The sequence below is a fragment of the Pseudomonas sp. RL_5y_Pfl2_73 genome, assembly GCF_963970515.1.
In the GTDB taxonomy this organism is placed as follows: domain Bacteria; phylum Pseudomonadota; class Gammaproteobacteria; order Pseudomonadales; family Pseudomonadaceae; genus Aquipseudomonas.
Genome location: NZ_CAXAPD010000005.1, coordinates 1 through 113,079, shown reverse-complemented (window position 1 = coordinate 113,079; position 113,079 = coordinate 1). Strand labels below are relative to the sequence as shown.

The following is a 113,079-nucleotide window of genomic DNA, read 5'->3' as shown; positions in this document are numbered from 1 at the left end:
TCGATGTCGAAGGCACCGCCGGCCTGGTCACGCTTGTCCAGCAGATACGGCAGCGGTTGCGGATCGCCTTGCGGGCGCGCCGGTTGCGGGCGACGGAACGGCTCCAGGGCTTCAGCCGTCACCACCCACGGCGAAACACTGGTCAGGAAACTCTTCGACAGAAATGGCCCCAAGGGCTGGTATTCCCACGCCTGGATATCCCGGGCAGACCAGTCGTTGAGCAGGCAGAACCCGCCAATGTGCTCGGCGGCATCGCCGATGGGGATCGGTTCACCCAGGGCATTGCCCTTGCCGATCCAGATGCCCAGCTCCAGCTCATAGTCCAGTCGCGCACACGGGCCAAAGGTCGGCTCGGTCTGACCGGCTGGCAAAGTCTGGCCCTTGGGACGGCGTACGTCGGTGCCGGACGGGCGAATGGTCGAGGCGCGGCCGTGGTAACCGATGGGGACGTATTTGTAGTTGGGCAGCAACGGATTGTCCGGACGGAACAGCTTGCCGACATTCTGCGCGTGCTCGATACCGACGTAGAAGTCGGTGTAGTCGTTGATCCTGGCCGGCAGGTGCATTTGGCAGTCGGCAGCGAGGAGCAACAGTTTCGCGCCCTGGGCTTCGACCTTGCAGCGCAGGGGGCTGTCCTCGCGCAGCAGTTCCAGCAGTCGTTCACGCAGGGCAACCCGGGCGCCGCGGCCCAGGTCGAAAAAGCCATTCAACTGACCGTCGGCCATGGCCTCGACAGCTTGGCGTGCCGCGCCGTCAAACAAGCCCGCGTGCAGCGCCGCCTGCAGATCGAAAATCCGCTCGCCAATCGCCACGCCACTGCGCAGGGCACCGCCATCGACACTGAAGATGCCCAATGGCAGGTTCTGCAACGGGAAGTCCGCATGGCCATTGGCACTGGCGACCCAGCTACGGGCAGGGGAAAGTTGAGTCATGGGTTATCTCCGGGTCGGGTCGAACGTGACAGGCAGCGAGGCCCAACATGCATCGTAGTCGGTTTGCAGTTGCGGGCAATCCAGGGCGAAACGGCTTGGACGCAGCACCTGGCTGGTCTCGAACATGAACGCCATGGTGTTGTCGATTTTCGCCGGCTGAAGATTGGCGTTGATCGCCTTGGTACAGGTTTCGCCGTCCGGGCCATGGGCACTCATGCAGTTGTGCAAGGACACGCCGCCCGGCAGGAAACCTTCGGCCTTGGCATCGTAGGCGCCTTGGATCAGGCCCATGAATTCGTTCATCAGGTTGCGGTGGAACCACGGTGGACGGAAGGTATTCTGCGCCACCATCCAGCGAGGCGGGAAAATCACGAAATCGAGGTTGGCCAGGCCGTGGACGCTGGTGGGCGAGGTCAACACGGTGAAAATCGACGGGTCCGGGTGATCGAAGCTGACCGTGCCAATGGTGTTGAAACGGCGCAGATCATATTTATACGGCACGTTGTTGCCGTGCCAGGCCACCACGTCGAGGGGCGAATGATCCAGCTCGCATCCCCACAACTCACCGAGGAATTTTTGCACCAGCGTGGTCGGTTGCGCGAGGTTCTCGTAATGGGCGACCGGCGTCAGGAAGTCCCGCGGGTTCGCCAGGCCATTGCTGCCGATTGGCCCGAGGTCCGGCAGGCGCAACGGCGCGCCATGGTTTTCGGCGAGGTAACCACGGGCCTGCGGGTCGAGCAGTTCAATGCGAAACTTCAGGCCCCGGGGCAGCACGACGATTTCCAGCGGTGCCAGTTCCAGCACGCCCAGCTCGGTGGCGATCCGCAGCCGTCCCAGTTGCGGCACGATCAGCCACTCACCGTCGGCATTGAAAAACACCCGCTCCATGGAGCGGTTGGCCCGGTACTGATAAAGGCTGATGCCGGCCGGTTTGTCCGCACCAGCATTGGCCGCCATGCACACCAGTCCGTCGATGAAATCAGTGGGGGCGGCGGGGATCTCCAGCGGGTTCCAACGCAGGCGATTGGGCGTGACTTGGCCCAATGGGCCGCCCGCCAATTGCCGTTCGAGCTTGGTGAAGGCCGGGTGATTGGCCGACGGCCGGATTCGATACATCCAGGTACGCCGCGCTTCGCTGCGAGCCATGGTGAACGCCGTGCCGGAGAACAACTCGGCATAAAGACCGTACGGGGCTTTCTGCGGCGAGTTCTGGCCGACGGGCAAGGCGCCGGGCAATGCCTCGCTGGCAAATTCGTTGCCAAAGCCTGATTGGTAAGCCAGGCCCGACGCTGTGGAATCGAGGTTCATGAAGCCTCCTGGAATGCGGCCCGCCACTCACCTGAGTGGTTGAGGCGCACCGGGTTATTTTTATCGTAATTTGATTACGCATAACGTAATTTGCTCGACGGCGACCGTCAAGCTATAAAGACGCCCATTCGCCTCTGGACCCAGCGCCTCCATGGAAACCCCGCTCAGCAACGGTAAACAGAAAGTCCGCTCGGCCGAAGTCGGCACCGACATCCTCAAGGCCCTGGCCGAGTTGTCGCCCTCCACGTCGCTGTCGCGGCTGGCCGAACACGTGCAAATGCCGGCGAGCAAGGTTCATCGGTATCTGCAGGCGTTGATCGCCAGCGGGTTCGCCGAGCAGAACGCCGCCACCAACCACTACGGCCTGGGCCGCGAGGCCCTACGCGTAGGCCTGGCAGCGCTCAACGGCATGGACGTGCTGCAAGTGGCCGCCCTGCCCCTGGCCGAATTGCGCGACGACTTGAACGAAACCTGCTTCCTGGCGGTGTGGGGCAACCATGGCGCGACCGTGGTACGCATCGAACCCGCCGTGCGGGCCGTGACCGTGGTGACGCAACTGGGCTCGGTATTGCCACTGCTCAGTTCGTCCACGGGGCTGGTGTTCAGCGCTTATCTGCCAGAGCGCGAGACCATCGGCTTGCGCGAGCAGGAAGTGCAAGGCACCGAGCACCACGCCCTCGCCGACGATCGCGCTTATGCCGCGTTGTGCGAACAGATTCGCCGTCGCGGCCTGCACCATGTGCATGGCTTGCTGATGCCGGGCGTGGATGCCTTGTCCGCCCCGGTATTCAATGCCGTCGGCGAGGTGAAAGCGGTGATGACCATCGTCGGTCCGACCTCGCTGTTCCACGCCGACGAAAACGGCCCGGCGGCGCAACGCCTATTGGCAGCGACCCGGGCCGTGAGTTGGCGGATGGGGTATGCAGCGGGTCCAGGATCAGCCCAGGAAGTCCGGGACAATTTTGATCAGTAAATCATTGAGGTGAGCGGGGGCGAGCAGCGGATGGAGATGACGATCTTCGCCGCTGAAGGCAACCCTATAAATACCCTGGTGATCGCCTTGGCAGTGATAGGGAATTTCATTATTGCTGAGATGGCCCAGTAAATAGTCGACCAGCGACTCAGAAGAAGACACCACTCGCTCGCCGGTGTCATAGGTTACAAAACCCGTGACGTAGACTGTATCCAGATTGACCTCGAGCAAATGCACTTTCAATGCGCCATGAACGTCCTCAGCGGACAATGGCATGATGGAACGCCAGGATAAATCCATTGAAGGTTTTTCGGTCAGGCTGGTGACAATGTTCCCTACGATTTTTTCAAACGTTATTAAACTTAGCGCCTTGATACGGTCTTGCGTGGCAAAGGAATAACGCTTGCTGAAAATGTTACTGACGCCTTGCGTATAGTGGGGCATCTGTTGTTTTTCAACCCAGGCCAGCGCCTCATCGAACAGGGTTTCGGACGACCCCACTTCAGGATTCGGAAAAGCGGCCAATGTATTCAGGTAAGTGCTGGACGGGCTGACGCCCAGTGCTTCCAGATAACGTCCCAACAGCACCTGCACGGCAAAATCCACGCGAGTATTCTTCAATGCGAGCAGTTTTTCAGAGTAAGAAGAAAATAACTGAGTATTCATAAACATCCTTGTCATGTCATGGTCGAACTTCCTGTTCGAACCGTCGACTCAGTTATACATCAGCCAACCCCATCATAGTAAAAAGACAAATGTAAGAACGCGTAAAGATGACCACCTGTTATTTTCAACCTAGCTCATCATCCCCATGACTTTTGCCTTCGCGACCGCTTGAGTACGCCGTTGCACCCCCAACTTGCTATGTATACGACGCGCATGGGTTTTTACGGTGTGCAACGATATGAACAACTGTTCGGCAATTTGTTGGTTTGAATGACCTTGTGCAATCAACTCCAGCACTTCAAGTTCCCGGTGACTGAGCAAGGTCTCTTCGGCGCCAGCCGCCGACGGTTCGATGGGCTCGACCGATTGCGTCCCCCGCAACAGCTCAGGTTGGCGCAAACGCAACTCACGCAATGCCTGCTGCGCCCGATAACAGGCAACTCGCTTGAGCCCCTCTTGCAGGAGCGTGTGAACCTGGCAACGATCGCGGGACAACCAGATCACTTCAACCCGCGCCAGCTGCAATTCGGTTTCCAGCCCATGCATTTCCAACTGCTGCGCCTGAGCGATCATTGCCTCCAGGCGAGCCCGCGGGTCCCGCTCCAGATGCAGGTAGACCTCGGCCAGCACCAGCAAATATTCCAGGCGCGGAATCAACTCCAGTGTCGCAGGCGGCGCGTGCTTGGCCTGCGGCCCGCGAAAATGCCGCAACACGCGGCTCAGGGCTTCATGGGCCAGCTCCGGGCGCCCTTGCTGCAACCAGAACTGACAGCTGGTTTGCAGCAACACACCGCGGTACACCGTGTCAGGGATGTGCCGCTGCTGCATGATCCGCTCGGCATCGCGCAGTTGCATGAACGCCTCACCGTAGTCGCCTTGATTGGCGGCCAGGGTCGCTTTACCGAGAAAGCCATAGAGCACTTGCTTGTCCTGGCTAAGCAGGCCGCTTTCCAGGCCGGTTTGAAACTGCTCAGTGGCCAACTCGTCAAACCCCATGCGCAATGCCAGGCGCCCACGCCGCAGGGCAATACGTCCCGACAACGCCGAAAAATCCTGGCCTGGCTGATCGAGCAATGCCTGGACTGCGCTCAACAGATGATCGGCCCGATGGGGAGCCCCACGCTGCTCCAGTACTTGGGCGTGATCCAACTCCAGCAGCCCTTCAAACACCAGCGAGCCATGGGCCCGCGCCAGGCATAACGCCTGCCGGTTGATCCAGTGGGCGCAAGCCAGTTCCCCCTTGAGCAACGCTTGCTGCGTCAGCCCTGACAGGCACAGCAGTCGTAAGGCCCAGGCTTCTGGTTCCAGGCTGGCCTGGGCCTGGAGGAAATGCTCGCGTGCCGGCTCGCCATCGCCCGAGAGGTGCAACAGCCACCCCCGCAAGACCAGCCAGCGCGCCAACACCTGGCGCTGCCGGCAAGCCTGAGGTTGCGGCACAAACCTGGCCAATTGTTCGATGCACGCCGAAGCCTGATCGAAGCGCCCGGCGAACAGCAGGGCCGCAGTCACCAACCCGACCGATTGCGGCGTGCCGAACATCAACGCTTCACCTTGTTGGTCATGCAGCTTCAGCAACAGCACCACGTTGTTGCGCTGCAATACGTGCTCGAAGTTCAGGTGCTGCAAAAAGCTGACGGCGTTCTCAAACTCTTCAGCCAACATGGCTTGCTCGAATGCCATCTGCCAGTCCTGCTCGGCGGCGAACCACTGGCAGGCTCGCCGATGCCAGGAGCGCCCCTGCGGCCAGGGTTCTTCACGTACCAGCCGGGCCAGGGCCGGGAAGATTTGCAACCAGTCCGACGTCTGCTCCCATGGTTCGATGAAACATCCCAGTTCCACCAACAAGGGCAAACACTGCGCGCCCACGGTGTCGCCGAACAGGTGCTCGCACAACCGGGCATTGAAGCGCGGCAGATGCGCCAGCACACGCCAGGCCTGCGCCAGGTCCGGGGTCAGCGTACTGAACAGTTCGTACTCCAGGTAGTCGACCAGGGTCCCCGGCCGTCCCGGCGTTACATGACTGCGCGCCCATTCGCAACGCTCAAGCAGCGTGATGCGCACCCCGGCACACCAGCCGCCACTGCGCTGAATCACCTCGCGGGCAGTACGGGCGGCCTGCGGGGCGGGCAGATGACGCAGCAATGGCAGGACATCGTCGCAGGTGAAGAACAACGCCTGCGCATCGAACTCGTGCAGCTCGTCATCGAGCAACAGCCGCGGCCAGTTGCAATGGGGACGGCGACGGCCGTTGAGCCACAGGTGCAACGCCGGACTGCTGGTGTTCAACAGACGGTCTAGCAACTGGTCCAGTTCGGGATTTGGCACCCGGCAGTAATCATCCAGGAACAACCAAGTGGGTGTCTGCAAACGCGCTAGGTGGGCCAGCAGTCCCGCTTCATCCAACATCGGCAGCCCGAGGGTCTGGGCCAGGCGCTCACACATTTGCACCGCGCTCAGCGCCGCGCCCCCCAGTGGCACCCAATGCAGCTGACACCCGTCGGGCGCCTGCAGGAAGCACTCGGCGAACAACGCACTCTTGCCGCCGCCCGCTGGCGCACAGAGCAGTTTTACCCGCGCGTCGCAAGTCAGCAGCGGCTCGCTCAGGGACCGTCGCGGCACGTGCGTCGAGGACAGGCGAGGCAGCAACCCTGGGCGGTCCGGACACGGCGTCATGGCGGTCATGAGTGAAGTTCCTGTTTATTGTTATCTCACCACCCTAGTCCTGTGTCGCCAAGCTTTGGAGAAGTATTCAGCGCGCTGATTGGCGCCCATAAAAAACGACCGGCAGGAGCGCTGCCGGTCGTCAACAAATCTCAAGCCAGAGCTTGCTTCCGCTGGCCGTAGGAGCTGCCGGAGGCTGCGATCTTTTGAACTTTCGCTTTAGATGCAAGTGTCTTTGGAAAGATCGCAGCCTCGTTGCACTCGACAGCTCCTACACAGCTCCTACACAGTTCCTACATCCCAGCAGGGCCAAGCGCCCTCGCTGGGGGGCCTCACTATCGAACCCCAGTCGAACGCAGCGCTGCCGGTGTGTAGTCGGCGGCCCTGGCTTCGAAGCCGTACTCGTAGCTGTGTTTCTCTTCGTTCTTCATGCCCAGCGCGATGTAGCGGCCGGCAATGATGTCGTAGAGCGCCTCAAGGGTGTAGCCCGGGTTCTGATGGTCGTAGTAGAACTGGGCATGACCTTCGGCCACCCGCCACAGTTGGCCGCGACCGTCGTAATGATCCACCAGCGCCGCCTGCCAGCTGTCCTCGTCGAAGTACATGTGGCGCTTGGCATAGATGTGCCGCTCGCTCGGCTTGACCGTGCCGACCACTTCCCAGACCCGGTGCAATTCATAGCGAGTCAGGTCCTGATTGATGTGGCCGGCCTTGATCACATCGTCGTACTTGAGGCTTGGCGAATCGAGCTTGTAGCTGTTGTACGGGATGTACATTTCCTTCTTGCCGATCAACTTCCAGTCGTAGCGGTCCGGCGCACCGGAAAACAGGTCGAAGTTGTCGGAGGTGCGCAACCCGTCGGCGGCGGTGCCCGGGCCGTCGTACGCCACTTGCGGGGCGCGGCGCACGCGGCGCTGGCCGGCGTTGTAGATCCAGGCCAGGCGCGGCTCCTTCACCTGATCGAGGGTTTCATGCACCAACAGCACGTTGCCGGCCAGGCGCGCCGGGGCGGTGACCGACTGCTTGAAATACGTCAGCACGTTGCTGGCCTTTTCCGGGTTGACATCCTTGATCAGGAACGGCACGGCGATTTCTTCTTCGAAACGGATCGGCGTGAAGCTGCCATTGGTCTGCGGGGTGGCCTGGATGATGATACGTCGCAGATTGCCACCATGATAGCGGGTGACGTGATTCCACAGCACTTCCACGCCGCTCTTGGGAATCGGGAACGCGTAGTAGCGGTTACCGGTGAAATTGGCCAGGCCATTGCCGTCGTTGATCGCGTTCACGTTGAGGGCGCTACGCTTGGCCGACTCGTAGATTTCCGGCGGCAGGCCCACGCTGCGGTGGGTCGGATAGACCGGGATCTTGTAGGTTTGCGGGTAGCGCTTGAACATCGCGACCTGACCTTCGGACAGCTTGTCCTTGTACTTGTCCACGGTGGCGGCGGTGATGGTGAACAGCGGTTTTTCGTTGGCGAACGGGTCGGCCAAAAAGCCCTTGCTGTCCACGGCGCCGGCGTTTTTCGGGATGCCGCCGGTCCAGGCCGGAATCGAACCATCGGCATTGCCGGCTTTTTCCGCGCCCAATGGCGTAAGGCTGGTGCCCAGTTTGTTCGCTTCCTCCGGCGAAACCGCCGCCATCACGTTCACGGCCAGCAGGCTCAAGGCCAGGGCACCGCATTGCAGGATCATCTTGCGCATTGGGTTTTCCTTGTCAGCCAGATCAGAAGTTCACGCCGAAGCTCAACGCGAGGAAGTCGCGGTCTTCGAGAACGTTGTAATCGCCGCCAAAAAAGTCGGTGTAGCTCAGGCTGGCGGTGTAGGTGTTGCGGTAGTCGGCATCGACACCGACGCTGATAGCCTTGGCGCCTTCGTTGAACAAGCCGTTGGGACCGTAGCCGGCCACATCATGAGACCAGGAAACGTTGGGCTTGAAGTTCACGCCACCGATCACGTTCGCGTAGTCGAGAATCGCCCGGGCGCGATACCCCCAGGAAGTCGAGGTAACGAAGCCATCGGTGGCGCCATTGAACCCGTATTGGCCATAGACCGAATCGCGGCCGTAACGCAGTTTGTCCTTGGACTCCAGCCCGCCGACGTGCACCACCGCCGCCTCACCCACCAGCGTCAAGCGTTCGGCGCCCAGTACCTGATCGACAAAATGCGTCAGGGTGCTCTGGACCTGGGTGATTTCCTTGCGCCGGTAGCCGGTGTTGTCCGCCCCGGCCGAGGTCGCGATGGGTGAAGCCGCGCCACCGGCAATCGGGTTGAGCAGCGCCAGGGTCAAGTCGTTGGTGTTGAGCTGTACCGGCGCATTGGGGCGATAACTGATTTCCCCGGTCCATGCGGTGCCGGTGGGCAGCGTGGTGGCGAAACTGGCACCGTACAGGCGAATGTCTTCGGGGTATTCAAGGTAATACTGGCCGCGTCCCAGCATGACGCTTTGCGCCAGGCCCGCACCGCTGCCGGGGGCCAGGCCCTCGGCAATCGCGACCATTCCCGGCAACGCCGACAACGTCGAGAACCCCGCCGTGGTGGTCCCGACGGTAGGCGTGCGGCTGTGGTAATTCATGAAGTACAGGCCGTACTCAGTGTCATCGCCGAGCCAGCGCAACGCCGTGCCCCACTGGCCCGAGTCGCGGGCATCGCGGTCACCGCCGCGGGGGATGATCACCCCTTCGCTGGACACCTGGATGCCCTGGCCGAATGCCTCGGTCAAGGGCACGAACGGCGCAATCGCCGGGCTGCCCACGGTGTAGCCACTGGTGCAACCATCGGCCACCACATCGTTGCCGAAGAACGTGCCACAGTTATCCACAACCGTCTGGTCCCACTCCAACTGGTAGAAACCTTCGATGGTGAGCTTGTCGGTCAGACCCTGGGACGCGAACAGCATGTTCACCGGGATCAGGCCTTCCTTGATCTCCGCACCGGGGCGACGGAACGCAGACACGTCCACCGGGTTGATGCTGTTGATGGAGTTGCCGATGAAGGTACTTTCCCCCCAACTGACCACCTGCTTGCCGGCGCGCACCGTGCCCGGCAAATCGGCGATGGAATAGTTGTGATAGACGAAGGCATCAAGAATCTGCGCCCCTGAGGACTTGGCGCCTTCCTTGCGATTGCTGTCGCTGATGTCCTTGAACGGACGGCTTTCGTCCTTGAGTTCGAAGTCATACCAGTACTTGCCGCGCACAAACACGCCGGTATCACCGTACTTGAGTTCGAGGTCGTGCAGGCCTTTGAAGATTTTGGAAAAGGTCTCGCCTTTCTTGAAATTCAGCCGTCCATCATCACCCGTGGAGGATTGGCCCCGACCGCCGTTGACCGTGCCGATGAAATCCTTGTCTGCATCGCGCATGCCCCAGCTCGCGCCCACGGACAGCGAAGAGTCGAACTGACCCTCGATCTCGCCAATGTTGAATGAAACGGCCTGCGCCTGGGCACAGCAACCCATGGCCACCGCAACGGCCAGCGCCTGCGGATTGAAGATGGCGCGCATTGTTATTGTTGTCATGCGTCTTCCCCGGTGAGTGACAGAGGCTTCACCCTACTGCCGCACGCCATGGGCGATAAGCGCACCAAGGAGGTATTCGCGTTGTACCTAAAAAGGATTACTGCCCATGCGGGGCGGGCCTCTGCGTCGAGCATCGACGGACTGGATGATGGGTTATCAGCCGCGCGCATATTCATCACAGCCCTCGCGACTGTTGCGGCCCCCGTAACGGTGCATGTCCGAATCCAGGCTGTTTCCCGAAGCACTCGATCCTTATGCTGGCGGGGCTTTCAGGGCAACGGGCCTGCAAGCCCAAGCCGCCACGGCATCCCTCACGCCTGGCGCACCGTCCTTCGGATGGATTGGCGCATCGATCCATCATCCCGTGTTGACCGACGTTGATTTGTAGCTCCTTTGCAACGTCATGTTTAGGCCGCTGCTTTTTGCAGCGGCCTTTTTTATGTGGGGTTATTTCTCAGGTGAAATTTCTCGATTCCTACAACACCCTAGGAATCTCTCACCTGTCCGGCTTATGTGATCGAATTTATAGTCTTCTTCGTTGCCTGGATGGCGACTGACATAAGTAGTCATGAATGATGGCAAATACTGAATACATGACGATATCACCACGTCAATCGAAAGGGATTCGATATGCAGCAAGAGAAAAATATTCTCGTAAATAGAGGCATACCCCGTACACCTTCGTCATCTTCTGGATTCGGATTTAGCGCCAGGGGAGTGTCAGGTCCCGACCACGCCGATCGCGCCTATGACGCAGTTTATTATGCTTTTGAGTGGCTGAATGACAGCAATGAATCTGTTGAAGAATGCTTTAAAAAAAACATTAAAAACATCACTTATATAATCGAAGCCGAGCTCGTAAAAGCAAGATTAGCGGTTCGGGGCACGACACCACTTAAAATCGACGCTCTCGACATTGAGTTACGCGCACTTAAGCTGCAACTATCCAAAGCAAGGACAGATCATCAACAACAAATAAAAATTGCCAATCTTTATTATGGCTACGATCCACTTACCCACAAAGCCCGACACCCTTCCTATGGAGGTTTCGAACTCCACGGTCGTCGCGGCGGGTAAAGGGGTTATTACAAAGCAATAGCTGAATAGAATGTCTCTTACGCAGCAGCTTACCAGGCAAAGTTCTTGGCTGAGCAGATAAAGCTGTTGGATATTCGCTTAGCCACACAGAACAAAGCCATTGACAACGCCAAGGCAAAAGCGGCGGCCGCGGCAAAAGCCACTGCCCAAGCAAAGGCCCAGGCCGAAGCCAAACGTGCGGCCGCCGAGAGAGCACGCAAGGCAGCCGAAGCCGAGACTAAACGCGCAGCTGAAGAACGAGCGCGGCTGGCGGCAGAGGCGCGACGTCTGGCCGAAGAACAAACACGGCTGGCGGCAGAGGCTAAACGCCTGGCCGAAGAACAAACACGGCTGGCAGCAGAGGCACAGCGCCTGGCAGCGGCTGCGAAAGCCGCAGCTCAGGCAAAAGCCCAAGCTGAAGCCAAACGCCTGGCTGCGGAGGAGACACGCAAGGCAACCGAAGCCGAAATCCGACGCACGGCCGAGGTACAAGCCCTGCGCCAAGCCCTGTCTGGTCGCTCATTCCCCATGCTGGGCGCGGCAGCCGGCGCCGGTCCGGTATTCGCCATCGCTGGCAGCACCTTAGCCACAAGCCCGGCAACGACCCTAGCCATCCAGGCTGCGCTACGAACCGCGATCACCATGGTTGTCGAGTCGGCCTCCGTAGTAGCCGCGCCAGCTTTGGCAGGGTTTGCGGCACTGTTTTATTCGTCCGAACTGGGCAACGGTGACCTCTACGCCTTGAGCGTCCCGCTTTCGGAGCTCATACCGGACAAATCCGACAATTTGCACGCCATCGCAGCAGCCCAGGGTGAGATCAACCTGCCTCTCGCCATTGGTTCCAGAACAATGGGCAACAAAACAGAGTATGTCGTAACGACCACTCACAGTGCGCCGACGTTATCCAAAGCATACGTACAGTTCGCCACGCTTGATTCACTGGGTAATTTTTACCGTTCCATAAGTCCGGACGCCGCGTCTAGCAATATTATCTGGACGCCCATAGTGAAGCCGAATGGCGCGTCTACATCGCTGCCCGCCAGCGTGCCGAACACGGTCCCTTACACCGGCGCAACCCCGGAGGCGGTCGCTGGACGAATCGATACGCACCCGGAGTTTGATCTCTACAGTTTTGGCGGCTTCGTTACGGTGTTCCCGCCCGAGTCGGGCATTCCACCGATCTATACCGTCATTAACAGCCCTTATGAGGGCGCCACTGCCAAAGGTGAGCACAGTGGACGTGATTTCAATCCAGAGCAGGCCGGTGGGCCTATTCTGGAATTGGATTGGGGGACCGCGACCGTCACTCAACAAGGTTTGGAAGCGGTAAAACTACATATCTCACGGCTTAATCAATCCGATGCGAATGACGTGATGGTCAAACGGCTTGAAAACATTCTGAGTGGCAATATCGATATCACCGATACAGATCGACGGTACTACACTCATGAAATGAGAGAACTCGAAAGATTTCGATCCCTTGGGTTGGCTGATGACCTTTCGCCCGAGCCAGGCTCGCCAGTTTGGAACAATGCCCATACCGCAACGCTCGAAGACTTTAAAGTCCGCGATCACGAATCACTACTTTATACTCCGGAGGCCTTAGCAAAAGCAGACCTACAGGACGAAAGAGATTATCAGAAGTTTTTGAAGGAGATGTCGCAATGAGCACTGTCGAGCAAATAGTTAAGAACGAGCCTTTGGAAGAGATCGTCACTGTCTTTGCGTTACTGAAGCCCCATCGTCAGTTGGACATGCTGATCAGGCGCCACAATCGTGAGCTCATACAACACGGCGAACTTGAAAAAACCTATAAAAACCTGTTCGAGGCGGGAATATTGACTGGTGGTGAAAAAGGTTTGTGCGCCAAAGGGCCAAACTGGAAAGCACCGAAATTCGTACTGGAAAAGAGGTACACTGAATCTAGTTGATCCAACTAGACATCACGCAGCGGCTCATCAAAAAAATCTTTACCCCTAAACCTTCTAAAATTCCGCATAGCCGCTGCACAGTTTGCAGCGGCTATTGGACATCGCCTTACGCATCTTAACGCTCATCCAATAGACTTAATCCCATTCATCAAAACGCCCGTTCCTACAACAAAGCCAGAATCCAACTACGCGCACATAAAAAATCCACTGTTACGCTGAAATCAATCGCAGTATTTCGCTTCGATTTATTGACCAGTGAGTTACAGAGAATGCAAATAAACAATACAAGCTATCGCTCAAAAAAAGGCTATAACAGCCGCGTTCGCTTTTTAGTCTTTCATTACACCGCCGGCAACTTCGCGTCGTCCATCAATGTACTGACAGGCCCATCGGTCAGCGCCCATTACCTGATTCCCGACTTTAGCGACCCCACCTATTTGAAAACAGGTTTCAGGGAACCGCAGATTTTCAACCTGGTGGACGAAACCCAGCGGGCCTGGCATGCAGGAGTGAGCAGTTGGGGTAATCGCAGCAACCTGAACGACACCTCGATTGGCGTTGAAATCGTCAATCTCGCCACGGATAACCAGGGGCAGTTCACCTTCCCGCCTTATACGCCCGAGCAAATCGAGGCGATCGAATACCTGGCGTTGAACATACTCAAGCGCTATCCGGACATCAGCCCGATCAATGTGGTGGGGCATTCGGACATTGCGGCCGGGCGAAAGAGTGATCCTGGTCCGATGTTCCCTTGGCACGCGTTGTATCTCAAGGGGATCGGCGCCTGGTTCGATGACACTACTCAAAAGACTTTTTTGCAGGCTTACCAAGCCAACGGAATCCCGCTTCGCGAACAATTGCTCGCACTGTTCAAAAAATATGGCTATGACACCTCGGCGGCCACGACAAGTGCTGGCTTCCAGCGCCTGGTGCGGGCTTTCCAGTTGCACTTTCGTCCGGCCAGATATGACGGAGTGATGGACATCGAGACCGCCGCGAACCTGGCGGCCCTAGTGAAAAAATACTTTCCATGAGCACGGTTACCGCGACTGACGGCAACCGGCCCGGGCAATGAAACCTAAATGGCGTGGCGTTGCAGGTTCGCCATCATTTCTTTCAAGGCTTCCAGGTTGTCATTCGGGTGTACCGCATCCTGGAAATCGCAGATCTGCTGCCAATGGGCGGCGACGTCTTCGGGCGAAAAGCCTTTGCGTGGATCGAAACCCGCGCCCAGGCTGCGTTCCCAGCGCACCTTGCCCATCCAGCCGCCGCCCACTTCGAACAGGCCGGAGGTTTCCTGGCAATTCTCACTGGCCAGGTACACCACCAACGGGCTGACGAGTTCGGGCTTGAGTTGTTCGAATACCTGCGGTGGGATCAGGCCTTCGGTCATGCGGGTGCCGCCGGTGGGGGCGATGGCATTGACCAGGATGTTGTTCTTACGGCCTTCGATGGCCAGGGTCCGCGTCAGGCCATAAAGGCCAAGCTTGGCCATGCCGTAGTTGGCTTGGCCGAAGTTGCCGTAGATGCCGGAGGTGGAAGCGGTGAAGATCACCCGCCCATAGTTTTGCTCGCGCAGGTGCGGCCAGGCGGCGCGGGTCACCTTGTAGGCGCCCTCGACGTGGACGCGGTAGACCAGGTCCCAATCGGCGTCGTCCATTTTGTGGAACGTCTTGTCCCGCAGGATCCCGGCGTTGTTGACCACCACATCGACGCGACCGAACGCGTCGAGGGCATTTTGTACCAGCTTGTCGCCATCGGTCACCGAGTCGTGGTTGGCCTCGGCGATGCCGCCCGCCTCGCGGATTTCGGCGACCACCCGGTCTGCTGCCGAGGCGTTGGCCCCTTCCCCTTGGGCCGAGCCGCCAAGGTCGTTGACCAGCACTTTCGCGCCTTGCCTGGCGAACAGCAGCGCATGGGCGCGTCCCAGGCCACCGCCGGCTCCCGTGACGATCACGACTTTATCTTCGAAGCGCACAGACTCACTCATGGCAGAACTCCAGCAGGCGGACAGGACAATGGGCACGAGTGTCCGGCACAAGTCGGCCGGTCACAATCAACACGGTTGCAAGTGAATGGTGAACGATAAGGTGAGGGGATGATGCAGGCCCAAGCCGCAGCGGCCCATTCGATTTGCCTGTTGGCAGAAGCACCGCTTTCGCGAGCAGGCTCGCTGCCACATGGTTTGGGGTTGTCGTCAATCCTGTGGGAGCGGGCTTGCTCCCACAGGGTGTCGTCATGAACAGGCCATTTGTCTGCGCGGTGCGACGATGGCTTCGCGAAACGCCAGGTAATGCTTGAGCACCTGCACCGGTGCCTCGGTGTGAGGGTAATGACCGATGTCGGGCAGCAACACCGTGTCTGGGTTTGGAATCAGAGCCTCGTAGCGCGCCACCATGTGTTCACCGGAAATCGGGTCGACTGCGCCATCGATCACCCGCAACGGCACGTCGCCACGTTGCATCGCCTGTACCCAACGATCACGCTGCACATGACGTTCGGGAATATAGGCAATGAGCTTGTGCATGATCCGCGGACCACGATGGGCTTCTACCAGGCTCCAGAAATCATCCAGTTCGCTTTCAGTCGGGCCGGTCCCAGGGCCGAAAATCTGCCGAAAGCTACTGACCAGGCTTTCCCGGGAGAACGCTCGCCCCAGCAGCCACCCCAGGGGGCTGAGCAAGAGTTTCTGGGCCCAGACCGGACGGTGGGTTTCCGGGAACAGGCCGCCATTGAGAAAAACGCAACTGGCAAGCTGGATGCGCGCTTCGTAATGCCGCGCCAGCAGCTCCTGGGCCACGCTGTCGCCGTAATCGTGGGCCAACACATGCAACGCGCCCCGCACATTCAGGTGCGCCAGCAAGGCCTGCTGCAAATCGGCCTGCTCCAGCAGGCTGTAGACGTGATCCGTCGGTTTGGCGGAGTCGCCGAAACCGAGCATGTCACAGGCGATCACCCGGTAGCGTTGCGCCAACGGTTGCCACAGGTAATGCCAATCCCAACTGGCGGTGGGGAAACCGTGGATCAGCAGCAGCGGCTCGCCCTGCCCCGCCACCCAGTAACGGATGGCATGACCACGGAACATGAAGACCTGGCTGCGCTGGCGCCAGATACGCAGGGGAATCTGGGCCAGGGGCATCAACTGCTATACCCGGTGTCTTGTTGATCGAGCTTGCGCAACAACGCCGGCCAGGCCAACGCGCCGCCCATGCCCTGCGCGCTTTTGGTCACCCCGGCGATCATCGCCCGGGCGCCAGCCAGGATCTGTGGCTTGATGGCAATCAGTTCGGCCCCGCCGTTCTGCGCAAGGACCTGGATGTCGCAGGCCCGTTGAAAGGTGAACATCATCAGGAAGGTATCGGCGATGGTCCCGCCGCAGGTCAGTAAGCCATGGTTGTGCAGCATCAGGAAGTTGCTCTCGCCCAGGTCCGCCTGCAAGCGAGCCTTTTCTTCGTGATTCAAGGCCACCCCTTCGTAGGCGTGATAGGCCAGGCTCGACAGCACGAACAGCGATTGCTGGCTGATCGGTAGCACTCCCTGCTTCTGGGCCGATACCGCCACGCCAGCGGCGGTGTGGGTGTGCAACACACAGGCCACATCATCGCGCACCTCATGCACCGCGCTGTGGATGGTGTAGCCGGCCGGATTGATCTCGTAGGGGCTGTCCATCAACTTGTTGCCGGCCTGATCGACCTTGACCAGGCTCGAGGCGGTGATTTCATGAAACATCATCCCGAACGGGTTGATCAGGAAATCCTCGGTACCGGGAACCTTCGCGGAAATATGGGTGAAGATCAGGTCATCCCAACCATGCAGCGCAACAAGCCGATAACAGGCGGCAAGGTCCACCCGGGTTTGCCACTCGGGCGCACTGATCTGATCCTTGATGCTGAGCATCGTGTGAAGGGGCGCTACGCTCACGGCTCTGACCTCTGGTTTCTTGTTATATGTCTCGTTCGAAAACGTCGTACGCAAGAAAATCAGTCTAGTCAGCTCTTTCAGGGGCGTTAGTTGCGTTGGCAGCCAGCTTACTGGCCGAACGAGTCAGCCCATCCGCTTCAAGGGCGCAACATGTCGATCAACTCAGCAAGCCATGGCTCGGCGTCGGTTTCCGGCGTGACGCTTTCGCTGGCATCCAGACGCAGCATCGGCAGCACCTCACGTACGCCCAATTCGACGAACAGCTCGCACATCTGCTCGCCACCGGCGCAGAAGGTGTCCCCATAGCTGGCATCGCCCAGACCGATCACAGCGCCAGGCAAACCGCGCAAGAACCCGGGCAACTGGTCGCGGATGACCGAATACAACGGCATCAAATTGTCCGGCAACTCACCCATACCGGTCGTAGAAGTCACTGCCAGCACGGCCTCTGGCGCGAATGCCTGCACATCCGCCAGGGTCGCACGAGGGTCGTGCCAAGTTTCGAAGCCTGCCTCGCGAAGCAGTTTGGCGGCGTGCCGGGCGACTTCTTCGGCGGTGCCATACACCGAGCCGGAAAGGATGGCGACTTTCATCAATCTGATCCTGAACCTGAAAAAAAGAGTCGGGATAGTAACAGTTGCACCTGTCAGGCTGCGAATGGCTCTCATCAGCCCTAATAGCCAGTGGACAGCCTATCGATTTCTTTTAGAATGCAGATTCAACAAGGACGTTTCAAAGGGCTATCTCCATGATCAAGGCTCAACTGATGCAACTGGTCATCAATGCTTCGAACGACGGGATTGTCATCGCCGAAAAAGAAGGTGATGACAACATCCTGATCTACGTGAACCCGGCCTTCGAACAATTGACCGGCTATCACCGCGACGAAATCCTTTATCAGGATTGCCGGTTCCTGCAATCAGGGGATCGGGACCAAGCCTCTCTGGGACCCATTCGCCAAGCCCTGCAAGAGGGCGGTGGCTGTCGTGAGGTGTTGCGCAACTACCGTAAGGACGGCACGCCGTTCTGGAATGAGCTGTCCTTGTCCACAGTCAAAAACCAGGCTGACGGACATACCTATTTCGTGGGTGTGCAAAAAGACGTCACGACTCAGGTCAAGGCTCAACACCGCGTCGCACAGCTGGAAAAGGAGCTGGCCGACGCGCGGGAGACAATTGCCCGACTCGAAGCGACGAACGGTTCAAACAAACCCACGAATTAATGGTCAGTCACTACAATCACCAGTGAACACGTAAATTATCATTTCGAGCAGATCATGCAGCGCGATGCCCTCCTGACGCAGGATGAACTGGATTTCATCCGGACCATGCAACACAACCCGCAGTTGAACGAGCGGGATGTCACGTCGAGCTTGCTGGTAAACGGCGGGTCGCAGATCCGTGACTTGCTGACACGCCTAGCGGCAAATGAGCAGGTTACGCTGCAAGCCAACTTCGAAAACCAGCAAATGACCTTTCCGCTGCATCTGGTGGAAGACGAATTCCATGCGATGCATCTGCGCTTGGGTGTGCCGAGCATCTATGAGGATGGACCGAAGATACGCCCATGGCGCCTGACGCTCGAAGAATCGGTGGCGTTGGAAAATATCAAGGGTCAGCCGGGACCGCTGTGGGTCCACGAAGTCTCCTGCAAAGGCGTATTGCTGGAGAACCGCAGTCGGGCCAAACCACCGAAGCAGTTTGCCTTGTGGTTCAGCCCATCAGGCTACGAGAGAATTTCGTTGCGAGGCACCTTTGAACGGGAAACCGATCGTGGTTTGTTCGCCTACCACCTGAGCCAGAATGATCAGGACGAGACGGAGCGCCTGCGCCAGTACATCCTGCAGCAACATCGCCTGACCCATCCTTCCATGCATCTCTAGGTGTCGAGGTTGCCTGCCAGAAATTGACGCAGGCGCTGGCGCATCACTGTCCCCTCATTCCCCAGGCAACCGATCGACGATCCAACCAGGCTCTCCTGTGCCAGATCGGATGCATCACCGGCCAGCATCAACGGGCAATCCAGGCTCATTGCCAATTTGCCCAGGCGCTTGGGCAAATCCGGGACCGGCGCATGATTGGAAACCAGCACCAATGCCAGCGGCTGGATCTTCTGGCACACCAGGGTCAGCTCGTTGAATGGCAGGCCGATCGACAGCGCCCTGACGCCCACATCCGCCTTGGAGAGGAACAGCGCCGCGACCAGCAACTCCAGCTCACGGCATTGGCCGGCAATGGCGCAGACCAGGACACGCGGCGCCCCAGCTTCGCGCTTGAGCAAAAGCCGCTGGATGATGCGCGAACGCAGGAACCCATCGAAAAACACCCATTCGCTGATTTGCCCGAACTCTGGCTGGCGATACAGCATTTGTCGCCAGAGCGGCATCAGGATGTCCTGGAATACGACCGACACGGTGTAGGTGGAAAAGACCTGCCCATAGACGCGATCCAGTTCGACATCGTCGAAGTTGCCAATCGCGTCCGCCACCTGTTGCTGCCACCGCGCGTGATCGGCCCTGACCAGATCGGACGAGATCAGCGTGGAGACCGGTTGCACCGACTCGGTTTTCGCCAGGATCTTTCCCACTTTGCTGACGGCCACTCCACGCTCTATCCAAGCCAGGATACTGCGCACCCTTTCAACATCGCTCAACGAGTACAGGCGATGCCCGCTTTCGGTGCGGGTAGGCTGGATTAAACCGTAGCGCCGCTCCCAAGCGCGCAGGGTCACGGGATTCACACCGGTCAGGCGCGCGACTTCGCGAATGGGAAACAGATCTTCCCGCACCAAGGCACCTGACGCCTGGAAAATGAAGTCATCTTCTGTGATTACACTCATTTTGGCAGACAATTCCGACTGGCAAATTGGATCCTAGTTTACCCCGCCCAGGACATGTCATAACAAGGATAAACGTATTCGATGGGCGATTTTGTTGTTTACGCCCAATCAGGAATAATCCTTGCCTGCTTTTTGGCGACCAGACGCTACCCACCACCCCCGGGGGCGTCCCCCCGCGAACCTCCTACCCGGAGTGCCGCGCCTGTCTTACGGAGATACATAATGTCTACCTCACCCGTCACCCTGATGGTTGCCCGCCGCGTCGCCAATGGACGCTATCAGGATCTGATCGCCTGGTTGCGCGAAGGCGAACAACTGGCAACCGACTTTCCCGGCTACCTGGGTTCCGGCGTACTCGCGCCACCGCCCCAGGACGATGAATTCCAGATCATCTTCCGCTTTGCCGACGAGCAGACGCTGCACGCCTGGGAGCACTCAGCCTCCCGCACGGCCTGGCTGGGACGGGGCAGCGATCTGTTTGCCCATCCCACCGAACACCGGGTGCGCGGCATCGATGGCTGGTTCGGCGCGGTCGGTCAGCGTCCGCCACGCTGGAAACAGGCCGTGGCCATCTGGCTGGCGTTCTTTCCCGTCTCGTTGTTGTTCAATTTCCTGTTGGGACCGCTGCTGGGCGAACTGGACCTGTTGAGCCGCGTGTTCGTCAGCACGCTGCTCCTGACGCCACTGATGGTCTACCTGTTTATCCCGATGTCGACCCATCTGCTGGCGAACTGGCTCAACGACACGTCGCAGCGAACGTTGCCGGTCAAGCCGTTCACACAGAATCGGTGATGCTGCCAGCCTTGGCAGCGGTCTCTGTGGGAGCGAGCCTGCTCGCGATAGCGGTGTGTCAGGCGATATTGGTGTTGGCTGACCCAGCACATCGCGAGCAGGCTCGCACACAGTGGAATACGGCGATATATCCGCTGGATTAGCCATCAATAGGTACACACTACCCGTCGCTGTTATAGTTTTGCTCTTGCCGTGAACCGAGTCGTCCTATGTCCAGCGCCAACGCTCCGATCCTGATCACTGGCGCAGCCCAGCGCGTCGGCCTGCATTGCGCGCGGCGATTGCTGGAAGACGGGCAACCGGTGATCGCGACCTATCGCACCGAACGCCCAGGCGTGCAGACGTTGCGAGACCTGGGCGCGGTCGTGCTGTTTGCCGACTTCTCCAGCGAAGCTGGGGTCCTGGCCTTTATCGAACAACTCAAGCAGCACACCGACCGCCTGCGGGCTATCGTGCACAACGCCTCGGCCTGGCTGGCCGAGGGCCCGGGCAGCGAAGCGGCGGCCTTCAACGCCATGTTCGGCGTGCACATGCTTGCGCCTTACCTGATCAACCTGCACTGCGCCGAACTGCTGCAGCGTTCAACCCCGGCGGACATCGTGCACATCAGCGATGACGTGACCCGCAAGGGCAGCGCCCGGCATATCGCCTATTGCGCCACCAAGGCCGGCCTGGAAAGCCTGACCCTGTCGTTCGCGGCGAAGTTCGCCCCGGCGATCAAGGTCAACGGCATCGCCCCTGCCCTGCTACTGTTCAACCCCGAAGATGACGCGGCTTACCGCGCCAAGGCCTTGGCCAAGTCCGCGCTGGGTATAGAACCTGGCAGCGAAGTGATCTACCAGAGCCTGCGTTATCTGCTGGACAACCCTTATGTCACCGGCACGACCCTGACCGTCAACGGCGGGCGGCACGTCAAATAGCCTTGTTTCGAGGATGCACCATGACGCTATCCCTGCCCCAGAACTACCGCGAGATCCTTATAGGCCTGGGGGAAAACCCCGAGCGCGAGGGTCTGCTCGATACCCCGGTCCGTGCCGCCAAGGCCATGCAGTACCTCTGCCATGGTTATGAACAAAGCGTCGAGCAGATCGTCAACGGCGCGTTGTTCGCCTCTGACAGCGATGAAATGGTGATCGTCGCCGACATCGAACTCTATTCACTCTGCGAACATCACCTGTTGCCCTTCATCGGCAAGGCCCATGTGGCTTATATTCCTACGGGCAAGGTCCTGGGGCTGTCGAAAATCGCCCGGTTGGTGGACATGTTCGCCCGCCGCCTGCAAATTCAGGAGAACCTGACCCGGCAAATCGCCGACGCGGTGCAGCAGGTCACCCAGGCCGCCGGCGTGGCGGTGGTGATCGAGGCCCAGCACATGTGCATGATGATGCGCGGTGTCGAAAAACAGAACTCGACCATGAACACCTCGGTGATGCTCGGCGCCTTTCGCGACTCCAGCACCACGCGCCAGGAGTTCCTGCAATTGATTCGACGGAGCAATTAAATGCCACAACTTCAGCCAGCCATGGCACGCATCAAGGTCAAGGACCTGCGCCTGCGCACCTTCATCGGCATCAACGAGGATGAAATCCTCAACAAGCAGGATGTGTTGATCAACCTGACCATCCTCTACGCCGCCCAGGAAGCGGTGCGCGACAACGACATCGACCACGCGCTGAACTACCGCACCATCACCAAGGCGATCATCGCCCACGTGGAAGGCAACCGCTTCGCCCTGCTCGAACGCCTGACCCAGGAATTGCTCGACCTGGTCATGGCCAACGAATCGGTGCTGTACGCCGAGGTCGAAGTCGACAAGCCCCACGCCTTGCGATTTGCCGAGTCGGTGTCGATTACCCTTGCGGCAAGCCGGGCGGCTTCGTAGCCGCTACTGGCTTCAAGCGGTAAACTTCAAGCCTGATCAACGCCATCCAATTTGCAGCTTGAAGCTCGCCGCTTGCAGCTGCCCGTCAGGAAACACCATGAACGACCAACAACGCCTCGAACTCGAAGCCGCCGCTTTCCGTCGGTTGGTTGCCCACCTGGACAGCCGCAAGGATGTGCAGAACATCGACCTGATGAACCTCGCCGGCTTCTGCCGCAACTGCCTGTCCAAGTGGTACAAGGCCGCCGCCGATGAACGCCAGGTCGAGGTCAGCCTCGATGACGCCCGCGAAGTGGTCTACGGCATGCCGTACGCCGAGTGGAAAGCCCAATACCAGAAAGAAGCCAGCGCCGAACAACAAGCGGCGTTCGCCAAAGGAAAACCCGATGCTTGACCTTGCTACCCTGCGTACCCGCCTCAAGAGCGGCGAACATGCCTTCGCCGACACCCTGGCCTTTATCGCCGCCGGCTACGACTACCAGCCCCAGGCCTTCAACAACGGTGGTGTGCAAAACGCCGCCGGGCAGAACGAAGGCTCGTGCAAGACCCTGGGCCTGGCACTGCTCGAAGGCTTGAGCGATGAAGAGGCGCTCCTGGCGTTCGGCGAACATTACCGTTCGGTGCTGGCCACGCCTGAAGGCAGCGATCACGGCAATATCCGCGCGCTGATGGCCCATGGGCTGGCCGGTGTGACGTTCGAGGCACAGCCGCTGCAACGGCGCTGATCGACCTGCTTTTTGTGGCGAGGGCTCCCGCAGGACTCTGTAGGAGCTGGCAAAGCCTGCGATCTCTTGATCTTTCACTTGAGACTCAAGTGTACGGGCAAAGATCGCAGCCTCGCTTCGCTCGACAGCTCCTACAAGCCCAGCGGGAGCAAGCTCCCTCGCCACGGGCTGCACACCCCAAATAAGCGGCACCTCACCACATCCCAACTTTTAAGATTGACCCGGCCACTTTATTTCGTTTGCCGGGCCCCTCTGCTCGCGGCTTAGATAACGCAAATTTCTCCATCGTCCGGGCCGTCATCCATGAGCAGCGAAACCATCAGCCAATCGATCTCCATCGTGCATCCCGTCAGCCTCAGCCACGGCAAGAATGCCGAGGTCTGGGACACCGACGGTAAACGCTACATCGATTTCGTCGGCGGCATCGGTGTGTTGAACCTCGGCCATTGCCATCCGCGCATTGTCGAGGCAATCCGTGAACAGGCCACCCGGCTGACGCACTACGCATTCAATGCCGCGCCCCACGCCCCCTACATTGAATTGATTGAGCGTCTGGCGGCGTTTGTCCCGGTGGATTATCCGGTCAGCGGCATGCTCACCAACAGCGGCGCCGAGGCGGCGGAGAATGCCTTGAAGATCGTACGCGGCGCCACGGGCCGTACCGCCGTGATCGCGTTTGATGGCGCCTTTCACGGCCGCACCCTGGCGACCCTCAACCTCAACGGCAAGGTCGCGCCTTACAAGCAGAAAGTCGGCGTACTGCCCGGGCCGGTGTATCACCTGCCGTACCCCAGCAAGGACAACGGCGTCACCGGCGAAGAAGCCTTGAAGGCCATGGAGCGGCTGTTCAGCGTCGAGATCGACGTGAATGACGTGGCCTGTTTCATTGTCGAACCGGTGCAGGGCGAAGCCGGCTTCCTGGCGATGGACGTGCCCTTCGCCCAGGCCCTGCGACAGTTCTGCAACGACAAGGGCATTGTGCTGATCATCGATGAGATCCAGTCCGGCTTCGGCCGCACCGGCCAGCGTTTTGCCTTCTCCCGGTTGGGCATCGAGCCTGACTTGGTCCTGCTAGGCAAAAGCATCGCTGGCGGCGTGCCCCTGGGGGGAGTGATGGGACGCAAGGCGCTGCTGGACAACCTGCCCAAGGGCGGCCTCGGTGGCACCTACTCAGGCAACCCCATCGCCTGCGCCGCCGCCCTGGCGACCCTGGATGAAATGACCGACGCCAACCTGCACGCCTGGGGCTCGCAACAGGAGGAGGCGATCGTCAGCCGCTACCAATCCTGGCGCAACCGTGGGCTGACGCCCTACCTCGGCCGCCTGACCGGCGTCGGCGCGATGCGCGGCATCGAGCTGACCCACGCCGACGGCACCCCGGCCTCGGCACAACTGACGCAACTGCTGGCCCTGGCGCGGGAATCGGGCTTGCTGCTGATGCCCAGCGGAAAATCGCGGCATATCGTGCGGCTGCTCGCGCCGTTGACGACCGAGCCGGCCCTGTTGGAAGAGGGGTTGGATATTCTGGAAGCGTGCCTGGCGAAGCTGGCCTGAAAATCAGAACGCTGAGAGTTGAAGCGATGACTAATTAAGAAATTTCCGCCGCGAGTAGGCGAATTTATAATTTTGCGGCAATTGCCGTAACCTTCGAAACTTATTTCATAGATCGCAAATGGTCGCATGTATGCGGGCTCTTTGTGTTTCTTATGAAGGCCCACCGAGGCATTAAAATTTGAGCCCTGTAGGAAAAATCTGATACCTTAATAGCCTTTCGTACAGCTGATTCGGAGGTCCTGTTGACTGGCTCACTTGATAGCTTTGTTGTTCCAGATAAGCATCGCTACAAGACCGCAATGTCTTTCGTGGTAGACGTGCTGCGACAGGGCGTCTTAACGGGTGCTATCGCCGAAGGTACCCCGTTACGACAGGACGATCTCGCAGCTAAATTTGGCCTCAGCCGAATGCCGATACGAGATGCAATTCGGCAGTTGGAAGCTGAAGGACTAGTCGTCTATGAGCCCCATAAGGGGGCTACCGTTGCAACTATGACCATTGATGACATCGTCGAAATTTACGACATGCGCATTATGGCCGAATGCACCGCGTTGAAGCTCGCATTTGGGAGTATTAAAGGAGAGCGAATTGCCGAGCTTAACAGTATTATCCAAGACATGGAGACGGCTGATCTTGATCAGTTCAGGGCTTTGAACCAACAATTTTTTGCTGTGCTATTTCAGCCAGTTCAACGCCCAAGACTCCATTCCTTAATAAAGTCCCTCCACGATTCGGTTGAGCGTTATTTGCAATTTATCTTAATAGACCTTGATCATCAGACACAGTCTGTACGGGAATATAAAATGCTCACTGATGCCTGCGCAGCAGGCGACCAGATCGGAGCTGTAAAAGCTCTAAAGAGCCATCTTTCCAACGCCCAAAAGACAGTCGTGTCTTTTTTAAAGTCGCGTCAAACATCTTCACCATAATGAAAAACAGAGCGGGCGGGCCCTACTGCGTTGTCCAAAATCTTCTCTATTAAACAAGTTAGGGAATAACCGGAGTGGCCAAACATTTGCGGATACATACTTACATCCGTAAAGCCAGGAAGGCTATTAGCTTCATTGAGAATTATTTCCTCATCTTCGGTTAAAAAAAAGTCGATTCTTGCGAAAGAACTAAGACCGAGACACTTAAAAGCACGTTTCGAGAGCTCCTGGATAGTCATTTTAGTTTTCTCACTTAACACAGCGGGGATACACAGCCGCGCCCCATTTTTATCTGCATATTTGGCGACGTAATCATAATAAATGTGAGGACCGAGGGGAATTATTTCGCCTGGTTCCGAAGCTATAAACTTGCCGTCGACTTGAAGAATACCGCACTCGATCTCGCGACCGCGTATCTCAGTTTCCAAAAGAACTTTAGCATCAAGATTTGCCGCTTCTGCGAAGGCAAGTTCATATTCATCTGCATTGACAATACGTTGTACTCCGATGGACGACCCCTGCGATGCTGGCTTGACATATATGCTACCGCCTAGTTTGGCAACAACCTCATGCCATGGCGGCATCCGCTGCTCACATGCAATGTAAGGAGTAATGGCAATACCCTCGGCTCTCAATAAACGCTTGGTAATATCCTTGTCCATCGCGATAGCAGACCCCAACGTAGACGATCCAACGCACCGCAAATTCGACATAGCAGCCAAGCCCTGTATCGTTCCATCCTCACCCCACGGGCCATGCAAGGCGGGAAACAGCAGATCAAGCTTGACCTCGCACACCTCACCCGAGCGCGCGTCCTCATAAAATATTATGGGGTATCCAAGCCTCATTGAAACGACAGGTGCCGAACCGTCCACAGCCTTCGGAAAAGAATCAGAAACGTTGTGATAACGCCAGATTCCCGACCTGTCTATGCCGATGCAATGCACCTCGCAACCAAGCTCCAGCAACGCCCCATAGATCCTCTTTGCGGATAGCAACGATACGTCATGCTCAGGGCTCCTGCCCCCAAACACTAGTCCTAGAGCCATTGCAGTCATAACATATCCTCCTTGGTTTATTGGCCATTGTATCCAATATCCATTTCATGACAACATCCCCTGATTGGTTCCGAGGCTATGAGGGCCTTGGAAGGCTTTTGGGGAACGCCATGGAACAGCGACCTGTAAAAGAAGACCTACAACTCAGCCGACGGTCTCCGCCGTCTTCCACAGCCCTTTATCCACAGCCCCGGATTCGAGCGCTTGCAGTTTCCGCTCCTGATTGGATCAGCGGGACCAAATCCGAACATGCACTCAACAGCACCGATCCCGCCAGCCTATTCAATGCTTGCCGCTACGCTGCAAATTTGGCACAGAAAAAAACTGGATCTTGGGCGGACAGTAATTGGGCGGTTTCTCGGAAAGAAATAAGAAAGTACTTCCTTCTCATGTACTCTCTCGATGATATGGACCGATTCGAGACACTTATCTTATCAATACGACCCAATCTTCTACTACTCGGAACTATGACCCTCTGTATGCCCGGAGCGATCGAGTGCGCCAAATTAGCCAAGAGACTATTAGGAGACGATATATTAATTGTACTTGGCGGCCGACATATCACAGAAACAATATACTTAGAGAGCGAACGCACACGTACTCCTTCGGCGGTTCGTCACCACAGCGCCTCTCCTGGAAGATTAATGAGAGAGGGCCGGATCCCTCCCATATTCGACATAATTATATCGGGAGAAGCAGAACAAATCATCGCAGAGATTGGTATTGCCTTTTGTAACTCACTCCCAGGTCGACCTACCTCAGTTGCCGACAGCATCCAGCCTGGGGTACCGGGATTATGGATCGCTGATTTTCCTAGGCTCAATCGTACACTGGTAAGCAGCGGTGTTCGATTGTCCTATGACGAGATCCCGTCCATAGTAAACATTTTTGGGGTAACAGCGTCCTTTGATATATTTAAAGGGCGGATGACCTCACACATTTTTAGCGATACCGGACCGGGTTGTGTATATGACTGTAACTTTTGCAGTGAGCGACGTAGCATAACGGGAAGTATTCAAGATATTAAAGGCGCGCCGCGCCGGGTGTATCGCCAGCTTAAAGACTCGGTCTCTATAATCGCTCAGGACCACCCAGGCAAAGGAGCCAGCGCCTTTGTTGAGGACTCAATTTTCCTAAGTGGGAGTCCATTAGCAATTAGTCAGCTTTGCGAACTTCTTGAGTATGAACCTCTCGATATCGTATTTGGAGGACAATTTACTATCGATCAAGTCGTCCGTCGAAAAAAATTAATCGCGCGCCTAAATAAAAACGGTTTGCAATATATATTCATCGGTCTCGAAACCTTTGATCCAGAAGAAATCGGTGGAATGAACAAAGATCTTGATAAACAATCAGGCTCTTGGCAAAACCGTTTTGCAAGCGCACTGAGTTTTCTTATCGAGACCAAGATATCTTGTGGTTGCGCGCTTCTATTTGGTTTAGGTGAGAGCCATTTAAGTCGAATCGCTCTGCTTGAGACGCTGATCGAGTACAAAAAGAAAACTGGAGAACCGAAAATAATCAGCGCGAACTGGGCGGTTCAGCATCCATTAAGGAATTGCCCTGAAAGCGAAGGAGAGGACTATTTACGATGGGGCACACCGAAAGGCCCTTTATTAAGCGCATTTCATCGTTTCGGAGAAGCCTCACTCGAATACCCCCTTTCGGGAGTCGCGCCAGTCGTGCTAGCTGAAGTAGAAGATATCCTCTCTCTGCTTAATGAATTCGAGTCAAACCATGAAAAAATCTAATTCGACTGCCCTTGCTCAAATAGGTCTATTCCCTTTAGGGAATGTGCAATCGACCACTACACCAGCTATAAATACCACAACATTTACCGTTAGAAGTCTTTCTGAACTCGCCCCCATCAACAATTCAAGCTTAATCAAAATCCGCAACAAACTTTTCTCGAAACTTTATTATGGAGGTGTCGACACTCCGACAACCCGCCAGCTTTCTCTAAAAATTGCAAAAATAGAAAAAGGCAAATTTGCTTTACTTGCCCCGTCTGGCCAAAGTGCGATTCACTTACTCATTGCAGCAAGGGCATTACCCGGCGATCACATACTAATTTGCGACACTGTAACTTATTCGACACAATGGCTTCTAGACCAACATTTCGCAGCGATTGGGATTGAGGTGGAGTATTTTGAACCAAGCGAAGCCTCTTCACTCTCCTCCCGTTTAAAGTCGAATACAAAAATAGTATTTTGGGAGTCCCCCGGAGCGTTTACCTATGAGCTTGTAGACGGAAGGGCAGTGGTAGAAGCATGTAAAAATCATTCGGCTTTTACAGTAGTTGATAACACTTGGGCTGCGTCTACGTTTTATCATCCGCTGGAAATAGGTGTTGATGCCACTCTAATTTCAATGACTAAATCCCATGCAGCTGTGAATGGTATTTCATTAGGCGCGATTGTCACTAACCATCAAGATTTTTTTGAAAGCGTCAAGGCAGTGGCTGCGCTTCTTGGCAGTCATGTAAGCTCAGAAACTTGTGCTAGCGCGCTCTATTCAATGAGCACCTTGAGCGCACGGCTATCGCTTCAAATGTCCACCACCCGCTACATAATAGATGTCCTTACTGGACTACCAGCTATTAAGCGCGTCCTACACCCTACAGTACCAAACGACCAAGATAATTTGTTCAACCGGGATTACAGCGGTTTCAACAGTCTCATATCAATAGAATTCGCATGCCATTACGAGGAAGTAATCACCCGCATTGACCGTCTGAGGGTTATCAAAGTCGGATATGGATGGGGGGGCACAATCAGCCTTGTTAGTCCTTTCAACCCTGCCGAGTGGAGGTCTGCGAAACGCCTTGATTTACGAAGTAGCTACGCACGCATCTATTTAGGGCTGGAAGACGCTCACGACATCGAAATGGACCTCAGAAACGCCTTTGGCCCTTAGTTCCCGCTGATATGGCCAAGACAGCCTGAGGTCAAGCGGAGACGACAGATTCCTGCGCATGCTTCGTCTCAGTGTTCAATTTTTCCGGCCCTGCCGTAGCGCTTTCGACTGAAAGCAAGCCGTCCTGAGGGCCCTCATCTCATCCTGGCCTGAAGGGATTCTCTTCATGCAAATTGCACGGTTACGTTTGACGATTTCAAACCGGTAGACTACGCTGGATTTTGTATCCAATATCCAACAATACTCTGAGAAGTTAAGCTCAAGAGAATAATAATGACTGCTGATGGCAAGCATAGATTTCCCAGCAAACTCTAATTATTGACATGGACTAGCCGGATGAAAAAAATCAATGAAAAGGAAATAACTGTTTACAACGAAAAATCCCTGCTAGACGAACTTTTTATATTGATGAATGACCTTGCTTTTAGCGAGGTCGTAGTTGTCGCCGGCCATTTCATGTTGTTTTATGATCCGAGCAACATGCGACTTATACCGGGTATCTTTGAAGACGTCGAAAACAAAGCACTCAGAGAGCAGATCAAAAAGCGCGTAGGTATATTTCCATCCTACACATGGGACTTGGGCATTCGGGTTGGCGAGCATTATCTATCAACACCCAATCGCACTGCAAAGCTACTTCTTTTAATTAACGACTGGCAATACGTGCCCGACAGCGGTACCGCGAGTGATTACCGACGAGATTTTTATGAGGGGTTCGAAGAACTTCCGACTAATTTCAGATCACGATTGAAAGAATCGAAAGTTATTTCAGAAAAAAATATATTCTCGAGCCAGAGGAATCCCTATGCTTTTCCGGAAACCTGGTTAAAAAATCGCTTTCAGAATGAGGCGACCCGCCTAGTCAAGGCGGGCAAATTACAAAAGCGCTTTCTTACAGATAAGCCTGGCATGTCGGAAATATCTTTTACCGATACACTGGGAAATTCCCTACCGCTAATCAGCTGTGGAATGACAGGTTGCGCTGGAGAAATTACCGAGATGATCTCAGAAGTCTACAAAGCTGGGGGACGCTTACTAATAATATTTGCTCCCGCAGAATGCCACGCTCCCATTCGTACTGGTGTAGAAATTGCTCTATCAATTTATGAGCTAACCAATATTAAAGTTGTTGTAGTAGATCTGGGGGGCAATGGCGAGATGACCCATAAAGATATCTATGACAGGGGCGTCAGTATAGTCTCCTACGAAGCGTAAGGAATACTTATGTCGAACCCATACGACACCATCATATATTTAGATGCAGCAGCGACAACAAAATGCGCAGATGATGTTGTGGCGGCAATGATTGAATTGAGTTCAAACCATTACGGAAATCCATCGTCTCCCCACACCATGGGTAGATACGCCAGACGTGCAATCGTCGAGGCTACGCTTAGCATTTCACGCTTGCTGGGTTGTACTAGCGAAGAGTTAACTCTCACGTCCGGAGCGACAGAAAGCAATAATATTGTAGTACTAGGAATCGCGGAGCCAGATAGAGGCCAAAATATCGTTGTCTGCCCAATCGATCACAAATCTATCTTAGCTGCCGCAAGCGAATCCGAGAGGCGTGGCGTGGAGGTGCGTCTTATGAAGGTGAATAAGCACGGCCGAATTGACTTAGACCATCTTGCCCAAATTGTGGATGACAATACTGCACTTGTTACTCTAGCTTACGTTAACTCAGAGCTTGGTACGTTACAGGATCTTTCAAAGATAACTCATCTACTAAAAGGCAAATCAGCCATTTTCCATGTTGACGCATCCCAAGCTGCTGGAAAGCTACGTTTAAATGTCCAAGATCTGAAAATTGATTGCATGTCTTTATCTGCGCATAAGATATGCGGCCCCAAAGGCATCGGTGCCCTATATGTTTCGCACTCATCAATATCGCGACTGCGCCCGTTAACATTTGGAGGAGGGCAATACTGCCTTCGCAGCGGTACCCTACCCGCGCAGCTAGTAGTGGGATTCGGTCTCGCGGCGAAGCGCATTAACTCTTGCGACCTCAAAAGTCAATGGAAGGAGGCGGACAAGAGACGGAGTATTATTATTGAAACTCTACAGCAGCATAACATCCATTTCAAACTGAACTCTCCGACTGATTGCTCCGTGCCACATATTTTAAATATATATTTCCCAGGTATACGCTCGGAGACAGTTATCCATGGTTTACCAAACGTATGTATTTCTTCAGGATCCGCCTGTAATTCACAGAGCATGAAGCCTTCATATGTTTTAACTCAAGTTGGGCACGATCAGGAGCGGGCAAATTGTTCCATCCGCATATCTTTTACTTCTGACATGGAAATTGATCAGTTGACCCAAGGCGCCAAACTTATCGCTGAAAAAGTATTTAGTCTACAACAGCTAAAAGCATGGAGTTAAGCTAATGCCTAGAGAGAACATAGCAATAGTCACCGGCGGAGACTCTTCTGAGAGAGAAGTATCTTTGGAAACTTGCGATTACGTATCAAGAACCCTTCATCAAATGAACATTGACTGTTCAACTTTCATTATTTCCAGCTACAAAGATTTTATAGCTCTACCTTTTTCCGACTTTACCCGCGTATTTCTCGCTCTACATGGAGGGTTCGGTGAAAATGGTATGGCTCAGGCCTATCTAAGAGGTCTCGGCATTCCTCACAACGGACCTTCACCGCAAGCAAGCGCAATTTGCATGGACAAGCTTCTAACTAAACATATTGCTAAAGGGCTGGGTATAAAGGTGCCCGATTATCTATTTTTCCCTAATGACCAGCCTATTTTTTTCGAGCTAGCTAAAAGACGTTTTGGAAGTCGTTTCATTGTGAAACCTAATGGAGGTGGATGCAGCATTGGCGTCTCGCTGATAAACGACGAAGCCCAGTTTGACCAGGCTGTAAAACTAGCATCTTCTTATCAACAAGGAATTTTGTTAGAAGAATTTATCAGCGGCCAGGAGCTATCCGTCTCATACTTTTATGGAGGGATGTTACCAACACTCGCGGTCGGATTCACTACAGACTTTTTTTCGTACGAGGCTAAGTTCGAATCCAATGAAACAAAATCATGGTTTATTGAGCTCACTGAACCGTTACAAAGAAAAATAGATAGCGATGGGGTAATTTTTGCCAAATCATTGGGGCTAGATTACTACCGAGCAGATGTAATTATTAATAACGAAACCCCTTATCTCATCGAAATAAATACTCTTCCAGGCCTGACCTCACATAGCTTATTCCCCAAAGCCTGTGCTCGCAACAACATAGCACCGCAGGAATTAATTTCAAAATTAAACAATTTGAACTTTTGCACGACCATCTGCCCTCATACAGGAAGCTAATTACATATCTGCACAAACAGTAAAGTTGTACAATAAAAAAATAAGCTATCAAAAACAAAGCATTTCATGCTGGCTCTTTTGCTTTGTATCGAAGCAAAAAATAAAATGGATTTATATGGCTTTCCCATCTAAGGGTGAACGGTGTTCGACATCCGCACGCGGCGTGACAATGATGGCAGTGGCTGCAGTTTTGGCTCCGTTCCCCGATGCTTTAGCCAAAATCCTTACTGAAGACTTCGGTATAACCGCGGTTGGGATTGCGTTGACACGTTTCGGTCTTCAAAGCTTAACGATGTTTCCACTCATCCTTGCGCTCAATGGCCGTAAGGCCTTGATTATAAAAAATCCCGGATTGAATTTTCTGCGCGGAGTGTTGCTAGCAGTTGCCAGCATCACTTTTTTTGCGGCTTTAAAGGTCATGCCCTTAGCAGATGCGGTTGCTATTTTTTTTATTCAGCCGGTTATTGGAGTCCTTCTCGGCATCATTGTTTTACGCGAGAAACCTACCCAAAACTGTATCACAGCCATCTTAGCGGGTCTCTGCGGAACAATATTAATTATTCGACCTAACTTCATTGCTGCGGGCATCCTGGCCATCCTGCCTATTATTTGCGCGCTCTGCTTTACTATTTACCTCATTCTCGGCAAATACCTTTCCAAAGAAAACTCCTCACTAATCGTGCACTTTCACACTGGTTTGGGAGCGACATTTTTTATAGGACTGGGCATTCTCGTTGAAAACCTAATCAATCCTTCTGAGATCCAGTTAACTGCGTACTTAAACTCATCCACTTGGGTTTATCTAGTGTTAATAGGGCTAAGCTCAAGCCTGATTCACCTCCTATATATAATGGCATATCGTTTAGCGCCGGTGAGCACGTTAGCTCCTATTAGCTATATAGAAATAGTTTCGGCGACTGGATTCGGCATCGTGTTTTTTGCACACATTCCAGATCCGCTGCAAATTCTTGGAATGGCTATTATAGCCGCCTCAGGACTTATACTTTTATGGGCCGCCTGACCGGCGTCGGCGCGATGCGCGGCATCGAACTCGCCCATCCCGACGGCAGCCCGGCCTCGGCACAACTGACGCAACTGCTGGCCCTGGCACGGGAATCGGGCTTGCTGCTGATGCCCAGCGGAAAATCGCGGCACATCATTCGACTGCTGGCGCCGTTGACGACCGAGCCGGCCGTGTTGGAAGAGGGGTTGGATATTCTGGAGGCATGCCTGGCGAAGCTGGCCTGAAATACAATGCGCCTGACCACACAAAACCTTGTGGGAGCGAGCCTGCTCGCGATAGCGGTATATCTGTCAACATCGATACTGGCTGGTCTGACGCCATCGCGAGCAGGCTCGCTCCCACAAGGGTTTCCCGCAGGATGTATTAATACCCACCCATTAAAAAACCGGCCGAAGCCGGTTTTTTTGTGCCCGCTGAATCAGAACGAAGCGTTCTGCAGGCCATCGAGGTAGCGCTCGGTGTCCAAGGCTGCCATGCAACCGGCACCGGCCGAGGTGATCGCCTGGCGGTAGACGTGGTCGGCCACGTCACCGGCCGCGAAGATACCTTCGACGCTGGTGGCAGTGGCGTTGCCGTCGCGGCCGCCCTTGACCACCAGGTAGCCGTCCTTGAGTTCCAGCTGGCCTTCGAACAGCGAGGTGTTCGGGGTGTGGCCGATGGCGATGAAGACGCCGTCAACCTTGATCTCGTCGAAGCTGCCGTCGTTGTTCTTCAGGCGAGCACCGGTCACGCCCATGTTGTCGCCCAGCACTTCGTCCAGGGTCGCGTTGAGCTTGAGGATGATCTTGCCTTCGGCGACGCGGGCATTGAGCTTGTCGATCAGGATCTTCTCGGCGCGGAAGGTTTCACGACGGTGGATCAAGGTGACCGTGCTGGCGATATTGGCCAGGTACAGCGCTTCCTCGACCGCGGTGTTGCCGCCACCGACCACCGCCACTGGCTTGTTGCGGTAGAAGAAGCCGTCGCAGGTGGCGCAGGCCGAAACACCTTTGCCCATGAAGGTTTCTTCCGACGGCAGGCCCAGGTAACGAGCGCTGGCGCCGGTAGCGATGATCAGGGCATCGCAGGTGTAGGTCGCGCTGTCGCCGGTCAGGGTGTATGGCTTGGCGGCGAAATCCACGGCATTGATGTGATCGAAAACGATCTCGGTCTCGAAGCGCTCGGCGTGCTCTTTCATTCGCTCCATCAACACTGGGCCGGTCAGCCCGTGGACGTCGCCCGGCCAGTTGTCGACTTCGGTGGTGGTGGTCAATTGACCGCCGGCTTGCATGCCGGTAATCAGCAACGGCTTGAGGTTGGCACGGGCGGCATAAACCGCAGCGCTGTAACCGGCAGGGCCGGAACCGAGAATAATCACTCGCGAATGACGCACTTCAGACATGACCTACTCCTGTTGACCGGACCTGGCGGGCCGGAACGCCGGGTGAGCGGCGCAAATAAAAAGGGACTGTTGCCGCACTTGGGGAAGGCTTTGGTCCGACAGTCCTGAAAAGAATGGGTGCAGCGTATCGAGGGAGCGAAGATTAAGGAAATACGGTTTAACAATCCAGCTCATAGGTGAGCTCTATCCCCGGCGGCCCCATCGATAGGCGCCTTCGCCTCAAGAAACGTTGTTACACGCCATGTCGCCGCTTTCCCGGGCGGGGCAAAGCCGGTAAGGTCGGCGCGTTCACCTTCGCTCGGAGCCGCCTATGCCTGCCCCCGCCCTGTCCGGCCCGCAATATTTGCGAGAAGGCCTCAATCTGGTCTTGAGCCCGGGCCTGCGCCTGTTCGTACTCTTGCCCCTGGCGATCAACCTGGTCCTGTTCGTCGGATTGATTTACCTGGCCGGCCATCAGTTCAGCCTGTGGGTCGATACCCTGATGCCGTCCCTGCCAGAGTCGCTGAGTTTCCTCAGCTATGTGCTCTGGCCACTGTTCGTGGTGCTCGTCGTGCTGATGGTGTTTTTCACCTTCACCATGCTCGCCAACATCATCGCAGCACCGTTCAACGGCTTTCTCGCGGAAAAAGTCGAAGTGGTCATCCGTGGCACCGACGACTTCCCGACCTTCAGTTGGGCCGAGTTGATCGCCATGATCCCGCGGACCCTCGGCCGGGAAGCGCGCAAGCTCGGCTATTTCCTGCCTCGCGCCCTGGGGCTGTTCCTGCTGTCGTTCATCCCTGTGGTCAATCTGGTGGCGGCACCGCTGTGGCTGCTGTTCGGCATGTGGATGATGGCGATCCAGTACATCGACTACCCGGCGGACAACCACAAGCTAGGCTGGAACGAAATGCTCGCCTGGCTGCGGGAAAAACGCTGGCAGAGCCTGGGCTTTGGCGCCAGCGTGTACCTGGTGCTGCTGATCCCGGTGGTGAACATCCTGATGATGCCGGCAGCGGTGGCCGGGGCAACGTTGTTCTGGGTCCGTGAGCAAGGCGCCGAGACCGCGGTGGCCCGGCAGGGCTGAGCTGTCACAAATCCATCATCCTGGCGTCACAATGACGAAATGGCCCCGGTCGACACTGGGGTCATGACCACACCCCTGCACATTACCCTGATCACCGAAACCTTCCCGCCGGAAATCAATGGCGTGGCCAATACCCTGGGCCGCCTGTACGACGGCCTGCGCGCCCGTGGGCATCAGGTCGAGCTGATACGGCCTCGCCAGGCCGACGAGCAACGCCAGGCCAGTGACGACCAGTTGCTGCTGTGCCGGGGCTGGCCGTTACCGGGCTATCCGGGTTTGCAGTGGGGCCAGGCGTCGATGCACAAGCTGCTCAGACGCTGGAAACGCCATCGTCCGGACGTGCTCTACATCGCCACAGAAGGGCCGCTGGGTTTGTCGGCACTGCGCGCGGCACGACGCTTGGGTATTTCAGTGGTCAGCGGCTTCCACACCAATTTCCAGCAATACACCCAGCAGTACGGCCTCGGGCTGTTGAGCCGCGTGCTCACTCATTACCTGCGCTGGTTTCACAATCGCTCCAGCCTGACCCTGGTGCCCAGCGTCAGCCAGCGCCTGGAACTGGAGCGACGACATTTCGAGCGCGTGGCGCTGCTGTCTCGCGGCGTGGACAGCCAACTGTTTCATCCGGTCAAGCGCTCGGCGAGCCTGCGCGAAGCATGGGGCCTGGGCGACGATGACATCGCAGTGCTTCATGTCGGCCGCCTGGCCCCGGAGAAGAACCTCGGGTTGCTCAAGCGCAGTTTCGACACGCTGTGCAACGCTTTTCCGGATCGACGGCTGAAGCTGGTGGTGGTCGGCGACGGCCCGCAGCGCTCCGCGCTGGAGCAGGCACTGCCCGAGGCGATCTTCTGCGGCTCGCAACGCGGCGAGGCCCTGGCCAGCCATTTTGCTTGCGGGGATGTGTTTGTCTTTCCGAGCCTGACCGAAACCTTCGGCAATGTGGTGTTGGAGGCGCTGGCGTCCGGTCTGGGCGTGGTGGCCTACGATCAGGCTGCAGCAGCCCAACATATTCGCCACGGCTATAACGGCGTGCTGGCAATGCCGGGGGATGAAGAGGCGTTCTGCGATGCGGCCCGTTGGCTGCTGGAGCAGCGCGAGACCTTGCGTTGCGTGCGGCTCAATGCGCGCCAGCATGCCAGTCGCCAAGGCTGGGCGTCGGTGATCGAGCAATTCGAGGCGCAGTTGCGCGGGGTTTGCCAGGTCGATTCGTCGCTGCCCCAGGCCGTGTCGCCACGCTGAAAAGCATCGCGGGCAAGCCTTGCTCCCACATTAGTCTCCCGTGAACACATCATGCGTGAACGACTGACAACTCTGTGGGAGCAAGGCTTGCCCGCGATGAGGCCCTACAAGGCGCCGCTTAAACCAATGTCATCAACGCCTCGCGACTGAACGGCAAGATCTCCTGCTCCCGCCCTTCACGGACTTTTTGCGCCCAGTCCGGGTCCACCAACAGCGCACGCCCCACCGCCACCAGGTCGAACTCATCGTTGTTCAAACGCTCCAGCAGCTTTTCCAGGCTGGCCGGTTGCGCGACCTTGTCGGTGTTGACCATGAACTGCAGGAACTCGCCATCCAGGCCGACGCTGCCCACGGTGATGGTGGGCTTGCCGGTGAGCTTGCGGGTCCAGCCCGCCAGGTTCAGCTCGGAGCCTTCGAACTCTGGCTCCCAGAAGCGTCGCGTCGAACAGTGGAAAATATCCACACCCGCTTCGGACAACGGCTTGAGGAATTCGCCCAAGGCTTCAGGGGTCTGCACCAAGCGCGCGGCGTAGTCCTGCTGCTTCCATTGGGAAAAACGGAAAATGATCGGGAAGCCCTCACCCACCGCCGCGCGCACGGCGCGAATCAATTCGATCGCAAAGCGCGAGCGGTTGGCCAGGCTGCCGCCGTAACCGTCGGTGCGTTGATTACTGCCTTCCCAGAAGAACTGGTCCACCAGGTAACCGTGCGCGCCGTGGATCTCCACCCCGTCCATGCCGATGATCTTGGCGTCTTTTGCCGCTTGGGCGAAGGCGGCGATGACGTCGTTTATGTCCGACTGGGTCATGCCGTGGACCATCACCTGACCGTCCTTGAGCTTTTCGCTCGGGCCATAGCCGGGCACGCTGGCGTCCGGCTCGGTGCCGATGCGGCGCACACTGCCCACATGCCACAGCTGTGGAACGATCTTGCCGCCTTCGGCATGCACCGCATCCACCACTTTCTTCCAGCCGGCCAGCGCGGCGTCGCCATAGAAATGCGGCACGTTCGGGTAGCCGTTGGAAGCCTTGTGCCCCACCGTCGTGCCCTCGGTGATGATCAGGCCGACCCCGGCCGCCGCACGGCGACGGTAATACTCGATGACCTTGGCATTGGGCACGCCGCCCGGCGAAAAGGAACGGGTCATCGGCGCCATCACCACCCGGGTCGGTAACTCGAACGCGCCGAGGTGGAAGGGTTTGAACAGGGCTTTTGCAGGCATGGGGCACTCCACGGGACGCAGTCACAGGTCGGATATGACGATGATAATATGGAGCCTGGTGTGTGCTGGGTAGCACTATTGATGTGAATGATTAGGGATCAAAAGGAAGCTACAAGGAACTGCGTAGGATCTGTGTAGGAGCTGCGTAGGAGCTGTCGAGTGCAACGAGGCTGCGATCTTCCCCCTGACACCTGAGCCTCAAACGAAAGATCAAAAAATCGCAGCCTTCGGCAGCTCCTACATCTGAAAATTCTGGGGGATCAAGCCAACGCTTTTTCAATCGCCTGGATCACGACAGGATCATCCGGCACCGTACGCGGTGAGAAACGCGCCAGCACCCGGCCGTCCTTGCCGAGCAGGAATTTTTCGAAGTTCCAGGTAATGTCCCCGGGAAACTCTGCCCCCTCGCCCGCCAGCAGGCGGTACAACTGGTGACGATCATGACCGTTCACGTCCAGCTTGCTGGACAGCGGGAACGTCACGCCGTAGTTGAGGCTGCAAAAATCCTGGATGTCCTGTTCGGTCCCCGGTTCCTGCCCGGCGAACTGATTGCAGGGCAAGCCCAGTACGCTGAACCCCTTGGCCTTGTATTGCTGATAGAGATTTTCCAGCGCCGCGTACTGAGGCGTCAGGCCACATTTGGAGGCGACGTTGACCACCAGCACGACTTGCCCCTTGAATGGCGCCAGAGCAAGCTCCTGACCATCCAGGGCTTTGAGTTTAAGGTCGTGGAAAGCACTCATGACGAACTCCAGGTTTGCGGATCTTTTCGAAACAGCCATGGGTGATGCTAACAGCAACCGACTAAAAAGGCGCCGTATGGCGCCTTTCCAGTTCACTGGTCATTTGAGCGTAGCGCACAAATCAGTGGTGATGGCCGCCTTCGCCATGGACGTGACCATGGGCAATTTCTTCCTGGCTGGCGTCACGAATGTCGACGATCTTGACCTTGAAGTTCAAGCGCTGGCCAGCCAACGGGTGGTTGCCGTCAACGGTGACATCGTCGCCATCCAGGTCGCGAATGGTGACGATCTGCATCTGGCCATCGGGTGCCGAGGCGTGGAACTGCATGCCCACTTCCAACTCATCGACGCCTTCGAACATGCTGCGGCTCAGGGTGCTGACCAGTTCGGCGGAGTACTCGCCATAGGCGTCTTCCGGCTCGACGGTAACGTTCAGGTCGTCACCGACCGTTTTGCCTTCCAGGGCTTTTTCCAAGCCCGGAATGATGTTGCCTGCGCCATGCAGGTAGACCAGCGGAGCGCCGCCGGCAGAGCTGTCGATGACCTCACCAGCGTCGTTGGTCAGGGTATAGTCGATGGAGACAGCCTTATTGGCGGCGATCAGCATGGGGCGAGACCTTTTGCATAAGAATGAAGAACGGACAAGTCTAAACAAGGATTTGCCCGAAAGCGAACGGAACCCGGACAAACGGCCCTACTCGAACAGACCGACGGTCACCGGTTTCCATCAGGACGAAGATGGGCACTGGGTGGCCGAGCTGTCCTGCGGCCATACCCAGCATCTGCGTCACCAGCCACCATGGCAGTCCCGGGCGTGGGTACTGGACCCGGCGCAACGCATTGAAAAAATAGGTCAGCCCTTTGACTGCGGCTGGTGCGCACAGGCCCCGGTTAGCGATAACCTTAACGACTGAATTTGACGGTAGACGGCCAGTCATAGGCCGCGCCTTGCCATGCACCTCCAGGGAATCCGCATGCAAACTTTTTTTATCGCGCCCACCGATTTTGGTGTGGGCCTGACCTCCATCAGCCTCGGGCTGGTGCGTACCCTTGAACGGGCCGGGCTGAAAGTCGGCTTCTTCAAACCCATTGCCCAGCCTCACCCCGGCGACACCGGGCCAGAACGCTCCACCGAGTTGGTGGCCCGCACCCATGGCCTCAAGCCGCCGCAGCCCCTGGGCCTGGCGCACGTCGAGCGCATGCTCGGCGACGGCCAGCTCGATGAGCTGCTGGAAGAAATCATCACCCTTTACCAGCAAGCGGCCATCGGCAAGGACGTGCTGGTCGTCGAAGGCATGGTCCCGACCCGCAACGCCAGCTATGCCGCGCGGGTCAACCTGCACCTGGCCAAGAGCCTGGACGCCGAGGTCATCCTGGTGTCGGCGCCGGAAAACGAAGTGCTGACCGAACTGTCTGGCCGGGTAGAACTGCAGGCGCAGTTGTTTGGCGGGCCAAAGGACCCGAAAGTCCTCGGGGTGATCCTGAACAAGGTTCGCACCGACGAAAGCATGGAGGCGTTTTCCGCGCGGCTCAAGGAGCACTCGCCCTTGCTGCGCAGCGGCGATTTCCGCCTCCTCGGTTGCATCCCGTTTCGCCCCGAACTCAACGCCCCGCGCACCCGTGACGTGGCCGACCTGATGGGCGCGCAGGTGCTCAATGCCGGCGACTACGAAACCCGGCGCATGAGCAACATCATCATTTGCGCCCGCACCATGCGCAACACCGTGGAACTGCTCAAGCCCGGCGTGCTGGTGGTGACCCCCGGTGATCGCGACGACATCATCCTGGCCGTGAGCCTGGCAGCGATCAACGGCGTGCCGCTGGCCGGCCTGCTGCTGACCAGCGACACCCTGCCCGACCCGCGTATCATGGACTTGTGTCGCGGCGCCTTGCAGGCGGGGCTGCCGGTACTGTCGGTGAGCACCGGCTCCTATGACACCGCCAACCTGCTCAACGGCCTGAACAAGGAAATCCCCATCGATGACCGTGAACGTGCGGAGATCATCACCGATTTTGTCGCCAGCCACCTCGACGCCAGATGGTTGCACCAGCGCTGCGGCACACCACGGGAAATGCGCCTGTCGCCAGCGGTGTTCCGCTATCAGTTGATCCAACGCGCCCAGGCCGCCAACAAACGCATCGTGCTGCCCGAAGGCAGCGAACCGTTGACCGTCCAGGCCGCCGCCATTTGCCAGGCCCGGGGCATTGCCCGCTGCGTGTTGCTGGCCAAACCGGCTGACGTCGAAGCGGTAGCCCGCGCCCAAGGCATCGAACTGCCGCCGGGGCTGGAGATCCTCGATCCGGATTCGATTCGCGAGCGCTATGTCGAACCCATGGTGAGGTTGCGCAAGAGCAAGAGCCTGAACGCGCCGATGGCCGAGCAGCAATTGGAAGACACCGTGGTCATCGGCACCATGATGCTGGCCCTGGACGAAGTGGACGGGCTGGTATCGGGACTCATCCACTCCACCGCCAACACCATCCGTCCGGCCCTGCAACTGATCAAGACCGCGCCAGGGTGCTCGCTGGTGTCCTCGGTGTTTTTCATGCTGTTTCCCGAAGAAGTGCTGGTCTACGGCGACTGCGTGATGAACCCGCACCCCAGCGCTGCGGAGCTGGCGGAAATTGCCCTGCAAAGTGCCGACTCGGCCGCCGCTTTCGGCATCACGCCACGGGTGGCGATGCTCAGTTACTCCAGCGACGAATCGGCCAGTGGCGAAGAAGTGGAAAAAGTTCGCGAAGCCACCCTGCTGGCCCACGAGGCCCAGCACGGCCTGCTGATCGATGGTCCGCTGCAATACGACGCTGCCGCCAACGAAACCGTGGCACGGCAATTGGCGCCCAACAGCCAGGTGGCCGGCCGGGCGACGGTGTTCATCTTCCCGGACCTCAACACCGGCAACACGACCCACAAGGCCGTGCAGCGCAGCGCCGATTGCGTCAGCCTCGGGCCGATGCTGCAAGGCTTGCGCAAACCGGTGAATGACTTGCCACGCGGCGCCCAGGTCGACGACATCGTGTACACCATCGCCCTGACCGCGATCCAAGCCGCCAACCGACCTTTGGATATTTAAATGCTGGACTTCTTGCCTGCTCCTTTGCGCGGCGTCATTGCCTCGCTGCTGTTGGCGCTGAACACCATCGCCTGCTGCACGCCGCTGTTCATCGTGGCGATCTTCAAGCTGTTGCTGCCCTTCCCCACCGCCCAGCGCTTCACCAACTGGTTGATGGGCCACATCCACGAAGCCTGGATCAGCAACAACAAGGCCTGGATGAACCTGCTGCGTCGTACCCGCTGGCACCTCAGCGGCCTGGAGGGTCTGGACTACCAGCATTCGTACCTGATCACCAGTAACCACCAGAGCTGGGTCGACATCATGGTGTTGCAGTACGTGCTGAACCGGCGCATCCGGCCGTTGAAGTTCTTTCTCAAGCAGGAACTGATCTGGGTACCGGTGATCGGCTTGGCCTGGTGGGCGCTGGGGTTCCCGTTCATGAAGCGCTACTCCAAGGCTTACCTGGAAAAGCATCCGGAAAAGAAAGGCAAGGACCTGGAAACCACCCGCAAGACCTGCGCGAAGTTTCGCGACAACCCCGTGGGCATTTTCAATTTTGTCGAAGGCACGCGCTTCACCGAAGGCAAACATGCCCAGCAGCAGTCACCGTTTCGCCACCTGCTCAAGCCCAAGGCCGGGGGCATCGCGTTTGTGCTCGATGCCATGGGTGAGCAACTGGAGTCGATCATCAACGTGACCATTCATTATCCGGGCGGTCACCCGGGGTATTGGGATTTGCTCTGCGGCAACGTTGGGGAGGTGGTGGTGCATTTCCAGGCGCTGAAGATCCCACCGCAGTTCATTGGCAAGAACTACGATCAGGACGGTGTGTATCGCCTGGAGTTCCAGGGCTGGATCAACCAGTTGTGGCAGGACAAGGATGCGTTGCTTGCGCAGATGCATCGGGAGTATCCAAACCACCACTAACTTCCCATTGTGGGAGCGGGGTGTTCCATAGAGGAGTGAAAAAGCCCGCAGATGATCACTCATCGGCGGGCTTTTTGTTACAGCGGCTGGCCTTAGATCGCCCCACGCTTGCGCAGCAGATCCAGCACCTGCTTGACGCTCTCTTCCAGTGTCAGCGACTGGGTGTCGATCACCAGGTCGGCATCCAACGGCACGTCATACGGGAAGGATTCGCCTGGGATATTGTCGCCGGCGGCAGCATACAACCCTTGCGGATCACGCTGGGCACACACCGTTGGCGAGGCCTGGACGTAGACCGTCAGCAGACGCTCCTTGCCGATCAGTGCCTTGGCCTGTTCGCGGCCTTCGGCATCCGGGGCGACAAACGCGGCGAGGGTCAGCAGGCCGGCTTCGTTGAACTGACGGGCGACGTGAGCCGCACGGCGCCAGTTCTCGGTACGCCCGGCGCGATCCTGCGGCAAGCCCTTGTTCAGGTCATGACGCAGGTTCTGGCCATCGAGGACAAAGACCGCACGGCCCGAGTCGAACAACTTGCGCTCAACCGCATAGGCCAGCGTGCTTTTGCCAGCGCCCGACAGGCCACTGAACAAGACCGTGGCCGGCTGCTGGCCGAAGCGCTGGGCGCGTTCTTCCACCGACACATGGGCCAGTTTGCCGTGGTGCGTGCTGCTGCCATGAACCAGCGGCTGGGCGACGATCATGCCGGCACCGACCGTGCCGTTGGTCAGGCGATCGATGACGATGAACGCGCCGGTGGTGCGGTTGCTCTCGTAACCGTCCAGGGCGATCGGCGCATCCAGGGCGATTTTCACTTGGCCGATTTCGTTGAGCTGCAACGCGCTGGCCGGACCTTCTTCAAGGGTGTTCACATCCACCTTGTTGACGATGCTGGAAATCGAGCCCGGCACGTAGCTGGTGGCACGCTTGATGTCGTATTTCTTGCCCGGCAGCATCGGCTCTTCGGCCATCCACACCAGCATCGCTTCGAAGCTGTCGGTGACCGGCGGCACGTTGTCGGCATGCACCAGCAGGTCGCCACGGGAGATGTCGATCTCGTCTTCCATGGTCAGCGTTACCGCCTGACCAGGACCTGCATGTTCCAGCTCGCCTTCGAAGGTGACGATGGATTTCACGCGGCTGCTCTTGCCCGACGGCAGCACCACCACTTCGTCGCCCTTGTGCACGATGCCGCTGGCGAGGGTACCGGCGAAACCGCGGAAGTTCAGGTTCGGACGGTTGACGTACTGCACGGGGAAACGCAGATCGGTGAAGTTACGGTCGCCCGCCACTTCCACGGTCTCGAGAATCTCCATCAGCGACTGACCGGTGTACCACGGCGAACGCTCGGACTTGTTCACCACGTTGTCGCCCTTGAGGGCGGACATCGGCACGAAGTGCATGCTGGTGGGCTTCATCTTCAAGCCTTCGGCGAACTGCAGGTAGTCGGCCTTGATCGACTCGAACACGCCCTGGTCGAAGTCCTTGAGGTCCATCTTGTTGATGGCCACGACGATGTGCTTGATGCCCAGCAACGAGGCGATGAAGCTGTGGCGACGGGTCTGGGTCTGCACGCCGTAGCGGGCATCCACCAGGATGATCGCCAGGTCACAGGTGGAGGCACCGGTGGCCATGTTGCGGGTGTACTGCTCATGGCCGGGGGTATCGGCGATGATGAATTTACGCTTGGCGGTGGAGAAATAGCGGTACGCGACATCGATGGTGATGCCTTGCTCGCGCTCGGCCTGCAGACCGTCGACCAGCAACGCCAGGTCGATATCGTCACCGGTGGTGCCGACTTTCTTCGAATCGCGGGTGATGGCTTCCAGGTGATCTTCGTAGATCATCTTGGAGTCGTGCAGCAGGCGCCCGATCAGGGTGCTCTTGCCGTCGTCGACGTTACCGCAGGTCAAAAAGCGCAGCAGCTCTTTACGCTCGTGCTGGCCCAGGTAGGCGAGGATGTCCTCGCTGATCAAATCAGATTGATGCGACATGACAGCCCCTTAGAAATAACCTTGACGTTTTTTATCTTCCATCGAGCCTGCGCCATCGTGGTCGATGACCCGGCCCTGGCGCTCGGAAGTTCGCGTCAGGAGCATTTCCTGGATGATGTCCGTCAGGCTTTCGGCCTCGGACTCCACCGCGCCCGTCAACGGGTAGCAGCCAAGAGTACGGAAACGCACTTTCTTTTTGACGATACGGGCTTTGTCTTCGTCGGACAGGTGCTCGAGGATGCGCTCGTCGTCGATCATGATCAGCGTGCCGTTCTTCTCGATCACTTCACGCTCGGCGGCAAAGTACAGCGGCACGATCGGGATGCCTTCGAGGTAGATGTACTGCCAGATGTCCAGCTCGGTCCAGTTCGACAGCGGGAACACGCGGATCGACTCGCCCTTGTTGACCTTGCCGTTGTAGACGTTCCACAGCTCCGGGCGCTGGTTCTTCGGGTCCCAACGGTGCTTGCTGTCGCGGAACGAGTACACGCGCTCTTTGGCGCGGGACTTCTCTTCATCGCGACGGGCACCGCCAAAGGCGGCGTCGAAACCATATTTATCCAAGGCCTGCTTGAGGCCTTCGGTCTTCATGATATCGGTGTGCTTGGCACTGCCGTGGGTGAATGGGTTGATGCCCTGCGCCACGCCGTCCGGGTTCACATGGGTGATCAGGTCCAGGCCCAGTTCTTCGACCATGCGGTCACGGAACTTGTACATTTCCTGGAATTTCCAGCGGGTGTCGACGTGCATCACCGGAAACGGCAGCTTGCCAGGGAAGAACGCCTTGCGTGCCAGGTGCAGCATCACGGCGGAGTCTTTACCGATGGAGTACAGCATCACCGGGTTATCGAACTCGGCGGCCACCTCGCGGATGATGTGGATGCTTTCCGCCTCCAGCTGTTTCAGATGCGTCAGTTTGTCGACCATGGCTACTCACGAAAACATTCTTATGAACGGCCAGCGGGCCGTGTTCGAGCGGGGAATCCTAGCACAGCGACCTCTTCTAATCAGGGCGCCAACTAGATCGAAACAGCATATGGATATGCCTGCCGGTTCGGGCGTTGCAGTGGACTCTGTGGAAGGCAGTGAACCCTGTGGAAGCAAAGCTTGCTCGCGATAGCGGCGTTGCATGTGCCGACGTCATCGCGAGCAAGCTATGCCCCCACCGGCTCGCTCCCACAAGGGTTCATCAGTGAATCAAATGGGATTCGGGCAATCGATGAAGATGTGCTCCAGGGCAAAGCGTCGCGCCAGGTAGTCACCCAGCGCCTGGACGCCATAGCGTTCGGTCGCATGATGCCCGGCGGCGATGAAGCTGATGCCATTTTCCCGCGCACTGTGGAACGTCTGCTCAGACGCCTCGCCGCTGAGGAACAGGTCGACGCCGGCCAGCACCGCCTGATCGATATAGCCCTGGCCGCCACCGGTGCACCAGCCGACCCGGCGGATCATCTGCTCGCCTTCGATCAGCAAGGGCTCACGGCCCAGGGTTTGCTGGACCTTGCGCGCGAAATCCCGCGCCGTCATCGGTTCGGACAGGGAGCCGACCAGGCCGACAATCTTGGGGTTGTCCGGATCCAGCGGCCCCTCGACGGTGATGTCCAACTGGCGGGCCAATTGCACGTTGTTGCCCACCTCAGGGTGCAGGTCCAACGGCAAGTGATAGGCCAACAGGCTGATGTCATGCTTGAGCAACGTCTTGAGGCGACGCTGTTTCATGCCGGTGATGCAAGGGTTTTCGCCCTTCCAGAAATAACCGTGATGCACCAGCACCAGGTCGGCCTCGGCCTCGACGGCAGCGTCAAGCAAGGCCTGGCTGGCGGTGACGCCACTGACAATACGCATCACCTGGGGCGCGCCTTCGACCTGCAGCCCGTTGGGGCAGTAATCGGCAATCCGGCTGCTGGCCAGGTAACGCTCCGCTTCTTCAACCAGGGTGTTCAGGGCTACGGCCATGAAAAGACTCCTAAATATCCCGTTCAGAGGCGCGCGCGGCCTCGTATAATGCGCGACATTATGGGCGGTCTCATACCGCCTGCAACCTTTGTAGGACGTGCTTAATGCTCAAGGCGCTGCGTTTCTCCGGCTGGCCGCTATTGGCCGGCGTGCTTGTCGCTCTACTGATTATCCAGCGTTACCCGGAATGGGTTGGCCTGCCGAGCCTCGACGTCAACTTGCAGCAGGCGCCGCAAACCAAGGCGGTGCAACAGGGGCCGGTGTCCTATGCCGATGCCGTGACCACCGCCGCGCCGGCGGTGGTGAACCTGTACACCACCAAGGTCATCAACAAACCCAACTATCCGTTGTTCGAAGACCCGCAATTCCGGCGCTTCTTCGGCGATAACTCGCCCAAGCAGAAGCGCATGGAGTCGAGCCTGGGGTCGGGTGTGATCATGAGCCCGGAAGGCTATATCCTCACCAACAACCATGTCACCAGCGGTGCCGACCAGATCGTGGTGGCCCTCAAGGACGGCCGCGAAACCCTGGCACGGGTGATTGGCAGCGACCCGGAAACCGACCTCGCGGTGCTGAAGATCGACCTCAAGAACCTGCCGGCCATCACCATCGGTCGCTCCGACAGCATCCGCATCGGCGACGTGACCCTGGCCATCGGCAACCCGTTCGGCGTCGGCCAGACCGTGACCATGGGCATCATCAGCGCCACCGGACGCAATCAGTTGGGCCTGAACAACTACGAGGATTTCATCCAGACCGACGCCGCGATCAACCCCGGCAACTCCGGCGGCGCGCTGGTGGATGCCAACGGTAACCTGACGGGGATCAACACGGCGATATTCTCCAAGTCCGGCGGCAGCCAAGGCATCGGTTTCGCCATTCCGGTGAAGCTGGCGATGGAAGTAATGAAGTCGATCATCGAACACGGCCAGGTGATTCGCGGCTGGCTGGGCATTGAAGTCCAGCCGCTGACCCAGGAACTGGCGGAGTCCTTCGGCTTGTCCGGGCGGCCCGGCATCGTGGTGGCGGGGATTTTCCGCGACGGCCCGGCGCAAAAGGCCGGCCTGCAACTGGGCGATGTGATCCTGAGCATCGATGGCGAACCGGCCGGCGATGGCCGCCGCTCGATGAACCAGGTGGCGCGGATCAAGCCCACCGACAAGGTGACGATCCAGGTCATGCGCAACGGCAAGGAACTCAAGCTGACCGCCGAAATCGGCCTGCGCCCACCGCCGGCGCCGGTGGTGCTCAAGCAAGAGCAGTAAGCCGCCTCAAGCCTTCCGGGAGTTTGCTCCCGCTGGGCTCTGTAGGAGCTGCCGAAGGCTGCGATCTTTTGATCTTTTGATCTTTTGCTTGAAACTCAAGTGTCTGGGGAAAGATCGCAGCCTCGTTGCACTCGACAGCTCCTACAGAGCCCAGCGGGAGCAAACTCTCATCAAACAAGAGCGGCTCCATCTTTCTGAAAATCAGGAATAGCATAAATTCTCATTACTAGTGTTATATTGTTTCAATACTAAAAACTGGAACAACATAACATGTCATCCCTAAAACGGATTTCCCTCGCCAGCCTGGCCTTGGGCCTACTCGGCGATCCGGCCTACGCCGAAGAGATCCAGCCCCTGGAGCTGGACGCCATCACCGTGACGTCCGACTACGAATCCGCCACCGGCCCCGTCACGGGCTATCGCGCCACCCGCTCTGCCAGCGCCACCAAAACCGACACCGCCCTGCGCGACATCCCGCAATCGATCAGCGTGATTCCCGCCAGCGTGCTCAAGGACCTGGGCAGCACCAACGTCGAACGGGCATTGGAATACGCTGGCGGTGTATCGAAACAGAACAACTTCGGTGGCCTGACGCTCTACGAATACAGCGTGCGCGGCTTCACCACATCGGAGTTCTACAAAGACGGCTTCAGCGCCAACCGCGGTTATCCGAGCACGCCGGACACGGCGAACATCGAACGCATCGAAGTGCTCAAGGGGCCGGCCGCCAGCCTGTATGGACGGGGCGATCCCGGCGGTACGGTAAACATAGTCACCAAGAAACCCCAGCCCGAAGCCTTCACCACCTTGCAAACCAGCGCCGGCAGCTGGGATCGCTACCGCACCGCGCTGGACGTCAATACGCCACTGGACACCGAAGGCAACCTGTTGTCGCGGGTCAACCTGGCGATTGAGGACAATCACAGCTTTCGCGATCACGTCGACAGCAAGCGCGTCTTCGTCGCGCCTTCCATCAGTTGGCAATTGAACCCTGACACCCGGTTGCTGGTGGAAAGCGAAATCGTGCGCCACAGCTCGACGTTCGACCGTGGCATCGTCGCCCCGAACAATCGCTGGAGCGGCGTTTCCCGCTCGACCTTTCTAGGCGAACCCAACGACGGCGACATCGACAATCACAACAACATGCTCCAAGCCGCCCTCGAACATCAGCTCAATGACACCTGGCAACTGCGCCTGACCAGCCATTACAAGCAGGGTGAACTCTGGGGCTTCGCCTCCGAATCGAGCCCGCTGAACGCCGACGGCCACACGGTGAACCGCCGCTATCGCGAGCGTGACAACAATTGGCACGACAGCATCACCCAACTGGAATTGCGCGGCCTGTTCGACCTCGGCCCGTGGCAGCACGAACTGCTGGTCGGCAGCGAATACGAGGATTACCGCAAGAATGAGCGCGTGACCAACATCGCCGGCGCTTACCCCATCGACATCTATCAGCCGGTCTACGGCCAGCCGAAACCCAATGGTAAACGTACCGGCACGGACTTTTTTGAGCGTGTGCAAAGCCGCGCATTGAACCTGCAGGACCAGATCGTCTTCACCGACAAGCTGCGGGGCATGCTCGGCGTGCGCTATGAGCATTTCGAGCAGAGCATCGACGATCACACCACCGGGGTCTCCAGCAGCCAGCGGCATGACGCGTTCACGCAACGGGCTGGCCTGTTGTATCAGTTGACGCCCGAGGTCGGTCTGTTCGCCAACGCCTCCACCTCGTTCAAGCCCAACAACGGTCTGGATGCCGGTGGCAAAACCTTCGATCCCGAGGAAGGGGTTGGCTATGAAGTGGGGATCAAGAGCGAGTTGTTCGATGATCGCCTGAGCACCACCCTGGCGGCGTTTCATATAGAAAAGGAAAACGTCCTGGCGCAAATCGCCGGGACTGATTTCAACAGTGCCATGGGTAAGGCTCGCAGCCAGGGCATCGACCTGCAATTCACCGGGCAGGTGACCGACGCCGTGCGCGTAATCGGCGCCTTCGCCTACATCGATGCCGAAGTGACCCAGGGTGACGAGAAAATCCCCACGGGCAGCCGGATCCTTGGCGTCGCCAAACACAGCGCCAGCCTGCTGGGCGTCTACGAATTCCAGGACGGGCACCTGCGCGGTTCGGATGTCGGCGCGGCGTTCACATACGTCGGCGATCGCTCGGGCGAAGCTGGCAAGGATTTCGAACTGCCGGCCTACCACACCGTGGATCTGCTGGCCCATTACAAGGCCAGCGATGATGTCACCGTGGGGCTGAACCTGAACAACGTCTTCGATGAAAAGTACTACGAGCGCGCCTACAGCAACTACTGGGTCACCCCCGGCGAGCCGCGCAACTTCACCGTCAGTCTTACCCTCGATCTGTAAAAGGAAAATCTGCATGAAATACCCCAAGACCTTCGCCCTGCTCGGCCTGCTCCTGGCCACACAGGCCTCGGCCCATGGCCTGTGGACCGAACAGCGTCGCGGCAACATCGAAGTGATCTACGGTCACGGCGCCGAAGACAATGCCTTCAAGGCGCAGAAAGTCAGCGGTGCCTGGGCCTATGACCTGGGTGGCAAGATGATCCCCGTCACCGTCGAGCGCCTGGCGGACCACGCCCGCCTGCAACCGCTCAAGCCGCCGGCGGTGCTGGCCGTGGCGCTGGACAACGGCATGTGGTCCCAGACAGCCGACAAGAAGTGGATAAACGAAGGCCGCAGCAAAGTGCCCGGGGCGATCGAGTCGACCCACACGTTCAAGTACAGCCTGGCGATCTATGAGCCGGGGGCGAAACTGCCGGCGCTTGCACCGATCAAGTTCGTGATCCTGCCGGAAGTCGACCCGCTGACCGTAGGGCCGGGCCAGTCATTACCGGTACGGGTGTTGCTCGATGGCAAACCGGCGGCCGGTGTGAAACTGGTGGGCGACTACCGCAGCGCGCCGAACACCGTATCGACCGAAACCGATGCAGAAGGCCGGGCCAAGGTGCTGGTGCGCAACGACGGCTTGAATGTGATCGCGGCGCAAATGGAAATTGCACTCAAGGACAACAAGGACGTGGCCACCCGCGGCGTGTTCACCTCGTTGACCTTCCTCGGTGAGCCGCATCACGAGTAACCCCAAATCTTATTGTGGGAGCGGGCCTGCTCGCGATGACAGTATGTCAGCCACATTAATGTCGACTGATCCGCCGCTATCGCGAGCAGGCTCGCTCCCACAGGGGATGGTGGGTGTACGAGAAATTTGAATACACCTGTAATCCACTGTGGGAGCGAGCCTGCTCGCGATGAGGCCAATACAAGCGCCGCAAAACTCAAGCCGGGGTCAAGCACTCCGGCCCATTGAGCTTCGGATCATTGACCATGTTGGCCAGCACCCGCTCGCGCAGTGGCGCCGGCTCGCTTGCCAGCAGCCCTTGCAAGGCATGCAGCGGGGTCTCGGGGTCGAGCCACCGGCGCTGGCCTTCTTCGTCCAGGATCAGCGGTCGGCGCTGGCCCGCCGCTGGCTGGGTGATGACCGCCGTGCTCAGCCATACCTGCTCCTGTACCGGATACGCTTCCCAGATCGCGGCAAAAAACAGTGATGACCCCTCCCCCGGCGTCAGCCAGTACGGACGCTTGCGCGTGCCGCCGCGCCATTCATAGAAACCATTGGCCGGCAGCAGGCAGCGGCGCAGACGCAAGGCCTCGCGGAACATCGGCTGCTCGGCCACGGTTTCGGCCCGGGCATGGGCCGGGGTGCGGGACAGGTCGGTCAGCCACGGCGGCGTCAGCCCCCAGCGCGCCCGGGCCAGTTCACGCTGGCCCTCGGCGCCGGCCCGCAGGATCAACACCGAATCGTTGGGCGAAATATTCCATTGAGCCTTCTGATCGGTGGGAAAACCGGGCAGGGCCGCGAAGGAGGGGTTCCAGCGAAACAGGGCATAACGTCCGCACATGGGGCAACACGACTCTTGATCGAACAAACGGCCGCCAGCCTAACAGACCAGCGTACCGGGATAGCTGTCCGGTTCATCGCCGGGCAACGGCAGTGCGGCATTGTACGCGGCGATCAACTCCCGGGCGTATTGCGCCTGGTCGTCCTCCACCGCCAGTCCCAGCAGGCCTTGCATGGGCAACTCCCCCGCACCGCCCAGCAAATCGCGCCCCATCAGATGCGCCGTGATGCCTTCGCTGGCAAGCATGCCTTGCAACAACTCGCCTTCCATCAGGTTTTCCAGCTCGTAGATTCGCTGCATGGACGCCCCATCATTCGTTTTCGCTGAAGACTTCGAGATGCCACTCATTTTCATGGACCTGCAGCACGAAGGTAATCGGGCGGCAACACACCGGACAGTCCTCAATATAGGTCTGGTCGCCGCCGGACAAATCCAGAACCGCTTCCGCTGGTTCGCCACAATAAGGACATTCGTAGCGTTCGGTTTCCAGCATCGCGGTCTCCCAGGTGACTTGTGCGTATAATCGCCGGTCTATTTGCAGGGCTATTTTTGTCTGGCTTATCTTCCAGGCCGTACCCTGTCGTTTTTTCGTTCGAACCTTTACTTACCCTAGCCGTTTCCAACAAGAGAGCATGATGGGCGAATTCGATGCCATCCGACCTTACGACGACAGCGAAGTCCCAGCGGTGCTGGCACGGCTGCTCGGCGACAAGGCGTTTCTAGATATCCTCACCCACTTCCGCTTCCCACGCCTGGCCGGCGCCTTCGGCTGGATGCTCAAACCCCTTATAGCGCAAAGATTGCGCCGTGAGTTCGCCGGAGTGACTTCGGTCGCCACGTTGCAGGACAAGGTGGAGTTCTACGTCGACCACACCATCGAGCGCGCCACCGATGGCGTGACCTATACCGGGGTGGAGCAATTCAAGTCCGGCAGTGCGTACCTGTTCATCGCCAACCACCGCGATATCGTGATGGACCCGGCCTTCGTCAACTATGCCGTGTACCACGCCGGCCTGCCGACCCCGCGCATCGCCATAGGCGACAACCTGCTGCAAAAGCCCTTTGTCAGCGACCTGATGCGCCTGAACAAGAGTTTCATCGTGCACCGTTCCATCACCGGCCGGCGGGAAAAAATGGCGGCGTACCAGTTGTTGTCGGCGTACATCAACCATTCGATCCGCCACGACTGCGCCTCGATCTGGATCGCCCAGGCCGAAGGACGGGCCAAGGACGGTGACGACCGGACCGAATCGGCGATCCTCAAGATGTTCCACATGAGCCGCAAGGACGAGCCGTTCGGCGAGGTGATCCAGTCACTGAACCTTACGCCGGTGTCGATCAGCTACGAATACGACCCGTGCGATCAGGCCAAGGCCCGCGAGTTGTACATCCGCGCCACCACCGGCACCTACACCAAGGCCCCGGGCGAGGACGACGTGAGCATCGCCAAGGGCATCACCGGCTACAAGGGCCGGGTCCACGTGAACTTCGCCACGCCCATCACCGAGCTGTTCGAGGACACCAAGCAATTGGCCCAGGAGATGGACCGGCAGATTCTCGGCGGCTACCGCCTGTTCCCCGTGCATTACCTGGCTTACGCCCAATGGGCCGACGCCGACCCGCAGTTGCAGGTTCCCACGGCGGCCGAGGTGTTTGGTGCCGATGAACTGGCCAAGGCCCAGGAAGAATGGCAGCGCCGGCTGGACGCTTGCCCGCCGGAACACCGTCCGTTCCTGGTGCTGCAATACGCAACGCCGGTGCGTAATCAGTATCGGGTCAAGGCGGGGTTGGCGCTTTAAAGCTTGCTCCCGCAGGGTTTGTGTAGGAGCTGTTGAAGGCTCGGGCCGCGTTCGGATGATCTTTTGATCTTTTGATCTTTTGATCTTTTGATCTTTTGATCTTTCGCTTGAGGCTCAAGTGGTTGGGGGAAGATCGCAGCCTCGTTGCACTCGACAGCTCCTACACAGCTCCTACACAGCTCCTGCGCGGCTCCTGCGGGGCTCCTGCGGGAGCAGCCCAGCGGGAGCAAACGTCCTTGCAGAGGCTATTTCATCAGAACTGCGTACTGATCCACGACATCAGCAACGCCAGGGCCAGGCAGCCAAAGCCAAACCGGTAGAAAAACCGGTTCATCCGCTGCGTGGCCAGGTCCAGCAGCGCTTCAAATCGTTCATTACCTTCGCGATTACGCGCCTCAAGGCAGGCCCGTGCCCGTTGTTCACGGCGGCGCGTCGCATGCAGCACCCAGCCGCCTGGGCAGGCAAACAGCAACGCGAGCAGGTTGATCAGTTTGGCGGGGTGGGCGGCGAACAACGAAAGCAGATGCGACGACATTACGAACCTCAAGCGAAAAACGGACAGGGCACGTCCGTGACCTACAAACAGGGCGCGGATTCTACCGAAAGCCTGAGGCCCTGCGCGGCTTTTTCCGACCAGTAACGATCCCGCCGCAACACTGGGTTCTTTTGTGGCGAGGGAGCAAGCTCAGGGTTAATTTCACCCGTCACGGTTTCGTCATCTGATTAGGCCACTCTGGCGCCCTTCAAACCTGCACGGAACCCGTCATGCTGCACGCCGAAAACCAGGATCGCCTCTATCTCATCAGCCCAAGCGACGAACAACAGAACCTCGTCGACAGTCTGTCCTTCAACGTGCAGGACCGACATTGGCTGGTGTATTGCGCCCTGGGCGGCCATCAACATCCCGACCTGCCGGAGACAGACCTGCTGACCGGGATCAGTGTGCTGGAGTTCTATTCCCAGGCAGCTTGAGAAGCTCGCCCATAAAAAAACCCTGTGGGAGCAAGCTCCCACAGGGTTTATGAGGCCTTTTTACTTACTCAGCCAGCACCTGGCCAATGGTCGGATCCTTGAACAGCCGGGTCAGGGCATCGCTCAAGACGTCGCTGACCAGCTTGGTGTTGGTGTCCTGGTTAGGCGCCATGCCGAAGCGTTGGTCCAGGGAAGCACCGTAACGACCGCTGTAGCGGCGGTTGGCGTTCTGCACGTCGGAGCGGAAGGTCGCGCCGATGGTGGCTTCGGTCACGTACATGCCTTCCTTGGGCGACTGGTACTTGAGCTCGGCCAGGGTCACGGTCAGTTGCGGTGCATTCAAGGCATTGGCGGTCGGCGTGAAGCCCAGCAAACGCACGGCGGCTTCAGCCTGGGCCTGCAACTTGGGCAGAATTTGCGCACCCTGCACTGTGATCACACTGGTTTCCGGATACAGCCCGCCACGGGTGCCGAGCGTCGGCGACGGACGACCGTCCACCACCCGCACCACCACCGGCTGGCCACGACCCACAGGTGCCAGCTGGGCATTGAGCTTGGGCTCCGGGTTAAGTTGTTGCGGGCTGTGGGCGCAGCCGACGAGGGTCAGACTGGTCACAGCGATCAAACCGAACAACAGGCGTTGCAACATGCTCTTCTCTCCAGAATCGGGCACAAACAGACCGGCAGTATAGCGGTGCGCCATCGCCGCGAACTAGCGTCGCACGATGAATACTGAAATGTCTGACACGGGCCGTGGATGCCGGTTCCTGTCACCCCATTGTCACGGTCCTTACACCGGCATGTCATGGCCCGGGGTCAGGCTTATCCCAAGCTTCCTGACCCGGTATCCGATCATGCGCTTCCTTATTTCCCTGTTCACCCCTCGCCCTCATCACCGCAGCTTCGCCCTGCTCGATCGCAACGGCCGCTGCCAGGCCTTCAAGCAGTGCAGCCTGCAACCCATGGGCGAAGGCTGGGTGGAAATCGAAGAGATCCGTCTCAACTGGCTGCACCAGCCATTGCCCGTCAGCGCCCGCGTGCAACCGCTTCCTGCCCGCGCACGTAACCGGCAGCTGTTGACCATCTGACCGGACGGCTAATAAAAGTCATTAAACACGACCATTTCCCTGCGTTTCTTCGATACAATCTCCCCCCGATTATAAGGACGTCTCCTGATCGGGCCTCGCAACACCGCTGATACGCTGGTATTGGCACCCCGCAACGCCCACAGAGAGCCGCCCACACAGATCGAGTGAAGCTGGCGCTTGCTGTTCCTCCAGGCAAATCACCACTTTTCGCGAATCTGCAGTGCTGTCATTACGCTCGGTCACTGAGCTGTCTGCCCGTTTTGCCTGTCATGTACTACATGGGGGCAACCGAACCGGGCGCAGTGCCAGGCTGGGACAGCCCTTTTTTGAGGTTCACGTCTTCAAAAGAGCGTGAAAAAAACGGGTTTTCACAACTTCACGAGAGTGTGGCGAGCAAATGAAGAGTTTTGCGTCTGAACAAGCACCATTAGCGTCTGAAACAGCCCAACGACACAGGACCGGATATCGCTCAAGAACCGGCGCCTGAAGCCTGTCCGCTACGGATTTGGTTGCACGAACGGATGTCTCGGCCATAAGTCGAATTGCCTGCCCGGCGCTTAAATGAGTTCATGTGACTCTGAGGCCAGGCTGCATGCATCCGCAGTAGGTGCGAAAAATTGCGAAGATTCGGACATGGCGATCCTGGCCATGAATAACTGGGGCGCAGTTGACCTGCCCCGCCACTTTTGGCCGCTATGCCGACAATTTGGTGCTGCAGATTTTGGAGACGCGTTAAATGGCGCATAACGAAGCAGTCGATGTAGTTCTGGTAGGGGCCGGCATCATGAGTGCCACCCTGGCCGTACTGCTCAAGGAGCTCGACCCCGCGATCTCGCTGGAAGTCGTCGAGCTGATGGATTCCGGTGCTGCGGAGAGTTCCAACCCGTGGAACAACGCCGGTACCGGCCACGCCGGGCTGTGTGAGCTCAATTACACACCCCAGGCGGCCGACGGCACTGTCGACATCAAGAAAGCTGTGCACATCAACACCCAGTTCGAGGTGTCGAAGCAGTTCTGGACGTACCTGACTAAAAAAGGCACGTTCGGCTCCTCCAAGTCCTTCATCGCCCCGGTGCCACACCTGAGCTTCGTGCAAGGCGAGAAAGGCGTGTCGTTCCTGAAGAAGCGCTTCGATCTGATGCACCAGCATCACGCCTTCGCCGACATGGAATACACCGAGGACAAGGCCCGGATGGCCGAGTGGATGCCGCTGATGATGCCTGGCCGGCCAACTGACGAAGTGGTTGCCGCCACCCGCGTCATGAACGGTACCGACGTCAACTTCGGCGCCCTGACCAACCAGTTGCTCAAGCACCTGACCAGCGCCCCGGACACCCAGGTCAAATACTGCAAGCGCGTCACCGGCCTCAAGCGCAACGGCAGTGGCTGGACCGTGAGCATCAAGGACGTCAATTCCGGCAACAGCCGCGATGTCGACGCCAAGTTCGTGTTCCTCGGTGCCGGCGGTGCGGCGTTACCGCTGCTGCAAGCCTCGGGGATCGAAGAAAGCAAGGGCTTCGGCGGCTTCCCGGTCAGTGGCCAGTGGCTGCGTTGCGACAACCCGGAAGTGGTCAAGCACCACCAGGCCAAGGTCTACAGCCAGGCCGCCGTGGGCTCGCCGCCGATGTCGGTGCCGCACCTGGACACCCGTGTGGTCGATGGCAAGAAATCCCTGCTGTTCGGGCCGTACGCCGGTTTCACCACCAAGTTCCTCAAGCACGGCTCGATCATGGACCTGCCGCTATCGGTACGTGCCGGCAACATCGGCCCGATGCTGGCCGTGGCCCGGGACAACATGGACCTGACCAAGTACCTGATCAGCGAAGTGATGCAGTCCATGGAACAGCGCCTCGAATCCCTGCGTCGCTTCTACCCCGAGGCGAAAGCCGAGGACTGGCGCCTGGAAGTGGCCGGCCAGCGGGTGCAGATCATCAAGAAAGACCCGAAGAAAGGTGGCGTCCTGCAGTTCGGCACCGAACTGGTGGCGGCCAAGGACGGCAGCCTCGCCGCCCTGCTCGGCGCGTCGCCGGGTGCTTCGGTGACCGTGTCGATCATGCTGGAACTGATCGAGCGCTGCTTCCCGGACAAAACCAAAGACGAGTGGGCTGCCAAGCTCGCAGAAATCTTCCCGGCCCGGGAAAAAGTGCTGGAAACCGACGCGGCGCTGTATCGCAAGATCAATGCGCAGAACAACATTGCGCTGGAGCTGGTTGAAGAAAGCAGCGAGACCCAAAGCTACGCTTGATTGCACAGCATGAAAAAACGCCCCGTTCTCCATGAGAGCGGGGCGTTTTTGTTTATAGGATCGCAGGCTTCGCGATCTCCATAGGCGATGGCGAAGCCTGCGATCTTTTGATCTAACCGCGAGCCTTGTTGACCAGCTCGATGTAATCCTCGGCATTACCCTGGTCCTGGATCAGCGCAACGAAATCGTTGCCGCGCTCATCCTTGCCATTGAGGTCATGACCGGCCTCAACGAAAAACGTCAGGAAACGCTCGAAATCGTCGACCCGCAGGCCACGGTAAGCCTTGATCAGTTTGTGCAGCGACGGCGACGTGGCATCGACCGGTTCAAAATTGAGGAACAGCTTGATCTGTTCATCGCCAATCTCGTCGCCAATCACTTGTTTCTTGTCTTTACGCATTGCCGGCTCCAGCTCGCACAGTTCACGGGGCGGGCAGTTTACCCCCGGCAAGGCCCGGGGCTCAACGCGGGCGTTCGGCGCCGGTGTGCAGGTCGGCCCAGATATGGCCGTTGGCGTACGTGAGAAACTGTACATAGACCGTGTTGTGACGCAGCAGATCGATGACCACTCGGTACTGGGCCTGTGGATAAGACAGCGTCAGGGTCTTGCTCGCCTCGTCGAAGGCCGGCTTCTTCAGGCTTTTGCTTTCGCCATCGAAGTTGAGGATCACCTGGTTGAGGGTGGCCCCCTTGTTCATCGGCTTGCCCTTGAGACGGACCAGCAAGGGGGAAGTGACCGGAATCGGTTGCTGGTTGGACTGACGCTGGTTACCCAGCACCACCGAAAACTCGGTCACTTGCAACAACTGCTGCTGTTCAGGCTGCTCCTGGCGCACCATCAGGTCATCAGGCGGCAGGAACTGGCTGTGCATCGGCGCAGCCTCGGCCGCCAAGGGCAGGCTGGACATCAACAGCAGAGTGGCGCAGCGGATCAATACACGCATGACAAGCTCCGAGGTCTTGGCCGGGCACTCTAGCATGAGCCTCAATGATAAAAATAAGCGATCTGGATCAATACATCCGTGCAGCGGGCGCGGCATACTCAAAGGGCCGTCAGCCCCAGTCTACCGATACATGAGACGCGGGGCGTCCTGGGCGACATTCCATCTATAAGCCCCGTTTCTTCGTGCGTGGAGTCCCTATGTCTTTCTCCGCTCCACCGTTGTTTGCCGCCTGGCGCCAAACCTGGCGCGCCGGTTACACCCTTGAGCGCCTGCGCGGCGACCTGGTGGCCGGGCTGACCGTCGGCATCATCGCCATCCCACTGGCCATGGCCCTGGCGATTGCCGTTGGCGTGCCGCCGCAACATGGCTTGTACACGGTGTTGGTGGCCGCCCCCTTGATCGCCCTCACCGGCGGCTCGCGCTTCAACGTCAGCGGGCCGACAGCGGCGTTCGTGGTGATCCTGCTGCCCATCACCCAACAATACGGTATCGGCGGCCTGTTGTTGTGCACCATGCTCGCCGGCCTGATTCTCATCACCCTGGGATTGATGCGCGCCGGACGGCTGATCCAATACATCCCCTACCCGGTGATCCTCGGCTTTACCGCTGGGATCGGCGTGGTCATCGCCACCTTGCAACTCAAGGATCTGCTGGGGTTGACCACCGTCGGGCAAGCCAAGCACTACATCGAACAGTTGGGCGAACTGATCGTGGCACTGCCCAGTGCCCGACTCGGCGATGGCATCATCGGCGTCACGTGCCTGGCGGTGCTGATTGCCTGGCCACGCTGGGTACCGAGGGTTCCCGGGCATTTGGTTGCCTTGCTGGTCGGGGCCCTATTGGGACTGGCGCTGGAGCACGGCGGTTGGCCGGTGGCGACATTGGGTGAGCGTTTCAGCTACGTGGTCGATGGCATCAGCCACCCCGGTATCCCGCCATTTTTACCGAACTTCGACTGGCCATGGAACCTGCCAGATGGCCAGGGCCATCCTCTGACGCTTTCCTATGACCTGATCCGCCAATTGCTGGCGCCGGCCTTCGCCATTGCCATGCTCGGCGCCATCGAGTCGCTGCTGTGCGCGGTGGTGGCGGATGGCATGACCGGCAGCAAGCACGACCCCAATGCCGAGCTGATCGGCCAGGGCCTGGGCAACGTCGTGGCGCCGCTGTTCGGCGGTATCACCGCCACGGCGGCCATTGCCCGCAGCGCGACCAACGTGCGCAGTGGCGCCTTTTCACCGCTGGCCGCGATCATTCACAGCCTCGTGGTGCTGCTGGCGATGGTGCTGCTGGCACCTTTGTTCAGTTACCTGCCCATGGCTGCCCTGGCGGCGCTACTGGTGATAGTGGCCTGGAACATGAGCGAAGCCGGACACGTATTGCATACCTTGCGCATCGCTCCGCGCAGCGACGTATTGGTGCTGCTGACCTGCCTTAGCCTGACCGTCCTATTCGACATGGTCATGGCCGTCGCCGTCGGTCTGCTGTTGGCCGCCGGGCTTTTCATCAAGCGCATGAGCGAACTGACCGACAGCGCCGAACTGCCGCGTCACTTCCACCAGGCCCTACTGGACATGCCCGAGCATGTGCGCTGCTACGCAATTCGTGGGCCGCTGTTCTTCGGTGCGGCAGAAAAAGCCCTGGATGTGCTGCGCAAGTTCGATCCGGGGGTGCGCGTGGTAGTGGTGGAAATGAGCGCCGTGCCCATGCTGGACATGACCGCGCTGGCCGCGGTTGAAAACATCCTGAAGGATTACCGCAAGCAGGGCATCGGCCTGATCCTGGTCGCGACGACGCCAAGGGTGCGCCTGAAGCTGCGCCGCGCCGGCATTCATCGCGAGCAGCGGCAATTGGCATATGTGCAGACCCTGGAGCAGGCGCAGGTCAAGAGCGAGCAATGGCTGGCTGCTGCCAGCGCCGCGCATTCAAGGCTGGCTTGATCGGTGGTCAGAGGTTGCTCCCGCGTGGTTCCGTAGGAGCTGGCGAAGCCTGCGATCTTTTGATCTTTTGATCTTTCGCTTGAGACTCAAGTGGCCGTGGAAAGATCGCAGCCTCGTTGCACTCGACAGCTCCTACAGACCCAGCACGAGCTTGATCCCTCGCGCCATGGAGGACTAGTCGAACTGGGCGCGCATCCAGGCCTGGTATTGCGCCACGCCGGCCTCGCCTTCACGGGGCGCCCAGTGGGCCAGCTCGCCCTCACCCACGGGCCGATAGGGGCCGGCCTTGCATTCGAACATCAGGCTGTCGGCTTCCAGCACCACCAATCCGTGGTACACGCCGGCCGGCAGGTCGACGCCGAGGCAATCGCCACCAACCTGCAGGATGCGCTTGTCGACCACCGTACCGGCTTCGTCGAAGATCAACACCCCCAGCCGCCCTTTGAGCACCAACAAGGTTTCCGCCTTGTCGGCGCTCAGGTGGCGGTGCGGCGGGATGTAGGTCGACGGTTGCAGACCCACCGCCATGCGGTGGCACGGCTCATCCATCTCGTGGAAGTTATGGTGCTGCCGCCCACGAGGGCTGGCCGCCGCTTTTTCGGTCAAGCCATCGAACAGAGCATGGTCCAGAAAGCTTGGTCGGGTCATCGATTACATTCCCTTGACGGCAAAAATGCCATTGGCGTTGCGCCAGTAACCTTTGTAGTCCATGCCGTAGCCGAAGATGTAGCGGTCGATGCACGGCAGGCCGACGAAATCGGCTTTCAAGTCCGGACGGGCCTTGCGGTCGTGGTCCTTGTCGATCAGCACGGCGGTGTGCACGGCACGGGCACCGGCGTGTTTGCAGAAGTCGATGATCGCGCCCAGGGTGTGACCTTCGTCGAGGATATCGTCGATGATCAGCACCTCGCGGTCGATGAACGAGACTTCCGGCTTGGCTTTCCAGAACAGATCGCCGCCGCTGGTTTCGTTGCGATAACGCGTCGCGTGCAGGTAGGACGCTTCCAGGGGGAAGTTCAGATAGGTCAGCAGCTTGCCGGAGAAAATCAGCCCGCCGTTCATGACGCAGAACACCACCGGGTTGGCATCGGCCAGCTGATCGTTGATTTGCGCACCGACACGGGCGATGGCCGCTTCGACTTCGGCTTCGCTGTACAGGCAGTCAGCCTCTCGCATGATTTGACGGATATGCTCGAGATCAGCGGACATGGCGCTCTCCAAGGGACGTTGAGGGGGAGGGACGGTTCTGAAAAGCGGGCAAAGGTACGCATCAAGCAAGGCCAGATCAAGCGTTTGTGGACTAACGTTCTGTATTGTCTATAGGACAACACCCTCGGATAGATTAATCTAGGCCGGTTTTTTTGCCCGCCGCCGGAGCCTTTCCCATGCCCATCTTCGAGATCCGCCATCCGCTGATCAGACACAAACTCGGCCTCATGCGCCGCGCTGACATTAGCACGAAGAACTTCCGTGAACTCGCCCAGGAAGTCGGCGCCCTGCTCACCTACGAGGCCACCAAGGACCTGCCGCTGGAGTCCTATGAAATCGACGGCTGGGCCGGTGCGGTCCAGGTCGAGAAAATCGCCGGCAAGAAGATCACCGTGGTGCCGATTCTGCGCGCCGGCATTGGCATGCTCGAGGGCGTACTGAGCCTGATCCCGGGGGCCAAGGTCAGCGCCGTGGGCGTGGCTCGCAACGAGCAGACCCTGCAGGCGCACACCTACCTGGAAAAACTGGTGCCGGAAATCGACGAGCGCCTGGCGATGATCATCGACCCGATGCTCGCCACCGGCAGCTCCATGGTCGCCACCATCGACCTGTTGAAAAAGGCCGGTTGCCGGGACATCCGCGCCATGGTGCTGGTCGCCGCTCCCGAAGGCATCAAGGCCGTGCAGGACGCTCACCCGGATGTGACCATCTATACCGCGTCCATCGACCAGAAACTCAACGAGCACGGCTACATCATCCCGGGCCTGGGCGATGCTGGCGACAAGATCTTCGGCACCAAGCAAAAGGACGCTTGAGCATGCAGGATGAGTTCAACGATCCGCTCTGGCGCCAGGTACTGTCCGGCGCACAGATGCTGTTCGTCGCCTTCGGCGCGCTGGTACTGATGCCGCTGATCACCGGGCTGGACCCTAACGTGGCACTGTTCACGGCCGGCCTGGGAACGATCCTGTTCCAGATCGTCACCAGGCGCCAGGTGCCGGTGTTCCTGGCTTCGAGCTTTGCCTTCATCACCCCGATCATCCTCGCCAAGGACCAGTTCGGCCTGGCCGCGACCATGGGCGGCGTGATGGCGGCGGGTTTCGTCTACACCTTTCTTGGCCTGGCGGTGAAGATCAAGGGCACCGGGTTCATCGACCGGCTGCTGCCGCCGGTGGTTATCGGCCCGGTAATCATCTCCATCGGCCTGGCCATGGCGCCGATTGCCGCCAACATGGCGATGGGCAAGGCCGGCGACGGTACCGAGCTGATTCATTATCAAACCGCGATGCTGATTTCGATGCCAGCCCTGCTCACCACCTTGACCGTGGCGGTGTTCGGCAAAGGCATTTTCCGCCTGGTGCCGATCATTTCCGGCGTGTTGGTGGGCTTTGCCATGGCATTTTTCTTCGGCGTCGTGGACACCGCGAAAATCGCCGCCGCGCCGTGGTTCGCCCTGCCTAACTTCACCGCACCGGAGCTCAACTGGCAGGCGATCCTGTTCATCGTGCCGGTGGCGCTGGCACCGGCCATCGAGCACATCGGCGGCGTGATTGCCGTGGGCAGCGTAACCGGTCGCGACTACCTGAAAAAGCCCGGCCTGCACCGCACACTGCTCGGTGACGGCGTTGCCACCACCGCCGCCGGCCTGTTCGGCGGCCCGCCCAACACCACCTACGCCGAAGTGACCGGCGCGGTGATGCTGACCAAGAACTACAACCCGAAGATCATGACCTGGGCAGCGTTCTTTGCCATCAGCCTGGCATTCATCGGCAAGTTCGGTGCGCTGCTGCAAAGCATCCCGGTGCCAGTGATGGGTGGAATCCTGTGCCTGTTGTTCGGTTCGATTGCGGCGGTGGGCATGAACACGCTGATCCGCCACAAGATCGACCTGGGCGAGGCGCGCAACCTGGTGATCGTCTCAGTGACGCTGGTGTTCGGCATCGGCGGTGTGCTGGTGGGCACCGGCACTGGCCCGGACGACTTCGGCCTCAAAGGCATCGCGCTGTGCGCGGTGGTGGCGATCGCGCTGAACCTACTGCTGCCGGGCAATGACAGCTGGAAACAGAAGCAGGCGGATGAGCCGCTGATTTAAGAGCTCTGTTGTCTGACAGGTTCTCTTCGCGAGCAAGCCCACACTTGATCCTCAGCGTACACAGACTTTGTGAACGACAAAGATCGAATGTGTGTGTGGGGCTTGCTCGCGAAGGGGCCGCTGAAATCTACAGAGCGATCGGCGCCCGTTCACAGAGGGTACTCAACGCCCGCGCCCACTGCGCCTCATCATTGAGGCAAGGCACCAACACCAACTCCTCCCCTCCTGCCGCGCGGAACTGCTCACGGCCGCGATCGCCGATTTCCTCCAGGGTTTCAATGCAGTCGGCCACGAATGCCGGACACATCACCAACACTTTCTTCACGCCGCTTTTGGCCAGTTCATCCAGCCGCGCCTCGGTATAGGGTTCGATCCACTTGGCCCGCCCCAACCGCGACTGGAACGACACCGACCACTGGCCATCCTTGAGCCCCATGCGTTGGGCGAACAGCTCTGCAGTGCGGATGCATTGCGCGCGGTAACAGGTTGCCATCACCTCCGGCGGCGCGTTCTTGCAGCAGTCGGCATCTTTGAAGCAATGAAGCCCCGTAGGGTCGAGCTTGGTCAGGTGTCGCTCCGGCAAGCCGTGGAAACTCAACAACAGATGATCGTGTTCCTGCATCAGGTACGGCTTGGCGCTGGCCACCAGGGCGTCGACGTATTCGGGTTGATCGTAGAATGGCTGGAGAATCGAGAACTGCACATTGAGTTTCTTTTCCCGCACGACCCGCTTGGCCTCCTCGATCACCGTGGTCACAGTGCTGTCGGCGAACTGCGGGTACAACGGCGCCAACGTGATCTTCTTGTGACCCTGGCTCGCCAGCCGCACCAACGCCGATTCAATGGACGGCTCACCATAACGCATTGCCAGCTCTACCGGCCCCTGGGCCCACTGCGCGGTCATGGCCTGTTGCAAGCGGCGACTGAGCACCACCAGCGGCGAACCCTCCTCCCACCAGATCGAGGCGTAGGCATGGGCCGATTGCTCGGGACGCTTGATCAGGATCAGCGACACCAGCAAACGCCGCACCGGCCATGGCAGGTCGATGACATACGGATCCATCAGGAATTGATTGAGGTAGCGGCGCACATCGGCCACCGAAGTGGAGGCAGGCGAACCCAGATTCACCAGAAGCAACGCGTGATCGGTCATGCAACGTCCTATTTCAAAGGCGGCTGGACAAGTCTTCCAGGGCCGCAGGCAAATCAGTGAACCGGAATGTGAAACCCGCCGCCTGCAATCGGGCCGGCGTGGCGCGCTGGCCGCCGAGCAACAGCAATGACAACTCCCCCAGGGCAACTTTCAACGCAAGTTCCGGCATTGGCACCACGGCTGGCCGATGCAATACATGCCCCAGGGCCTTGGCAAAATCGCGGTTGCGCACCGGGTTCGGAGCGCACGCATTATAAGGACCGCTGGCATCAAAGCGGTGCAGAAGAAAATCAATCAGGGCGATTTGATCCTCAATATGAATCCACGGCATCCACTGCCGACCATTGCCGATACGCCCACCCAGCGCCAGTTTGAACGGCAGTAGCAGCCGCGACAAAAAGCCGCCCTCGGCAGACAGGACCAGGCCGGTACGAACCAGCACAACACGCATACCCAACGCCTCGGCCCGTTGCGCGGTTTCTTCCCAGGCAATGCACAACTGGCTGGCGAAATCTTCGCTCACTGGCCCCGACTCCTCGGTCAACTCACGCTCGCCACCGTCGCCATACCAGCCCACCGCGGAACCGGAAATCAATACCTGCGGTTTCTGCTCGCAACGCTCCAGCCACGCCAGCAAAACTTCCGTCAACGTAATGCGACTGCTCCACAACAACATCTTGCGCTTATGGCTCCAGGGCCGGTCGGCAATCGGTGCTCCCGCGAGGTTGACCACCGCGTCCACCGGCGCCTCAATTGCTTCGAGCTTGGCAACGCCTCGCACGTCTGCGCCACAGATTTGCGCCACCTCTTCGGGTCGGCGACTCCATACCGTCAAGCGATGTCCCTGCCCCAACCAGAGGCGGCAGAGCTGACGTCCGATCAAACCAGTACCGCCGGTCAGCAATATGTGCATGAGATGTTCCTCGCATCGCGTTTTACCCGGCCCATTAGTCTATTTTTATAAGCAGGGATTTTTCGTATCGGACAGGGTCTGTGTTTAACAATAGGACAAGCTGTCCAAACGCGAACGGTAAAACTTATACCAAAAACCCAAATTGTACAGGTTTAAACGACGGCGTAGTCTGTACAGAAAGGTAAACGAGGCCCTCATGACTGTACCTATCGCAATCATCGGCACCGGCATCGCCGGACTTTCAGCCGCCCAGGCCCTGACGGAGGCCGGGCATATCGTTCAACTCTTCGATAAAAGCCACGGCAGCGGCGGACGCATGTCGAGCAAACGCAGCGACGCCGGCGCACTGGACATGGGCGCGCAATACTTCACCGCCCGCGATCGCCGCTTTGTCACGGAAGTCCAGCGCTGGCAAGCCAACGGGTGGGCGGCGGAATGGAACCCACAACTCTACAACTTCCAGAACGGGCAACTGAGCCCATCGCCGGACGAACAGACCCGTTGGGTCGGCACGCCACGCATGAGCGCCATCACCCGCGCCTTGCTCGACACACTGCAAGTGCAGTTTTCCTGCCGGATCACCGAGGTGTACCGCGGCCAGGAGCATTGGCATTTGCAGGACGCGGAAGGTTTCACTCACGGCCCCTTCGGTCAGGTGGTAATCGCCACACCCGCGCCCCAAGCCACCGCATTGCTGGCGGCCGTACCGAAGCTGGCCGCCGTGGCCGCTGGCGTGAAGATGGACCCGACCTGGGCCGTGGCGTTGGCCTTCGAAACCCCGCTGGATACCCCCATGGAAGGCTGCTTCGTACAGGACAGCCCCCTGGACTGGCTGGCGCGCAACCGCAGCAAACCGGGACGCGACAACACGCTCGATACGTGGGTATTGCACGCCTCCAGCGACTGGAGCCGGCAGCACATCGACCTGTCCAAGGAAGCGGTGATCGAACATCTGCACGGTGCCTTCGCCGAACTGCTGCACAGCGCGATGCCCGCACCAAGCTTCAGCGTGGCCCATCGCTGGCTCTACGCCCGCCCCGCCGGCAACCACGAATGGGGCGCCTTGGCCGATGCCGACCTGGGCCTGTATGTGTGCGGCGACTGGTGCCTGTCCGGCCGGGTCGAAGGCGCATGGCTCAGTGGCCAGGAGGCTGCACGCCGCCTGCATGCAAGCCTGCAGTAGATCGCATCACCCATCACTATCCGCTGCTGTCGAAAGAGACAGCAGCCTGCCTGCGATACAGATTGACGCCACCTCCCGCACAAACCCGGTTGACTTGTGCACGTTCTGACCTATGATGAAAATATTGTACAAAGATAGATATCTGTACAAGATTTAGCAATCAGAGGTTACCCATGCCCAGCACAGCCATCGCCAAACCCAGAATCGCCATCAGCGCCTGCCTGATGGGTGCTGAAGTTCGCTTTAACGGCGGGCACAAGCAATCGCAGTTGTGCAGCCGTACCCTCGTCGACTATTTCGACTTCGTGCCGGTGTGCCCTGAAGTCGCCATCGGCCTGGGCATCCCCCGGGAACCGATCCGCCTGGTGGGCAACCCCGAGCACCCCGAGGCGCTCGGCACGGTGAATCGCGACCTCAACGTGACCCGGCCACTGGCCGACTATGGGCAGCAAATGGCTGGCGAACTGGATGACATCTGCGGCTACATCTTCATGCAGAAATCGCCATCCTGCGGACTGGAGCGGGTCAAGGTCTATGATCACAACGGCGCGACCCAGGACGGCGGCGGCCGCGGTATCTATGCCCAGGCCTTCTGCGAACGCCACCCGGATCTGCCGGTGGAGGAAGACGGTCGCCTCAACGACCCGGTGCTACGGGAAAACTTCCTGACCCGGGTGTTCGCCTATGCCGCCTGGCAACCTTTGCGTCACGACGGACTCACCCGTCGCGACCTGATCGAATTCCACTCGCGCTACAAATACCTGCTGATGGCCCACAACCCGGTGCAATACAAAGCCCTGGGCAATTTGCTGGGCAACATGGGCAAGGCCGACCCCAATGAGCTGGGCCCACACTATTTCAGCGCATTGATGGCCGCCTTGAAGAAATGCGCCACCCGCCGCACCCACACCAACGTGCTGCAACACCTGAGCGGTTACCTCAAGCGCGCCATCGACGCCGAGGACAAACAGGAAGTACAGCACCTGATCGGGCAATATCGCCTCGGCATCGTGCCCTTAGTGGTGCCACTGACGTTACTCAAGCATCACTTGCGCCAGCACCCCGATCCTTACCTGGCGCAGCAGGTCTACCTGCAACCGCACCCGGAAAACCTCAGCTTGCGAAACGCTATTTGATGAGCCGCGAACCCGACTCCAGCGCCAGCGAAGACCTGGGGGCCGACTTTGCCAAGGCCTTGGCGCAAGGCTGGCTGCCCATACGCGAGGTCGCCCGGCAAACCGGCGTCAATGCCGTCACGCTGCGCGCCTGGGAGCGTCGTTACGGGCTGATCGTGCCGCACCGCACCCCCAAGGGCCACCGACTGTTCAATACCGAGCATGTGCAACGGATCCTGAGCATTCTCACCTGGATCGACCGCGGCGTTGCGGTAAGCAAGATCAAGCCGTTGCTGGACACGCCGCAGCCACCGAGCGAACAGGTGCCGGAGAATGACTGGCAACGTCAGCACCACGCCCTGGTGCTGGCGGTGACGCAACTGGCCGAGCGCCAGATCGATGACCTGGTCAACCAGGCGATGGCGCTGTACCCGCCCTGGACCGTGTGCGAGCAGTTGCTCTTGCCGTTGCTGGCCGAGCTGCACCTGCGCTGGCAAGGCCAGTTCGGCGCGCAGCTGGAACGGGTGTTCCTGTACTCATGGCTGCGCAGCAAGTTCGGCAGCCGGATCTACCACAACAACCGTCAGTTGCGCGGCGCGCCACTGTTGCTGGTCAATCATTCGGACTCGCCCCAGGAGCCGCACCTGTGGCTCACCGCCTGGCTGGCCAGCAGCGCCGACTGCCCGGTGGAAGTGTTCGACAGCCCTCTGCCGGCCGGCGAACTGGCCCTGGCAGTCGAGCGCCTCAAGGCTCGCGGCGTCCTGCTGTATTCCAGTCACGCCCTCAACCTGTCCCAACTGCCCAGGCTGCTGAGTGGAATCGATTGCCCGATCATCATTGCCGGCCCGGCCGCGTCGATCCACCACGCCAGCTTATCCACTGGCGCGTCGATGATTGACGTGTCCTGGGCCGCAGACCCGTTATCGGCTCAGCGCGAACTGAGTCGCCGAGCACTCCTTTAGATGGAAGACAGCATGCAACTGATCTGGCTGCGCAGCGACTTGCGCCTGCACGACAACACCGCCCTCGCGGCGGCCGCAGCCCAAGGCCCCTGCGTGGCGGTGTACCTGACCAGCCCCGAACAATGGCGCACCCATGACGACGCACCGTGCAAGATCGATTTCTGGCTGCGCAGCCTCGGTGCGTTGAGTGCGACCCTGGCCGAATTGAACATCCCACTGCTGATCCGTGCCGCTGCGCATTGGCACCAAGCCCCGCTCGCGCTGCTCAAGCTGTGTCGCGAACTGAACGTCGACGCCGTGCATGTCAACGAAGAGTACGGCCTGAATGAAACGCGACGCGACGCCGAAGTCGCCCGCGCGCTGAATGAGCAGGGCATTGAATTTCACAGCCACCTCGATCAATTGCTGTTCAAGCCCGGCAGCCTGCTGACCAAGACCGGCAATTACTTCCAAGTGTTCAGTCAGTTCCGCAAGGTCTGCTACAGCCGTCTGCACTTCTCATTGCCGAGCCTGGTCGCCACGCCGGCCAGGCAGGCTCCCACCGGCATTGCCCGTGACCCGGTGCCGACGCAAGTCGATGGATTCGCCCCGCCCAGCCAAGCGCTACGCGCCCTCTGGCCCGCCAGTGAAGCCGAAGCCCGTCGGCGCCTGGACACCTTTGTCGAGCAGCACATCGATGATTACCAAGGCGAACGGGATTATCCCGCCAGGCCCGGCACCAGCCAGCTATCGGCCTATCTGGTGGCTGGGGTGGTGTCACCGCGTCAGTGCCTTCATGCCGCGCTGCAAGCCAACCAAGGTGAATTCGAAAGCGGAAATGCCGGTGTTGCGACCTGGGTCAATGAATTGCTCTGGCGTGAGTTCTATAAACATATTCTAGTGGGTTATCCACGCGTGTCGCGCCATCGTGCGTTTCGCCCGGAAACCGAGGCGCTGGCGTGGCGCAACGCCCCCGCAGAACTGGAAGCCTGGAAGCAAGCACGCACCGGCCTGCCGATTATCGATGCGGCCATGCGGCAATTACTGGAGACCGGCTGGATGCACAACCGCTTGCGGATGGTCGTCGCCATGTTCCTGACCAAGAATCTGTTGATCGATTGGCGCGAAGGCGAGCGCTTTTTCATGCAGCACCTGATCGACGGCGACCTGGCCGCCAACAATGGCGGCTGGCAGTGGAGCGCCTCCACCGGCACCGATTCGGCGCCCTGGTTCCGCATCTTCAACCCGTTGAGGCAGTCGGAAAAATTTGACCGCGAGGGCTTGTTCATCAAGCACTGGTTACCTGAATTGAACGATCTGGACAAGCATCAGGTCCATAGCCCAAATACCCAGGGCGGCTTGTTTGGCGCCGAGGATTATCCGGCACCGATTATCGACTTGAGCCAGTCCAGGGCGCGTGCGCTGGCAGCGTTCAGAAACCTGCCAACGCGACAGGACGCGACCGCCGAAGAGATGGGCGATTAGCGAACAAACAATTGCCGGTCGACGGAAGGCATTATTCGTCCGAGAACATATAATTTTACTAGTCGTAGGGACTCCACTGAAAAGCCACGTATCAGTGCGCTGTCCAATCGAAAGGAGTAGAGAATGGGTTTAAGACTGCCCCGGCGCTGCTGGCTCACCGGGGCTGGCAACGGAATCGGCACTTCGTTGGCTGAAGCGATACTGCAGACGGGTGCATACCTGGCCGTCAGTTCGCACTCGAGCCAATCATGCGAAACCCTTTCGGCACGTTATCCAGGCCAAGTACTGGCCGTGCCCGGCAATTTGACCGACAGCCAGGCCGTGCGCGAGATCGGCGAACAGATTGCCCGGCAATGGGGCGCCCTGGATCAGGTGATCGTCAATGCCGGGACGGCTGAGTACGTTGACGGGCAGCCGGCTGATCACACATTGATCGAGCATATTGTGCGCAGCAATCTGCTGGCTGCCAGTTTCTGCATCGAAGTGGCCATGCCCTTGCTGCGCGCCGGGACCGAACCTCATCTGGTGGGTATTGCCAGCCCGGCGACTTACCTGCCCCCTTCACAAATAGAAGCGGGTGGCCGCGGGATTCGTCATCTGTTCGAATCGGCTCGGGCAGAACTGGCATACGCGGGTGTCGATGTGACGTTGGTACACCCTGGCTACGACGCCCCATTGCTGGGGCCCGACGATTGCCCCCAAACCCCGATTCACTGGTCGGCGGACGAAACAGCGCGGCACGTGCTGAATCAGTTGGTCGAACGCCCGCGGGAAGTCGCGCTTCCCATTGCGTCCATGACCGCACTCTGGCCTTTGCCTTCGTCGACCGAAACCGTGCCGACCGATATGGGCTCATGCCAGGCGAAAAACGGCTATCCGATCAAGGGACGACCCTGAGCCGCTGATTGCCTTACACTGCGCGCCATGAAAACCATCCCCGTCCATGAAATCCCGGCACCGGCCGTCACGTGTTCGACGTGCGCGGCGTGCTGCTGCCAGTTGGAAGTGATGCTGATCACCGACACCGGGGTTCCGGAGCGCTTTATCGACACGGACGAGTGGGGTGGAGAGGTGATGCTGCGACTGGATGACGGTTGGTGCGCGGCACTGGATCGCGACAGCATGATGTGCACCATCTATGAAAAGCGTCCGCTGATCTGCCGAGAGTTCGAGATGGGCGCACCGGAGTGCCTGGAAGAACGCCAAGGGATTGCAACGGCGTATCGATAAAGGAATGGTCTGACAGAGCTGATCTATTGTCGGAGCGAGCCTGCTCGCGAAAGCGGTAGATCAGGCAACATCGTATTGGCTGCCCCACCGCTTCGCGAGCAGGCTCGCACACAGTTCTCAAACTGTTTTGTTACAGCGGCATCGTGTAGTGCAACGAGTAGCTTTCTACACCGTCGTTGGTCGACTTGATGCCCGCGTTGGAGTAATGAATGGCGCGAATGCCCACTTCATGCCCACCGTTGAAGCGCAGGCCGAAGCCGATACGGTCTTCAAATTGGAAAGCCGTGCCAAGCTTGTTGTCTTCCACTTCGGTATTGGCGAACAACGCCACACCGATACCCGCCTCGATGTAAGGCTTCACGTTCTGGCCGGAAAATTCATACACAAACACAGGCGCAAACGACAGGCTGTGATTGCTGGATGTCTCGTCCCCTTCCCAATAGGTATAGGCGCCGCTCCAATAGCCGGTCAGGCGACCGATATCACTTTGCAGCCAGCTCTTGTCCCAGTCGAACTGCATGCCCAGGCGATAGGTCATGGTCGAGTCGCTGGTCTGGCCAACCCCAAATTCCACACCTGCTGCTTGTGCAGTGTAAGTGTGCCCCAACAATGCGGCCGCAAACGCGGCAAAGCAGAATAAGCGCTTCATTAGAAACATCCTTTTCCGAACAGACTTAGTTGATTTTGTTACAAACACACAAAGCTATAGAAATCCGCGCTAAAACAGAAGTTCAGCACGTTTTACACAATTTTCACGTTTTTTTTACAGATCGAAGCTTCGCACAACGCCGGACGAATGCCATAGCATCGGTAGGATTTTTCTTAAATGCATCGGGTCTGCACTTGTCCAGAAATGCGTTTCGCTGGCAGGCCCCTCGGCCAACAAACCGCGCTCAGCCAAGAGGCGCTGAAGTTGCCGGGCCACGGCGGCACCGGTGTCGACCAGGCTGATATGTTCCGGAATCATCCGCGCGAGCAATGGCTTGAGGAACGGATAGTGCGTGCACCCCAGGATCAACGTATCGCAGCCGGCTGCCAGCAAGGGGTCGACGTATTGTTGCAGCAATTGATACAAGGCCGGACTGTGCAAATCACCCGTTTCGATCAGTTCAACCAATCCCGGACACGGTTGCGTGATGACCCGCACATCGGTGGCGAAACGGTCGAGCAAAGCGGCGAACTTGGCGCTCTGCAAGGTACCGGTGGTGGCGAGCACACCGACGATACCACTGCGGGTAGCGGCGGCCGCCGGCTTGACCGCCGGTTCCATCGCGACAATGGGCCAATGGGGGAAATCACGGCGAAGATCGGCAACAGCAGCAACCGTTGCGGTATTGCAGGCTACAACCAGCGCCTTGGCGCCCTGGCCCAAGAGAAAGTCGGCAATGATCGCGCAGCGTTGGCGGATGTAATCCGGGCTCTTCTCGCCGTAGGGGATATGTCCACAGTCAGCCACATACAACAGCGATTCATTGGGCAGCAGCTGGCGAATTTCCCCCAGCACCGACAACCCGCCGACACCCGAATCAAGCACGCCGACCGGCGCTTCACTCATGTTGGCCACCGCAGACGCTGCAACCTGGATCGCGCTTGACCCGCAGCTCACGGAAACGCGTGCCCAGGGCATCGATCAACAGCAGGCGCCCCACCAGCGGCTCACCGAAACCGACCAACAACTTCAAGGCTTCAAGGGCTTGCAGACTGCCCACCAATCCCACCAGCGGTCCGATCACACCAGCCTCGCTGCAGGTCAGCTCGGCTTCGCTGCCATGGCCATAAAGGCAGTGGTAGCAAGGGCTTTCGGGGCGGCGTGGGTCGAACACCGACAACTGCCCTTCCAGGCGAATTGCCGCGCCGCTGACCAACGGTTTACCCGCCGCGACACAGGCCGCGTTCACCGCTTCACGGGTCGAGAAATTGTCGGAGCAGTCGAGCACCACATCCACCGCCGCGACCGCCATGGTCAGACTGTCTTCGTCCATGGCCGCCCGGTGAGGCACCAGCCGAACCTCGGGGTTGATCGCCCCCAGGCGTCGCATCGCCGAATCGACCTTGCTCAAGCCGACGCTATCGGTGTCATGAATGATCTGGCGCTGCAGGTTGGTCAGATCGACGCTGTCGAAATCCGCCAAATGCATCTCACCCACCCCAGCGGCGACCAAGTACAACGCCACCGGGGCGCCGAGACCGCCGAGACCGATGATCAGCACGCGGCCTTGCTTGAGACGCAATTGGCCGTCGATGTCGACGTGCTGCAACAGAATTTGCCGACTGTAGCGCAACAATTCCTGATCGTTCAGCACGGCAGGCACCCCTGGCTGATGCGTTCATGACCGCCCAGGTCCTTGCGGCTGTGGACTTCGACAAAGCCTTGGGTGCGCAGCAAATCGCGCACCGCCTCGGCTTGGTCGTAACCGTGCTCGAGCATCAGCCAGCCGCCCGGCTCGAGGTGAGCAGGCGCCTGGGCAACGATTTGGCGCAGATCATCGAGCCCGTCCGGCCCGGCAACCAGGGCACTGGCCGGCTCGAAACGCACGTCGCCCTCGATCAGATGCGGATCGCTGGCTGCAATATACGGCGGGTTGCTGATGATCAACTCGAAACGCGAGTCTTCCAGCGCACCGAACCAGTGGCTGCTCAGCACCGTGACGTTGTGCAGGTCCAGGCGCTGGCGATTGCGTTCGGCCAGGGCCACGGCCTCCAGCACCCGGTCGACCGCGGTGACTTTCCAGGCCGGGCGCTCGCTGGCCAATGCCAGGGCAATCGCGCCGCTGCCGGTGCCCAGGTCCAGGACCCGAACCGGTGTGGCCGGCAACAAGGCCAGCGCGGACTCCACCAGCAGCTCGGTGTCGGGACGCGGGATCAGGGTATGGGGCGCGACTTCCAGATCGAGCTTCCAGAAGCCCTGCTGTCCGAGGATGTACGCCACCGGCTCGCCGGAGCGACGCCGCCGCAGGTATTGGCCGAACAGCAACGCCGCCTCACTGGGCACGATCCGCTCGGGCCAGGTGTGCAGGAAGCTGCGGGACTTGCCCAAGGCTGCGGCCAGCAACAACTCCGCGTCCAGCCGTGCCGTGGGGGAATCCGGCAGCTCGGCCGCGCGTAACAGACTGGCGATGATGGTCATTTATTCACCTGTGCTTACTCGCCAATCGCAGCCAGCTGATCGGCCTGGTATTCAGCCAACAACGGCTCGATCACCGCATCGACACCACCGGCAAGGATCTCGTCCAGGGAGTACAGGGTCAGGTTGACGCGATGGTCGGTGACCCGGCCCTGGGCGAAGTTGTAGGTACGGATCCGCTCGGAACGATCGCCCGAGCCCACCAGCAATTTGCGTTCGCTGGCGATGGCATTGGCGGCAGCGCTGGTCTGCTGGTCGTTGAGCTTGGCCGACAACCAGGCCATGGCCCGCGCGCGGTTCTTGTGCTGGGAACGTTCTTCCTGGCACTCGACCACGATGCCCGAGGGCAAGTGCGTGATGCGGATCGCCGAGTCAGTCTTGTTGACGTGCTGGCCGCCCGCGCCGGAGGAACGGTAAGTGTCGACCCGCAGGTCCGCCGGATTGATCTCGATGGCTTCCTGCTCGTCCGGCTCGGGCAATACCGCCACAGTGCAAGCCGAGGTGTGGATACGCCCCTGGGACTCGGTGGCCGGCACGCGTTGCACGCGATGGGCGCCGGATTCGAATTTCAGCTTACCGTAGACATTGTCGCCTTCGACCCGGGCGATGACCTCTTTATAGCCGCCGTGTTCGCCCTCGTTCTCCGAGAGGATCTCCACCCGCCAACCGCGACGTTCGGCGTAGCGCGAATACATGCGAAACAGGTCACCGGAAAAAATCGCCGCCTCATCGCCGCCGGTACCGGCACGGATCTCAAGGAACACATTGCGCCCGTCATTCGGGTCCTTGGGCAGCAGCATGCGTTGCAGGTTGCTTTCCAGTTCGAGCAGTTGTTCCTTGGCTTCGTGAACTTCCTCCACGGCCATTTCGCGCATGTCCGGGTCGCTGTCCTTGAGCAGCGCCTGGGCGCCTTCAAGATCGCCCTGCACTTTGAGCAACTGTTTATAGGTGGCGACAATCGGCTCGACTTCCGCGTATTCCTTGGAATAGGTGCGGAATTTGTTCTGGTCGGAAATGACTTCGCCATCGCCCAGCAAGGCAGTCAGTTCTTCGAAACGGTCCTGGAGGATATCCAGCTTGTTGAGCAGTGACGCTTTCATTGCGGTTTTTTATCCGAAAAGCTATCCGGTGAGCCCTCACCGAGGGCGAAGAGTTCCTGGGCCATGGCCAGCGCATCGAGGCGGCCTTCGGCGGTCAGCTTCTTGAGCTGGACACTGGGGGCGTGGAGCAATTTGTTGGTCAGGCCGCGAGCCAGTTGTACCAGCACCTCTTCGGCACTGCCGCCGTTGGCCAGCAGGCGCTGGGCTTTTTGCAGCTCCTCGTCGCGCAGGCGTTCGCTCTGCTGACGATACGCCTTGAGCACATCCACCGCGGCCAGTTCGCGCAAGCGCACCATGAAGTCGTCTGCGCCGACGCCGATCATCTCCTCCGCCGCCTGGGCCGCGCCTTGCCGGCTTTTGAGGTTCTCGGCGACCACCTCGTGCAGATCGTCGACGCTGTAGAGATAAACGTCATCCAACTCGCCGACTTCTGGCTCGATGTCCCGGGGAACAGCAATGTCCACCATGAAAATCGGCTTGTGCTTGCGCAGCTTCAGGGCACTTTCCACGGCACCCTTGCCAAGGATCGGCAACTGGCTGGCGGTGGAGCTGATGACGATGTCGCTGTGCACCAGCTCCGCGGGAATGTCCGACAGCAGCACCGCATGGGCCCCGAACTGCTCGGCCAGGGTACTGGCCCGCTCCAGGGTCCGGTTGGCGACGACTATGCGCTTGACCCCAAGGTCGTGGAGATGACGGGCGACCAGGGTGATGGTCTCGCCAGCGCCGATCAGCAGCGCCTGGCTGCGTTGCAAATCACTGAAAATCTGTTTCGCCAGGCTGACAGCGGCAAACGCCACGGACACCGGGTTCTCGCCGATAGCGGTGTCGGTGCGCACCTGCTTGGCGGCGTTGAACGTCGCCTGGAACAGGCGCCCCAGCAGCGGGCCGACAGTGCCGGCCTCGCGGGCAACGGCGTAGGCCGATTTCATCTGACCGAGAATCTGCGGTTCGCCCAACACCAGCGAATCGAGCCCCGAAGCAACACGCATCATGTGACGAACGGCCGCATCGTCTTCGTGCACATAGGCACTGGCGCGCAGTTCCTCAAGGCTCAGGTTGTGATATTCGGCCAGCCAGCGCAGGACTGAATCGGCCGAAACGTGATCCTGTTCTATATAGAGCTCGCTGCGATTGCAGGTGGAGAGGATCGCAGCTTCGCGACTGTCGGTGAGTCGGCAGAGCTGCTGCAAGGCCTCAACCAGCTGCTCAGGCGTAAAGGCCACGCGCTCGCGGACGTCTACTGAAGCAGTCTTGTGGTTAATACCGAGTGCAAGGAAGGCCATTCAAGGTCGCTGATGGTGACGTGAAGCCGGCAATTGTCCTACTTCGTCAGATTCAGAACAACCACTCGATCTCTATCGCCCTGCCCTGGGTTGTAAATCGACGGGGCGGTTATGTTTGACCGGAGGCTTGTGTCATGATGATCTGACCGCAGGTTAGTCGTCCTTTTCCTATATGAATAGATCTTCCGCGTTGCTCCTCGCTCTTGCCTTGCTCAGCGGCTGCCAGTCCATGGCCCCCGTTTCGACGGACGGTACGCCGCCGGTCGAAGACAGCGTGCAGGTACCTGAAAAGCCCAAGGTCTACGGCTCGTTCAGCGAAGAAACCATCTTCAGTCTGTTGAGCGCCGAACTGGCAGGCCAGCGCAATCGCTTCGACATTGCGCTGGACAACTACGTGACCCAGGCCATCAATACCCAGGACCCGGGGATCTCCGAGCGGGCATTTCGCATTGCCGAATACCTGGGCGCCGACCAGCCCGCGCTGGATACTGCGCTGATCTGGGCCAAGAATGCCCCGGACGACCTCGAAGCACAGCGCGCCGCCGCCGTGCAATTGGCCCGGGCAGGGCGCTACGACGATTCCATGATGTATATGGAGAAGGTCCTGCTGGGCAAGGGCGACACCCATTTCGACTTCCTGGCCCTGTCCGCCGCCGATACCGACCAGGAAACCCGCAACGGCCTGCTGAAAAGCTTCGATCGCCTGTTGCAGCGCCACCCGAACAACGGCCAGCTGATTTTCGGCAAGGCCCTGCTGCTGCAACAGGATGGTGACACCCAAGGCGCCCTCACCCTTTTGGAAGATAACCCGCCGGAAGCTGGCGAAGTGGCGCCGTTCCTGCTGCGCGCACGCTTGCTGCAAGGCTTGAACCGCGGCGGCGAAGCGCTGCCGTTACTGGAAAAAAGCATCAAGAAGTACCCGGACGACAAACGCCTGCGCCTCACCTACGCCCGCATGCTGGTGGAAAACAACCGCATGGACGACGCCAAGGTGGAGTTCTCCAGCCTGGTCCAGCAATACCCGGAAGACGACGACTTGCGCTATTCCCTGGCGCTGGTCTGCCTGGAAGCCAAGGCCTGGGAAGAGGCCAAGGGGTACCTGGAAGACCTGGTCGCCCGGGAAAGCCACGTCGACTCGGCCCATCTGAATCTGGGTCGCATCGCCGAAGAACGCAATGACCCTGAGAGCGCACTGATCGAGTACGCCCAAGTGGGCCCGGGCAACGACTATCTGCCGGCGCAGTTGCGCCAGGCCGACATCCTGATCGGCAACGGCAAGACCGCCGAAGCCCAGAGCCACCTCGCCGTACAACGCGACGCCCAACCGGACTACGGCATCCAGTTGTACCTGATCGAAGCCGAAACCTTGTCGGCCAACAATCAGGGCGACAAAGCCTGGAGCGTGCTGCAACAAGCCTTGAAGCAGTACCCGGACGACCTGAACCTGCTCTATACCCGCGCCATGCTGGCGGAGAAACGCAATGATCTGGCCCAGATGGAGGAAGACCTGCGCCTGATCATCCGGCGTGAGCCGGACAACGCCATGGCCCTCAACGCCTTGGGCTATACGTTGTCGGATCGCACCACCCGTTATGACGAAGCCAAGCTGCTGATCGAACGGGCCCACCAGATCAATCCGGAAGACCCGGCGGTACTCGACAGCCTGGGCTGGGTGAATTTCCGCCTGGGCAATCTCGATGAAGCCGAACGCCTGTTGCGCCAAGCCCTGGAGCGTTTTCCCGACCAGGAAGTCGCCGCGCACCTGGGCGAGGTCCTGTGGGCCAACGGCAAACAACGCGAAGCCCGGCAGATCTGGAGCCGATTCCTCAAGGATCAGCCGGACAGCCCTATCTTGCGCAGCACCATCAAACGCCTGACCGGATCCGAGACTCTTTAAGATTATGTTTTTGCGCCATTTCATCGTTTTCAGTTTCATTGCCCTGCTCGCCGGTTGCGCCGGCTTCGGCGCCCGCGAATCCGTCCAGGGCCAGGGCAACCAAGCCCAGTGGCGCGAGCACAAGCAACAACTGAGCGGTCTCGACGGCTGGCAAATCGACGGCAAGATCGGCATCCGCGCCCCGAAAGACTCCGGCAGTGGCACACTGTTCTGGCTGCAACGCCAGGACTACTACGACATTCGCCTGTCGGGCCCACTGGGTCGCGGTGCGGCCCGCCTGACCGGCCGACCGGGTCAGGTATCGCTGGAAGTCGCCAACCAGGGGCGCTACGAGGCGCCCACACCCGAAGCGCTGCTGGAAGAACAACTGGGCTGGAAGCTGCCGGTTTCCCACCTGACCTGGTGGGTTCGCGGGCTGCCGGCACCGGACAGCAAAAGTCGCCTGACCCTTGACGCCGACAGCCGCCTGTCCAACCTGGAACAGGATGACTGGCAGATCGAATACCTCAGCTATGCCCAGCAGAAAGGCTATTGGCTGCCCGAACGCATCAAGCTGCACGGCCGCAACCTCGACGTCACGCTGGTGATCAAGCAATGGCAGCCGCGCAAGCTGGGGCAATGACATGAGCGTTGCACGCCTGACCCTGCCCTCCCCGGCCAAGCTCAACCTGATGCTGCACATCCTCGGCCGTCGCCCGGACGGCTACCACGAGTTGCAGACGATTTTTCAGTTCCTGGACTACGGCGACGAAATCACCTTTGCCGTGCGCGACGACGGCGTGATTCGCCTGCACACCGAATTCGAAGGCGTTCCCCACGACAGCAACCTGATCGTCAAGGCCGCGAAACAACTCCAGGCACAATCCGGTTGTCCACTGGGCATCGATATCTGGATCGAAAAAATCCTGCCCATGGGTGGCGGCATCGGCGGCGGCAGCTCGAATGCAGCCACCACTCTGCTCGGTCTCAACCACCTGTGGCAGTTGGGCTGGGACGCGGACCGCCTGGCCGCCCTGGGCTTGACACTGGGCGCCGACGTGCCGGTTTTCGTCCGTGGCCACGCCGCTTTCGCCGAGGGCGTCGGGGAAAAACTCACCCCGGTGGACCCCGAAGAACCCTGGTACTTGGTACTGGTGCCGCAAGTATCTGTAAGTACAGCAGAAATTTTTTCAGATCCACTGTTGACACGTAACTCTCCTCCCATTAAAGTGCGCCCCGTTCCCAAGGGAAACAGTCGAAATGACTGCTTACCGGTGGTAGCAAGGCGTTATCCAGATGTTCGTAACGCTTTGAATTTGTTAGGTAAATTTACCGAAGCAAAACTCACCGGAACTGGAAGTTGTGTGTTTGGGGGCTTCCCAAGCAAAGCTGAAGCTGATAAAGTCTCGGCCCTTCTGACAGAGACCCTTACAGGGTTTGTAGCAAAAGGAAGCAACGTTTCGATGTTGCATCGCAAGCTGCAAGACCTGCTCTAAAGGAATCGAGTGCTGGGCACTCGCAGCAACAGATACAGGGGCGTCGCCAAGCGGTAAGGCAGCAGGTTTTGATCCTGCCATGCGTTGGTTCGAATCCAGCCGCCCCTGCCATTTTCCTATACTCATCCAGGTATACCCTCAGCCTTCAGGTACTGCGCGTGTCCAAGATGATGGTCTTTACGGGGAACGCTAACCCCGATCTGGCTCGGCGTGTTGTACGTCAGCTGCATATCCCTCTCGGTGACATTTCTGTCGGTAAATTTTCCGACGGTGAAATCACTGCCGAGATCAATGAAAACGTTCGCGGTAAAGACGTCTTCATTATTCAGCCGACTTGCGCTCCGACCAACGATAACCTGATGGAACTCGTCGTGATGGCTGATGCCTTCCGTCGCTCCTCGGCTACTCGTATCACTGCTGTTATTCCTTACTTTGGTTATGCCCGTCAGGATCGCCGTCCGCGTTCCGCACGTGTGGCTATCAGCGCGAAAGTCGTGGCTGATATGCTCACCGTAGTCGGCATCGACCGTGTTCTCACGGTTGATTTGCATGCTGACCAGATTCAGGGTTTCTTCGATATTCCCGTGGATAACATCTACGGATCCCCGGTCCTGGTGGATGATATCGAAGATCAGCGCTTTGAAAACCTTATGATCGTGTCCCCGGACATTGGCGGCGTCGTGCGTGCACGGGCGGTTGCCAAATCCCTGGGCGTGGATCTGGGTATCATCGACAAACGCCGTGAGAAAGCCAATCACTCCGAAGTGATGCATATCATCGGCGACGTCGAAGGGCGTACCTGTATTCTGGTCGATGACATGGTCGATACCGCTGGCACCCTGTGCCACGCGGCCAAGGCCCTGAAAGAGCATGGCGCTGCCAAGGTCTTTGCCTACTGCACACACCCTGTGCTGTCGGGTCGAGCGATCGAGAACATTGAAAATTCCGTGCTGGACGAGCTGGTGGTCACCAATACCATCCCGCTGTCCGCAGCAGCACAAGCCTGTGCGCGTATCCGCCAACTGGATATCGCACCGGTTGTTGCCGAAGCGGTTCGCCGCATCAGCAACGAAGAATCGATCAGTGCGATGTTCCGCTAAGGGCCCTGCCCTTTCAAGGACATCTCGTTGACGAAAAGCGCCCCGCCCCGGCATCACCTGTCGGGGCGGGGCTTTTTTGCCCATACCGTGCTTGACGCTGGTCGCAAACGTCACTCGGTCATGGCTATTTTGGAGATACAACATGAACGAATTTACTCTGAATGCTGAAGTGCGTTCCGACCTGGGGAAAGGTGCGAGCCGCCGCCTGCGTCGTCTCGCAAGCCTGGTTCCAGCTGTAGTCTACGGTGGCGAAAAAGCCCCTGAGTCCATCAGCATGCTGGCCAAAGAAGTTGCCAAACTGCTCGAAAACGAAGCGGCCTACAGCCACATCATCGAGCTGAACGTTGGTGGCACCAAGCAAAACGTCGTGATCAAAGCCCTGCAGCGTCACCCGGCCAAAGGCCACGTGATGCACGCTGACTTCGTCCGCGTTGTTGCCGGTCAGAAGCTGACTGCTGTTGTTCCAGTGCACTTCGTCAACGAAGCTGCCCCGGTCAAGAAAGGCGGCGAAATCTCGCACGTCACTTCGGAAATCGAAGTCTCCTGCCTGCCGAAAGACCTGCCTGAATTCATCGAAGTCGACCTGGCTGACGCCGAAGTTGGCACGATCATTCACCTGTCCGACCTCAAGGCTCCTAAAGGCGTTGAGTTTGTTGCTCTGGCACACGGCGATGACAAGGCTGTTGCCAACGTCCACGCTCCACGTGTTGCTCCAGAAGCTACTGAAGAAGACGCTGCAGAGTAATTTCACTCTGTCGCCGGAGTGACCGGAAACATCGCGGACTGGAACGTAGCGAGACAGCGGGCGAGAACGCGAAGCTTACTTAACGGTAAATCCGCCATTTTCGTCCACTGTCGCAACACCGCCTGATTGCGACATTGTTATCCACACTCCAGGAAGGGCCCCTATCGTGACTGCCATTAAACTGATCGTTGGCTTGGGAAATCCAGGCGCTGAATACGAACAGACCCGGCATAACGCAGGGGCCCTTTTTGTTGAGCGCATCGCGCAGGCACAAGGCGTCAGCCTGGCAGCCGATCGCAAGTATTTCGGCCTGACCGGTCGCTTCTCGCACCAGGGTCAGGATGTTCGCCTGTTGATTCCCACCACCTACATGAACCGCAGCGGCCAGGCCGTGGCGGCATTGGCCGGTTTCTTTCGCATCAAGCCTGAAGAAATCCTGGTGGCCCACGACGAACTCGACCTGCCTCCGGGCGTTGCCAAGCTCAAGCAAGGCGGCGGCCATGGCGGTCACAACGGGTTGCGCGACATCATCGCGCAACTGGGTAATCAGAATACCTTTCACCGCCTGCGGCTCGGCATCGGCCACCCGGGCGTTGCCAGTATGGTTTCAAACTTTGTCCTGGGTCGTGCGCCTCGCGCCGAACAGGAAAAACTCGATGCCAGCATCGACTTTGCCCTCGGCGTGTTGCCGGATATCCTCGCCGGTGAATGGAACCGCGCGATGAAAAACCTGCACAGCCAGAAGGCCTGACACTTATCCGAGGGGAAACACCATGGGATTCAATTGCGGCATCGTCGGCCTGCCTAACGTCGGCAAGTCCACCCTGTTTAACGCCCTGACCAAATCCGGTATCGCGGCTGAGAACTTCCCCTTCTGCACCATCGAGCCGAACAGCGGCATCGTGCCGATGCCCGATCCGCGCCTGGAAGCGCTGGCGGCCATCGTGATCCCGGAGCGCGTGCTGCCGACCACCATGGAGTTCGTCGACATCGCCGGCCTGGTGGCCGGGGCTTCGAAAGGTGAAGGCCTGGGCAACAAGTTCCTGGCTAACATCCGCGAAACCGATGCCATCGCCCACGTGGTCCGCTGCTTCGAAGACGAGAACGTGATTCACGTCTCCAACAGCGTCGACCCGAAACGCGACATCGAAATCATCGACCTGGAACTGATCTTCGCCGACCTCGACAGCTGCGAGAAGCAACTGCAGAAAGTCGCTCGCAATGCCAAGGGTGGCGACAAAGACGCCGTCGCCCAGAAAGCCCTGCTCGAGCAGTTGATCGCCCACTTCACCTTGGGCAAGCCGGCACGCAGCCTGATCAAGGACATGGGTGCCGATGAGAAGCAGATCGTTCGTGGCTTCCACCTGCTGACCACCAAGCCGGTCATGTACATTGCCAACGTTGCCGAAGACGGCTTCGAGAACAACCCGCACCTGGACGTGGTCAAGGCCATTGCCGAAGAAGAAGGCGCCATGGTCGTTCCGGTCTGCAACAAGATCGAAGCAGAAATCGCCGAGCTGGATGACGGTGAAGAGAAAGACATGTTCCTCGAGGCCCTCGGCCTGGAAGAGCCTGGCCTGAACCGCGTAATCCGCGCTGGCTACGAGATGCTCCACCTGCAGACGTACTTCACCGCTGGCGTAAAAGAAGTCCGCGCCTGGACCGTTCGCGTCGGGGCTACCGCGCCACAAGCCGCGGCCGTGATCCACACCGACTTCGAAAAAGGCTTCATCCGCGCCGAAGTCATCGCCTATGACGATTTCATCCAGTACAAGGGTGAAGCGGGCGCCAAGGAGGCGGGGAAATGGCGTCTGGAAGGCAAGGAATATATCGTCAAGGACGGTGACGTGATGCACTTTCGCTTTAACGTGTGATTAACGTCTGAGTTGTCGCTGATGTTGCGGGTGATTGCTTAGGGGTGGTGTGCATATCCATTGCTGCGGTAACGGCCACTTACGGTTCCGCTCTTACCGCGGGTCACTTTTGGATGAGCGCCAAAAGTAACCAAAAACGCTTTGCCCCACCACTCGGTGCCTCGCCTAGGCTCGGCATGCCTGAACGAAGGCATCGCTCCGTGGGCCGCCGCGAAGGGCCATCCATGGCCCAGCGCGGCGGGCCCACGGAGCAATGCCGGAGTGAGGGCACACCGAGCCTAAGCAAGGTGCCGAGTGGTGGGGCAAAAGCGCTTTGGTTACTTTCGACTGGGCCGGCTTCCGGGCTCTTCGAAAGTGACCCGCCGTCAGGGCGGAACCCTAAGCGATCGTTACCGCAGAAACGGATATACCCCCCTCCCAAACCGCTTCTATCGCACTCAAGAGATCATCGGCTCTTTGAAATCACACCCCCCATATACTGATTCAAATCGCGAAAATCCTTAACACTCCAAGGATACGGCGATAGCTTTACACCATTCTCTCGCAAGGTCCTCGGAATCAAATCCCCATTGGGTCGAAGTATTATCGACGACACAATGACACCTGGATAATCACTCAGTCGTTTCTTGAAAACGGCAGTTGTAAGATCAGGCGTAGGAGGATTGCTTTTATGAGCCAACGGCCCTGTTCCCTTGATACCTGCCCCGTGACACATGGCACATCTCTGTAAATAGAGATTTTTACCATTGGCATTATCCGCAAAGGATGGTGCTGCATGAATGAGCGATAAAAAACCTAGCGAAGCAATGACTAATATTTTCATTATGCTTTCGGCACATGCGAATTTTTATGGGCGCAACTCCCTGCGGGAACACACTCATTCCCACAGATTTTAGATGCTAAGATTCTTATCCGCTCGCACAAGCTGACTAGAACAGATAACCCATGTAGATCGCCGCACCACCACCGGCCTGCACACCCGCATTCACTCCGGCCATGACCACCGCGCCCTTGGCCGAGCGCGCCAGTTGCCGGTTGACCGTGGTCGAGGCGATGATCGAGGTTGCCGGGTTGGAGCTCAAGGCCACCGACAACGCCAGCAACTTGGGATCGAGCCCGAACAGCAGGGCCGTGGCCGAACCGCCGACCACCAGGCCCACACCCACTTCGGTGTACATGCAAGGGCCGGTGATGTCGTCACTGGTCAGGTCACGGTTGGCCATGGCGTCGCTGACAAACACCTTGCCAGTGCTGGGAAAAGCCTCCGCCGCCCCCACTCCGGCTACGCTCTTACCCTTGATCTGGATATTGATCTTGCCGAAGCGCGGCAACCGTGCGCCAAAGCCGATCCCCACGCCGACGCCGCCATAGCGGTAGCTGACGTCTTCGCCTTGGGGTGAGCGCAGGGTAATCGAGCCGCCGCTGCCTGCCACCATGACGACGGTCAGGCCACCGCCGCTGGCGGTCTGGTACTGCCAGCGACTTTCATTGACCGGGAGTGGGATGTTGTAGCTCATACGTTCAAAGTCCTTTATGTGAATGAGCCGCACCGCGGCCGCGTTGGCGGGTGGCTTTTAGCAGGCCGACAAGGGTGAACACCAGGCCAATAAAACCCAGCACCCCGGAGGTCCCCCAGAGTGCCGCTGGGGCATCGACGATGGCACTGCCAGCCGGCTGCTCGGGCAGGTAATGCACCCGCACCGGCTGGTCCTTCTGATAACCGAAGATAAAGCCGCCCTGGGGGTAGGAAATCTTTTCGCCGCTGACGGTGGTGAAGGCGATCTCAGGATGCGAACCACCGGCATTCAAGTGGCTGACGATGCCATCGGTGGTCTGTGCCCGGGCAAGGAAGTCGCGTCGGTCGAGAGTGAGATTGACGGCAATGCCCAACAAGCCAATGCCAATCAGGCCAAAAAGCAGGCCCAGCAGTATCGTCCCGATGCGTGACGGGGTGTCGTTAGCCATGGCTTGTCCCGGTATTCGTCCATGAAAGAAGGCGGCGAGGATAACAAAAAGCCTGCTATGTCGTAATACAGTTCATTTGAAGTTTGTGATCGTCGTGGCGAGGGAACCTGCTCCCTCGCCACGAACATCCATTAGCCTCTTTTGATCTTGAAGCGCCCCAACACCCGCTGCATCAGCGATGCACGCTCCGAAAGGTCCTTGGCCGCCACTGCGCACTCTTGCGAGTTCGATTGGTTTTTCTGCGTCACTTCGTCGATCTGCTCAAGTCCGATGCTGGCCTGTTGCAAGCCTGAAGCCTGCTCGCTGGAGGCCTGGTAGATCAGCGAGACCAGGCTGGACACCGCGCCGGTTCCAGTGACGATGTTCTTCAGCGACTCGGCGGTCCGGCCCGCGATGATCATGCCGCGCTGGGTCTTGCTTGAGGAATCGGCGATCAGTGCAGCGGTCTGCTGGGCGGCCTCGGCGCTGCGGGCCGCCAGGCTGCGCACTTCATCGGCCACCACGGCAAAACCGCGCCCAAGCTCACCGGCCCGGGCGGCTTCGATGGCCGCGTTCAAGGCCAGCAGGTTGGTTTGTGCGGCGATGTTGTCGATGGTGGTGATGATCGCAGTGATGTCCTTGCCCGAGTTATCGATTTCGGCCATGGCGGCAATCAGTTCGCACATCAATTTGTCGCTTTCCCCGGCATCGGCTCGCGAGGCCTGGGATTGCTCGTCGGCTTTCTTGGCGTTGGCGGCATTGTCCCGGGTCTGGGCAGCCATTTGCGTCATCACCGCACTGATTTCGGTGATGGACGAGGCGGAATTGGAGGCCCCGTCGGAGAGTGACTGACTCAAGTCGGTGACCTGCGCCGAGCTGCCGGTGATCTGGGTGGCGCTGATCTGAACCTCGGAAATCAGCTGGTTCAGGTTGCTGACCATCTTCTCCAATGACTTTCCGAGGGTGTCGTGGGGCGAAGACAACCGGACCTCCAGGTCCAGATCACCTTCGGAAATGCGCTCGGCCACCCGCACCTGCCGCTGCAGGCTTTCGGACATGTCGTTGAGGGCGGCAGATAGCTGCCCGACTTCATCCTCGGATTTCTGCACCAGGCGACGAGAGAAATCTCCCAGGCTGATGGTGGCGGCCAAGGCGGCGGCTTCGCGAATCGGCCCAACGATTTTTGCCGCGGCATACCACAGGGCAGCCAGGGCCAACAACGAAATGACCAACCCTACCGACACCTGCCAGATGCTGTTGTTGAGGCTTCGCGCCTGCAGCTCCTGCTCCAGGGCGATGGCCTGGCTCATGACCACTGCCTTGGGCAGGCGAATCAACACCGCCCAGGGTTTGCCCGTGCGACCGAGCGCAATGGGCATCAGCACTTCGATGGTCTGTGTTTGCACATTGAGCAGGCCATCACCCCGACCGCCCTGGATATCACTGAGCACTTTTTCCCAGGAACCAGGCAACAAGGCCTTGATCGGCTGGCCAATCAGGTCGGTCCGCTGGCTGTCCGCGACCACCAAGCCCTGGTTACTCAAAATCGAAACCGTGCCTTTGCCGCCATAGAGATCGGCAGACATTTGCTCGCTGAGCTTCTGGATAAACGCGATATCGAAGTCAGCCCCGACCACACCGTAGAACTTGCCATTGGACACGATAGGCACCGACAAAGTGGTCAGCCAGACGTTTTTCCCCTGGACCACATAAGGAATGGGGTCCAGCACGCTTTCCTTCAGGGAGTCGCGCGGGCCGCTGTACCAGCCGCCCTTGGGCACACCGTTGGGGTGACGGTCCGGAGAGTCATACTCGACCAATGGCTGCACCGCGACATGGCCATCGGCGCTACGCGTCCAGTAAGGCGTGAAGCGCCCGGTCAGCGGGTTATTGCCATCCTCTGCATTGCGGAACGCCGGATCCTGCCCATCCAACGCATTCGGTTCCCAGCAGGAATAGGTGCCGTTGAAGTCGGGGTTATCCTTGAGAACGCTGAGCAAGACGCTGTTGATCTGTTCACGGCCCAATACCAGAGGGCTTTGCGAGGCCTTGCTGGCGGCAAAGGCATTGGCCATCGTGCGAGCCGCATCCAGCGCATTCTGCAACTTGGCCTGGATGGCGTTGGCCCGGGATTCGGCCAGGTTCTGAATTTCCCGGATCGTTGATTTTTCAACCAGGGCGCTGACCTCGGTCGAGACATATTGCTCGTTGGCCCGGGCGCTGAAGAGCCCGTAGACAATCAGGCTGATGGATGAAACAAACAGGCATACGCCTGCCGTGACACAAATGCGTGCCTGCAATGACTTGAACTTCATATCATTCCCCGCCTGATTCTATTTTATGGCCAACCTCAAAGACGGCAGCCTCTAACGTGCACACGACACGGCAATAACAATCGATCACGGCCGCAACGCCGCCCACAAGGCAAACACCTTGGAACAACTTGGCGATACAGCTCTTTATAAGAACTTCAATATGGCAGGCGGTGCGCACAACCCCTGTCCACCCGCAGCGCAGAAGAGGTCATCAAACCAAGAACCGAGGGCCTTATGTCCAGGACAATAAGGGCGATAGCTGGAAAGAATGTGAACGCCTGCTTTTTCAGTCACCACAGGGGTCACCTTTGAATAATGCTGCAGATTCCTTTCTAACCATTAACCACAACAGCAAGTTAACACGACCAACCTTTATACAAACACCCACTTAAGACTTATACAAACCAGTACTTTAGTCGCGACTACAATGTACTCATCAAGTAGCGATTCAAGCGTCACAATATTTCAACTTGAAACTTAATCCACGTACGGCACAGACCGAAGGACCTCAATACGCTGGCGGCCATCGCGTACTGTACAAATACGTTTCTTTTTGACGAGAGGCTGTTGCCGTCAGGCAAGGCGCCGCGACGAGTCATAGACCGCGATGGCGAGGAGTGGCAACGCAGCATGACGGCAACAGACGCCGTCAGAAAGGAACAGTATTGGTGATACAGGACACTGGGTACGCCGAGCCATCTGGGCATCCGGGTCTACGCCCCCTCGCGCCGCAACGACTTCAACCAGCCCGTTGCTGCTGGCATGCTGGGACTTCGTTTCGGGGCCTGGATGCCTGAACACCCACAACCCCATGTGGGAGCGAGCCCGCTTGCGAAGGCAGTGACTCAGCTACATGAATGCTTCTCACCTCAAGCCTTTCGAGTCCTCGGCAAGAAAATCGCCAACACCCCGAACAACGGCAGGAACGAGCACAACCAGTACACATACACGATGCCACGGATGTCCGCCAGGTGCCCCAGCAGGGCGGCGCCAATCCCGCCGAAACCGAACATCAGCCCGAAGAACACGCCGGCGATCATCCCGACATTGCCCGGTACCAGTTCCTGGGCATACACCACGATGGCCGAGAACGCCGAGGCCAGGATGAAACCGATGACCACGCTGAGGATGCTGGTCCACAACAGGTCGACATGAGGCAGGATCAGGGTGAACGGTGCCACGCCGAGGATCGAGAACCAGATCACCGCCTTGCGCCCTATCCTGTCGCCAATCGGTCCGCCGAAGAAGGTCCCCGCCGCCACTGCCCCGAGAAACAGGAACAGGTGCAACTGCGAAGAGGCCACCGACAGGTCGAACTTTTCGATCAGGTAGAACGTGAAGTAGCTGGTGAAACTGGCCATGTAGAAGTACTTGGAAAACACCAGCAGCCCCAGCACCACCAGCGCACTCAAGACCCGACCTTTGGATAGGCCATGGGTGGCCGCCTGGCCTTGCTTGAGGTTGAACAGGTTCAGGTGGTTGGCGTACCAACGGCTGATGCGGTACAGCACGAACAACGCAAACAGGGCGAACACCCCGAACCAGGCCACATTGCCTTGCCCATAGGGAATGATGATCGCCGCCGCCAGCAGCGGGCCGAAGGCTGAACCGGCGTTACCGCCCACCTGGAACGTCGATTGCGCCAGCCCGTAGCGGCCGCCCGAGGCCAATCGCGCCACCCGCGACGCTTCCGGGTGAAAGGTCGACGAGCCGATGCCGATCAATGCCGCCGCCAACAGGATCAAGGCAAAACTGCCGACCATGGACATCATCACAATGCCGATCAGCGTGCACACCGTCCCGGCCGGCAGCAGCCAGGGCTTGGGATGACGGTCGGTGTGATAACCGACCCAAGGCTGCAACAAAGAGGCGGTCAACTGGAACGTCAGGGTGATCAGGCCAACCTGGGTGAATGTCAGGCCATAGCTGTCCTTGAGCATTGGATAAATCGAGGGCAGCACGGCCTGGATCAAGTCGTTGATCAGGTGCGCCAGCGCCACGGCGCCAATGATCCGCATGACCAACGGGCTGCTTTGCGCAGTGGCGGCAACGACTGGGATCTCGGCCTGGGTATTGCTGATAGCCATGGGAGTTTCCATAAGACAGAGGGTGCACACAGGCAGGTGCGTCAATGTGCCATTTTTCGGTGCGGCACGGCTATCCCCTTAGCTAGCTATCGACCTCGAAAAATTGTCGAAATCCAAGGTGATAGCGCAACGCCATGGTCTGAATCTTGCCTTGTTAATGGCCTACAACGCGGCTCCTTACAAAGGGGACCGAGAATGGGAAGTTTCGCTACAGAGCAGGCCTACCGAGCCGATTTGGACAAACTTTCGAGGCCTTTTAAAAGGGCACCTGTTTCGGCACTTGTGTAGAAAACGCACAAAAATAGTGCAAGGGTGCTCAGGGGAGTATGGGCATGCAGGCTTTTTTATCACCGGGAATCAGGTTGTTGGGGCGTTTCGGCTTCGCCCGCAAATTCCAATTGCTGTTCCTGCTTTTTATCCTGCCGCTCATGGGCAGCCTGTGGCTCATCGGCCAGGACTATCGCGACAAACTCAGCCTGATTTCCGGGGAACGCGCTGGGGTGCGCCAATTGCTGGCCCTGGATAACCTGGACAATCTGCTCACCGCCCAGCGCAACCGCGCCGCCCGCTGGCGTGCCACCGAAACCAATCGGCAGCCGACACCCGCGACGCTGGCCGCCATGGCAGCGTACGACGCAGTGCAACCGGCCCTCACCCAGGCCGCCAGTGACCTAGGCAACACCCTGCAAACCGAAGGGGCCGAAGCCGATACCCTCACCCGCTATCAAGCCCTGCAAACCAGCCTCAACGGTCTGGATTCGAAAAGCCTTGGCAGCGTGGGCTGGTGGCCGGATGGCTACGACCGCTTCACCGCCGCCCTCAGCGCCCTGCAAGCCTTGCGCGAGCAGATGGTCATGGGCAACCGCCTGACCCTCGCCTCCTGGCTAGAGACGTATTTGTTGACGCAGATTTCCACCCAGCAGACGCCAGACCTGATCGAACGGGTCGGGCGCCTGGCCAGCGTTGGACAGGCTTCCGTGGTATCAGGCCAATTCACGTTGCAGAGTCGCCTGCAACTGCGAGACCTGCGCAGCCGAATCGGTGACGCCCGGGACCAACTGGTCAAGACCGGAGCGCTGCTGGAAACCCGCCTGCCCAGCGATCTGCAAACCTGGGCCGGACAATACCAGGGCAGCCTCAAGCACTTGGATGCTGGCCTGAAAGTGTTGGATGACGGCGTGTTCGGCGGTTCCATCAACCTCAAGCCCGAAGACTTCGAGAAACACATCGACGCCCTCCTCGCCGACCTGGCGACCCTGCGGCAACAGTCACTGGTGGCACTGGATACGCGGCTGGACCACTACCACGGTTCGGCGATTCGCCAGTTCACCCTGGTAGCGGCGGTACTGGGCTGCCTGCTGCTGGCGGCGCTGTATCTTTTTGTTTGCCTGCAAGCGTCGATCCGGCGCAGCGCCAGCGGTATCACCCTGCTGGCCGAAGCCCTGCGCGACGGCAATCTCAGCCTGCAAGTGCCGGTGCAAGGGCGCGATGAACTGGCGGCCATCAGCACCGCCCTCAACGTCGCCGTGGTGCAGTTGCGCAACAGCTTGCTGGGGGTGGACCACGAGACATTGCAGCTGAGCAATGCCGTGCGCACCCTCAATACCCACTCCAGCGGCGCTCTGGGAGAAGTCGAGGCCCAGCAGATACAGATCAGCCAGATCGCTGCCGCCGCAACGCAACTGGCCGCCACGTCCCAGGGTGTGGCGAAGAGTTGTGAACAGGCCTCCGATAGCGCCCAGCAGACCCGCCGCATCGCCACCGACAGCAGCCGCGATAGCCAACGCACCACGGCAAGCATCCAGCAGCTTAACCAGCGTCTCAACGAAACCGCCGCCGCATTGGGGCGAGTCAGCGAACAGGGGCAACAGATCCAACTGGTGGTCGATACCATTCGTGGCGTGGCCGAGCAGACCAATCTTCTGGCCCTCAATGCCGCCATCGAAGCCGCTCGCGCCGGGGAACAGGGCCGTGGTTTCGCGGTGGTGGCCGACGAGGTGCGCAGCCTGTCGCAACGCACCCAATCCTCTACGCAACAGATTGCCGCCACCGTCGACAGCCTGCGCGCCACGGTCAACGAAGCTGTCAGCCTGATGGAAGCTGCCTGCGGCCAGGCCCAGACCGACGCCCAAGCAGTCACCGGCCTTGGCGAACGGCTGGGTGAAATTGCCAGCGCGGTGCAAAGCGTCACCGACACCCTGGCGCAAATCGCCACCGCCGTGGATGAACAAGCCAGCACCGCCGACGAGGTCAGCGGCAATATCCAGCAGGTCGACCAGGCAGCGATGCGCTTGCTTGAAGGCGCGAGGGCCGTGAACGTGGCGGCGGATACCCTGAGCCAGGGAAGCCAGGCCTTGAGTGCCAATACGGGGAGATTTCAGCTCGGTTGATAGCGATTTACAGCGAGGATTGTTAAGCGGTTGAAAGCGCAGAGAAATATTTCAGATTTACGCTTGACACATCTTCGTTACCGGCGAATAATGCGCGCCACTTGGCTACATAGCTCAGTTGGTTAGAGCATAGCATTCATAATGCTGGGGTCCGGGGTTCAAGTCCCTGTGTAGCCACCAAGTACTAAAAACGGCCTATCGAAAGATAGGCCGTTTTTTTATGCCTCGAGAAAAGTGCCTGCCCACTCAGGATTTGGTTGCACGCCCCTGAGGCGAGAGAGCTTGTTGATTTGCGCCATACGCCGCGCATCGCTACAGTCGATCCCCATACCCCAGGCCCACGGATGGAGCGACACGTGCTTACAGATCTGAAACCGAACCTTCATCGTCTGTCAGCCGTTTCGTTGCTGGCTGTCGCCCTGACACTCATCGCCTGTAAGGCCCCACCTTCCTCCACCGTCACACCGGCATTGCCCGCCCCGCCGGAAATCACCTCCGGCTACCGCACCGATCTGCAAACCCGTTACGCCGACAAGCACATGGCGGCCGCAGCCAACCCACTGGCGGCCGAAGCCGGACGGGAAATGTTGCGACGCGGCGGCTCGGCCATCGACGCGGCAATTGCAATGCAAGCGGTGCTGACGCTGGTGGAGCCGCAATCTTCAGGCATCGGCGGCGGTGCGTTCATTGTGCTGTGGGATGGCAAGGCCGTGCGCACCTATGACGGTCGCGAAACAGCACCGGCCGGCGCCACTGAAAAACTTTTCCTTCAAGCCGACGGCAAACCCATGCCGTTTACCGCCGCTCAGATCGGCGGCCGCTCCGTTGGCACCCCGGGGGTGTTGCGCGCGCTGGAACTGGCCCATCGCAAACACGGGCGTCTGGAATGGGCGAGGCTGTTCGAACCGGCTATCGCGCTGGCGGAACAAGGTTTCGCGATCTCGCCCAGATTGCATTCGTTGATCGCGACCGATCCGTCCCTGCCAGGCTCGCCGGACATGGCCGCCTACTTCCTGAACGCCGATGGCAGCCCGAAAGCCGTCGGCACGACGCTGAAGAATCCGGCATTGGCCGGGGTGCTCAAGCGCATCGCCAACGAAGGCCCGGACGCGTTGTACAAAGGGCCGTTGGCCGAGGAGATGGTCGCCAAGGTGCGCGGCCACGCCAATCCCGGCAGCCTTTCGCTCAATGACCTCCAGGGCTACGCTGCCCGAGAGCGTGCGCCGTTGTGCTCCGACTACAAGCGCTGGCAAGTCTGCGGCATGGCGCCCCCTTCTTCTGGCGGGATTGCCTTGGCGCAGATCCTCGGGACCTTGCAGGCCCTCGAACAGCGCGACAGCCGCAACGCGCTCGCGCCTTTGAAGCCCCTCAAGACCGATAAGCCCGCCGGCCTCGAGCCCGCGCCCGAGGCGGCGCACTTGATCGCTGAAGCGGAACGCCTGGCCTACGCCGACCGCGCCCAGTACGTCGCCGACTCGGATTTTGTCCCGGTGCCGGTCAAAGGCCTGGTCGATCCGAGTTACCTGGCCAGCCGCGCCAACCTGATCGGCCCACGCAGCATGGGTGTCGCCAAGCCTGGGACACCGCCGGGCATCCAGGTGGCCTACGCGCCGGACCGTTCGCCACTGCGCATTTCCACCTCGCAAGTGGTGGCGGTGGATGATCAGGGCGGTGCCGTATCCATGACCACCACGGTGGAGTCGGCGTTCGGCTCACACTTGATGGTCCAGGGTTTCATGCTCAACAACCAGATGACTGACTTCTCGTTCATCCCTGAAGAAAACGGGCAAAAAGTCGCCAACCGCGTCGAACCCGGCAAACGCCCGCGCTCGTCCATGGCGCCGACGCTGATCTTCGATCGTCAAAGTGGTGAGCTGCTGGCCGCTGTTGGTTCACCGGGGGGCTCGCAAATTATCGAATACGTCGCCAAGTCAGTGATTGGCCTGCTCGACTGGAACCTGGACCCGCAAACCGCCATCAACTTCCCCAACTTCGGTAGCCGCAATGGCCCCACCGAACTGGAAAAGGGCCAGTTCAGCGCGACGCTGGTCAAGGCGCTGAAAGACAAAGGCCATGCTGTGAGCGAGATCGACATGAACAGCGGCACCCAGGCCATTGTCCGGGTGCGCGATGCGCAAGGGAAAACCTCACTGGCCGGCGGTGCGGATCCACGGCGAGAGGGTCAAGCACTGGGCGACTGATCGAGCTCGCTCTGAGGTTGATAGACCAGCAGATCCGCGGGCTGACATTGCAGATAGCTGCAAATGGCTTCGAGGGTCGCCAGGCGTATGCCCTTGACCTTTCCTTGTTTCAACAAGGAAAGGTTGGCTTCGGTAATGCCGATTGCAGCAGCAAGGTCCTTGGATTTGACCTTGCGCATGGCCAGCATCACATCGAGTTGGATAACGATGGGCATGAGAATCTCAAACGAATGTTCTGTTTTCTGAATCGACTTCACTGGCCTGGGACAATATCCGGGCAATGATCGCAATACAGGCGGCAAGAAATAGAGCAACGAAAGACGGCGCGGTAATACTGAAGGTAAGCAGTCGCTGGCCGACCGGCGCATTGATCGTCACCAGCAGGCTGAGAAACGGCTCGCAGATGAAGTCCAGCAGCACCCACAACGCCACCGCGCGCCCCGTATTCCCCAGATAAACCGCTGCTGCGTTGGAAAAGTATTGCCCTTGGGCATAGTGTTTGAAAAGCCTGCGCAAGTTGGTGAGCCCGACCGCCAGGGCCAGCAAGGGAATGCTCGTCAACAGTATCCCACCCAGGCGCTGCCACCCCGTCAACCGCAGCGCCTCTTCAGACAAGCTCGACAGCTGCCGTTCGGTGAGGGAAAACCCCAGGCCGTATCGCGAGGCTGAGGCTGCTTCAGGAAACAACCAGGCCGCCGCGTTGACGACCATCATCGATACCATGAAAACAAAGGTGATGGCTGCCATCCGTTGGCTGTACAGGGCAAGACGATTCGAGTGCATGTGAGACTCCAATAGAATATGGGAGCCCAAAACATAGCCAGAAAATTATCTAAAAACAATAATTAATATGTAAAAAACAATAATTATATCTTAAGTGGACAACTGATTGGCAAACTGGCTCACGGCATCGACCACCTTCTTGGCCCCGTCCTGGATCTCGACGATTACCGTCCCCGCCTCGGCGGCCAGGGCCAGGCCGTGCTCGGCCTGATGCTGGCCGTCGGTCATCAACGCCACGGCGTTGCGGGCCATGTCCTGGTTCTGGCGAACCACACCAACGATTTCATCGGTCGCCTGGCTGGTGCGCGATGCCAGTTGTCGCACTTCATCGGCTACCACCGCAAAACCGCGCCCTTGCTCGCCGGCCCGGGCCGCTTCGATCGCGGCGTTGAGCGCCAGCAGGTTGGTTTGTTCGGCGATGCCGCTGATGGTCTTGACGATGGTACCAATCACCAGGGATTGTTCATTCAGAGCCTCGATGCCTTCACCAGCGGTTTGCATGTGCCGGGCCAGGTCGCGCATCACGTCCACGGCCTGGGTCACCACCGTCGTGCCACGCTGGGCGGTGCTGTCCGTTTGCAGCGAGGTGCTGTAGGCGATGCTGGCTGCATCGGCGACGGCTTTTTCCTGATTGACCTGGTCGGTGATGTTGGTGGCGAACTTGACCACTTTATACAGTCGCTCGTTGGCATCGACCACCGGGTTGTAGGAGGCTTCCAGCCAGACCTCACGACCATTGCTGTCGATACGCTTGAAGCGGCCGGCCACGAACTCACCGCTGTTCAGGCGCTTCCAGAACTGCTCGTAGGCCGCGCTGTTGTATTCCTCAGACTCACAAAACATACGGTGGTGCTTGCCCTTGATCTGCGCAAGGCTGTAACCCATGGCGTTGAGGAAGCGATCATTGGCCGTCAGCACGTGACCGCCCAAATCGAATTCGATCACCGCCGTTGAACGCACCAACGCGCCGATGAGGTTTTCATGCTCACGAGAGGCCTCAATGGTGCGGGTCAGGTCATTGGAATACATCGAAAAATAGCGGATCCGCCCGTCAGCACCCCGTACGGGCTGGAGGATCGAACGCAGCCAGGCTTCCTGGCCATTGCCCCGCACCAGGCGCACGGCACCGGAAAAGTGCTCGCCACGGGTCAACGCCGACTTGAAGCGAACCTGGAACTCATTGGATTTCAAATATGCAGGAACCAGTTCATCCACAGGCCGGCCAATTAAGTCCTGGCTCTTGTAGCGCATCTCGTCGAGGAAGTTCTGATTGACCGATTGAATCCGTCCATCGGCATCCAGGGTGAGGCCAAGCATCTCGCGATCCAGGCTTTCCTTGACTTGCGCAAGGCTGGACAGTTCTTGGCGAAGAGCCAACAGCTCCTGCTTCAGGCGGTTGTTGAACATGGGCAGCTCCGACAGCAGGAGAATGAAATGCTGTCCCTTGCCATCGGCCCGGCGATTTTTTTCTAAAGAGCGCCGCGAGTCCCTATTGAAAATATTCATGGGTGCCCCTCGAACCCGATAAGCCTCCCATGGTCACTGGATTGTTCTATTGTTGCCGCTGATCGTGATTTCCCTGATTGTCACCTACGTCCCCGGGCCGAACAGCGCCCGTGACGCGGCCGCTTGATCGACCCGAGTTTTAGCATGCCGGCGTTGCTGCCCCGTACCCGCCCCGGGGAATGGCTGGAGCACCGTCCACTGCTGATCATCGCCCTGGTGCTGCTGGCCGTCGGACAACATTGAGCTATTTGCTAGCAGCGATGCCATAACGCCATAAAAAACGGTCGATATTTCCCTCGGCCCACTTTTTCTTCGGCCCGGTCTGTTTCAGTATGGGGGCGCCCTGTTTCGAGGGGCCCACACGCTGAAAAGGATCTGAGCATGTTCAAACTCGCAGTACTTCCTCTTGCTGCCCTGGCCGCCCTGAGCGCCACGGCTCACGCCGACGACATTGACGTACAACTTGGCAGCACCGAACGCGTCACTCGCCTCTTCGCCTACCCCAACAACTGCAACGTCATCTGCTTTCGCGACTGGACTCTGGAGCAGACCGTCGAGCATTACCTGACCCAAAGCGTACAGCGCGATGGCTACAGCACGGCCAAGGTCAGTGTCAAAAGCGACAACGATAAAGTTTATGCCCACATCAGCGGCGTCCCGAAGAGCTACGGCCAACCGCTCAAGGCCCTGCTCGACGCCGGGGACCTGGCGTACAACGGCGCCTCCAAACTCAACAGCGACAAGAAATGGTCCTATAACTGGTACCTGTTCCTGCCGCTGGGCATGGCCCTGGAAAACCGCAAGAGTGTCGAGTTACTGCACTTCCCGCCGGATTACTCCCTGACTCAGGCCCAGGACTACCTGGAGTCGGCCACCACCGACCGCTGGGCCACGCTACTGACCGTCAACGGCATTGCGGTTGAACAGACGCCGGCCTACCAGACCATCATCGACATCGCGCCCATCGCGGCGCCGTCCAATGCGGGCCAGACGCTGGAGGGGCTGTACGACTATTTCAACGATTACCAGACCACCATGGTCAAGCAAGTCACCCAGAGCGCCAGCGGGGGCACACTGCCGATGGTGGCCTTCGGCGCCCCTGTGCGTAACTGGATCAAGACCCAGTATGGCCAGACCGTGGGCGTGCTCGGCCTGGCAACCATCACGCCGACTGCGGGGGTCAAGGTGCCGGTCCTGGGCTCCAACCACCCAAGCTATATCTGGTACGCCGCCGACAAGGACAACTACGACGGTGACGAAGCCAAGGCGGATGCCGCCGGCTTGAAAGTCATGGGTCAGGACCTGAGCGCTGCATGCTGGCAGGCCGGCATGGGCAGTAAGCCGGGCACCGACCCGAACACCCTGCTGAACCAATGCACGCAGACCTGGCAGGTCATGCAGAAGGAGAAAACCTGCGAATTGTTCTACACCTCGGTTCGCAAACTGAGCGAGGAAGACGCGGCGAAAAAATGCGAAACACCGGCGATCAAGTCGCAACTTCCGCAACTGAAGGTGCCTATGCCGCTGCCTGCCGAGGCGGTCTAAACCTTGAGGCGCCTTCCCGCGTCGGCTTGCGCTGACGCGGGAAAGCGCCTTTGGCACCTGTCAGAGTCGACAGTAGATGAAACCCCCGACTTGGGCGAAGCTATCCTGGTTTTTTCAACGACCGCCGGCAGGATCGCCAGCGCCAGAAAGTCGAGTGTTTATCACCGACAAGGACTGTCATGAGCATGTTCATCACAGATAGCGACTGTTCACAGCACCGGGATTGCATCTACCCGGAAAAGCAACTCAGTACCCGCCTGGGCTACCCTTGCGTGCGTGATTTCGAAGTGCGTAGCACGACCGATGGCCGTGGCAACGGCATCATCGCCCGCAAACCATTCGCCCCCATGGAGAGGATGTGCAGGGTATCGGGGCTGCTGGTCAGCCGACGGCGCCTGCACACGCTGCAGATCCTGCCGGACGTCCACATGTATGACCCACGCTTCACCGGACTGCTGCTGCATTCCTGCAACCCGAATGTCTTCCTCGACATGAGCGAACTGTGGCTGTGGTCACTGGCCCGTATCGATGAAGGTGACTGCCTGACGATGGACTACGCCAGTACCGAACAGAAACTGTATCGACAGTTCGCCTGCCGGTGCGGTTCGTCCAACTGTCATGGCTGGATTACCGGCTATGACGAACCGCCCAATGAGCAGGGAATGAAGTTTCTACGGCACTGGCGCCGTCAATGTCACCGCGACTGACGAACCAGACTCAGGGCGCCCCGACCGGACGCAGCCGATACTGCGACGGCAACTGTTCGAAACCGCTGATCGTAGTGTCCAGGCTCTTCCAGCGTCCGTCCTTGATGCCGTAGATGCAGCCATGAATCGACAGTTTCTGCCCGCGGTGCCAGGCGTTCTGCACGATGCTGGTATGGCCGACGTTCGCCACCTGCTGGATCACGTTCAGCTCGCACAGGCGGTCGACACGTTCCTCCTCGGTCGGCAATTGGCCCAACGCCTCGCGATGCTCGTAGTACAGGTCGCGAATCGAGCGCAGCCAGCCGTCGATAAGACCCAGTTGCCGGTCCTGCATCGAGGCACGCACACCGCCACAACCATAATGGCCGGTGACCAGGATGTGTTTGACCTTGAGCACGTCCACCGCGTACTGGATCACCGACAGGCAGTTGAGGTCCGTGTGCAGCACAACGTTGGCCACGTTGCGGTGTACGAACAGATCGCCCGGCAGCATGCCGACGATCTCGTTGGCTGGCACCCGCGCATCGGAACAGCCGATCCACAGGTATTCCGGGGTTTGCTGACGAGCCAGCTTGGAGAAGAAGTCAGGATCTTCCTGCTTGATCGCATCGGCCCAACGCGCGTTGTTATCAATCAGATCTTGTAATTCGTTCATGCTGTCTAGCCTCGATTGAGAGTGCGCAACTGTGACAAACGACCGCCGGTCGAGGTCACGTCGGCGATGCATTGGAATTCCTGGATGCACTGCCGGTCGACACCAGTAAGGCCCACAGTATGAGGAATTGCCATGAATGATTCACGACGCCCCTTTGATGCGATGCAACCGGAACCCATCGACGACAACGAAGATCGCATGGGCTCGATGCATGAGTTGGAATTCGACGACGAACAACCCAGCGCGAAAATCGGCGACGAACTGCCGAAAAACCAACGCGAGCACTTGTTGCCTCGTGAACGCGTGCGTGAAGCAGGTATGACGGGTGCCTCGACGGATGATCACCAGCCGACCGATGACGACATGAGCCCGGAAACCCTCATCCACGAAGACGGCGCCCGGGATGCCTTTGAGGGCGACGACGACGAGCGGGCGGACTGGGACCTGAGTGTGGTGAGTGAAAACGATATTGGTGGGGGCGATGGACTGGACGAAGCGGAAATGGCCGATATCGATCCGCTGGATGGCAAGCGTTGACCCGACCCAGTGGGAGCGAGCCTGCTCGCCAAAGCGGTGGGTCAGCTTGTATCAAATGTCGGATGTGCCGAAGCCATCGCGTGCAGGCTCGCTCCCACAGTGGTTTTGTGTATGACCTCAGGTTTGATGTACCCCACCAATACTCTGTGGGAGCGGCGCTTCAGTCCACCAAAGTACACGCCATGACCACCGCATCCTCACGCCCACCCACCGCCGGGTAGTAATCCCGGCGCCGGCCCACTTCATTGAAGCCATAGCGCTCATACAGCCGGAACGCCGTGCGGTTGCTGTCGCGCACTTCCAGAAAGCACTCCCGGGCCTCGGCCTTGTAGGCAATCGACATGAGGTGCTCCAACAGTCGCAAGCCCAGGCCACGGCCCTGGTTTTCCGGTTTGACGGTAATGTTGAGCAGGTGCGCCTCATCCAGGATGATCTGCACCACGCCATGACCCACTTGCTGCTGACCTTCGAACATCAGCCAGATCTGGTATTTGCCCAACCCGTCGAGAAAGATCCCGCGGGTCCAAGGGTGGCTGTAGGCGGCGTATTCGATTTTCAGTACAGCGTCGAGGTCTGCCTCGGTCATCGGGCGGAACGATACAGCGTCACTCATTCGATTCTTTCCAGCGCGCCATCAGCCGGCGCATGGCTTGCCAGACATCAGCCTTGCGCTGTGGCGTTTCCATTAACAGTTCCAACCCGGGCAACGCCCAGGCCGAGCCCAGGCCTTCGACCTGCAGTTCACGATTGAACGCTTCGGCATCCGCCTCGCCGGCAAACTTCACCGCCGGCAGGCCGATCAGCCACAGGCACACGCAGGTCTCGTCTTCGAGGCGCGCCGAAACGAACCCCTGGACGAAATCCCGCGCCGCTTCGGGCCCTTGGTCCATGGTGCCGCGGGACAACAGCGGCCAGCGCACCGGTTCGCCAATGATCTGCGGGCTGTCCGGCAGACCGGCGGCGCGCAGCATGTCCTTGAGCAGCAAATAGGCGGGATCGCGGCTTTGAAACGGCTCGCCCGTGGGCAACTCCACCAACAGCAGGCAACGCCCGGCCCGCAGCAGTTGCAGGGCGAAACGCGGCGGGGCGACGTAGGGAGCCTTGGGTGGGGCCTCGACAACCTCTTCCACCGGCTTGGCGTTGGTACGGGTCGAGGCCAGGCTCGGACGCGGCACTTCGATTTTCGGCCGATCGACCACGGGAGCCACCGGCTCGACAACCGTCTTGGCCACAGGTGCGGTCACGACCGGCGCGATGTACTTGGGCTCGGGCGCTTCCAGCAGCTCGGGCCGCGACGGGGCGGCGAACGGCAATTCGGTACGCGGCAGCCAGTTGACCACCTGCATGGCGGTCAGATAGGCGCGGCGACGGGACTCGATAAGCAAGGGTCGGCCACTTGTGGATAACTGAAAGTGGGAGGGATTCTACCGCCCTTCGAGGCGGATCGCTCCCCTGTTGAGCCAATAGTTGATCGATCGCCAACGACAGTCTGTCCAAGGGGTGAATCGCAACCGGCCCGATGCAGTACAATCGCTGCTTTTAATTGCCAACCCGACGGCCATTGCGATGATCGAACCCAAGCGCGTCTTGCGCGCCCTCGCTGAACACTGGGCATTGCTGGAACCTTTGTGCGAGCACTTCGACCAGGGCACCCTGAGCCTCAACGAATTGCGTTCACAACTGGCCGCCCAACAACTGGACAGCACGCCCCAGGACATCACCAGCCTGTTGGACGTGTGGATCCGCCTGGACATCCTCGTACCGGTGGCGAAAAGCCCGAACCGCTTCGAGCTCAACGCCCAGATCCATGATTTTCTCGCCTACCTGCGCCGCGAACACCGCCTGGGCCTGTGCCTGGAGATCGAGGCCTACCTGCGCCACCTCGAGCGCCTGGCCGGTTATATCCAGGATGCCTTCGATGTGCGCGACGGCAACGACCTGGCCCGCCAGTTGCGCCTGCTGGACATGCGCGTGCGCGACGTGCTCAAGAAACTCGCCAACGACGAACAGGCCCTGGTGGCCGTGGCCGAACGGGCCAAGACCAGCGATCGGCAGATTCCGTTGCGCCAGCGTTATGCCGAAGTGCTGGCGACCTGGGACGAATACGTCGAGCCGATGATCCAACTGGTGAACGCCGATGGCGCCTTCGAGCAAGGCGTGCGCAAGGTCGAGAACGTACTGTTGCGCATGCTCACCGAACAGCAGCGCCTCGGTCACCTGGTGGACGACGACATGCTGCTGCGCACCCATGCGCGCATCCTGGAGATGCAGACCAGCGCCCAGTTGACCCTGCGTCATGCCCGTGAATTGCTCCTGCCTCTGCGCGAGGAGGCCCGCCGTCACAACGCCGTGACCCGTGGCGCCGCCTTGGCCCTGGCGGCCATTCGCCGCAAAGGCATCGATGCCGTACCGCAGGCCGCCATGCCGCTGTTCACTCGGCCGCAAAGCACGTTCCTGGGCAGCGCCAGCCAGGTCGAAGCCTATGTCTATGCGCTGGCCCGTTTCGAACCGAAACCGGCGCGCTTCCCCAAGTCCCACAAGACCCACAAGGGCGGCGAAGCACCGCGTGCGCCACGCACCGTGCGCGAGATGGTCGAGCGTTGCGAAGACGCCCTGCCGATGCCGGACCTGATGACCTGGCTGCTGGAGCAGGAACCGGACGGCGCCACCGACGAATTGCTGTACTGGTTCTCGCGCCTGTCGCGGGAAAAACGTTTCAAGCGTGAGCGTCTGGAACGCCGCGACTATCACACTCACGAGCATCAGGTCAGCCTGCGCTCCTTCGCCCTGCTCTTGGCCGGCGACACCGCCGCCGAGGATTCTGCGAGCATCCCCCATGCATCTTGATCTATCCGAACTGTCCCAGCTGGCGCCGATCTTCCGCGAGTTGTTCAAGGGCTACCACGTCAGCCGCCGTGACCCGGAGCTGTACGCGCAACTGTCGAACTTCCAGGACCAGTACCGCACGTTGTTCAAGGCCTTGGGCTTCGAACTGGTGTGCGACACCCGTGGCTTCTATTACTTCGTGCCGGACCTGGCCGCCGCGGCAGTCAACAAGACCGCCCAGCGCCTGGCCCTGTTCACCTTCATTCTGGTCGAGCACCTGGCCGACCAGGGCCGCGACCCGATTGCCGTGCTCGACGGCGGCAGCCTGGGCCGCGATGAGCTGCCTTCGCTGCTGGAAAAGTACCGCGACCTGTTCATCCAGGCCGAAGTACAGACCCAGGAAGAACTGGAAGAGAAAATCATGCGGCGCATGACCCAACTGGGTTTTTCCAGCGAAGAAAACGGCGTGTACCGTTTCCTGCCACCGATGCATCGATTCCTCGACGTCTGTCTGTCGGTCCAGCAGGACCGCGACCTGGCCGCCAGCCTGCACAGCGTGCTGCCGTTGCCGGTGCCGGTATTGATCGACGAAGACAGCGACGAAAAATTGCTGCAGACCGATGATCCGCTGGACCTCAGCGAGTTTGAAGGTGAGAGCGAAGAAGACGCACTGGCCCGCGCCATTGCCGAAGAACAGGAGACCGACGCATGAGCAAGGAACGCTACGGCATCCGCCGCTTTGCCCTTTTAAACACCGCCGGCTACAGCCTCGGCTTGTTCCCGCTGGAAGAACCGCTGTCGGTCTATGGCGCGAACAACCTCGGTAAATCCGCCTCGATCAACGCTTTGCAGTTCCCGATCCTGGCGCGCATGTCGGACATGAGCTTCGGCAAGTACAGCCTGGAGCAATCCCGGCGTTTCTACTTTGCCTCGGACACCAGCTACATCCTGGTGGAAGTCGCCCTGCCCCACGGCCCACACGTGATTGGCGTGGTCGGTCGCGGCCCCGGCGGCGGTTTCGGTCACCAGTTCTTTGCCTACGCCGGCAAACTGGACCTGGCCCACTATCAGAAAAATGACACCTGCCTGCGTCAGAAAGAGCTGTTCACCAACCTGGAGCGCGAAGGCTTGAAGGCCTACGAACTCAAGCCGGATGAACTGCGACGCCTGTTGGTGGGTGGTCACACCTCGATCCCACTGGACCTGACACTGATCCCGCTGCGCTCCACCAGCGAGCAAAGCCTCAAGACCTTCCGCGCGCTGTTCATCAACCTACTGCACATGCGCGAAATCACCGCAGCCAAACTCAAGCAACTGTTCCTCGACGCGTTCGAGCACAGCCTGCGCTCCGGTAGCGTGGACTACATCGCCGCGTGCGAAGAAGCCTTCCGCGACGTACGCCGCATGGAGCAGGACTACAACTCTCTGGTGGCGGCCGGTCCGCTGGTGGAAGCCCTGGCCAATGGCGTGAAGCAGCGCGACATCCTGCGCGGCAAATTGCATCGCCTCTCGCCATTGCTCGATTCGCTGCTGGGCACCTGGTCGGACTACGCCAGTGCGCGCAAGGAAGAGCTGACCATCCAGGCCGAGCACTACCGCAACGAACAGGATTCGCTGCAGAACGACCAGCGCGGCGGCACTCAGGAGCTGATGCGCCTGGAACGGGAAATCAGCGGCATCCAGCGCTGGCTCGGCGAGCTGTCGGTGCTCAAGCACCGCTTTGCCCTGGTGGATGATGTCAAGGTCCTGGAGCAACAACTGCTCGCCGCCAAGGACGCCCACGACGAACTGGCCGGCGCCCTGGCCCAGTCCCGGCAGTTCAGCGCCGAGGACTTGGAAGAGCGCCTGCGGGACCTGGAAAAACGCCTGAAGTCGGTCAAGCAGCAACTCGATCACGCCGACAACAACAGCTACGCCCGCCTGCGGGAAGAGTTCTCGCAGCAGGACGTCGAACGCCTGATGCGCCTGTTCAACAGCGCCCTGTTCAGCCTGCCGCTGGGCGAACACGGCATCGCGCTGGACGAGAATGGCGAGTGGGTCAAATCCATGGAGCTGATCCTCGACGGCTTCAAAGGCGAGCGTTTCGAAGTGCCGGGCCTGTCCATCGACCTGTCCCACATCGAACCGCCTGCTCTGCAAGCCCTGGCCGACCGCGCTGCGCTGCGCGACCAGAAAGAACGCCTGGAAAAAGAGCTCAAGCAGCTCAAGACCCAGCAAGCCGTGGCCGCCGACCGCGCCGCGAGCAAGACCCAGACCGAGGCGCTGTACCAGCAGGTCCTGGACGCACAGAAAGCCCTGGAAGACTTCCGCCGCAGCCAGACCCTGAGCGCCGAGGAAGGCGAGAAGCTCGAGCAACTGGCGCAGATGGAAGCCGCCCAGGATGAACTCAAACGCTCCAGCGATGCCTTCACCGAGCGCGTCCAGCAATTGTCCGCCAAGTTGCAGTTGGTGGGCCGACAGATCGCCGACATGGAAGCCAAGCAACGTACCCTCGACGACGCCCTGCGCCGTCGTCAATTGCTGCCGGCGGACCTGCCGTTTGGCACGCCGTTCATGGACCCGGTCGACGATTCCATGGACAACCTGCTGCCGCTGCTCAATGACTATCAGGACAGCTGGCAAGGGCTGCTGCGGGTCGACGGCCAGATCGAAGCGCTGTATGCCCAGGTGCGCCTCAAGGGCGTGGCCAAGTTCGACAGCGAAGACGACATGGAGCGGCGCCTGCAACTGCTGATCAACGCCTATGCCCACCGCACCGACGAAGCCCTGACCCTGGGCAAGGCGCGCCGTGCGGCGGTAACCGACATCGCCCGGACCCTGCGTAACATCCGCAGCGACTACGACAGCCTTGAGCACCAACTGGCGCTGTTCAACCGCGAGATCAACAAGCGCCAGGTGTCCAACCTGCAGAGCTTCCGGATCGTCCTGGCGCCGAACAAGGAGGCGCTCAAGCACATCGACCAGATCATCCACAGTGCCGGCCAGTACGAGGAAGGCGAGACGTTGTCAGTGTTCGACCTCAGCCAGAGCGCCGAGCAGGACAACAAGAACGAAGAAGCCAAGGAGTACCTGGCGCGTCTGGTGGCGGCGAACCACAACCAGCTCGGCCTCAAGGACCTGTTCGAACTGGCGTTCGAGATCACCAAGGTCAACGGCCAGCCAGTGATCCACACCGACATCGACGGCGCGGCGTCCAACGGCACCACCATGACCATCAAGGCGCTGACCAACATGTACTTGTTGCTGCACCTGATGGACCGCGAACAGGCCGGCCGCGTGCGTCTGCCGTACTACCTGGACGAAGCAGCGGACATCGACGAGAAAAACCAGGCCGCCCTGCTGGAAACCAGCCTGCAACTGGGCTTCGTGCCGATCCTGGCCAGTGTGAAGCCGCAAGTCTGCGCCAGTGTCGCCATCGACCTGGAAGGTGGCAGCGGCCCGAACGGCATCTACATCGACGAAGCGGACTGGAAGTACATCCGTCGTCATGATGCGGTGAAGGCCACGGTGAATGTCCAGGCCGACGAGCCGGAGCTGGATCCAGTGTGAGGTGAATGACTGGGCATGAAAAAGGCCGCGACCCATTGGATCGCGGCCTTTTTCATGGTTTGCACAACCAGTGGCGGGGAGCTTGCTCCCGTAGGAGCTGCGTAGGAGCTGTCGAGTGCAACGAGGCTGCGATCTTTCCACTGCCCATTGAGTCCAGAGCGAAAGATCAGATCAAGATCAAGATCAAGATCAAAAGATCGCAGGCTTCGCCAGCTCCTACAGAGCACAGCGCAAGCAAGCCCTCGCCACAAGTGCTAAACCCAACAACCTTACTTGCCGAGACTGATCTTCGGCGCCCAGGTCAGCCATTCATCTTCAAACTTATCGAACAGCGGGAAAGTCTGCTCCGGTCGGGCCGGGTTGCCCATTCGTTCGCCATCCGGCGTTGCGAACGCAATGCCGCCCTGGATAAGCGTTTCAAGCGACTCGGTTCGCACCGTCGCGCCCCTGAACAGACCAAAGTCCAGACCGAAACCACTGCTGTTCCAGAAACGTGTGCCGCCGCGCACCAGCGGCGCGTACTTGGGCTCGATCAGGATATGGATCAGCACCCGGTCCGCAGTCTGGCCCAGCTCATAACCGGTGACCTTGCCCACCGTAATCTCCCGATAGGTCACCGGTACGCCGACCTTCAACGAACCACGGCGAGCCGCGCTCAGCACCAGGCTCAGTCCCGCTTCGGGCACAGCGCTCTCTGGGGGGTTGGCCAGGGCCACGAAGCTTTTCTGCGGCCCAAGGTTTTTCGTCGAAGGCTGCACTTCAATGTATTGGCCGGTTACCAGCGTTTCCAGATTGGAGGTCTTCATCAATCCCAACTCAGGCTTGACCACCCAGAACTGGGACCCGGCCCGGGCGATGCGCTCCGGCACTTCGGTGATACGCGCCGTGAGCAGCACCGACTGCATATCGGCGCTGAGATCAACATCCTCGATCTTGCCCACATCCAACCCTTTGAACCGGATCGGCGTACCACTGCGCAAACCATCAGCGCGGTCGACCTTGATCGTGATCACGGTGCCTCGCTGTTGTGCAGCTTCGTGATCGGCGAACAGACGGAAACGTGGTATACGCCTCTTCAGCGGCACATTCGGTTCCGGAGTTTCGAAGGCAATCCCGCCGGCCATCAGGCTTTGCAGGGACTCGCTCTTGACTTGGATCCCGCCCGTCAAACCTCCCGTAAGAGTGATACCACTGGCGTTCCAGAACCGTGTCGAGCCGTTGACCAGCCCTTCGTACGCCTTCTCGATGTGCACCCCAATGATCAGCTGCTTCTTCTTGCGGGAGAACTGATAACTCTGCACCGACCCGACCTTGACCTGCTTGTAGAGGATCGGACTGCCGACCTCCAGTGATCCGAGGTTTTCGGTCAGCAGCACCAAGTGCAGCCCCGGGGAACGCAAATCCAACGGCGGTGCTTTCGCCCGAGCTTCGAACTCGCGTTGCGGCGCGCCACCCTTGTCACCCGGTCGCACGGCAATGTAGTTGCCCTTGACCAACGCTTCAAGGCCGGTGATACCCGCCAGGGAGATTGATGGTTTGACGACCCAGAACTGCGTGCCGGTTACCAGGTAATCTTCGGCTAAGGGGTCCAGGGTCAATTCAGCCGTGGCGCTGGCCAGGTCCGGATCAACCTTGAGGTTCTTCAGGCTGCCGACCTGGATGCCTTTGTACATGACCGGGGTACGATCGGCCTGCAACCCTTCGAAATCACTGAGCTTGACCTTCACCCGGATGCCCGCCGCAGCGGCGTCAAAGTCTTCGTAAAGACGGAACGGCAGGCTTGGGTCCGTCGGCGGGCTGTCCTTGCGGCTTTCCGGCGTGGCGAAGGCAATCCCTCCGGCCACGATGCTGGCCAGGGATTCGCTGCGCACTTTGACACCCGAGAGGTTGGCATCGATGCTGATGCCACTGGCGTTCCAGAAACGTGTGTGTTTGCGCACGAGGTTGGCATAGGTCGGCTCGATGAAGATTTTGATCTCGACCTTGCCCTGATCCTCGGACAACAGGTAGCTCTTCACCTGACCGACCTGAATCTGTTTGTAGAACACCGGGCTGCCACGGTTCAGCGAACCCAACCGATCAGCCTTGAGGGTCAGGTGCAAACCCGGCTTGGCGTCCGACAGCGGCGGCTCTTCGGCCAGGGCCTTGAATTTACGGGCCGACTCTCCTTCACCTGGGCTGATAGCCACGTAGTTACCCGATACCAGGGTTTCCAGGCCAGTGATCCCGGCCAGGCTCACGCTCGGCTTGACCAGCCAGAAACGTGTTTCGGTCTTGAGGTATTGTTCGACGTCCTTGTTCATCTCGATGGTCGCGACCACTCCCTTGGAGCTGCCTTCGTCATCGAGTGTAAGGGCCGTCACTTTGCCGACCGTCATCCCTTTGTAGACGACTTCGGTTTTGTTGACCTGGATGCCTTCGCCGCTCTCAAAGCGCACATTGATCTCGATTCCGGTCTCGTTATAAGCCCGCCAACCGAGCCAACCACCGATGATCAAGGCAATCAACGGCAGGACCCAGATGGCCGACCAGTTCGAAGCCGGTCGAGTTTTAGCGGTAGGCAAATCAGTCATGGTCGTCATCCGACTCCGTGTTATCCCAAATCAGTCGGGGATCGAAGGTTACTGCGGCAATCATTGTCAAAATCACTACGCTGGCGAAAGCGATCGCGCCGAGACCGGCTTCGACACTGGCGAGCCGTCCGAAATTCACAACAGCCACCAAAATGGCGATCACGAAAATATCCAACATCGACCAGCGGCCAATGAACTCGATAAAACGGTACATAAGGATGCGTTGCTGCGCCGACATAGGCTGATGCCGCTGCACGGAAAACAACAACAAGGCGATGCCCACCAGTTTGAAAGTGGGTACAACGATGCTGGCGATGAACACCACGGCGGCAATAGGAATCATGCCGTGTTGAACCAGCTCGATGACGCCGGCCATGATGGTGCTCGGGGCGCCCTGGCCCAGCGAGTTGATAGTCATGATCGGCAACATGTTGGCCGGAATATAAAGAATCGCGGCCGTGATCAACAACGCCCAGGTCCGCATCAAGCTGTTCGGGCGACGGGAATGAACCAACGCGCCGCAGCGAGTACAGGTTTGGTTGTCGGCCTCAGCATCCTGCCGATTCAACTCGTGGCACTCCGTACAGATCAGAATCCCTGCATCAATCGCCCGCATGGGCATCTTCTCCTGATAACGCCTGCCAGATCTGATGGGGTGACATCACCACCTCCAGCCAGACCTGGACCAGCAACAAACTGATGAAACACACCAGGCCAAGGCCTACGGTGATGGCTGCCATGTCTGTCAATTTTACGATAGCCACCAGCACGCCCATGAGATAGACCTCAAGCATCCCCCAGTCTCGTAGGTGGTGATAAATGCGATACAGCAACAAACTGTAACTACGGCCGAAGTCCAAACGAATGGACAACAGCACCACTAACTGACAAAGCAACTTGAGTAGTGGAATGCCCATGCTGCACAGGAAGACCACTGCCGCGATGCCTTCCATGCCGGTATCAAACAGGCCGACCACGCCACTCCAAACGGTGTCCTGGGAGGACTGTCCGAGCAGATTGAGTTCCATGATGGGTAAGAAGTTGGCCGGCACATATAACAGCAGAGCTGCGATAACCAAGGCAAGGCTGCGTTCAACTACATTGTGCCGGTGAGCATAGAGTTCATAGCCACAACGAGGGCACTCGGCTTTTTCACCATGGGCCAGCTGGGGCTTGCGCATCAACAGGTCGCACTCATGACACGCCACCAGACCGCTCAGGGGCAGATCTGACAACCTATCAATGTCTGACGGATCGGGCATAAACAGCTCTGGCTCAGCTAAAGTGGGGCTATTCTAGTGCTCCAGCTCGGAAATAACTGTGCAAATTATCACGAGCTTTCGCAGACTTTCCTGCGGGCAAAAACAAAACCCCTACCTGCGTCAGCAGATAGGGGTTTTGGAATTTAATCTTGACGATGACCTACTCTCACATGGGGAAACCCCACACTACCATCGGCGATGCATCGTTTCACTGCTGAGTTCGGGATGGGATCAGGTGGTTCCAATGCTCTATGGTCGTCAAGAAATTCGGTAGCCGGTGCGTGCCTTGCGGTCACGTGCCAGCGAATGGGTATGCGATAGTTTGTGTGCTGCTTTTGAGTCTCTCGAACTTTCGGTTCGTTTCGTCTTCACACACCGCAATCTGGTCTCTTTCGCCTTTAGGCTTGGAGCATACAAATTGCTTGGGTGTTATATGGTCAAGCCTCACGGGCAATTAGTACAGGTTAGCTCAACGCCTCACAGCGC

At 59.0% G+C, this 113,079-nt stretch carries 106 protein-coding genes, 2 tRNA genes, 1 rRNA gene and 5 pseudogenes (1 of these 114 only partly in view); 61 read left to right on the top strand and 53 right to left on the bottom strand.

Annotated features, from left to right (window positions below):
• On the bottom strand, window positions 1-932 hold the 5' portion of the coding sequence (fahA, locus tag AACY42_RS06690) for a fumarylacetoacetase (protein ID WP_339477925.1). 373 nt of this gene lie to the left of the window's left edge; 932 of the gene's 1,305 nt are visible here — the first part of the coding sequence; the start codon lies at window positions 930-932; its stop codon lies off the left edge, out of view.
• Window positions 933-935: 3 nt separating this feature from the next.
• Window positions 936-2,240, bottom strand: coding sequence for a homogentisate 1,2-dioxygenase (gene hmgA, locus AACY42_RS06685; protein WP_339477922.1), 1,305 nt, complete (start codon window positions 2,238-2,240; stop codon window positions 936-938).
• A 151-nt stretch (window positions 2,241-2,391) separates the two neighbouring features.
• Between hmgA and AACY42_RS06680 the strand changes: the two genes are divergently transcribed.
• Window positions 2,392-3,213 (top strand): IclR family transcriptional regulator, encoded by an 822-nt coding sequence (locus AACY42_RS06680; protein ID WP_339477919.1) that lies wholly within the window; start codon window positions 2,392-2,394, stop codon window positions 3,211-3,213.
• Here AACY42_RS06680 and AACY42_RS06675 read toward each other — a convergent pair.
• The 4 genes from AACY42_RS06675 to AACY42_RS06660 all read right to left on the bottom strand — a co-directional run bounded on the left by AACY42_RS06675 (window position 3,178) and on the right by AACY42_RS06660 (window position 10,059).
• On the bottom strand, window positions 3,178-3,879 hold the full coding sequence (locus AACY42_RS06675; protein ID WP_339477917.1) for a hypothetical protein: 702 nt from the start codon (window positions 3,877-3,879) through the stop codon (window positions 3,178-3,180). The genes AACY42_RS06680 and AACY42_RS06675 overlap by 36 nt on opposite strands.
• Window positions 3,880-4,008: 129 nt before the next feature.
• Window positions 4,009-6,561, bottom strand: a complete 2,553-nt coding sequence (locus AACY42_RS06670; RefSeq protein WP_339477914.1) for a helix-turn-helix transcriptional regulator — start codon at window positions 6,559-6,561, stop codon at window positions 4,009-4,011.
• Between the two features lie 314 nt (window positions 6,562-6,875).
• Entirely contained in the window at window positions 6,876-8,243 is a 1,368-nt protein-coding gene (locus AACY42_RS06665; RefSeq protein ID WP_339477911.1) for a DUF1329 domain-containing protein, read from the bottom strand.
• A gap of 22 nt (window positions 8,244-8,265) precedes the next feature.
• Window positions 8,266-10,059 carry a DUF1302 domain-containing protein gene (locus AACY42_RS06660; RefSeq protein WP_339477908.1) on the bottom strand — a complete coding sequence of 598 codons (1,794 nt, stop codon included), beginning with the start codon at window positions 10,057-10,059 and terminating at the stop codon, window positions 8,266-8,268.
• A 630-nt stretch (window positions 10,060-10,689) separates the two neighbouring features.
• Between AACY42_RS06660 and AACY42_RS06655 the strand changes: the two genes are divergently transcribed.
• From AACY42_RS06655 to AACY42_RS06640, 4 genes are all read left to right on the top strand, one after another.
• A complete protein-coding gene (locus AACY42_RS06655; RefSeq protein WP_339477906.1) occupies window positions 10,690-11,136 on the top strand; it encodes a hypothetical protein in 447 nt (148 codons plus the stop codon).
• Between the two features lie 66 nt (window positions 11,137-11,202).
• Entirely contained in the window at window positions 11,203-12,804 is a 1,602-nt protein-coding gene (locus tag AACY42_RS06650) for an S-type pyocin domain-containing protein (protein ID WP_339477903.1), read from the top strand.
• A complete protein-coding gene (locus AACY42_RS06645) occupies window positions 12,801-13,067 on the top strand; it encodes a hypothetical protein (RefSeq protein ID WP_024616606.1) in 267 nt (88 codons plus the stop codon). The genes AACY42_RS06650 and AACY42_RS06645 overlap by 4 nt, the downstream gene beginning before the upstream one ends.
• Window positions 13,068-13,336: 269 nt before the next feature.
• On the top strand, window positions 13,337-14,101 hold the full coding sequence (locus AACY42_RS06640) for an N-acetylmuramoyl-L-alanine amidase (protein ID WP_339478244.1): 765 nt from the start codon (window positions 13,337-13,339) through the stop codon (window positions 14,099-14,101).
• A 44-nt stretch (window positions 14,102-14,145) separates the two neighbouring features.
• On the opposite strand, the gene AACY42_RS06635 is transcribed toward AACY42_RS06640, so the two are convergent.
• From AACY42_RS06635 to AACY42_RS06620, 4 genes are all read right to left on the bottom strand, one after another.
• Window positions 14,146-15,057, bottom strand: coding sequence for an SDR family oxidoreductase (locus AACY42_RS06635; RefSeq protein ID WP_339477898.1), 912 nt, complete (start codon window positions 15,055-15,057; stop codon window positions 14,146-14,148).
• A 246-nt stretch (window positions 15,058-15,303) separates the two neighbouring features.
• Window positions 15,304-16,206, bottom strand: a complete 903-nt coding sequence (locus AACY42_RS06630; protein WP_339477895.1) for an alpha/beta fold hydrolase — start codon at window positions 16,204-16,206, stop codon at window positions 15,304-15,306.
• Window positions 16,206-16,964, bottom strand: a complete 759-nt coding sequence (locus AACY42_RS06625; protein WP_339478243.1) for a class II aldolase/adducin family protein — start codon at window positions 16,962-16,964, stop codon at window positions 16,206-16,208. The genes AACY42_RS06630 and AACY42_RS06625 overlap by 1 nt, the downstream gene beginning before the upstream one ends.
• 161 nt (window positions 16,965-17,125) lie before the next feature.
• A complete protein-coding gene (locus AACY42_RS06620; RefSeq protein WP_339477893.1) occupies window positions 17,126-17,581 on the bottom strand; it encodes a flavodoxin in 456 nt (151 codons plus the stop codon).
• A gap of 155 nt (window positions 17,582-17,736) precedes the next feature.
• Here AACY42_RS06620 and AACY42_RS06615 point away from each other — a divergent pair, with 155 nt between their 5' ends.
• On the top strand, window positions 17,737-18,210 hold the full coding sequence (locus AACY42_RS06615; RefSeq protein ID WP_339477892.1) for a PAS domain-containing protein: 474 nt from the start codon (window positions 17,737-17,739) through the stop codon (window positions 18,208-18,210).
• A 54-nt stretch (window positions 18,211-18,264) separates the two neighbouring features.
• On the top strand, window positions 18,265-18,870 hold the full coding sequence (locus tag AACY42_RS06610; RefSeq protein WP_339477889.1) for a hypothetical protein: 606 nt from the start codon (window positions 18,265-18,267) through the stop codon (window positions 18,868-18,870).
• Here AACY42_RS06610 and AACY42_RS06605 read toward each other — a convergent pair.
• Complete coding sequence (locus AACY42_RS06605; protein ID WP_339477886.1) at window positions 18,867-19,826, bottom strand: MerR family transcriptional regulator; 960 nt, start codon at window positions 19,824-19,826, stop codon at window positions 18,867-18,869. The genes AACY42_RS06610 and AACY42_RS06605 overlap by 4 nt on opposite strands.
• Window positions 19,827-20,048: 222 nt before the next feature.
• Between AACY42_RS06605 and AACY42_RS06600 the strand changes: the two genes are divergently transcribed.
• From AACY42_RS06600 to AACY42_RS06565, 8 genes are all read left to right on the top strand, one after another.
• A complete protein-coding gene (locus tag AACY42_RS06600) occupies window positions 20,049-20,618 on the top strand; it encodes an antibiotic biosynthesis monooxygenase (protein ID WP_339477883.1) in 570 nt (189 codons plus the stop codon).
• 209 nt (window positions 20,619-20,827) lie between these two features.
• Complete coding sequence (gene folM, locus AACY42_RS06595) at window positions 20,828-21,538, top strand: dihydromonapterin reductase (RefSeq protein WP_339477880.1); 711 nt, start codon at window positions 20,828-20,830, stop codon at window positions 21,536-21,538.
• Window positions 21,539-21,558: 20 nt separating this feature from the next.
• A complete protein-coding gene (folE, locus tag AACY42_RS06590; RefSeq protein ID WP_003205453.1) occupies window positions 21,559-22,119 on the top strand; it encodes a GTP cyclohydrolase I FolE in 561 nt (186 codons plus the stop codon).
• Complete coding sequence (gene folX / locus AACY42_RS06585; RefSeq protein ID WP_014340149.1) at window positions 22,120-22,500, top strand: dihydroneopterin triphosphate 2'-epimerase; 381 nt, start codon at window positions 22,120-22,122, stop codon at window positions 22,498-22,500.
• Between the two features lie 97 nt (window positions 22,501-22,597).
• Window positions 22,598-22,894: a DUF1244 domain-containing protein gene (locus AACY42_RS06580; RefSeq protein WP_003205454.1), complete on the top strand. Its 297-nt coding sequence runs from the start codon at window positions 22,598-22,600 to the stop codon at window positions 22,892-22,894.
• Window positions 22,887-23,225: a HopJ type III effector protein gene (locus AACY42_RS06575; protein WP_339477877.1), complete on the top strand. Its 339-nt coding sequence runs from the start codon at window positions 22,887-22,889 to the stop codon at window positions 23,223-23,225. The genes AACY42_RS06580 and AACY42_RS06575 overlap by 8 nt, the downstream gene beginning before the upstream one ends.
• Window positions 23,226-23,528: 303 nt before the next feature.
• The gene (locus AACY42_RS06570; protein WP_339477874.1) at window positions 23,529-24,779 is read left to right on the top strand and encodes a 2-aminoadipate transaminase; all 1,251 of its coding nucleotides are present in this window, start codon (window positions 23,529-23,531) and stop codon (window positions 24,777-24,779) included.
• Window positions 24,780-25,021: 242 nt separating this feature from the next.
• Window positions 25,022-25,708, top strand: a complete 687-nt coding sequence (locus AACY42_RS06565) for a GntR family transcriptional regulator (protein ID WP_339477871.1) — start codon at window positions 25,022-25,024, stop codon at window positions 25,706-25,708.
• Here AACY42_RS06565 and AACY42_RS06560 read toward each other — a convergent pair.
• Window positions 25,690-26,766 carry a D-alanine--D-alanine ligase family protein gene (locus AACY42_RS06560; RefSeq protein WP_339477868.1) on the bottom strand — a complete coding sequence of 359 codons (1,077 nt, stop codon included), beginning with the start codon at window positions 26,764-26,766 and terminating at the stop codon, window positions 25,690-25,692. The genes AACY42_RS06565 and AACY42_RS06560 overlap by 19 nt on opposite strands.
• Before the next feature lie 110 nt (window positions 26,767-26,876).
• On the opposite strand from AACY42_RS06560, the gene AACY42_RS06555 reads away from it, so the two are divergent.
• From AACY42_RS06555 to AACY42_RS06525, 7 genes and pseudogenes are all read left to right on the top strand, one after another.
• Window positions 26,877-28,517, top strand: coding sequence for a B12-binding domain/radical SAM domain-containing protein (locus AACY42_RS06555; RefSeq protein ID WP_339477865.1), 1,641 nt, complete (start codon window positions 26,877-26,879; stop codon window positions 28,515-28,517).
• Entirely contained in the window at window positions 28,504-29,682 is a 1,179-nt protein-coding gene (locus tag AACY42_RS06550) for a PLP-dependent transferase (RefSeq protein ID WP_339477863.1), read from the top strand. The genes AACY42_RS06555 and AACY42_RS06550 overlap by 14 nt, the downstream gene beginning before the upstream one ends.
• Before the next feature lie 336 nt (window positions 29,683-30,018).
• A complete protein-coding gene (locus AACY42_RS06545) occupies window positions 30,019-30,897 on the top strand; it encodes an LPD16 domain-containing protein (RefSeq protein ID WP_339477860.1) in 879 nt (292 codons plus the stop codon).
• A gap of 9 nt (window positions 30,898-30,906) precedes the next feature.
• Complete coding sequence (locus AACY42_RS06540) at window positions 30,907-32,070, top strand: cysteine desulfurase family protein (RefSeq protein WP_339477858.1); 1,164 nt, start codon at window positions 30,907-30,909, stop codon at window positions 32,068-32,070.
• 4 nt (window positions 32,071-32,074) lie between these two features.
• Window positions 32,075-33,007 (top strand): D-alanine--D-alanine ligase family protein, encoded by a 933-nt coding sequence (locus AACY42_RS06535; protein WP_339477856.1) that lies wholly within the window; start codon window positions 32,075-32,077, stop codon window positions 33,005-33,007.
• Between the two features lie 115 nt (window positions 33,008-33,122).
• On the top strand, window positions 33,123-34,028 hold the full coding sequence (locus AACY42_RS06530) for a DMT family transporter (RefSeq protein WP_339478241.1): 906 nt from the start codon (window positions 33,123-33,125) through the stop codon (window positions 34,026-34,028).
• Window positions 34,016-34,255, top strand: a pseudogene (locus AACY42_RS06525) (aspartate aminotransferase family protein); the annotation flags it as partial. The gene AACY42_RS06530 and the pseudogene AACY42_RS06525, both read left to right, overlap by 13 nt.
• A gap of 194 nt (window positions 34,256-34,449) precedes the next feature.
• Here AACY42_RS06525 and trxB read toward each other — a convergent pair.
• Window positions 34,450-35,412, bottom strand: coding sequence for a thioredoxin-disulfide reductase (gene trxB / locus AACY42_RS06520; RefSeq protein WP_339477853.1), 963 nt, complete (start codon window positions 35,410-35,412; stop codon window positions 34,450-34,452).
• 310 nt (window positions 35,413-35,722) lie between these two features.
• Here trxB and cysZ point away from each other — a divergent pair, with 310 nt between their 5' ends.
• The gene (gene cysZ, locus AACY42_RS06515) at window positions 35,723-36,478 is read left to right on the top strand and encodes a sulfate transporter CysZ (protein ID WP_339477850.1); all 756 of its coding nucleotides are present in this window, start codon (window positions 35,723-35,725) and stop codon (window positions 36,476-36,478) included.
• 39 nt (window positions 36,479-36,517) lie between these two features.
• Window positions 36,518-37,717, top strand: coding sequence for a glycosyltransferase family 4 protein (locus AACY42_RS06510; RefSeq protein WP_339477847.1), 1,200 nt, complete (start codon window positions 36,518-36,520; stop codon window positions 37,715-37,717).
• Window positions 37,718-37,835: 118 nt separating this feature from the next.
• Here the strand turns inward: AACY42_RS06510 and AACY42_RS06505 are convergent, their stop codons facing one another.
• The 3 genes from AACY42_RS06505 to AACY42_RS06495 form a co-directional block, all read right to left on the bottom strand.
• Window positions 37,836-38,939: an NADH:flavin oxidoreductase gene (locus tag AACY42_RS06505; protein WP_339477845.1), complete on the bottom strand. Its 1,104-nt coding sequence runs from the start codon at window positions 38,937-38,939 to the stop codon at window positions 37,836-37,838.
• Between the two features lie 260 nt (window positions 38,940-39,199).
• Window positions 39,200-39,682 carry a glutathione peroxidase gene (locus tag AACY42_RS06500; RefSeq protein WP_339477843.1) on the bottom strand — a complete coding sequence of 161 codons (483 nt, stop codon included), beginning with the start codon at window positions 39,680-39,682 and terminating at the stop codon, window positions 39,200-39,202.
• Window positions 39,683-39,803: 121 nt separating this feature from the next.
• Window positions 39,804-40,289 carry an FKBP-type peptidyl-prolyl cis-trans isomerase gene (locus tag AACY42_RS06495; RefSeq protein WP_339477840.1) on the bottom strand — a complete coding sequence of 162 codons (486 nt, stop codon included), beginning with the start codon at window positions 40,287-40,289 and terminating at the stop codon, window positions 39,804-39,806.
• Between AACY42_RS06495 and AACY42_RS06490 the strand changes: the two genes are divergently transcribed.
• Genes AACY42_RS06490 through AACY42_RS06480 form a run of 3 tightly spaced genes read left to right on the top strand, consistent with a single transcriptional unit; the run spans window position 40,258 to window position 43,665 of the window.
• A complete protein-coding gene (locus AACY42_RS06490) occupies window positions 40,258-40,596 on the top strand; it encodes a DUF3565 domain-containing protein (protein WP_339477838.1) in 339 nt (112 codons plus the stop codon). The genes AACY42_RS06495 and AACY42_RS06490 overlap by 32 nt on opposite strands.
• 60 nt (window positions 40,597-40,656) lie before the next feature.
• Window positions 40,657-42,756 (top strand): phosphate acetyltransferase, encoded by a 2,100-nt coding sequence (pta, locus tag AACY42_RS06485; protein WP_339477836.1) that lies wholly within the window; start codon window positions 40,657-40,659, stop codon window positions 42,754-42,756.
• Window positions 42,757-43,665: an acyltransferase gene (locus tag AACY42_RS06480; protein WP_339477833.1), complete on the top strand. Its 909-nt coding sequence runs from the start codon at window positions 42,757-42,759 to the stop codon at window positions 43,663-43,665.
• A 92-nt stretch (window positions 43,666-43,757) separates the two neighbouring features.
• On the opposite strand, the gene cysN is transcribed toward AACY42_RS06480, so the two are convergent.
• From cysN to AACY42_RS06465, 3 genes are all read right to left on the bottom strand, one after another.
• Window positions 43,758-45,656: a sulfate adenylyltransferase subunit CysN gene (gene cysN, locus AACY42_RS06475; protein WP_339477831.1), complete on the bottom strand. Its 1,899-nt coding sequence runs from the start codon at window positions 45,654-45,656 to the stop codon at window positions 43,758-43,760.
• Window positions 45,657-45,665: 9 nt separating this feature from the next.
• Window positions 45,666-46,583 carry a sulfate adenylyltransferase subunit CysD gene (gene cysD / locus AACY42_RS06470; protein WP_003178041.1) on the bottom strand — a complete coding sequence of 306 codons (918 nt, stop codon included), beginning with the start codon at window positions 46,581-46,583 and terminating at the stop codon, window positions 45,666-45,668.
• A 270-nt stretch (window positions 46,584-46,853) separates the two neighbouring features.
• Window positions 46,854-47,612 carry a Nif3-like dinuclear metal center hexameric protein gene (locus AACY42_RS06465; RefSeq protein WP_339477829.1) on the bottom strand — a complete coding sequence of 253 codons (759 nt, stop codon included), beginning with the start codon at window positions 47,610-47,612 and terminating at the stop codon, window positions 46,854-46,856.
• A gap of 104 nt (window positions 47,613-47,716) precedes the next feature.
• On the opposite strand from AACY42_RS06465, the gene algW reads away from it, so the two are divergent.
• The 3 genes from algW to AACY42_RS06450 all read left to right on the top strand — a co-directional run bounded on the left by algW (window position 47,717) and on the right by AACY42_RS06450 (window position 51,983).
• Entirely contained in the window at window positions 47,717-48,877 is a 1,161-nt protein-coding gene (gene algW, locus AACY42_RS06460; protein WP_339477827.1) for a Do family serine endopeptidase AlgW, read from the top strand.
• 270 nt (window positions 48,878-49,147) lie between these two features.
• Window positions 49,148-51,250, top strand: a complete 2,103-nt coding sequence (locus AACY42_RS06455) for a TonB-dependent siderophore receptor (RefSeq protein WP_339477824.1) — start codon at window positions 49,148-49,150, stop codon at window positions 51,248-51,250.
• Between the two features lie 13 nt (window positions 51,251-51,263).
• Window positions 51,264-51,983 carry a DUF4198 domain-containing protein gene (locus AACY42_RS06450; RefSeq protein ID WP_339477822.1) on the top strand — a complete coding sequence of 240 codons (720 nt, stop codon included), beginning with the start codon at window positions 51,264-51,266 and terminating at the stop codon, window positions 51,981-51,983.
• A 196-nt stretch (window positions 51,984-52,179) separates the two neighbouring features.
• Here the strand turns inward: AACY42_RS06450 and AACY42_RS06445 are convergent, their stop codons facing one another.
• Genes AACY42_RS06445 through AACY42_RS06435 form a run of 3 tightly spaced genes read right to left on the bottom strand, consistent with a single transcriptional unit; the run spans window position 52,180 to window position 53,296 of the window.
• Entirely contained in the window at window positions 52,180-52,803 is a 624-nt protein-coding gene (locus AACY42_RS06445; protein ID WP_339477818.1) for an SOS response-associated peptidase, read from the bottom strand.
• Window positions 52,804-52,842: 39 nt separating this feature from the next.
• Window positions 52,843-53,103: a putative signal transducing protein gene (locus tag AACY42_RS06440; RefSeq protein ID WP_339477816.1), complete on the bottom strand. Its 261-nt coding sequence runs from the start codon at window positions 53,101-53,103 to the stop codon at window positions 52,843-52,845.
• Between the two features lie 10 nt (window positions 53,104-53,113).
• Window positions 53,114-53,296, bottom strand: a complete 183-nt coding sequence (locus tag AACY42_RS06435) for a CPXCG motif-containing cysteine-rich protein (protein WP_339477814.1) — start codon at window positions 53,294-53,296, stop codon at window positions 53,114-53,116.
• A gap of 139 nt (window positions 53,297-53,435) precedes the next feature.
• Here AACY42_RS06435 and AACY42_RS06430 point away from each other — a divergent pair, with 139 nt between their 5' ends.
• The gene (locus tag AACY42_RS06430; protein WP_339477811.1) at window positions 53,436-54,602 is read left to right on the top strand and encodes a 1-acyl-sn-glycerol-3-phosphate acyltransferase; all 1,167 of its coding nucleotides are present in this window, start codon (window positions 53,436-53,438) and stop codon (window positions 54,600-54,602) included.
• Between the two features lie 253 nt (window positions 54,603-54,855).
• On the opposite strand, the gene AACY42_RS06425 is transcribed toward AACY42_RS06430, so the two are convergent.
• The gene (locus AACY42_RS06425) at window positions 54,856-55,137 is read right to left on the bottom strand and encodes a hypothetical protein (RefSeq protein ID WP_339477809.1); all 282 of its coding nucleotides are present in this window, start codon (window positions 55,135-55,137) and stop codon (window positions 54,856-54,858) included.
• A gap of 230 nt (window positions 55,138-55,367) precedes the next feature.
• Here AACY42_RS06425 and AACY42_RS06420 point away from each other — a divergent pair, with 230 nt between their 5' ends.
• Window positions 55,368-55,574: a hypothetical protein gene (locus AACY42_RS06420; RefSeq protein WP_339477807.1), complete on the top strand. Its 207-nt coding sequence runs from the start codon at window positions 55,368-55,370 to the stop codon at window positions 55,572-55,574.
• A gap of 64 nt (window positions 55,575-55,638) precedes the next feature.
• Here the strand turns inward: AACY42_RS06420 and AACY42_RS06415 are convergent, their stop codons facing one another.
• Window positions 55,639-56,223 carry a YajG family lipoprotein gene (locus tag AACY42_RS06415; RefSeq protein ID WP_003205489.1) on the bottom strand — a complete coding sequence of 195 codons (585 nt, stop codon included), beginning with the start codon at window positions 56,221-56,223 and terminating at the stop codon, window positions 55,639-55,641.
• Between the two features lie 205 nt (window positions 56,224-56,428).
• Between AACY42_RS06415 and AACY42_RS06410 the strand changes: the two genes are divergently transcribed.
• Both AACY42_RS06410 and mqo read left to right on the top strand, forming a co-directional pair.
• The gene (locus tag AACY42_RS06410; protein ID WP_339477804.1) at window positions 56,429-56,662 is read left to right on the top strand and encodes a hypothetical protein; all 234 of its coding nucleotides are present in this window, start codon (window positions 56,429-56,431) and stop codon (window positions 56,660-56,662) included.
• Window positions 56,663-57,398: 736 nt separating this feature from the next.
• Window positions 57,399-58,907 (top strand): malate dehydrogenase (quinone), encoded by a 1,509-nt coding sequence (gene mqo / locus AACY42_RS06405; protein WP_339477802.1) that lies wholly within the window; start codon window positions 57,399-57,401, stop codon window positions 58,905-58,907.
• A 112-nt stretch (window positions 58,908-59,019) separates the two neighbouring features.
• Here the strand turns inward: mqo and AACY42_RS06400 are convergent, their stop codons facing one another.
• Together AACY42_RS06400 and AACY42_RS06395 are read right to left on the bottom strand one after the other, a co-directional pair.
• On the bottom strand, window positions 59,020-59,307 hold the full coding sequence (locus AACY42_RS06400) for a PA4642 family protein (RefSeq protein WP_339477799.1): 288 nt from the start codon (window positions 59,305-59,307) through the stop codon (window positions 59,020-59,022).
• Window positions 59,308-59,368: 61 nt separating this feature from the next.
• Entirely contained in the window at window positions 59,369-59,851 is a 483-nt protein-coding gene (locus tag AACY42_RS06395) for a hypothetical protein (protein ID WP_339477796.1), read from the bottom strand.
• A gap of 197 nt (window positions 59,852-60,048) precedes the next feature.
• On the opposite strand from AACY42_RS06395, the gene dauA reads away from it, so the two are divergent.
• Window positions 60,049-61,791 carry a C4-dicarboxylic acid transporter DauA gene (gene dauA, locus AACY42_RS06390; RefSeq protein ID WP_339477793.1) on the top strand — a complete coding sequence of 581 codons (1,743 nt, stop codon included), beginning with the start codon at window positions 60,049-60,051 and terminating at the stop codon, window positions 61,789-61,791.
• A gap of 174 nt (window positions 61,792-61,965) precedes the next feature.
• Here the strand turns inward: dauA and AACY42_RS06385 are convergent, their stop codons facing one another.
• Window positions 61,966-62,439, bottom strand: coding sequence for a WbuC family cupin fold metalloprotein (locus AACY42_RS06385; protein ID WP_339477790.1), 474 nt, complete (start codon window positions 62,437-62,439; stop codon window positions 61,966-61,968).
• Window positions 62,440-62,442: 3 nt separating this feature from the next.
• Window positions 62,443-63,000 (bottom strand): hypoxanthine-guanine phosphoribosyltransferase, encoded by a 558-nt coding sequence (locus tag AACY42_RS06380; protein WP_339477788.1) that lies wholly within the window; start codon window positions 62,998-63,000, stop codon window positions 62,443-62,445.
• Window positions 63,001-63,176: 176 nt separating this feature from the next.
• Between AACY42_RS06380 and upp the strand changes: the two genes are divergently transcribed.
• A complete protein-coding gene (gene upp / locus AACY42_RS06375) occupies window positions 63,177-63,815 on the top strand; it encodes a uracil phosphoribosyltransferase (protein WP_339477786.1) in 639 nt (212 codons plus the stop codon).
• Between the two features lie 2 nt (window positions 63,816-63,817).
• On the top strand, window positions 63,818-65,092 hold the full coding sequence (locus AACY42_RS06370; RefSeq protein WP_339477784.1) for a uracil-xanthine permease family protein: 1,275 nt from the start codon (window positions 63,818-63,820) through the stop codon (window positions 65,090-65,092).
• Window positions 65,093-65,219: 127 nt separating this feature from the next.
• On the opposite strand, the gene hemH is transcribed toward AACY42_RS06370, so the two are convergent.
• On the bottom strand, window positions 65,220-66,245 hold the full coding sequence (hemH, locus tag AACY42_RS06365) for a ferrochelatase (RefSeq protein WP_339477781.1): 1,026 nt from the start codon (window positions 66,243-66,245) through the stop codon (window positions 65,220-65,222).
• A 13-nt stretch (window positions 66,246-66,258) separates the two neighbouring features.
• Window positions 66,259-67,158: a TIGR01777 family oxidoreductase gene (locus AACY42_RS06360; protein ID WP_339477778.1), complete on the bottom strand. Its 900-nt coding sequence runs from the start codon at window positions 67,156-67,158 to the stop codon at window positions 66,259-66,261.
• A gap of 196 nt (window positions 67,159-67,354) precedes the next feature.
• Here AACY42_RS06360 and AACY42_RS06355 point away from each other — a divergent pair, with 196 nt between their 5' ends.
• The 6 genes from AACY42_RS06355 to AACY42_RS06330 all read left to right on the top strand — a co-directional run bounded on the left by AACY42_RS06355 (window position 67,355) and on the right by AACY42_RS06330 (window position 73,112).
• The gene (locus AACY42_RS06355; RefSeq protein WP_339477776.1) at window positions 67,355-68,341 is read left to right on the top strand and encodes an NAD(P)/FAD-dependent oxidoreductase; all 987 of its coding nucleotides are present in this window, start codon (window positions 67,355-67,357) and stop codon (window positions 68,339-68,341) included.
• A gap of 173 nt (window positions 68,342-68,514) precedes the next feature.
• Complete coding sequence (locus tag AACY42_RS06350) at window positions 68,515-69,477, top strand: YbgA family protein (RefSeq protein WP_339477773.1); 963 nt, start codon at window positions 68,515-68,517, stop codon at window positions 69,475-69,477.
• Window positions 69,477-70,418: a MerR family transcriptional regulator gene (locus AACY42_RS06345; RefSeq protein ID WP_339477770.1), complete on the top strand. Its 942-nt coding sequence runs from the start codon at window positions 69,477-69,479 to the stop codon at window positions 70,416-70,418. Before AACY42_RS06350 ends, AACY42_RS06345 begins: the two co-directional genes overlap by 1 nt.
• A 12-nt stretch (window positions 70,419-70,430) precedes the next feature.
• Complete coding sequence (gene phrB, locus AACY42_RS06340; protein WP_339477767.1) at window positions 70,431-71,882, top strand: deoxyribodipyrimidine photo-lyase; 1,452 nt, start codon at window positions 70,431-70,433, stop codon at window positions 71,880-71,882.
• Window positions 71,883-72,005: 123 nt separating this feature from the next.
• Window positions 72,006-72,779, top strand: coding sequence for an SDR family NAD(P)-dependent oxidoreductase (locus tag AACY42_RS06335; RefSeq protein ID WP_339477765.1), 774 nt, complete (start codon window positions 72,006-72,008; stop codon window positions 72,777-72,779).
• Window positions 72,780-72,806: 27 nt separating this feature from the next.
• Window positions 72,807-73,112: a YkgJ family cysteine cluster protein gene (locus tag AACY42_RS06330; protein WP_339477763.1), complete on the top strand. Its 306-nt coding sequence runs from the start codon at window positions 72,807-72,809 to the stop codon at window positions 73,110-73,112.
• Between the two features lie 130 nt (window positions 73,113-73,242).
• Here the strand turns inward: AACY42_RS06330 and AACY42_RS06325 are convergent, their stop codons facing one another.
• The 6 genes from AACY42_RS06325 to hemA all read right to left on the bottom strand — a co-directional run bounded on the left by AACY42_RS06325 (window position 73,243) and on the right by hemA (window position 78,622).
• Window positions 73,243-73,761 carry an acyloxyacyl hydrolase gene (locus tag AACY42_RS06325; protein WP_339477760.1) on the bottom strand — a complete coding sequence of 173 codons (519 nt, stop codon included), beginning with the start codon at window positions 73,759-73,761 and terminating at the stop codon, window positions 73,243-73,245.
• A gap of 114 nt (window positions 73,762-73,875) precedes the next feature.
• Window positions 73,876-74,667, bottom strand: coding sequence for a glutamate racemase (gene murI, locus AACY42_RS06320; RefSeq protein WP_339477758.1), 792 nt, complete (start codon window positions 74,665-74,667; stop codon window positions 73,876-73,878).
• On the bottom strand, window positions 74,660-75,415 hold the full coding sequence (locus tag AACY42_RS06315) for a molybdopterin-synthase adenylyltransferase MoeB (RefSeq protein WP_339477756.1): 756 nt from the start codon (window positions 75,413-75,415) through the stop codon (window positions 74,660-74,662). The genes murI and AACY42_RS06315 overlap by 8 nt, the downstream gene beginning before the upstream one ends.
• Window positions 75,409-76,239, bottom strand: coding sequence for a peptide chain release factor N(5)-glutamine methyltransferase (prmC, locus tag AACY42_RS06310; RefSeq protein WP_339477754.1), 831 nt, complete (start codon window positions 76,237-76,239; stop codon window positions 75,409-75,411). The genes AACY42_RS06315 and prmC overlap by 7 nt, the downstream gene beginning before the upstream one ends.
• Before the next feature lie 14 nt (window positions 76,240-76,253).
• Window positions 76,254-77,336 carry a peptide chain release factor 1 gene (prfA, locus tag AACY42_RS06305; protein ID WP_339477749.1) on the bottom strand — a complete coding sequence of 361 codons (1,083 nt, stop codon included), beginning with the start codon at window positions 77,334-77,336 and terminating at the stop codon, window positions 76,254-76,256.
• The gene (gene hemA / locus AACY42_RS06300; protein WP_339477746.1) at window positions 77,333-78,622 is read right to left on the bottom strand and encodes a glutamyl-tRNA reductase; all 1,290 of its coding nucleotides are present in this window, start codon (window positions 78,620-78,622) and stop codon (window positions 77,333-77,335) included. Before hemA ends, prfA begins: the two co-directional genes overlap by 4 nt.
• Before the next feature lie 172 nt (window positions 78,623-78,794).
• Between hemA and AACY42_RS06295 the strand changes: the two genes are divergently transcribed.
• From AACY42_RS06295 to ychF, 8 genes are all read left to right on the top strand, one after another.
• Entirely contained in the window at window positions 78,795-80,519 is a 1,725-nt protein-coding gene (locus AACY42_RS06295; RefSeq protein ID WP_339477744.1) for a tetratricopeptide repeat protein, read from the top strand.
• A 4-nt stretch (window positions 80,520-80,523) separates the two neighbouring features.
• A complete protein-coding gene (gene lolB, locus AACY42_RS06290; protein WP_339477742.1) occupies window positions 80,524-81,141 on the top strand; it encodes a lipoprotein insertase outer membrane protein LolB in 618 nt (205 codons plus the stop codon).
• Between the two features lies 1 nt (window position 81,142).
• Window positions 81,143-81,994: a 4-(cytidine 5'-diphospho)-2-C-methyl-D-erythritol kinase gene (gene ispE / locus AACY42_RS06285; RefSeq protein WP_339477739.1), complete on the top strand. Its 852-nt coding sequence runs from the start codon at window positions 81,143-81,145 to the stop codon at window positions 81,992-81,994.
• Window positions 81,995-82,030: 36 nt separating this feature from the next.
• Window positions 82,031-82,105 (top strand) — tRNA-Gln (locus AACY42_RS06280).
• Window positions 82,106-82,152: 47 nt separating this feature from the next.
• Window positions 82,153-83,094 carry a ribose-phosphate pyrophosphokinase gene (locus AACY42_RS06275; protein WP_003171603.1) on the top strand — a complete coding sequence of 314 codons (942 nt, stop codon included), beginning with the start codon at window positions 82,153-82,155 and terminating at the stop codon, window positions 83,092-83,094.
• Window positions 83,095-83,236: 142 nt separating this feature from the next.
• Window positions 83,237-83,839, top strand: coding sequence for a 50S ribosomal protein L25/general stress protein Ctc (locus AACY42_RS06270; RefSeq protein WP_339477735.1), 603 nt, complete (start codon window positions 83,237-83,239; stop codon window positions 83,837-83,839).
• Window positions 83,840-84,005: 166 nt separating this feature from the next.
• On the top strand, window positions 84,006-84,590 hold the full coding sequence (gene pth / locus AACY42_RS06265; protein ID WP_003205533.1) for an aminoacyl-tRNA hydrolase: 585 nt from the start codon (window positions 84,006-84,008) through the stop codon (window positions 84,588-84,590).
• A gap of 22 nt (window positions 84,591-84,612) precedes the next feature.
• Window positions 84,613-85,713 (top strand): redox-regulated ATPase YchF, encoded by a 1,101-nt coding sequence (gene ychF / locus AACY42_RS06260; RefSeq protein ID WP_339477732.1) that lies wholly within the window; start codon window positions 84,613-84,615, stop codon window positions 85,711-85,713.
• A gap of 445 nt (window positions 85,714-86,158) precedes the next feature.
• Here ychF and AACY42_RS06255 read toward each other — a convergent pair whose 3' ends face one another.
• From AACY42_RS06255 to AACY42_RS06235, 6 genes and pseudogenes are all read right to left on the bottom strand, one after another.
• Entirely contained in the window at window positions 86,159-86,536 is a 378-nt protein-coding gene (locus AACY42_RS06255; protein ID WP_339477730.1) for a cytochrome c, read from the bottom strand.
• A gap of 106 nt (window positions 86,537-86,642) precedes the next feature.
• Window positions 86,643-87,230 carry a hypothetical protein gene (locus tag AACY42_RS06250; RefSeq protein ID WP_339477727.1) on the bottom strand — a complete coding sequence of 196 codons (588 nt, stop codon included), beginning with the start codon at window positions 87,228-87,230 and terminating at the stop codon, window positions 86,643-86,645.
• A gap of 4 nt (window positions 87,231-87,234) precedes the next feature.
• Window positions 87,235-87,678 carry a DUF3592 domain-containing protein gene (locus AACY42_RS06245; protein WP_339477724.1) on the bottom strand — a complete coding sequence of 148 codons (444 nt, stop codon included), beginning with the start codon at window positions 87,676-87,678 and terminating at the stop codon, window positions 87,235-87,237.
• A gap of 131 nt (window positions 87,679-87,809) precedes the next feature.
• Window positions 87,810-88,598, bottom strand: coding sequence for a methyl-accepting chemotaxis protein (locus AACY42_RS28560; protein WP_445261738.1), 789 nt, complete (start codon window positions 88,596-88,598; stop codon window positions 87,810-87,812).
• Window positions 88,599-88,709: 111 nt separating this feature from the next.
• Window positions 88,710-89,732: pseudogene (locus tag AACY42_RS28555) on the bottom strand (PDC sensor domain-containing protein); the annotation flags it as partial.
• A gap of 1,109 nt (window positions 89,733-90,841) precedes the next feature.
• On the bottom strand, window positions 90,842-92,059 hold the full coding sequence (locus AACY42_RS06235; RefSeq protein ID WP_339477721.1) for an MFS transporter: 1,218 nt from the start codon (window positions 92,057-92,059) through the stop codon (window positions 90,842-90,844).
• Window positions 92,060-92,391: 332 nt separating this feature from the next.
• Between AACY42_RS06235 and AACY42_RS06230 the strand changes: the two genes are divergently transcribed.
• The 3 genes from AACY42_RS06230 (at window position 92,392) to ggt (ending at window position 96,650) form a co-directional block, all read left to right on the top strand.
• Complete coding sequence (locus AACY42_RS06230; protein ID WP_339477719.1) at window positions 92,392-94,449, top strand: methyl-accepting chemotaxis protein; 2,058 nt, start codon at window positions 92,392-92,394, stop codon at window positions 94,447-94,449.
• Between the two features lie 103 nt (window positions 94,450-94,552).
• A tRNA-Met gene (locus AACY42_RS06225) sits at window positions 94,553-94,629 on the top strand.
• Window positions 94,630-94,805: 176 nt separating this feature from the next.
• Window positions 94,806-96,650 carry a gamma-glutamyltransferase gene (gene ggt / locus AACY42_RS06220; RefSeq protein WP_339477716.1) on the top strand — a complete coding sequence of 615 codons (1,845 nt, stop codon included), beginning with the start codon at window positions 94,806-94,808 and terminating at the stop codon, window positions 96,648-96,650.
• Here the strand turns inward: ggt and AACY42_RS06215 are convergent.
• The 4 genes and pseudogenes from AACY42_RS06215 to AACY42_RS28545 all read right to left on the bottom strand — a co-directional run.
• Window positions 96,632-96,865, bottom strand: coding sequence for a helix-turn-helix domain-containing protein (locus AACY42_RS06215; protein WP_339477714.1), 234 nt, complete (start codon window positions 96,863-96,865; stop codon window positions 96,632-96,634). The genes ggt and AACY42_RS06215 overlap by 19 nt on opposite strands.
• Before the next feature lie 7 nt (window positions 96,866-96,872).
• Window positions 96,873-97,433 (bottom strand): DUF2975 domain-containing protein, encoded by a 561-nt coding sequence (locus tag AACY42_RS06210; RefSeq protein WP_339477712.1) that lies wholly within the window; start codon window positions 97,431-97,433, stop codon window positions 96,873-96,875.
• Window positions 97,434-97,523: 90 nt separating this feature from the next.
• Window positions 97,524-97,955, bottom strand: a pseudogene (locus tag AACY42_RS28550) (methyl-accepting chemotaxis protein); the annotation flags it as partial.
• A 108-nt stretch (window positions 97,956-98,063) separates the two neighbouring features.
• A pseudogene (locus tag AACY42_RS28545) lies at window positions 98,064-98,750 on the bottom strand (PAS domain-containing protein); the annotation flags it as partial.
• Between the two features lie 232 nt (window positions 98,751-98,982).
• On the opposite strand from AACY42_RS28545, the pseudogene AACY42_RS06200 reads away from it, so the two are divergent.
• The 3 genes and pseudogenes from AACY42_RS06200 to AACY42_RS06190 form a co-directional block, all read left to right on the top strand.
• A pseudogene (locus AACY42_RS06200) lies at window positions 98,983-99,173 on the top strand (short-chain fatty acid transporter); the annotation flags it as partial.
• Window positions 99,174-99,320: 147 nt separating this feature from the next.
• The gene (locus AACY42_RS06195; protein ID WP_339477708.1) at window positions 99,321-100,484 is read left to right on the top strand and encodes a hypothetical protein; all 1,164 of its coding nucleotides are present in this window, start codon (window positions 99,321-99,323) and stop codon (window positions 100,482-100,484) included.
• A gap of 179 nt (window positions 100,485-100,663) precedes the next feature.
• On the top strand, window positions 100,664-101,191 hold the full coding sequence (locus tag AACY42_RS06190; protein ID WP_339477706.1) for a lysine methyltransferase: 528 nt from the start codon (window positions 100,664-100,666) through the stop codon (window positions 101,189-101,191).
• Window positions 101,192-101,201: 10 nt separating this feature from the next.
• Here AACY42_RS06190 and can read toward each other — a convergent pair whose 3' ends face one another.
• Entirely contained in the window at window positions 101,202-101,846 is a 645-nt protein-coding gene (can, locus tag AACY42_RS06185) for a carbonate dehydratase (protein WP_339477704.1), read from the bottom strand.
• A 132-nt stretch (window positions 101,847-101,978) separates the two neighbouring features.
• On the opposite strand from can, the gene AACY42_RS06180 reads away from it, so the two are divergent.
• Window positions 101,979-102,383 carry a serine kinase/phosphatase gene (locus AACY42_RS06180; protein ID WP_339477702.1) on the top strand — a complete coding sequence of 135 codons (405 nt, stop codon included), beginning with the start codon at window positions 101,979-101,981 and terminating at the stop codon, window positions 102,381-102,383.
• A 160-nt stretch (window positions 102,384-102,543) separates the two neighbouring features.
• Here AACY42_RS06180 and rimI read toward each other — a convergent pair whose 3' ends face one another.
• Both rimI and AACY42_RS06170 read right to left on the bottom strand, forming a co-directional pair.
• Entirely contained in the window at window positions 102,544-102,996 is a 453-nt protein-coding gene (gene rimI, locus AACY42_RS06175; RefSeq protein WP_047229376.1) for a ribosomal protein S18-alanine N-acetyltransferase, read from the bottom strand.
• Window positions 102,989-103,768 (bottom strand): energy transducer TonB, encoded by a 780-nt coding sequence (locus AACY42_RS06170; protein WP_339477700.1) that lies wholly within the window; start codon window positions 103,766-103,768, stop codon window positions 102,989-102,991. The genes rimI and AACY42_RS06170 overlap by 8 nt, the downstream gene beginning before the upstream one ends.
• A 181-nt stretch (window positions 103,769-103,949) precedes the next feature.
• Between AACY42_RS06170 and mksB the strand changes: the two genes are divergently transcribed.
• The 3 genes from mksB to mksF are packed head-to-tail and all read left to right on the top strand — an operon-like array spanning window position 103,950 to window position 108,758.
• On the top strand, window positions 103,950-105,230 hold the full coding sequence (gene mksB / locus AACY42_RS06165) for an Mks condensin complex protein MksB (RefSeq protein WP_339477699.1): 1,281 nt from the start codon (window positions 103,950-103,952) through the stop codon (window positions 105,228-105,230).
• Window positions 105,220-105,921, top strand: a complete 702-nt coding sequence (gene mksE, locus AACY42_RS06160) for an Mks condensin complex protein MksE (RefSeq protein WP_339477696.1) — start codon at window positions 105,220-105,222, stop codon at window positions 105,919-105,921. Before mksB ends, mksE begins: the two co-directional genes overlap by 11 nt.
• Complete coding sequence (gene mksF, locus AACY42_RS06155; protein ID WP_003205592.1) at window positions 105,918-108,758, top strand: Mks condensin complex protein MksF; 2,841 nt, start codon at window positions 105,918-105,920, stop codon at window positions 108,756-108,758. Before mksE ends, mksF begins: the two co-directional genes overlap by 4 nt.
• Window positions 108,759-109,027: 269 nt before the next feature.
• Here the strand turns inward: mksF and AACY42_RS06150 are convergent, their stop codons facing one another.
• The 4 genes from AACY42_RS06150 to rrf all read right to left on the bottom strand — a co-directional run bounded on the left by AACY42_RS06150 (window position 109,028) and on the right by rrf (window position 112,856).
• Complete coding sequence (locus tag AACY42_RS06150; RefSeq protein WP_339477690.1) at window positions 109,028-111,331, bottom strand: PqiB family protein; 2,304 nt, start codon at window positions 111,329-111,331, stop codon at window positions 109,028-109,030.
• Window positions 111,324-111,947: a paraquat-inducible protein A gene (locus AACY42_RS06145; RefSeq protein ID WP_339477687.1), complete on the bottom strand. Its 624-nt coding sequence runs from the start codon at window positions 111,945-111,947 to the stop codon at window positions 111,324-111,326. Before AACY42_RS06145 ends, AACY42_RS06150 begins: the two co-directional genes overlap by 8 nt.
• Window positions 111,934-112,593, bottom strand: a complete 660-nt coding sequence (locus AACY42_RS06140; RefSeq protein ID WP_339477684.1) for a paraquat-inducible protein A — start codon at window positions 112,591-112,593, stop codon at window positions 111,934-111,936. Before AACY42_RS06140 ends, AACY42_RS06145 begins: the two co-directional genes overlap by 14 nt.
• A gap of 147 nt (window positions 112,594-112,740) precedes the next feature.
• Window positions 112,741-112,856: ribosomal RNA gene (gene rrf, locus AACY42_RS06135) — 5S ribosomal RNA — on the bottom strand.
• Window positions 112,857-113,079 lie beyond the last annotated feature (223 nt).

Excerpts from the sequence above, each read along its gene's own strand:
- hmgA (WP_339477922.1), bottom strand. The coding sequence starts at position 2,240 with ATGAACCTCGATTCCACAGCGTCGGGCCTGGCTTACCAATCAGGCTTT.
- AACY42_RS06680 (WP_339477919.1), top strand. The coding sequence starts at position 2,392 with ATGGAAACCCCGCTCAGCAACGGTAAACAGAAAGTCCGCTCGGCCGAA.
- AACY42_RS06675 (WP_339477917.1), bottom strand. The coding sequence starts at position 3,879 with ATGAATACTCAGTTATTTTCTTCTTACTCTGAAAAACTGCTCGCATTG.
- AACY42_RS06670 (WP_339477914.1), bottom strand. The coding sequence starts at position 6,561 with ATGACCGCCATGACGCCGTGTCCGGACCGCCCAGGGTTGCTGCCTCGC.
- AACY42_RS06665 (WP_339477911.1), bottom strand. The coding sequence starts at position 8,243 with ATGCGCAAGATGATCCTGCAATGCGGTGCCCTGGCCTTGAGCCTGCTG.
- AACY42_RS06660 (WP_339477908.1), bottom strand. The coding sequence starts at position 10,059 with ATGACAACAATAACAATGCGCGCCATCTTCAATCCGCAGGCGCTGGCC.
- AACY42_RS06655 (WP_339477906.1), top strand. The coding sequence starts at position 10,690 with ATGCAGCAAGAGAAAAATATTCTCGTAAATAGAGGCATACCCCGTACA.
- AACY42_RS06645 (WP_024616606.1), top strand. The coding sequence starts at position 12,801 with ATGAGCACTGTCGAGCAAATAGTTAAGAACGAGCCTTTGGAAGAGATC.
- AACY42_RS06640 (WP_339478244.1), top strand. The coding sequence starts at position 13,337 with ATGCAAATAAACAATACAAGCTATCGCTCAAAAAAAGGCTATAACAGC.
- AACY42_RS06635 (WP_339477898.1), bottom strand. The coding sequence starts at position 15,057 with ATGAGTGAGTCTGTGCGCTTCGAAGATAAAGTCGTGATCGTCACGGGA.
- AACY42_RS06630 (WP_339477895.1), bottom strand. The coding sequence starts at position 16,206 with ATGCCCCTGGCCCAGATTCCCCTGCGTATCTGGCGCCAGCGCAGCCAG.
- AACY42_RS06625 (WP_339478243.1), bottom strand. The coding sequence starts at position 16,964 with ATGCTCAGCATCAAGGATCAGATCAGTGCGCCCGAGTGGCAAACCCGG.
- AACY42_RS06620 (WP_339477893.1), bottom strand. The coding sequence starts at position 17,581 with ATGAAAGTCGCCATCCTTTCCGGCTCGGTGTATGGCACCGCCGAAGAA.
- AACY42_RS06615 (WP_339477892.1), top strand. The coding sequence starts at position 17,737 with ATGATCAAGGCTCAACTGATGCAACTGGTCATCAATGCTTCGAACGAC.
- AACY42_RS06610 (WP_339477889.1), top strand. The coding sequence starts at position 18,265 with ATGCAGCGCGATGCCCTCCTGACGCAGGATGAACTGGATTTCATCCGG.
- AACY42_RS06605 (WP_339477886.1), bottom strand. The coding sequence starts at position 19,826 with ATGAGTGTAATCACAGAAGATGACTTCATTTTCCAGGCGTCAGGTGCC.
- AACY42_RS06600 (WP_339477883.1), top strand. The coding sequence starts at position 20,049 with ATGTCTACCTCACCCGTCACCCTGATGGTTGCCCGCCGCGTCGCCAAT.
- folM (WP_339477880.1), top strand. The coding sequence starts at position 20,828 with ATGTCCAGCGCCAACGCTCCGATCCTGATCACTGGCGCAGCCCAGCGC.
- folE (WP_003205453.1), top strand. The coding sequence starts at position 21,559 with ATGACGCTATCCCTGCCCCAGAACTACCGCGAGATCCTTATAGGCCTG.
- folX (WP_014340149.1), top strand. The coding sequence starts at position 22,120 with ATGCCACAACTTCAGCCAGCCATGGCACGCATCAAGGTCAAGGACCTG.
- AACY42_RS06580 (WP_003205454.1), top strand. The coding sequence starts at position 22,598 with ATGAACGACCAACAACGCCTCGAACTCGAAGCCGCCGCTTTCCGTCGG.
- AACY42_RS06575 (WP_339477877.1), top strand. The coding sequence starts at position 22,887 with ATGCTTGACCTTGCTACCCTGCGTACCCGCCTCAAGAGCGGCGAACAT.
- AACY42_RS06570 (WP_339477874.1), top strand. The coding sequence starts at position 23,529 with ATGAGCAGCGAAACCATCAGCCAATCGATCTCCATCGTGCATCCCGTC.
- AACY42_RS06560 (WP_339477868.1), bottom strand. The coding sequence starts at position 26,766 with ATGACTGCAATGGCTCTAGGACTAGTGTTTGGGGGCAGGAGCCCTGAG.
- AACY42_RS06555 (WP_339477865.1), top strand. The coding sequence starts at position 26,877 with ATGGAACAGCGACCTGTAAAAGAAGACCTACAACTCAGCCGACGGTCT.
- AACY42_RS06550 (WP_339477863.1), top strand. The coding sequence starts at position 28,504 with ATGAAAAAATCTAATTCGACTGCCCTTGCTCAAATAGGTCTATTCCCT.
- AACY42_RS06545 (WP_339477860.1), top strand. The coding sequence starts at position 30,019 with ATGAAAAAAATCAATGAAAAGGAAATAACTGTTTACAACGAAAAATCC.
- AACY42_RS06540 (WP_339477858.1), top strand. The coding sequence starts at position 30,907 with ATGTCGAACCCATACGACACCATCATATATTTAGATGCAGCAGCGACA.
- AACY42_RS06535 (WP_339477856.1), top strand. The coding sequence starts at position 32,075 with ATGCCTAGAGAGAACATAGCAATAGTCACCGGCGGAGACTCTTCTGAG.
- AACY42_RS06530 (WP_339478241.1), top strand. The coding sequence starts at position 33,123 with ATGGCTTTCCCATCTAAGGGTGAACGGTGTTCGACATCCGCACGCGGC.
- trxB (WP_339477853.1), bottom strand. The coding sequence starts at position 35,412 with ATGTCTGAAGTGCGTCATTCGCGAGTGATTATTCTCGGTTCCGGCCCT.
- cysZ (WP_339477850.1), top strand. The coding sequence starts at position 35,723 with ATGCCTGCCCCCGCCCTGTCCGGCCCGCAATATTTGCGAGAAGGCCTC.
- AACY42_RS06510 (WP_339477847.1), top strand. The coding sequence starts at position 36,518 with ATGGCCCCGGTCGACACTGGGGTCATGACCACACCCCTGCACATTACC.
- AACY42_RS06505 (WP_339477845.1), bottom strand. The coding sequence starts at position 38,939 with ATGCCTGCAAAAGCCCTGTTCAAACCCTTCCACCTCGGCGCGTTCGAG.
- AACY42_RS06500 (WP_339477843.1), bottom strand. The coding sequence starts at position 39,682 with ATGAGTGCTTTCCACGACCTTAAACTCAAAGCCCTGGATGGTCAGGAG.
- AACY42_RS06490 (WP_339477838.1), top strand. The coding sequence starts at position 40,258 with ATGGAGACAGCCTTATTGGCGGCGATCAGCATGGGGCGAGACCTTTTG.
- AACY42_RS06495 (WP_339477840.1), bottom strand. The coding sequence starts at position 40,289 with ATGCTGATCGCCGCCAATAAGGCTGTCTCCATCGACTATACCCTGACC.
- pta (WP_339477836.1), top strand. The coding sequence starts at position 40,657 with ATGCAAACTTTTTTTATCGCGCCCACCGATTTTGGTGTGGGCCTGACC.
- AACY42_RS06480 (WP_339477833.1), top strand. The coding sequence starts at position 42,757 with ATGCTGGACTTCTTGCCTGCTCCTTTGCGCGGCGTCATTGCCTCGCTG.
- cysN (WP_339477831.1), bottom strand. The coding sequence starts at position 45,656 with ATGTCGCATCAATCTGATTTGATCAGCGAGGACATCCTCGCCTACCTG.
- cysD (WP_003178041.1), bottom strand. The coding sequence starts at position 46,583 with ATGGTCGACAAACTGACGCATCTGAAACAGCTGGAGGCGGAAAGCATC.
- AACY42_RS06465 (WP_339477829.1), bottom strand. The coding sequence starts at position 47,612 with ATGGCCGTAGCCCTGAACACCCTGGTTGAAGAAGCGGAGCGTTACCTG.
- algW (WP_339477827.1), top strand. The coding sequence starts at position 47,717 with ATGCTCAAGGCGCTGCGTTTCTCCGGCTGGCCGCTATTGGCCGGCGTG.
- AACY42_RS06455 (WP_339477824.1), top strand. The coding sequence starts at position 49,148 with ATGTCATCCCTAAAACGGATTTCCCTCGCCAGCCTGGCCTTGGGCCTA.
- AACY42_RS06450 (WP_339477822.1), top strand. The coding sequence starts at position 51,264 with ATGAAATACCCCAAGACCTTCGCCCTGCTCGGCCTGCTCCTGGCCACA.
- AACY42_RS06445 (WP_339477818.1), bottom strand. The coding sequence starts at position 52,803 with ATGTGCGGACGTTATGCCCTGTTTCGCTGGAACCCCTCCTTCGCGGCC.
- AACY42_RS06440 (WP_339477816.1), bottom strand. The coding sequence starts at position 53,103 with ATGCAGCGAATCTACGAGCTGGAAAACCTGATGGAAGGCGAGTTGTTG.
- AACY42_RS06435 (WP_339477814.1), bottom strand. The coding sequence starts at position 53,296 with ATGCTGGAAACCGAACGCTACGAATGTCCTTATTGTGGCGAACCAGCG.
- AACY42_RS06430 (WP_339477811.1), top strand. The coding sequence starts at position 53,436 with ATGATGGGCGAATTCGATGCCATCCGACCTTACGACGACAGCGAAGTC.
- AACY42_RS06425 (WP_339477809.1), bottom strand. The coding sequence starts at position 55,137 with ATGTCGTCGCATCTGCTTTCGTTGTTCGCCGCCCACCCCGCCAAACTG.
- AACY42_RS06420 (WP_339477807.1), top strand. The coding sequence starts at position 55,368 with ATGCTGCACGCCGAAAACCAGGATCGCCTCTATCTCATCAGCCCAAGC.
- AACY42_RS06415 (WP_003205489.1), bottom strand. The coding sequence starts at position 56,223 with ATGTTGCAACGCCTGTTGTTCGGTTTGATCGCTGTGACCAGTCTGACC.
- AACY42_RS06410 (WP_339477804.1), top strand. The coding sequence starts at position 56,429 with ATGCGCTTCCTTATTTCCCTGTTCACCCCTCGCCCTCATCACCGCAGC.
- mqo (WP_339477802.1), top strand. The coding sequence starts at position 57,399 with ATGGCGCATAACGAAGCAGTCGATGTAGTTCTGGTAGGGGCCGGCATC.
- AACY42_RS06400 (WP_339477799.1), bottom strand. The coding sequence starts at position 59,307 with ATGCGTAAAGACAAGAAACAAGTGATTGGCGACGAGATTGGCGATGAA.
- AACY42_RS06395 (WP_339477796.1), bottom strand. The coding sequence starts at position 59,851 with ATGCGTGTATTGATCCGCTGCGCCACTCTGCTGTTGATGTCCAGCCTG.
- dauA (WP_339477793.1), top strand. The coding sequence starts at position 60,049 with ATGTCTTTCTCCGCTCCACCGTTGTTTGCCGCCTGGCGCCAAACCTGG.
- AACY42_RS06385 (WP_339477790.1), bottom strand. The coding sequence starts at position 62,439 with ATGACCCGACCAAGCTTTCTGGACCATGCTCTGTTCGATGGCTTGACC.
- AACY42_RS06380 (WP_339477788.1), bottom strand. The coding sequence starts at position 63,000 with ATGTCCGCTGATCTCGAGCATATCCGTCAAATCATGCGAGAGGCTGAC.
- upp (WP_339477786.1), top strand. The coding sequence starts at position 63,177 with ATGCCCATCTTCGAGATCCGCCATCCGCTGATCAGACACAAACTCGGC.
- AACY42_RS06370 (WP_339477784.1), top strand. The coding sequence starts at position 63,818 with ATGCAGGATGAGTTCAACGATCCGCTCTGGCGCCAGGTACTGTCCGGC.
- hemH (WP_339477781.1), bottom strand. The coding sequence starts at position 66,245 with ATGACCGATCACGCGTTGCTTCTGGTGAATCTGGGTTCGCCTGCCTCC.
- AACY42_RS06360 (WP_339477778.1), bottom strand. The coding sequence starts at position 67,158 with ATGCACATATTGCTGACCGGCGGTACTGGTTTGATCGGACGTCAGCTC.
- AACY42_RS06355 (WP_339477776.1), top strand. The coding sequence starts at position 67,355 with ATGACTGTACCTATCGCAATCATCGGCACCGGCATCGCCGGACTTTCA.
- AACY42_RS06350 (WP_339477773.1), top strand. The coding sequence starts at position 68,515 with ATGCCCAGCACAGCCATCGCCAAACCCAGAATCGCCATCAGCGCCTGC.
- AACY42_RS06345 (WP_339477770.1), top strand. The coding sequence starts at position 69,477 with ATGAGCCGCGAACCCGACTCCAGCGCCAGCGAAGACCTGGGGGCCGAC.
- phrB (WP_339477767.1), top strand. The coding sequence starts at position 70,431 with ATGCAACTGATCTGGCTGCGCAGCGACTTGCGCCTGCACGACAACACC.
- AACY42_RS06335 (WP_339477765.1), top strand. The coding sequence starts at position 72,006 with ATGGGTTTAAGACTGCCCCGGCGCTGCTGGCTCACCGGGGCTGGCAAC.
- AACY42_RS06330 (WP_339477763.1), top strand. The coding sequence starts at position 72,807 with ATGAAAACCATCCCCGTCCATGAAATCCCGGCACCGGCCGTCACGTGT.
- AACY42_RS06325 (WP_339477760.1), bottom strand. The coding sequence starts at position 73,761 with ATGAAGCGCTTATTCTGCTTTGCCGCGTTTGCGGCCGCATTGTTGGGG.
- murI (WP_339477758.1), bottom strand. The coding sequence starts at position 74,667 with ATGAGTGAAGCGCCGGTCGGCGTGCTTGATTCGGGTGTCGGCGGGTTG.
- prmC (WP_339477754.1), bottom strand. The coding sequence starts at position 76,239 with ATGACCATCATCGCCAGTCTGTTACGCGCGGCCGAGCTGCCGGATTCC.
- prfA (WP_339477749.1), bottom strand. The coding sequence starts at position 77,336 with ATGAAAGCGTCACTGCTCAACAAGCTGGATATCCTCCAGGACCGTTTC.
- hemA (WP_339477746.1), bottom strand. The coding sequence starts at position 78,622 with ATGGCCTTCCTTGCACTCGGTATTAACCACAAGACTGCTTCAGTAGAC.
- AACY42_RS06295 (WP_339477744.1), top strand. The coding sequence starts at position 78,795 with ATGAATAGATCTTCCGCGTTGCTCCTCGCTCTTGCCTTGCTCAGCGGC.
- lolB (WP_339477742.1), top strand. The coding sequence starts at position 80,524 with ATGTTTTTGCGCCATTTCATCGTTTTCAGTTTCATTGCCCTGCTCGCC.
- ispE (WP_339477739.1), top strand. The coding sequence starts at position 81,143 with ATGAGCGTTGCACGCCTGACCCTGCCCTCCCCGGCCAAGCTCAACCTG.
- AACY42_RS06270 (WP_339477735.1), top strand. The coding sequence starts at position 83,237 with ATGAACGAATTTACTCTGAATGCTGAAGTGCGTTCCGACCTGGGGAAA.
- ychF (WP_339477732.1), top strand. The coding sequence starts at position 84,613 with ATGGGATTCAATTGCGGCATCGTCGGCCTGCCTAACGTCGGCAAGTCC.
- AACY42_RS06255 (WP_339477730.1), bottom strand. The coding sequence starts at position 86,536 with ATGAAAATATTAGTCATTGCTTCGCTAGGTTTTTTATCGCTCATTCAT.
- AACY42_RS06250 (WP_339477727.1), bottom strand. The coding sequence starts at position 87,230 with ATGAGCTACAACATCCCACTCCCGGTCAATGAAAGTCGCTGGCAGTAC.
- AACY42_RS06245 (WP_339477724.1), bottom strand. The coding sequence starts at position 87,678 with ATGGCTAACGACACCCCGTCACGCATCGGGACGATACTGCTGGGCCTG.
- AACY42_RS28560 (WP_445261738.1), bottom strand. The coding sequence starts at position 88,598 with ATGGTCAGCAACCTGAACCAGCTGATTTCCGAGGTTCAGATCAGCGCC.
- AACY42_RS06235 (WP_339477721.1), bottom strand. The coding sequence starts at position 92,059 with ATGGCTATCAGCAATACCCAGGCCGAGATCCCAGTCGTTGCCGCCACT.
- AACY42_RS06230 (WP_339477719.1), top strand. The coding sequence starts at position 92,392 with ATGCAGGCTTTTTTATCACCGGGAATCAGGTTGTTGGGGCGTTTCGGC.
- AACY42_RS06215 (WP_339477714.1), bottom strand. The coding sequence starts at position 96,865 with ATGCCCATCGTTATCCAACTCGATGTGATGCTGGCCATGCGCAAGGTC.
- AACY42_RS06210 (WP_339477712.1), bottom strand. The coding sequence starts at position 97,433 with ATGCACTCGAATCGTCTTGCCCTGTACAGCCAACGGATGGCAGCCATC.
- AACY42_RS06195 (WP_339477708.1), top strand. The coding sequence starts at position 99,321 with ATGTTCAAACTCGCAGTACTTCCTCTTGCTGCCCTGGCCGCCCTGAGC.
- AACY42_RS06190 (WP_339477706.1), top strand. The coding sequence starts at position 100,664 with ATGAGCATGTTCATCACAGATAGCGACTGTTCACAGCACCGGGATTGC.
- can (WP_339477704.1), bottom strand. The coding sequence starts at position 101,846 with ATGAACGAATTACAAGATCTGATTGATAACAACGCGCGTTGGGCCGAT.
- AACY42_RS06180 (WP_339477702.1), top strand. The coding sequence starts at position 101,979 with ATGAATGATTCACGACGCCCCTTTGATGCGATGCAACCGGAACCCATC.
- rimI (WP_047229376.1), bottom strand. The coding sequence starts at position 102,996 with ATGAGTGACGCTGTATCGTTCCGCCCGATGACCGAGGCAGACCTCGAC.
- mksB (WP_339477699.1), top strand. The coding sequence starts at position 103,950 with ATGATCGAACCCAAGCGCGTCTTGCGCGCCCTCGCTGAACACTGGGCA.
- mksE (WP_339477696.1), top strand. The coding sequence starts at position 105,220 with ATGCATCTTGATCTATCCGAACTGTCCCAGCTGGCGCCGATCTTCCGC.
- mksF (WP_003205592.1), top strand. The coding sequence starts at position 105,918 with ATGAGCAAGGAACGCTACGGCATCCGCCGCTTTGCCCTTTTAAACACC.
- AACY42_RS06150 (WP_339477690.1), bottom strand. The coding sequence starts at position 111,331 with ATGACTGATTTGCCTACCGCTAAAACTCGACCGGCTTCGAACTGGTCG.
- AACY42_RS06145 (WP_339477687.1), bottom strand. The coding sequence starts at position 111,947 with ATGCGGGCGATTGATGCAGGGATTCTGATCTGTACGGAGTGCCACGAG.
- AACY42_RS06140 (WP_339477684.1), bottom strand. The coding sequence starts at position 112,593 with ATGCCCGATCCGTCAGACATTGATAGGTTGTCAGATCTGCCCCTGAGC.